This is a genomic window from uncultured Lutibacter sp., from assembly GCF_947495725.1.
Taxonomy (GTDB): Bacteria; Bacteroidota; Bacteroidia; order Flavobacteriales; family Flavobacteriaceae; genus Lutibacter.
Map to the genome: position 1 here is coordinate 57672 of NZ_CANLZZ010000003.1, position 115343 is coordinate 173014.

Annotated in this window: 98 protein-coding genes, 1 tRNA gene and 1 other RNA gene (2 of these 100 cut by a window edge); 56 read left to right on the forward strand and 44 right to left on the reverse strand. The window is 29.0% G+C overall.

From position 1 onward, the window contains the following. Nucleotides 1-99 carry the 5' portion of a Crp/Fnr family transcriptional regulator gene (locus tag Q0776_RS07220; protein WP_298366503.1) on the reverse strand. Its footprint begins 588 nt before the window's first position, so the window shows 99 of its 687 coding nt (coding positions 1-99); it begins with the start codon at nucleotides 97-99; its stop codon lies off the left edge, out of view. A 102-nt stretch (nucleotides 100-201) separates the two neighbouring features. On the opposite strand from Q0776_RS07220, the gene Q0776_RS07225 reads away from it, so the two are divergent. The 10 genes from Q0776_RS07225 to ppk2 (Q0776_RS07270) all read left to right on the forward strand — a co-directional run bounded on the left by Q0776_RS07225 (nucleotide 202) and on the right by ppk2 (Q0776_RS07270) (nucleotide 10351). Continuing rightward, the gene (locus tag Q0776_RS07225) at nucleotides 202-2571 is read left to right on the forward strand and encodes a heavy metal translocating P-type ATPase metal-binding domain-containing protein (RefSeq protein ID WP_298366504.1); all 2370 of its coding nucleotides are present in this window, start codon (nucleotides 202-204) and stop codon (nucleotides 2569-2571) included. Between the two features lie 105 nt (nucleotides 2572-2676). Then, a complete protein-coding gene (ccoS, locus tag Q0776_RS07230) occupies nucleotides 2677-2868 on the forward strand; it encodes a cbb3-type cytochrome oxidase assembly protein CcoS (RefSeq protein ID WP_298366506.1) in 192 nt (63 codons plus the stop codon). A 30-nt stretch (nucleotides 2869-2898) separates the two neighbouring features. Beyond that, nucleotides 2899-5067, forward strand: coding sequence for a cytochrome-c oxidase, cbb3-type subunit I (ccoN, locus tag Q0776_RS07235; RefSeq protein WP_298366508.1), 2169 nt, complete (start codon nucleotides 2899-2901; stop codon nucleotides 5065-5067). Between the two features lie 7 nt (nucleotides 5068-5074). Further along, the gene (locus Q0776_RS07240; protein WP_298366510.1) at nucleotides 5075-5272 is read left to right on the forward strand and encodes a CcoQ/FixQ family Cbb3-type cytochrome c oxidase assembly chaperone; all 198 of its coding nucleotides are present in this window, start codon (nucleotides 5075-5077) and stop codon (nucleotides 5270-5272) included. After that, nucleotides 5265-5912 (forward strand): cbb3-type cytochrome c oxidase N-terminal domain-containing protein, encoded by a 648-nt coding sequence (locus Q0776_RS07245; RefSeq protein ID WP_298366512.1) that lies wholly within the window; start codon nucleotides 5265-5267, stop codon nucleotides 5910-5912. Before Q0776_RS07240 ends, Q0776_RS07245 begins: the two co-directional genes overlap by 8 nt. A 195-nt stretch (nucleotides 5913-6107) precedes the next feature. Further along, the gene (ccoG, locus tag Q0776_RS07250) at nucleotides 6108-7523 is read left to right on the forward strand and encodes a cytochrome c oxidase accessory protein CcoG (RefSeq protein WP_298366514.1); all 1416 of its coding nucleotides are present in this window, start codon (nucleotides 6108-6110) and stop codon (nucleotides 7521-7523) included. Continuing rightward, nucleotides 7524-7976, forward strand: a complete 453-nt coding sequence (locus Q0776_RS07255; protein WP_298366516.1) for a FixH family protein — start codon at nucleotides 7524-7526, stop codon at nucleotides 7974-7976. It abuts the gene before it with no gap. A gap of 1 nt (nucleotide 7977) precedes the next feature. Further along, entirely contained in the window at nucleotides 7978-8700 is a 723-nt protein-coding gene (locus Q0776_RS07260) for a sulfite exporter TauE/SafE family protein (RefSeq protein ID WP_298366518.1), read from the forward strand. Between the two features lie 2 nt (nucleotides 8701-8702). Then, nucleotides 8703-9560: a polyphosphate kinase 2 gene (ppk2, locus tag Q0776_RS07265; protein WP_298366520.1), complete on the forward strand. Its 858-nt coding sequence runs from the start codon at nucleotides 8703-8705 to the stop codon at nucleotides 9558-9560. A gap of 2 nt (nucleotides 9561-9562) precedes the next feature. Next, nucleotides 9563-10351, forward strand: coding sequence for a polyphosphate kinase 2 (gene ppk2, locus Q0776_RS07270; protein ID WP_298366522.1), 789 nt, complete (start codon nucleotides 9563-9565; stop codon nucleotides 10349-10351). A 53-nt stretch (nucleotides 10352-10404) separates the two neighbouring features. On the opposite strand, the gene secA is transcribed toward ppk2 (Q0776_RS07270), so the two are convergent. The 4 genes from secA to Q0776_RS07290 form a co-directional block, all read right to left on the reverse strand. Further along, nucleotides 10405-13743, reverse strand: coding sequence for a preprotein translocase subunit SecA (gene secA, locus Q0776_RS07275; protein WP_298366525.1), 3339 nt, complete (start codon nucleotides 13741-13743; stop codon nucleotides 10405-10407). 168 nt (nucleotides 13744-13911) lie between these two features. After that, a complete protein-coding gene (locus Q0776_RS07280; RefSeq protein ID WP_298366527.1) occupies nucleotides 13912-14133 on the reverse strand; it encodes a DUF2795 domain-containing protein in 222 nt (73 codons plus the stop codon). A gap of 92 nt (nucleotides 14134-14225) precedes the next feature. After that, the gene (locus Q0776_RS07285; protein ID WP_298366528.1) at nucleotides 14226-14798 is read right to left on the reverse strand and encodes a cob(I)yrinic acid a,c-diamide adenosyltransferase; all 573 of its coding nucleotides are present in this window, start codon (nucleotides 14796-14798) and stop codon (nucleotides 14226-14228) included. Between the two features lie 38 nt (nucleotides 14799-14836). Further along, the gene (locus Q0776_RS07290) at nucleotides 14837-15613 is read right to left on the reverse strand and encodes a class I SAM-dependent methyltransferase (RefSeq protein WP_298366529.1); all 777 of its coding nucleotides are present in this window, start codon (nucleotides 15611-15613) and stop codon (nucleotides 14837-14839) included. 157 nt (nucleotides 15614-15770) lie between these two features. Between Q0776_RS07290 and Q0776_RS07295 the strand changes: the two genes are divergently transcribed. Continuing rightward, nucleotides 15771-16490: a polysaccharide biosynthesis/export family protein gene (locus tag Q0776_RS07295; RefSeq protein ID WP_298366531.1), complete on the forward strand. Its 720-nt coding sequence runs from the start codon at nucleotides 15771-15773 to the stop codon at nucleotides 16488-16490. Between the two features lie 5 nt (nucleotides 16491-16495). Further along, nucleotides 16496-18955 carry a tyrosine-protein kinase family protein gene (locus Q0776_RS07300; RefSeq protein WP_298366532.1) on the forward strand — a complete coding sequence of 820 codons (2460 nt, stop codon included), beginning with the start codon at nucleotides 16496-16498 and terminating at the stop codon, nucleotides 18953-18955. Here Q0776_RS07300 and hutI read toward each other — a convergent pair whose 3' ends face one another. After that, entirely contained in the window at nucleotides 18956-20197 is a 1242-nt protein-coding gene (gene hutI / locus Q0776_RS07305) for an imidazolonepropionase (RefSeq protein ID WP_298366533.1), read from the reverse strand. It abuts the gene before it with no gap. A 154-nt stretch (nucleotides 20198-20351) separates the two neighbouring features. Here hutI and pta point away from each other — a divergent pair, with 154 nt between their 5' ends. Then, entirely contained in the window at nucleotides 20352-22442 is a 2091-nt protein-coding gene (gene pta, locus Q0776_RS07310) for a phosphate acetyltransferase (protein ID WP_298366535.1), read from the forward strand. Between the two features lies 1 nt (nucleotide 22443). Then, nucleotides 22444-23634, forward strand: coding sequence for an acetate kinase (locus Q0776_RS07315; RefSeq protein ID WP_298366537.1), 1191 nt, complete (start codon nucleotides 22444-22446; stop codon nucleotides 23632-23634). A 33-nt stretch (nucleotides 23635-23667) separates the two neighbouring features. On the opposite strand, the gene Q0776_RS07320 is transcribed toward Q0776_RS07315, so the two are convergent. Together Q0776_RS07320 and fumC are read right to left on the reverse strand one after the other, a co-directional pair. After that, a complete protein-coding gene (locus tag Q0776_RS07320; RefSeq protein WP_298366539.1) occupies nucleotides 23668-25122 on the reverse strand; it encodes a T9SS type A sorting domain-containing protein in 1455 nt (484 codons plus the stop codon). Between the two features lie 243 nt (nucleotides 25123-25365). Beyond that, nucleotides 25366-26751, reverse strand: coding sequence for a class II fumarate hydratase (gene fumC / locus Q0776_RS07325; RefSeq protein ID WP_298366541.1), 1386 nt, complete (start codon nucleotides 26749-26751; stop codon nucleotides 25366-25368). Between the two features lie 280 nt (nucleotides 26752-27031). Here fumC and Q0776_RS07330 point away from each other — a divergent pair, with 280 nt between their 5' ends. Then, complete coding sequence (locus Q0776_RS07330; protein WP_298366544.1) at nucleotides 27032-28639, forward strand: fumarate hydratase; 1608 nt, start codon at nucleotides 27032-27034, stop codon at nucleotides 28637-28639. A gap of 170 nt (nucleotides 28640-28809) precedes the next feature. Continuing rightward, complete coding sequence (locus Q0776_RS07335) at nucleotides 28810-28974, forward strand: hypothetical protein (RefSeq protein WP_298366546.1); 165 nt, start codon at nucleotides 28810-28812, stop codon at nucleotides 28972-28974. 66 nt (nucleotides 28975-29040) lie between these two features. Here the strand turns inward: Q0776_RS07335 and Q0776_RS07340 are convergent, their stop codons facing one another. The 6 genes from Q0776_RS07340 to prfB form a co-directional block, all read right to left on the reverse strand. After that, a complete protein-coding gene (locus Q0776_RS07340; RefSeq protein WP_298366548.1) occupies nucleotides 29041-29388 on the reverse strand; it encodes a hypothetical protein in 348 nt (115 codons plus the stop codon). A 50-nt stretch (nucleotides 29389-29438) separates the two neighbouring features. Beyond that, entirely contained in the window at nucleotides 29439-31895 is a 2457-nt protein-coding gene (locus Q0776_RS07345; protein WP_298366550.1) for a TonB-dependent receptor, read from the reverse strand. A 124-nt stretch (nucleotides 31896-32019) separates the two neighbouring features. Next, nucleotides 32020-32358 carry an arsenate reductase (glutaredoxin) gene (gene arsC / locus Q0776_RS07350; protein ID WP_298366553.1) on the reverse strand — a complete coding sequence of 113 codons (339 nt, stop codon included), beginning with the start codon at nucleotides 32356-32358 and terminating at the stop codon, nucleotides 32020-32022. A gap of 27 nt (nucleotides 32359-32385) precedes the next feature. Further along, nucleotides 32386-34776, reverse strand: coding sequence for a TonB-dependent receptor (locus Q0776_RS07355; protein ID WP_298366556.1), 2391 nt, complete (start codon nucleotides 34774-34776; stop codon nucleotides 32386-32388). Nucleotides 34777-34922: 146 nt separating this feature from the next. Further along, complete coding sequence (locus Q0776_RS07360) at nucleotides 34923-35543, reverse strand: HAD family phosphatase (RefSeq protein WP_298366558.1); 621 nt, start codon at nucleotides 35541-35543, stop codon at nucleotides 34923-34925. Further along, a complete protein-coding gene (prfB, locus tag Q0776_RS07365; RefSeq protein WP_298366560.1) occupies nucleotides 35533-36639 on the reverse strand; it encodes a peptide chain release factor 2 in 1107 nt (368 codons plus the stop codon). Before prfB ends, Q0776_RS07360 begins: the two co-directional genes overlap by 11 nt. Before the next feature lie 142 nt (nucleotides 36640-36781). Between prfB and Q0776_RS07370 the strand changes: the two genes are divergently transcribed. The 4 genes from Q0776_RS07370 to Q0776_RS07385 all read left to right on the forward strand — a co-directional run bounded on the left by Q0776_RS07370 (nucleotide 36782) and on the right by Q0776_RS07385 (nucleotide 39636). Beyond that, nucleotides 36782-37804: a GntG family PLP-dependent aldolase gene (locus Q0776_RS07370; protein ID WP_298366563.1), complete on the forward strand. Its 1023-nt coding sequence runs from the start codon at nucleotides 36782-36784 to the stop codon at nucleotides 37802-37804. 65 nt (nucleotides 37805-37869) lie between these two features. Continuing rightward, entirely contained in the window at nucleotides 37870-38496 is a 627-nt protein-coding gene (gene msrA, locus Q0776_RS07375; RefSeq protein ID WP_298366565.1) for a peptide-methionine (S)-S-oxide reductase MsrA, read from the forward strand. A gap of 1 nt (nucleotide 38497) precedes the next feature. Next, nucleotides 38498-39292: a dTDP-glucose 4,6-dehydratase gene (locus tag Q0776_RS07380; RefSeq protein ID WP_298366567.1), complete on the forward strand. Its 795-nt coding sequence runs from the start codon at nucleotides 38498-38500 to the stop codon at nucleotides 39290-39292. A gap of 71 nt (nucleotides 39293-39363) precedes the next feature. Continuing rightward, nucleotides 39364-39636, forward strand: coding sequence for a hypothetical protein (locus Q0776_RS07385; RefSeq protein ID WP_298366569.1), 273 nt, complete (start codon nucleotides 39364-39366; stop codon nucleotides 39634-39636). Here Q0776_RS07385 and Q0776_RS07390 read toward each other — a convergent pair. Further along, entirely contained in the window at nucleotides 39633-39941 is a 309-nt protein-coding gene (locus Q0776_RS07390; protein WP_298366571.1) for a DUF6787 family protein, read from the reverse strand. The two genes, Q0776_RS07385 and Q0776_RS07390, sit on opposite strands and share 4 nt — an antisense overlap. A gap of 93 nt (nucleotides 39942-40034) precedes the next feature. After that, nucleotides 40035-40655: a DUF937 domain-containing protein gene (locus tag Q0776_RS07395; protein ID WP_298366572.1), complete on the reverse strand. Its 621-nt coding sequence runs from the start codon at nucleotides 40653-40655 to the stop codon at nucleotides 40035-40037. Nucleotides 40656-40817: 162 nt separating this feature from the next. On the opposite strand from Q0776_RS07395, the gene Q0776_RS07400 reads away from it, so the two are divergent. Then, entirely contained in the window at nucleotides 40818-41306 is a 489-nt protein-coding gene (locus tag Q0776_RS07400; protein ID WP_298366575.1) for a hypothetical protein, read from the forward strand. A gap of 113 nt (nucleotides 41307-41419) precedes the next feature. Further along, nucleotides 41420-42724 carry a dicarboxylate/amino acid:cation symporter gene (locus Q0776_RS07405; protein ID WP_298366577.1) on the forward strand — a complete coding sequence of 435 codons (1305 nt, stop codon included), beginning with the start codon at nucleotides 41420-41422 and terminating at the stop codon, nucleotides 42722-42724. 31 nt (nucleotides 42725-42755) lie between these two features. Here Q0776_RS07405 and Q0776_RS07410 read toward each other — a convergent pair whose 3' ends face one another. Continuing rightward, entirely contained in the window at nucleotides 42756-43163 is a 408-nt protein-coding gene (locus tag Q0776_RS07410; RefSeq protein ID WP_298366579.1) for a DCC1-like thiol-disulfide oxidoreductase family protein, read from the reverse strand. Nucleotides 43164-43257: 94 nt separating this feature from the next. Here Q0776_RS07410 and Q0776_RS07415 point away from each other — a divergent pair, with 94 nt between their 5' ends. The 5 genes from Q0776_RS07415 (at nucleotide 43258) to Q0776_RS07435 (ending at nucleotide 48172) form a co-directional block, all read left to right on the forward strand. Then, the gene (locus Q0776_RS07415) at nucleotides 43258-43950 is read left to right on the forward strand and encodes an ABC transporter ATP-binding protein (RefSeq protein ID WP_298366582.1); all 693 of its coding nucleotides are present in this window, start codon (nucleotides 43258-43260) and stop codon (nucleotides 43948-43950) included. Nucleotides 43951-43953: 3 nt separating this feature from the next. After that, nucleotides 43954-45183, forward strand: a complete 1230-nt coding sequence (locus Q0776_RS07420; RefSeq protein WP_298366584.1) for an ABC transporter permease — start codon at nucleotides 43954-43956, stop codon at nucleotides 45181-45183. Between the two features lie 2 nt (nucleotides 45184-45185). Further along, a complete protein-coding gene (locus Q0776_RS07425) occupies nucleotides 45186-46433 on the forward strand; it encodes an ABC transporter permease (RefSeq protein ID WP_298366586.1) in 1248 nt (415 codons plus the stop codon). Between the two features lie 53 nt (nucleotides 46434-46486). After that, nucleotides 46487-47605: an efflux RND transporter periplasmic adaptor subunit gene (locus Q0776_RS07430; RefSeq protein ID WP_298366588.1), complete on the forward strand. Its 1119-nt coding sequence runs from the start codon at nucleotides 46487-46489 to the stop codon at nucleotides 47603-47605. 186 nt (nucleotides 47606-47791) lie between these two features. After that, a complete protein-coding gene (locus tag Q0776_RS07435) occupies nucleotides 47792-48172 on the forward strand; it encodes a hypothetical protein (RefSeq protein WP_298366590.1) in 381 nt (126 codons plus the stop codon). 29 nt (nucleotides 48173-48201) lie between these two features. Here Q0776_RS07435 and Q0776_RS07440 read toward each other — a convergent pair whose 3' ends face one another. From Q0776_RS07440 to Q0776_RS07450, 3 genes are read right to left on the reverse strand one after another with little or no spacing between them, the layout of a single operon-like run. Next, nucleotides 48202-49089: a 3-hydroxybutyryl-CoA dehydrogenase gene (locus Q0776_RS07440; RefSeq protein WP_298366591.1), complete on the reverse strand. Its 888-nt coding sequence runs from the start codon at nucleotides 49087-49089 to the stop codon at nucleotides 48202-48204. A gap of 10 nt (nucleotides 49090-49099) precedes the next feature. Then, a complete protein-coding gene (locus tag Q0776_RS07445) occupies nucleotides 49100-49876 on the reverse strand; it encodes a PhzF family phenazine biosynthesis protein (protein WP_298366594.1) in 777 nt (258 codons plus the stop codon). Nucleotide 49877: 1 nt separating this feature from the next. Beyond that, entirely contained in the window at nucleotides 49878-50837 is a 960-nt protein-coding gene (locus tag Q0776_RS07450) for a Gfo/Idh/MocA family oxidoreductase (protein WP_298366596.1), read from the reverse strand. 85 nt (nucleotides 50838-50922) lie between these two features. On the opposite strand from Q0776_RS07450, the gene Q0776_RS07455 reads away from it, so the two are divergent. From Q0776_RS07455 to Q0776_RS07465, 3 genes are all read left to right on the forward strand, one after another. Beyond that, entirely contained in the window at nucleotides 50923-51564 is a 642-nt protein-coding gene (locus Q0776_RS07455; protein WP_298366599.1) for a protein-L-isoaspartate(D-aspartate) O-methyltransferase, read from the forward strand. 18 nt (nucleotides 51565-51582) lie between these two features. Continuing rightward, a complete protein-coding gene (locus tag Q0776_RS07460; RefSeq protein WP_298366601.1) occupies nucleotides 51583-52761 on the forward strand; it encodes an acyloxyacyl hydrolase in 1179 nt (392 codons plus the stop codon). 71 nt (nucleotides 52762-52832) lie between these two features. Next, entirely contained in the window at nucleotides 52833-53747 is a 915-nt protein-coding gene (locus Q0776_RS07465; RefSeq protein WP_298366603.1) for an SUMF1/EgtB/PvdO family nonheme iron enzyme, read from the forward strand. Between the two features lie 51 nt (nucleotides 53748-53798). On the opposite strand, the gene Q0776_RS07470 is transcribed toward Q0776_RS07465, so the two are convergent. The 9 genes from Q0776_RS07470 to Q0776_RS07510 all read right to left on the reverse strand — a co-directional run bounded on the left by Q0776_RS07470 (nucleotide 53799) and on the right by Q0776_RS07510 (nucleotide 65719). Further along, complete coding sequence (locus tag Q0776_RS07470; RefSeq protein WP_298366606.1) at nucleotides 53799-54227, reverse strand: DUF2147 domain-containing protein; 429 nt, start codon at nucleotides 54225-54227, stop codon at nucleotides 53799-53801. Between the two features lie 11 nt (nucleotides 54228-54238). Continuing rightward, nucleotides 54239-54757 (reverse strand): HAD-IIIA family hydrolase, encoded by a 519-nt coding sequence (locus tag Q0776_RS07475; RefSeq protein WP_298366608.1) that lies wholly within the window; start codon nucleotides 54755-54757, stop codon nucleotides 54239-54241. Further along, complete coding sequence (locus Q0776_RS07480; protein WP_298366611.1) at nucleotides 54741-55502, reverse strand: Rossmann-like and DUF2520 domain-containing protein; 762 nt, start codon at nucleotides 55500-55502, stop codon at nucleotides 54741-54743. The genes Q0776_RS07475 and Q0776_RS07480 overlap by 17 nt, the downstream gene beginning before the upstream one ends. 136 nt (nucleotides 55503-55638) lie before the next feature. Further along, on the reverse strand, nucleotides 55639-58368 hold the full coding sequence (gene ppdK, locus Q0776_RS07485) for a pyruvate, phosphate dikinase (protein ID WP_298366613.1): 2730 nt from the start codon (nucleotides 58366-58368) through the stop codon (nucleotides 55639-55641). A 291-nt stretch (nucleotides 58369-58659) separates the two neighbouring features. Further along, nucleotides 58660-59985, reverse strand: a complete 1326-nt coding sequence (locus Q0776_RS07490) for a TolC family protein (protein ID WP_298366615.1) — start codon at nucleotides 59983-59985, stop codon at nucleotides 58660-58662. Continuing rightward, nucleotides 59969-63172 carry an efflux RND transporter permease subunit gene (locus Q0776_RS07495; RefSeq protein WP_298366618.1) on the reverse strand — a complete coding sequence of 1068 codons (3204 nt, stop codon included), beginning with the start codon at nucleotides 63170-63172 and terminating at the stop codon, nucleotides 59969-59971. Before Q0776_RS07495 ends, Q0776_RS07490 begins: the two co-directional genes overlap by 17 nt. Next, the gene (locus Q0776_RS07500) at nucleotides 63172-64287 is read right to left on the reverse strand and encodes an HlyD family efflux transporter periplasmic adaptor subunit (protein ID WP_298366620.1); all 1116 of its coding nucleotides are present in this window, start codon (nucleotides 64285-64287) and stop codon (nucleotides 63172-63174) included. Before Q0776_RS07500 ends, Q0776_RS07495 begins: the two co-directional genes overlap by 1 nt. Beyond that, nucleotides 64284-64730, reverse strand: coding sequence for a MarR family winged helix-turn-helix transcriptional regulator (locus Q0776_RS07505; protein WP_298366623.1), 447 nt, complete (start codon nucleotides 64728-64730; stop codon nucleotides 64284-64286). The genes Q0776_RS07500 and Q0776_RS07505 overlap by 4 nt, the downstream gene beginning before the upstream one ends. Nucleotides 64731-64861: 131 nt before the next feature. Then, a complete protein-coding gene (locus tag Q0776_RS07510) occupies nucleotides 64862-65719 on the reverse strand; it encodes a Two component regulator three Y domain protein (RefSeq protein ID WP_298366625.1) in 858 nt (285 codons plus the stop codon). Nucleotides 65720-65946: 227 nt separating this feature from the next. Here Q0776_RS07510 and bshB1 point away from each other — a divergent pair, with 227 nt between their 5' ends. The 3 genes from bshB1 (at nucleotide 65947) to Q0776_RS07525 (ending at nucleotide 67603) form a co-directional block, all read left to right on the forward strand. Continuing rightward, nucleotides 65947-66663 carry a bacillithiol biosynthesis deacetylase BshB1 gene (gene bshB1, locus Q0776_RS07515; RefSeq protein ID WP_298366627.1) on the forward strand — a complete coding sequence of 239 codons (717 nt, stop codon included), beginning with the start codon at nucleotides 65947-65949 and terminating at the stop codon, nucleotides 66661-66663. A 53-nt stretch (nucleotides 66664-66716) separates the two neighbouring features. Then, nucleotides 66717-66792, forward strand: a tRNA-His gene (locus Q0776_RS07520). Nucleotides 66793-66910: 118 nt separating this feature from the next. Next, nucleotides 66911-67603 carry a hypothetical protein gene (locus tag Q0776_RS07525; RefSeq protein ID WP_298366629.1) on the forward strand — a complete coding sequence of 231 codons (693 nt, stop codon included), beginning with the start codon at nucleotides 66911-66913 and terminating at the stop codon, nucleotides 67601-67603. Here Q0776_RS07525 and uvrA read toward each other — a convergent pair whose 3' ends face one another. Next, nucleotides 67604-70387, reverse strand: coding sequence for an excinuclease ABC subunit UvrA (gene uvrA, locus Q0776_RS07530; protein ID WP_298366632.1), 2784 nt, complete (start codon nucleotides 70385-70387; stop codon nucleotides 67604-67606). It abuts the gene before it with no gap. A gap of 352 nt (nucleotides 70388-70739) precedes the next feature. Between uvrA and Q0776_RS07535 the strand changes: the two genes are divergently transcribed. From Q0776_RS07535 to Q0776_RS07545, 3 genes are all read left to right on the forward strand, one after another. After that, on the forward strand, nucleotides 70740-74714 hold the full coding sequence (locus Q0776_RS07535) for an FG-GAP-like repeat-containing protein (protein WP_298366635.1): 3975 nt from the start codon (nucleotides 70740-70742) through the stop codon (nucleotides 74712-74714). A 128-nt stretch (nucleotides 74715-74842) separates the two neighbouring features. After that, entirely contained in the window at nucleotides 74843-75427 is a 585-nt protein-coding gene (locus Q0776_RS07540; protein WP_298366638.1) for a sigma-70 family RNA polymerase sigma factor, read from the forward strand. A gap of 46 nt (nucleotides 75428-75473) precedes the next feature. After that, nucleotides 75474-75614, forward strand: coding sequence for a hypothetical protein (locus Q0776_RS07545; RefSeq protein ID WP_298366641.1), 141 nt, complete (start codon nucleotides 75474-75476; stop codon nucleotides 75612-75614). A 36-nt stretch (nucleotides 75615-75650) separates the two neighbouring features. On the opposite strand, the gene nth is transcribed toward Q0776_RS07545, so the two are convergent. Further along, on the reverse strand, nucleotides 75651-76286 hold the full coding sequence (nth, locus tag Q0776_RS07550; RefSeq protein ID WP_298366642.1) for an endonuclease III: 636 nt from the start codon (nucleotides 76284-76286) through the stop codon (nucleotides 75651-75653). Nucleotides 76287-76405: 119 nt separating this feature from the next. Here nth and bcp point away from each other — a divergent pair, with 119 nt between their 5' ends. Together bcp and Q0776_RS07560 are read left to right on the forward strand one after the other, a co-directional pair. Next, nucleotides 76406-76858: a thioredoxin-dependent thiol peroxidase gene (gene bcp, locus Q0776_RS07555; protein WP_298366644.1), complete on the forward strand. Its 453-nt coding sequence runs from the start codon at nucleotides 76406-76408 to the stop codon at nucleotides 76856-76858. A 121-nt stretch (nucleotides 76859-76979) separates the two neighbouring features. Further along, nucleotides 76980-77750: a helix-turn-helix transcriptional regulator gene (locus Q0776_RS07560; RefSeq protein ID WP_298366645.1), complete on the forward strand. Its 771-nt coding sequence runs from the start codon at nucleotides 76980-76982 to the stop codon at nucleotides 77748-77750. 244 nt (nucleotides 77751-77994) lie between these two features. On the opposite strand, the gene Q0776_RS07565 is transcribed toward Q0776_RS07560, so the two are convergent. Beyond that, the gene (locus Q0776_RS07565) at nucleotides 77995-80442 is read right to left on the reverse strand and encodes a carboxypeptidase-like regulatory domain-containing protein (protein ID WP_298366647.1); all 2448 of its coding nucleotides are present in this window, start codon (nucleotides 80440-80442) and stop codon (nucleotides 77995-77997) included. A gap of 10 nt (nucleotides 80443-80452) precedes the next feature. Continuing rightward, entirely contained in the window at nucleotides 80453-82165 is a 1713-nt protein-coding gene (locus tag Q0776_RS07570) for a M23 family metallopeptidase (RefSeq protein WP_298366648.1), read from the reverse strand. Between the two features lie 163 nt (nucleotides 82166-82328). Between Q0776_RS07570 and Q0776_RS07575 the strand changes: the two genes are divergently transcribed. The 5 genes from Q0776_RS07575 (at nucleotide 82329) to Q0776_RS07595 (ending at nucleotide 88535) form a co-directional block, all read left to right on the forward strand. Next, nucleotides 82329-82619, forward strand: a complete 291-nt coding sequence (locus Q0776_RS07575; RefSeq protein WP_298366650.1) for a hypothetical protein — start codon at nucleotides 82329-82331, stop codon at nucleotides 82617-82619. Between the two features lie 10 nt (nucleotides 82620-82629). Then, a complete protein-coding gene (locus tag Q0776_RS07580; protein WP_298366652.1) occupies nucleotides 82630-82926 on the forward strand; it encodes a cell division protein ZapA in 297 nt (98 codons plus the stop codon). 54 nt (nucleotides 82927-82980) lie between these two features. Continuing rightward, nucleotides 82981-83087: non-coding RNA, 6S RNA (gene ssrS / locus Q0776_RS07585), on the forward strand. A 46-nt stretch (nucleotides 83088-83133) separates the two neighbouring features. After that, the gene (gene rny / locus Q0776_RS07590) at nucleotides 83134-84702 is read left to right on the forward strand and encodes a ribonuclease Y (RefSeq protein WP_298366655.1); all 1569 of its coding nucleotides are present in this window, start codon (nucleotides 83134-83136) and stop codon (nucleotides 84700-84702) included. Nucleotides 84703-85067: 365 nt separating this feature from the next. Continuing rightward, entirely contained in the window at nucleotides 85068-88535 is a 3468-nt protein-coding gene (locus Q0776_RS07595) for a hypothetical protein (protein ID WP_298366657.1), read from the forward strand. 58 nt (nucleotides 88536-88593) lie between these two features. Here Q0776_RS07595 and xerD read toward each other — a convergent pair whose 3' ends face one another. Continuing rightward, nucleotides 88594-89493 (reverse strand): site-specific tyrosine recombinase XerD, encoded by a 900-nt coding sequence (gene xerD, locus Q0776_RS07600; protein ID WP_298366659.1) that lies wholly within the window; start codon nucleotides 89491-89493, stop codon nucleotides 88594-88596. 96 nt (nucleotides 89494-89589) lie between these two features. Between xerD and Q0776_RS07605 the strand changes: the two genes are divergently transcribed. From Q0776_RS07605 to Q0776_RS07640, 8 genes are all read left to right on the forward strand, one after another. Continuing rightward, nucleotides 89590-90150 carry an outer membrane beta-barrel protein gene (locus Q0776_RS07605; RefSeq protein ID WP_298366662.1) on the forward strand — a complete coding sequence of 187 codons (561 nt, stop codon included), beginning with the start codon at nucleotides 89590-89592 and terminating at the stop codon, nucleotides 90148-90150. An 84-nt stretch (nucleotides 90151-90234) separates the two neighbouring features. After that, nucleotides 90235-90648 carry a type II 3-dehydroquinate dehydratase gene (gene aroQ, locus Q0776_RS07610; protein ID WP_298366664.1) on the forward strand — a complete coding sequence of 138 codons (414 nt, stop codon included), beginning with the start codon at nucleotides 90235-90237 and terminating at the stop codon, nucleotides 90646-90648. Nucleotides 90649-91076: 428 nt separating this feature from the next. Continuing rightward, nucleotides 91077-91316 (forward strand): PqqD family protein, encoded by a 240-nt coding sequence (locus Q0776_RS07615; RefSeq protein WP_298366666.1) that lies wholly within the window; start codon nucleotides 91077-91079, stop codon nucleotides 91314-91316. A gap of 2 nt (nucleotides 91317-91318) precedes the next feature. After that, entirely contained in the window at nucleotides 91319-92362 is a 1044-nt protein-coding gene (locus Q0776_RS07620; protein WP_298366669.1) for an ATP-grasp domain-containing protein, read from the forward strand. A 10-nt stretch (nucleotides 92363-92372) separates the two neighbouring features. Beyond that, nucleotides 92373-93719, forward strand: coding sequence for a hypothetical protein (locus tag Q0776_RS07625; RefSeq protein ID WP_298366671.1), 1347 nt, complete (start codon nucleotides 92373-92375; stop codon nucleotides 93717-93719). A gap of 9 nt (nucleotides 93720-93728) precedes the next feature. Then, nucleotides 93729-95933, forward strand: a complete 2205-nt coding sequence (locus Q0776_RS07630) for an urea transporter (protein ID WP_298366673.1) — start codon at nucleotides 93729-93731, stop codon at nucleotides 95931-95933. Continuing rightward, on the forward strand, nucleotides 95918-97225 hold the full coding sequence (locus Q0776_RS07635; protein ID WP_298366675.1) for a hypothetical protein: 1308 nt from the start codon (nucleotides 95918-95920) through the stop codon (nucleotides 97223-97225). The genes Q0776_RS07630 and Q0776_RS07635 overlap by 16 nt, the downstream gene beginning before the upstream one ends. Then, complete coding sequence (locus Q0776_RS07640) at nucleotides 97213-97839, forward strand: tetratricopeptide repeat protein (protein WP_298366678.1); 627 nt, start codon at nucleotides 97213-97215, stop codon at nucleotides 97837-97839. The genes Q0776_RS07635 and Q0776_RS07640 overlap by 13 nt, the downstream gene beginning before the upstream one ends. Nucleotides 97840-97844: 5 nt before the next feature. Here the strand turns inward: Q0776_RS07640 and Q0776_RS07645 are convergent, their stop codons facing one another. The 9 genes from Q0776_RS07645 to Q0776_RS07685 form a co-directional block, all read right to left on the reverse strand. Next, complete coding sequence (locus tag Q0776_RS07645; protein ID WP_298366679.1) at nucleotides 97845-98609, reverse strand: TIGR02757 family protein; 765 nt, start codon at nucleotides 98607-98609, stop codon at nucleotides 97845-97847. Then, the gene (gene miaA, locus Q0776_RS07650; protein ID WP_298366680.1) at nucleotides 98602-99513 is read right to left on the reverse strand and encodes a tRNA (adenosine(37)-N6)-dimethylallyltransferase MiaA; all 912 of its coding nucleotides are present in this window, start codon (nucleotides 99511-99513) and stop codon (nucleotides 98602-98604) included. The genes Q0776_RS07645 and miaA overlap by 8 nt, the downstream gene beginning before the upstream one ends. Next, nucleotides 99506-100336 carry an ion transporter gene (locus tag Q0776_RS07655; RefSeq protein WP_298366682.1) on the reverse strand — a complete coding sequence of 277 codons (831 nt, stop codon included), beginning with the start codon at nucleotides 100334-100336 and terminating at the stop codon, nucleotides 99506-99508. The genes miaA and Q0776_RS07655 overlap by 8 nt, the downstream gene beginning before the upstream one ends. 48 nt (nucleotides 100337-100384) lie before the next feature. Then, a complete protein-coding gene (locus Q0776_RS07660) occupies nucleotides 100385-101464 on the reverse strand; it encodes an exonuclease domain-containing protein (RefSeq protein WP_298367484.1) in 1080 nt (359 codons plus the stop codon). 1 nt (nucleotide 101465) lies between these two features. After that, complete coding sequence (locus Q0776_RS07665; RefSeq protein ID WP_298366685.1) at nucleotides 101466-102134, reverse strand: YggS family pyridoxal phosphate-dependent enzyme; 669 nt, start codon at nucleotides 102132-102134, stop codon at nucleotides 101466-101468. A 42-nt stretch (nucleotides 102135-102176) separates the two neighbouring features. Then, nucleotides 102177-103418, reverse strand: a complete 1242-nt coding sequence (locus Q0776_RS07670) for a DUF1015 domain-containing protein (RefSeq protein ID WP_298366687.1) — start codon at nucleotides 103416-103418, stop codon at nucleotides 102177-102179. Between the two features lie 121 nt (nucleotides 103419-103539). Beyond that, on the reverse strand, nucleotides 103540-104490 hold the full coding sequence (locus tag Q0776_RS07675; RefSeq protein ID WP_298366689.1) for a D-2-hydroxyacid dehydrogenase: 951 nt from the start codon (nucleotides 104488-104490) through the stop codon (nucleotides 103540-103542). 25 nt (nucleotides 104491-104515) lie between these two features. Then, nucleotides 104516-105583, reverse strand: a complete 1068-nt coding sequence (gene serC / locus Q0776_RS07680) for a 3-phosphoserine/phosphohydroxythreonine transaminase (RefSeq protein WP_298366691.1) — start codon at nucleotides 105581-105583, stop codon at nucleotides 104516-104518. A gap of 82 nt (nucleotides 105584-105665) precedes the next feature. Continuing rightward, a complete protein-coding gene (locus Q0776_RS07685) occupies nucleotides 105666-106727 on the reverse strand; it encodes an acyl-CoA reductase (protein ID WP_298366694.1) in 1062 nt (353 codons plus the stop codon). 177 nt (nucleotides 106728-106904) lie between these two features. Between Q0776_RS07685 and Q0776_RS07690 the strand changes: the two genes are divergently transcribed. The 5 genes from Q0776_RS07690 (at nucleotide 106905) to Q0776_RS07710 (ending at nucleotide 115045) form a co-directional block, all read left to right on the forward strand. Beyond that, nucleotides 106905-108206, forward strand: a complete 1302-nt coding sequence (locus tag Q0776_RS07690) for a hypothetical protein (RefSeq protein WP_298366697.1) — start codon at nucleotides 106905-106907, stop codon at nucleotides 108204-108206. Nucleotides 108207-108402: 196 nt separating this feature from the next. After that, a complete protein-coding gene (ychF, locus tag Q0776_RS07695; protein WP_298366699.1) occupies nucleotides 108403-109497 on the forward strand; it encodes a redox-regulated ATPase YchF in 1095 nt (364 codons plus the stop codon). Nucleotides 109498-109567: 70 nt separating this feature from the next. Further along, entirely contained in the window at nucleotides 109568-110479 is a 912-nt protein-coding gene (locus Q0776_RS07700; protein WP_298366702.1) for a DMT family transporter, read from the forward strand. Between the two features lie 95 nt (nucleotides 110480-110574). Continuing rightward, nucleotides 110575-112431 carry a DNA topoisomerase IV subunit B gene (locus tag Q0776_RS07705; RefSeq protein WP_298366704.1) on the forward strand — a complete coding sequence of 619 codons (1857 nt, stop codon included), beginning with the start codon at nucleotides 110575-110577 and terminating at the stop codon, nucleotides 112429-112431. A gap of 1 nt (nucleotide 112432) precedes the next feature. Then, the gene (locus Q0776_RS07710; protein WP_298366706.1) at nucleotides 112433-115045 is read left to right on the forward strand and encodes a DNA gyrase/topoisomerase IV subunit A; all 2613 of its coding nucleotides are present in this window, start codon (nucleotides 112433-112435) and stop codon (nucleotides 115043-115045) included. 177 nt (nucleotides 115046-115222) lie between these two features. Here the strand turns inward: Q0776_RS07710 and Q0776_RS07715 are convergent, their stop codons facing one another. Next, nucleotides 115223-115343, reverse strand: the end of a protein-coding gene (locus tag Q0776_RS07715) for a S41 family peptidase (RefSeq protein ID WP_298366708.1). Its footprint extends 1376 nt past the window's final position; only the last 121 of its 1497 coding nucleotides appear in the window; its start codon lies beyond the right edge, outside the window — the gene reads right to left on this strand; the stop codon is at nucleotides 115223-115225.

A 115343-nucleotide genomic window follows, 5' to 3' on the forward strand; every position in this document is an offset into this window, starting at 1 on the left:
AAGAGATGTTTTATGCTCCGAAATACATTCTAATTCTTCATTAGTTAAAGTTTTAAGAGCATTAAATCTTTTTATAATACATTGCCTGCAGTTCGACATATTTATGCTATTGTGTTAATTGCGCTAATGTACGAAATAAAATGATTTTTATCATATTTTAAAAGGAATAAATCAATAGTTTTGTGTCGAAATTAGTTTAAGATGAGTTTAAATAATTGTTATCACTGTGGTACAGATTGTGGTAAAAATCCAATAATATTTAATGAAAAGTATTTTTGTTGTAATGGTTGCAAAACTGTTTACGAGATTTTAAATACCAATGAATTAAATTGTTATTATGATTTAGAATCGGCTCCAGGAACAATACCTAAAGATATAAAAGGGAAGTACAATTATTTAGAAAATGAAGAAATAATTGAAAAACTTTTGGAGTTTTCTGATGGTGAAACATCGGTGCTTGAATTATTTATTCCAAGTATTCATTGTAGTTCATGTATTTGGGTGTTGGAAAATTTAAGTAAGTTAAATAGTGGTGTAACAACCTCAATGGTAAATTTCCCAAAAAAAATACTTCGTATAACTTTTAAAAATGAAAGAACCAATTTAAAAGAATTGGTAGAGTTGATAACTTCAATAGGTTACGAGCCCTATATTAGTTTAGAAGATGCAGATAATAAAGATAACAAGGTAGATAAAACATTAATTTATCAAGTTTCAATAGCAGCTTTTGCTTTTGGAAATATAATGTTGCTATCTTTTCCCGAATATTTTGAGGTTGATGAGTTTTGGCTTGAAAAATATAAACATTTGTTTAGATGGTTAATGTTTACAATGGCAGTTCCTGTGGTATTTTATTCTGCAAAGGATTATTTTATTTCGGCTTATAAAGGGTTAAAGCATTGGATTTTAAATATTGATGTTCCAATAGCATTAGGAATTTCAGTTTTGTTTTTTAGAAGTTCCTATGAAATTTTATTTGATTTAGGTTCTGGTTTTTTCGATAGCCTTTCAGGGTTGGTTTTCTTTTTATTATTAGGAAAGTATTTTCAACAAAAAACATATAGTTTTTTATCCTTCGAAAGAGATTATAAATCCTATTTTCCAATTGCGGTTACCTTAATAAAAAATGATATTGAAACAAATGTACCTGTAAAAAACATAAAAAAAGGTGATCGACTTTTAATTAGAAATGAAGAATTAATTCCAGTTGATGGGATTTTAATTAACGGTAATGCAGCTATTGATTATAGTTTTGTAACTGGTGAATCCGTGCCAGTATCGAAACAATCTGGCGATAAATTATTTGCAGGAGGAAAGCAAACTTCTGGCGCAATTGAAATGGAAGTTATTAGTAGCATTTCCCAAAGTTATTTAACTCAATTATGGAGTAATGATGTATTTAATAAAAAAACAGCCGTTACAATAAAAAACATTACAGATAGCATAAGTAAATATTTTACTATTGCAATTTTATCAATTGCACTTGTGGCCGGAATATTTTGGTATAATTATAATGCATCAATGGCTTTTAATGTAGTTACCGCTGTATTAATTATTGCTTGTCCTTGTGCTTTAGCGTTATCTGCTCCATTTGCCTTTGGAAATATGTTAAGAATATTTGGTTATAAAAAATTCTACTTAAAAAATACTGAGACTATTGAAAGTATATCGAAAATTGACACCATTATATTTGATAAAACAGGAACAATAACAACTAATGATAAAACACAATTATTATATGAAGGAGAAAACCTTTCTGGAAAAGAATTAAAAAGCTTGAAAAATATTTTAAGAGCCTCAAATCATCCATTAAGTAGATCTCTTTACGAGTATTTGCAGGTATCTCCAAGTAGCACAGAGCCTTCTAGTTTTAATGAAATTTTAGGGAAAGGTATTGAAGCTACTATTAATAATATTGATTTTAAAATAGGTTCTGCAAGTTTTCTTCAGGTTGAGGTGAAAAAGTTAGAAGAAACGGCTATTTATATTAAAATCAATAATCATTTTAAAGGGGTATTTCTTTTTAAGAATTCATACAGAAAAGGAACTAAAGAGGTGTTTAATAAATTATCAAAAAAGTATAATCTGGTTATATTGTCTGGGGATAATGAAGGAGAAAGGGAGAATTTAGATAAGTTATTGCCAAAAAATACAAAGTTATATTTTAACCAAAAGCCAGAAGATAAATTAAATTTTATTAAAAATATTCAAAAATCGGGAAAACAAGTAATGATGATAGGAGATGGATTAAATGATGCTGGTGCTTTGGCGCAAAGTAATGTAGGGATAGCAATTTCGGAAGATGTAAATGTGTTTACCCCAGCTTGCGATGCAATTTTAGATGCACAACTTTTTGATAAGCTCCCAGTTTTTGTATCACTTTCTATTAAAACTATTAAAATTATAAAAGCAAGTTTTGTACTGTCTTTAGGCTATAATCTTATTGGAATGTACTTTGCTTTAAATGGTTTGCTTACGCCGGTAGTTGCAGCAATTCTTATGCCTTTAAGTTCTATAACCATAGTTGTATTTGTTACAATTCTTACTAACTTTGTTTCAAGAAGAATTTAAAAATACATTCAACGAATTTCATAATATGATAATTATCATATTATTTATGTTAAAAATTTTTATTTTTGTGTCTAAAAATCAAAAACAACTAATTAACTAAAAATAATGGAAGTAGTTTACATAACAATTGGTGTAAGTATAATTGTTGCCATATTTTTTTTCATAGTATTTATTAAAACGGTTAAATCAGGACAGTATGATGATACTTATACTCCGTCTGTTAGAATGCTTTTTGATGACGAATTAGTTGTGGTAGATAAGGTAGATAAGTCTAAAGAGGAAAATCAACAAGTTTAATAAATAATCATTTAAATTAATCAAATAAGTATGGAAAAAGAACAGTTTTATTACGATAACAAGATCGTTAAAATGTTTCTTTGGGCTACAATTCTTTGGGGAGTTGTAGGTATGTTAGTAGGGCTTTTAGTAGCGCTACTTTTTGTATTCCCAGGATTATTAGAATTTGCCGGAGCAGATAATGCAATTTCGTGGCTAAGTTTTGGTAGATTACGACCTTTACACACAAATGCAGTTATATTTGCTTTTGTTGGTAATGGTATTTTCCTAGGTGTGTATTATTCAACTCAAAGATTACTTAAAGCGCGAATGTTTAACGATGTTTTAAGTAGAATTCATTTTTGGGGATGGCAAGCAATTATTGTAGCTGCAGCCATTACATTACCATTAGGTTTAACTTCATCTAAAGAATATGCAGAATTAGAATGGCCAATTGATATAGCGGTTGTTTTAATATGGGTAATTTTTGGAATTAATCTTATTGGTACTATTTTAAAACGTAGACAAAGGCATATTTATGTTGCAATTTGGTTTTATATTGCAACTCTTATAACAATTGCTGTTCTTTATATTTTTAATAACTTAGAAATGCCAGTAAGTGCATTTAAAAGTTACTCAGTTTATTCAGGAGTACAAGATGCTTTAGTGCAATGGTGGTATGGACATAATGCTGTGGCATTCTTTTTAACAACTCCAGTACTTGGTTTAATGTATTATTTTGTTCCTAAAGTAGCAAATAGACCTGTATATTCTTATAGACTTTCTATTATTCACTTTTGGACTTTAATTTTCCTATATATATGGGCTGGACCTCACCATTTATTATATACAGCACTACCAGAATGGGCTCAAAACTTGGGAACAGTTTTTTCTGTAATGTTAATTTTCCCTTCATGGGGAGGTATGATTAATGGTTTATTAACACTTCGTGGTGCTTGGGACAAAGTTCGTGAAAATCCAGTATTAAAATTCTTTGTAGTTGCTATTACTGGTTATGGTATGGCAACATTTGAAGGGCCAATGTTATCGTTTAAAAACTTAAATGCAATAGGTCATTATACAGATTGGATTGTTGGTCACGTACATATTGGAGCATTAGCTTGGAATGGTTTTATGATTGCTGGTATTGTTTATTGGTTAGCAGAAAAATTATGGAAAACTCCATTATATTCTAGAAAATTAGCAAACACACATTTTTGGTTAGGTACATTAGGAATTCTATTTTATGCAATTCCGTTATATGTTGCCGGGTTTACACAGGCATTTATGTGGAAACAATTCAATCCAGATGGAACATTAGTTTATGGTAACTTTCTTGAAACAGTTACACAAGTAATTCCAATGTATGCAATGCGTGCAATTGGAGGAACCTTATATTTAACAGGTTTTATTTTATTAGCAATTAATGTTATTAAAACAGCTAAAGCAGGATCTGTTGTTGAAGATGAGTTGGCAGAAGCTGCTCCTTTGAAAAAAATTAGTGGTCAGCGAATTGCTGGAGAAGGTTTTCATACTTGGTTAGAAAGAAAAACAGTATTGTTTACAATTTTAACTACAATTGCTATTTTAATAGGTGGTTTGGTAGAAATTGTACCGTTAATGTTAGTAAAATCAAATATACCAACTATTGATAGTGTAAAACCGTATACTCCTTTAGAATTAGAAGGTAGAGATATTTATATTAGAGAAGGTTGTAATAACTGTCACTCTCAAATGATTAGACCTTTCCGTTCGGAAGTAGAACGTTATGGAGAGTATTCAAAAGCTGGTGAATTTGTATATGATTTTCCATTTTTATGGGGTTCTCGTAGAACAGGACCAGATGTACATAGAGTTGGAGGAAAGTATAATGACAACTGGCATTTTAATCATATGTTAGATCCTCGTTCTACTTCACCAGGATCAATTATGCCACGTTATGCATGGTTAATTAAAAATGATATGAATGCATCGAATTTAGAGAATAAAATGGAAGGTTTAGTTTCATTAGGTGTTCCTTATTCAGTTGAAGATATAAGTGGTGCAAAACAGGCATTATTAGCGCAAGCTAAAGAAATTGAAGGTAATTTAAGACAGGATCCAGAATTTGTTAAAAATTATGGTTCAAGCAATATTCAAAACAAAGAAATTGTAGCTCTAATTGCATATTTACAGAGATTAGGTACGGATATAAAAGCAGGTAAAACGGCTTTAAAATAAATAGTGTATGTTAAAATTTATCAAACATAATTTAGAAGGTATTGATGGGGTTGAAATATATCCTATAATTTCATTAGTCTTATTCTTTTTAGTTTTTTCAGCAATGATATTATTTGTTTTTAAACTTCCGAAAAAAAGAATAGATAGCTTAAGTAATTTGCCTTTAGATAACGACATTAATAACAAAGAAATTGACCATGAATAAAAATTCAGAAAACATATCGGGTTGGAAAAAGTTTATGAAATCTTTGACCAAAGCCCACGAGTTAGGGACGGAGGAAGATATAATGTTAGACCATGATTATGATGGTATAAAAGAATTAGATAATGTATTGCCACCTTGGTGGTTATATGGGTTCTATATTACAATAGTAATTAGTGGTATTTACTATTATAATGTATTTACTAATCCAGAAAAGTACAATCAGGCAGAAGAGTTTGCAATTGAAGTTGCAGAAGGTAAAGCGGCAGTTGAAGCTTATAAAGAGGCAAACCCTCAATTATTTGATGATAGTAATATTGTAGCATTAACAGATGATGCTAGTATTGCCAAAGGTAAGGAGTTATTTGCTTCAAAAACATGTACGGCATGTCATTTAGTAGATTTAGGAGGAAGTATTGGTCCAAATCTTACTGATAATAAATGGGTTTTAGGTGGAGGAGTGAAAAATATTTATAACACTATATCTAAAGGAGGAAGACCTGGAAAGGGAATGATTGCCTGGGAAAGCACAATTAGTAGAGATGAAAGAATTTTACTTGCCAGCTATATTATTTCAATGCAAGGGTCAACACCGGCTACTCCAAAAGCTGCCGAAGGAGACATTGTTTGGCCAGAAGAATAATATTATAAACATCATTTATATATAATGATGTTCACTATTTTTAGCTAGTAGTAAATTTGGGGAGTAAAGAAGTTGGTTTTTAAAAGATTAAATCAATTTCTTTTTTCCCCATTTTTTTGTTACAATGGTTTCGTTGTACTCCACGAAATAGACATAAATTTGCAACACAAATTTTTATAAGTATTCAGAATTAATATGGAAAAAGAAAGTCAAGAAAAATTTAGAGATTCTATTGCTACAATTGATCAAAGTGGTAAAAGAAATTTCATTTATCCCAAAAAACCTAAAGGAATGTTTTATAAGTATCGAACTATTGTTAGTTGGGTACTTTTAGTAATATTATTGGTTTCTCCATTTATTAAAATAAAAGGGAATCAGTTTTTATTATTTAATATTTTAGAAAGAAAGTTTCATATTTTTGGTTTTCCATTTTGGCCTCAAGATTTTCATTTATTAGTTATTTCACTGCTTGTAAGTGTAGTATTTGTAATTTTATTTACAGTTGTATTCGGTAGAATATTTTGTGGGTGGATGTGCCCACAAACTATTTTTATGGAAATGGTATTTAGAAAAGTAGAATATCTAATTGAAGGAGATAGATCAAAACAAATTAAGCTTGAAAAACAAGCTTGGAATGCAGAGAAAATTAGAAAAAGAGTTTTAAAATGGTTTGTATTTTTTATTATTTCATTTATAATATCAAATGTTTTTTTAGCCTATATTATAGGCTCAGATAAAGTATTGGGTTATATTAATGATGGGCCTTTAGAGCATTTAAATACTTTATTTTATTTATTAGCATTTACAGGTGTTTTCTATTTTGTTTTCGCTTGGTTTAGAGAACAAGTTTGTATTATTGTTTGTCCTTATGGAAGATTACAAGGAGTTTTACTCGATAATAAATCAATTAACGTTGCTTATGATTATGTTAGAGGGGAAGGTGAAAATGGTAGAAAAAAATTACGAAAAGATGAAAATAGAGATCAATTAGGACATGGGGATTGTATAGACTGTAAACAATGCGTTCAGGTTTGTCCTACAGGAATTGACATTAGAAATGGAACCCAGTTAGAGTGTATAAATTGTACAGCTTGTATTGATGCTTGTGATGAGATTATGGATAGATCTGGTTTTGATAAAGGTTTAATAAGGTATGCTTCTGAAGATAACATAGAAAAAAAGGAAAAATTCAAATTTAACGCACGTCTAATTGCATATTCTGTAATTTTAACAGTTTTAATAGGAGTTTTAATAACAATGTTGTTTTTGCGTAATGATGTCGAGGCAACTATTTTAAGATTGCCTGGTCAAACCTTTCAAAGTACTGAAACTACAATTAAAAATGTGTTTACAGTAAAATTAATTAATAAAACAACTGAGGATATTGAGGATGTTAGTATAAAACTAATTTCTCATAAAGGAAAGGTTAATTTAGTAGGCGGTAACCTTAATATTTCAAAGCAAGCCTTGAGGGAAGGTACATTATTTATTGAAATAAATAAAAAAGACTTAAATTCGTCAAAAGAAAAATTAAAAATTGGTATTTATTCCAAAGGAAAGTTGATTGAAACTACTTCAACCAATTTTTCGGGACCTTTAATAATTAAGTAAATGAAATTAAAAATAAGTTGGCCTACAGGAATTATAATTGCAATTACGGCATTTATTGTATTTATATTATCGTTTGTTTATAAAGTAACCTTTTTACCAGAATATGACCATCATTTGGTTTCGGAACAATATTATAAAGATGAGTTAAATTATCAAATTGAAATTGATAATGAAATAAAAGGATTGGATTTAAAAGAAAATGTTTCTATAAAAAAAGTAAATGAAGGATTATTAGTAAGTTTTCCAAAAGAATTTAAACCAAGTGATATCACCGGTAATATTGTTTTTAAAAGGTTATCTAATAGCAAAATTGATTTTGAACAAATTATTAATTTGAAAACTCACGAGCTATTAATTAAGGACGATGTTTTAGTTGACGGTCGTTGGGATGTTTATATTGAATGGGAAGTTAATAAAAACACTTATTTATATAAAGAGAAATTGATGTATTAACATGTTGTGGACAGCTTTAATTTTAGGATTAGCAGGTAGTTTTCACTGTATTGGAATGTGTGGTCCAATTGCGTTTGTATTACCTGTTGATAGGTCTTCAAAAACAAAAATTAGCTTTCAAATATTTTTATACCATTTCGGTCGCCTAATAAGCTATTCAATAATAGGAGTTTTATTTGGATTTATAGGGAAAGGATTATATTTGGCGGGTTTTCAGCAACGATTGTCCATTCTAATGGGAGTAATTATGATTGCAATTGTAATTGTTCCTGCATCATTATTTAATAAATTTAATATTACCAAACCACTTTATAATATTATTGGAAAAGTAAAGCAACAACTTGGTTTATACTTAAACAAAAAATCAAGTAAGTCAATTTTTTTAATTGGTTTTTTCAATGGATTTTTACCTTGTGGGTTGGTATATATGGCTTTATTAGGCTCAATATCAACAGGTAATGTAGTAAATGGGTTACTTTATATGACCATTTTTGGGTTAGGCACAATTCCATTAATGACCTCAGCTGTTATTTTAGGAAATTTTGTAAATTTATCATTAAGAAATAAAATTCAAAAAGCAATTCCTGTATTTGTAATTATTATTGGATTATTATTTATATTGCGTGGATTAGGATTAGGAATACCTTACATCTCTCCGTCAGATGCTAAATTACAAATTTCAAATAATCCTGCCGATTGTGTAACTATTGAAAAGGTAGAATAATTATGAGTCAAACTCCAAGTTTAACTAAAGAAGATTTTGAAAAAGCATCTTCTAGTAAAGAATTGCGTGAGATTATCAAAAATAAAAATATTGATATTACCAAAGTCGAAAAAAAAATATTTTATGAAGAAGAACTTAAAAAACTTCAAATTGAGCTAGTTAAATTACAACAGTGGATTTCAAAAAACAAAAAAAGAGTTGGAATTATTTTTGAAGGAAGAGATGCGGCTGGTAAAGGAGGTAATATTAGACGTTTCTCTGAACATTTAAATCCAAGATCTACTAGATTAGTTGCGTTAACTAAACCAACAGAAATTGAACGCGGCCAATGGTATTTTAGACGTTATATTAAAGAACTACCAAATGCAGGAGAAATAGTTTTTTTTGATAGAAGTTGGTATAATAGAGCCGTTGTAGAACCTGTAATGGGATTTTGTAACGAATCTCAATATCAAAATTTTATGGTTCAAGTACCCGAATTTGAACATATGCTTTATGAAGATAACCTTGTTTTAATTAAATTTTGGTTTTCAATTTCAAAAGATGAACAATTATCCAGGTTTAATGCCAGATTAGAAACTCCTCTAAAACGATGGAAATTTAGCCCAGTAGATAAAAAAGGTCAAGAACTATGGGACAAATACACACATTATAAAGAGCAAATGTTTAGTAAAACTCATACAAGTTATAGTCCTTGGATTATTGTAAGAGCAAATGATAAAAAAGTAGCTCGCTTAGAATGTATTCGTTATGTTTTATCTCAGTTTGAATATGAAGGAAAAGATAAGGCACTAACAACATTACTTCCAGATCCAAATATTATTATGCGATATTATCGCTCATCTAAACAAATAGATTAGTTATGATAGAATTTACCTTAAACGAAGAAAATGTAGAAATTTTAAATACAAATAAAGGCTTAACTTCTTTACTTTCTCGTGAGCCATATAACTTAGAAAAAGCCGTAAGATATGTAAAATACGAAAAACGATTAAAAAAATTACAAGTTGAATTAATTAGAATGCAGTCATGGGCAATTAAAGAAAATGAACGCATTATCATTATTTTTGAAGGAAGAGATGCCGCTGGTAAAGGTGGAGCTATAAGACGTGCAACAGAACGTATGAATCCTCGACATTTAAGAAAAGTGGCATTACCAAGACCTTCTGAAGATGAAAAAACTCAATGGTATTTTCAACGATATGTTAGTCAGTTTCCAAAAGCTGGTGAGATAATTTTTTTCGATAGAAGTTGGTATAATAGGGCAGTGGTTGAACCCGTAAATGGATTTTGTACTCAAGAGGAATATGAAATATTTATGAGTCAGGTAAATGATTTTGAAAGAATGATTGTTGAATCTGGAATTAGATTAGTGAAAATTTACATGTCTATTTCTAAAAAAGAACAAGCAAAACGTTTTGAAGACATTAAAAATAATCCTTTAAAACAATGGAAAATGACTGCGGTAGATAGAAGAGCTCAAGAATTATGGGATGTTTATACTCATTATAAGGGTAAAATGTTTGAGAAAACTAAAGAAGGAAGCGTACCTTGGAAAATAATTAGAGCAAACAAAAAAACAATTGCTAGGGTAAATGCAATTACTCATATATTAAAAAGTATACCATACGATAAAAATTTAGAAATATAATTTAGCATAAAAAAAGCCTCCATTTGGAGGCTTTTTTTATGTTAACAAAAAGTTTATTCTTCTACAATAACCCAATCACCTTTGTTAATTAAAGGAATTGCTTGTTTAAATTTCATTGATTTATTTTCACCAGTCATAACATTTTTAACTGTTACTTTTTCGTTTCTACCAATTTTACGCTCGGTACGTACAATTGTTTCCACAACTTGAGGTTGCTGTGTTTGATTTGTTTGCGTTCCTTCAGTTGGACTTTTATAATCTTCTTTACTTAACTGTACTTTTTCACGTTTTTGTTCTCTAGCTTGCGAAACTTGATTGGTATCTTGTGATGGCAATTCACCTTTAAATAAGAATGAAAGTACATCTTTATTTACTTTATCAAGCATTCCATTAAACAATTCAAAAGATTCGAATTTGTAAATTAACAAAGGATCTTTTTGCTCGTAAGTTGCATTTTGTACAGATTGTTTCAATTCATCCATCTGACGTAAATGATCTTTCCAAGTATCATCAATAATAGCTAATGTAATATTTTTTTCAAAATCTGTAACCAAACCTTTACCTTCACTTTCGTAGGCTTCTTTTAAGTTAGTTACAACCTTAAGTTCTTTGGTTCCATCTGTAAATGGTACCACAATTCGCTCATATTTATCACCTTGATTTTCGTAAACATCTTTTATTACTGGATAAGCTGCGCGGGCACTTCTTTCTAATTTTTCCTTATAATGTTTATAAACAACATCAAAAAGTTGATCTGTTAATTCTTGCTCATTTAAAGTTTTAAAATCTTCTTCTGAAAATGGAGATGATGTTGATGAAAAACGAATTAATTCAAACTCGAAATTTTGATAATCATTTGTTGGTTTATTTTCTCGTATCAACAAACTACACGTATCATATACCATATTTACAATATCAACTTGTAAACGTTCTCCATAAAGTGCGTGACGTCTTCTTTTATATACTACCTCACGTTGAGAATTCATTACATCATCATATTCTAACAATCTTTTACGAACACCAAAGTTGTTTTCTTCTACTTTACGCTGAGCTCTTTCAATAGATTTTGTAATCATTGAATGTTGGATAACTTCACCATCTTTTAGGCCCATTCTATCCATCATTTTAGCAATACGCTCTGATCCAAATAAACGCATTAAATTATCTTCTAATGAGACATAGAACTGTGAAGACCCTGGATCACCTTGTCGACCCGCACGTCCACGTAACTGACGGTCAACTCGACGAGAATCGTGACGTTCAGTACCAATAATAGCTAAACCGCCTGCTGCTTTTACTTCATCTGATAATTTAATATCGGTACCACGACCTGCCATATTTGTTGCAATTGTAACAATACCTGGTTGTCCGGCTTGTGCAACAATATCGGCTTCTTTTTTATGTAATTTAGCATTCAATACATTATGATTGATTTTTCTAATAGAAAGCATTCTTCCTAATAATTCAGAAATTTCAACTGATGTTGTACCAACTAATACCGGCTGTCCATTTTTAACTAATTTTTCAATTTCATTAATTACAGCATTGTATTTTTCACGCTTGGTTTTAAAAACCATATCCTCTCTATCATCTCGAATTAGAGGAACATTGGTTGGAATTTCAACAACATCTAATTTGTAAATGTCCCAAAATTCTCCAGCCTCTGTTATTGCTGTACCTGTCATACCCGAAAGTTTACGGTACATTCTAAAATAGTTTTGTAATGTTACCGTGGCATATGTTTGAGTTGCAGCCTCAATTTTAACATTTTCTTTAGCCTCAATTGCTTGGTGTAAACCGTCAGAGTAACGACGCCCATCCATTATACGTCCAGTTTGCTCATCAACAATTTTAATTTTGTCATCCATTATAACATATTCTACATCTTTTTCGAAAAGAGTATATGCTTTTAACAGCTGATTCATTGTATGTATACGCTCACTTTTAATACTGAAATCTCTATATAAATCTTCTTTTTTAGCGAGTCTTTCTTCAGGAGTTAAATTGCTGTTATCAATTTGACCAATTTTTGTACTTAAATCAGGTAATACAAAAAAGTTTTCATCACCATCGTCACCAGATAAGAATGCAATCCCTTTGTCTGTTAATTCAATAGAGTTATTTTTTTCATCAATTACAAAATATAACTCCTCGTCAATTTTAGGCATTTCGCGATTGTTGTCCTGCATGTAAAAGTTTTCTGTTTTTTGAAGGAGTTGTTTTATTCCTTCTTGACTTAAAAACTTTATCAAAGCCTTACTTTTAGGTAATCCTCTAAATACTCTTAATAATAAGAAACCACCTTCTTTGGTATCGCCTTCGCTAATTAATTTTTTAACTTCAGCTAAAACACCTGTTAAGTAATTTCTTTGAATTGAAACAATTTTGTCTACGCTTGGTTTTAATTCATTAAATTCATGACGATCGGCGTTGGCAGTTGCTCCAGAGATAATTAAAGGTGTACGAGCATCATCAACTAATACTGAATCCACCTCATCAACAATGGCATAATTATGTGGTCGTTGTACTAATTCACTTGGAGAGTGTGCCATGTTATCACGTAAGTAGTCAAAACCAAATTCGTTATTAGTACCATATGTAATATCTGAGTTATAAGCTTTTCTACGAGCATCTGAATTTGGTTGGTGATGATCTATACAATCAACACTTAAGCCGTGAAATTCAAAAATAGGAGCCATCCAAGCAGCATCACGTTTTGCTAAGTAATCGTTTACTGTAACAACATGAACACCTTTTCCAGACAATGCGTTTAAATAAACAGGAAGTGTAGATACCAATGTTTTTCCTTCACCAGTCATCATTTCGGCAATTTTACCTTGATGTAAAACTGAACCACCAATTAACTGAACATCATAGTGAATCATATCCCAAGTAACTAATTTCCCTTGAGCGTCCCAAGTATTTGACCAAAAGGCTTTATCGTCATCTAATGTAATATTTTCTCTTGTTGCTGAAAGTTCTCTGTCAAATGGAGTAGCAGTAACAGTAATACTTTCGTTTTCGGTAAAACGTTTTGCCGTTTCTTTAACTACTGCAAAAGCCTCGGGCATTATTTCTTCTAAAACTACTTCTAATGCTTTATATGAAGCATCTTCTAATTCGTCAATTTCTGTATAAATTTCTTCTTTTCTATCTACATTTGCATCGTGAGCTTCTTCCTTTAATTGATTAATTTTCAGGGTGAAATCACTGGTGCCTTCGGCTATTTTTTCTTTAAAATAAATAGTTTTAGCCCTAAGTTCGTCATTTGTTAAAGTTGCTATTTCTTTTTCAAAATTTGCAACCTTTTTTACAATAGGTTGCAATAATTTTAAATCGCTCTTTTTTTTGTCTCCAACAAATACTTTTAGAACTGAATTTAATATGCTCATATCTAATGTGTTATTTTATGTTTTCACCTTTTGTGGTGTTGTTTTTTTTCAATTTTAATTTGTAAGCGAATTTAAAATATTTAAATTTTAAAAAGCTTAAAAAAATGTTTAAATTATAGTTTAAAAGCAAAAAAAAAGCCTCGACAGAGACTTTTTTGAATTTTAATATTAATATTCATCTTCATTCCAGAGATAATCATCTTCGGAAGGATAATCTGGCCATATTTCAAGGATAGACTCAAAATCTTCATCAGCATCTTCAATTTCCTGAAGATTTTCAACAACCTCTAAAGGTGCTCCTGTTCTAATTGCATAATCAATCAACTCATCTTTTGTTGCCGGCCAAGGTGCATCTGATAAATATGATGCTAATTCTAATGTCCAATACATATTGTTTCTCGTATTAAATTTGGTGCAAAAATAATTTTTTTACTCAAAAATCCAAGCTAATTCTTACTTTTTTTTACAATTCAAAGAACTTATTATTTTTTCTCTGGAATCCAAGGGATTTCTTGAGCGTTATTATCAATAGTCAATTTTCGTGCCAGTACAAATAAATAGTCAGAAAGTCTATTTAAATAAACCAATATTTGTGTATCAATTGTTGATTCATCGGCTAATTGAGTGCTAATACGTTCAGCTCTTCTGCAAATGCAGCGTGAAATGTGACAATATGACACTGTTGTATGTCCTCCTGGCAAAACAAAATTCGTCATTAGAGGTAAACTTTCGTTCATTATATCAATTTCATTTTCTAAAAGTGTTATTGAAGATTCATTAATTTTATTAATATTTAATCGTTCTTTTCCACTTTTTAAAAATTCTTTTTCAGGTGAAGTGGCAAGCATTGCACCTAAAGTGAATAATTCATGTTGTATTTTAAGTAAAATTTTAAAAGAATTTTCATCAATTTCTTGATCTCTAATTAATCCAATATATGAATTTAGTTCATCAACCGTTCCGTATGCTTCAATTCTTAAATTATATTTAGGAACTCGAGTTCCTCCAAATAAGGATGTTTTTCCCTTATCACCAGTTTTTGTGTATATTTTCATAATGCAAATTTAATTATTATAAAGAAAGTAAACCAACTTTAAACTCTAATTGTAAAATGCTCTTTAGCTTGTTCTTTTCTAAAAAAAACAATTCCCCAAAAGTGTGTATTAATTGTCACTGTTACTTTTGGGTGTGTTTTAATTTCATTCCAAGCTTCTTGCATTTCCAAGGACCAATTAATATCATCAAAAATAAAAACCGAGTTGTTATGAATATTTTTTAAACATGTTTTAAAGTATTTTAACGTAGCTACTTTTTGGTGATTGCCATCAAAATATACTAAATCGAATTTAGTTTGTTTAACTACAGTTTTTAAGGTGTTTTCAAATTCACCTACTACCAAATTTATATTTGAAAAATTAAATGTTTCAAACATTTTTTGTGCTTCAGTAGCAGTATTTTTACAACCTTCTAAAGATATTATTTTGATGTTAGGGTTTGCAATGCTCATTGCGACAGAACTTAATCCTAATGAAGTTCCAATTTCTAAAATTGTATTTATTTCAAGATATTTTATTAATCTATTTAATAACATAGCTTTCTTTTTATTAATTCCTGCAATTTTTGCAATCTTAGAAACTTTTCTATTATTAGATTTAAATACCTTTGATCCTTTTCCAAAATCTTTTACATTAATAACGTTATCATTGTTTTTATAGTAATTTAATAAAGATTGGAAGGATTTTTTATGATTTAAATTTGATTTTAAATTAAAGCATTTAGTTACCAAGCCATAAACAAATGGAGAGTGAACCCCATGTTTATTTGTAGACTTTAAAAGAAATAAAAGGTAGGATTTTATTTTAAACCACATATGTTATATACTATATTGCGAAATTAGTAGAAAAATTATTTTAAACCACTATTAAAAATTATATTTGTCTAACCTAGCTATATTGTACTTTATGAAGAAATTTTTACTGGCCATAACTTTAATTATTTGTTTTTCGTCTTGTATATCTACAAAACAAATGACCTATTTTCAAGGCGAACCAATAAGCAAAACAGAACTTTATAAATTAAATAATGAACCTTACAGACTTCAGATAAATGATGTTTTATATATTGATATAAAGGCAAATAATTCGGAAATTGTTTCAATGTTTAAAAGTGGGCAAACTAATTCGGGTTCTAATAACTCTATGAACGGGCAAAATTTATACTTTACAGGATATTCGGTAGATAGACATGGAAATATAAGAATTCCATATTTAGGAGATTTAAATGTTTTAGGCTATACAGAAAAAGAAATTAGAATAAAAATTGAAGACGAACTAGGTAAGTTTTTCAAAAACCCTGAGCTTATTTTTGTTACGGTTAAATTAGCAGGTATAAATTTTGTTGTTACCGGTGAAGTAGGATCTCCAGGATCCATAAATTTAGCTCAAAATCAAGTTTCAATAATTGATGCCATTTCTAGCGCAGGTGAAATTTCACCTTTTGGGAATAGGCAAGAAATAACAATAATTAGAAAAACAATTGATGGTGTAAAAAGATATAAATTAGATTATACGAAGATAGAAATATTTGAATCGGAAAATTTTTATTTACAACCTAATGATATTGTTTATGTTGCTCCATTAAAACAAAAATCTTGGGGAACAGGTACCACAGGATTACAAACTTTTTCAACGGCAGTTACAATATTATCGTTTCTTGTAAGTTCGGTTTTACTTGTTAAAAATTTATAATAAAAATGGATAATAAGTTTAATTTAAGAGAAAATACAAGCGAGCATATATCTGATATAAAAGATTATCTTATTAGAATTGTTGCAAATTGGAAATGGTTTGTTTTAGCCATTATAATTGCTTTGTCAATTGCATATTATGTAAATATTTCTGCAGAAAAAATTTATGGATTAACAACCACAATTGAAGTAAAGGAAAAACAAAACCCACTATTTTCAACAGGTACAAATATAGCTTTTAATTGGGGTGGGGTAAGTGATAAAGTTGAATCTATTAGAAAAGCATTAACATCTAGGTCGCATAACGAAAAGGTTATTAGAAAATTAGATTTTTTTATTGATTATTTTCAGGAAGGAAGATTTAGAAAAGAGGACGTTTATGGAAAAACTCCATTTAAATTAGTTTTACAACCCAACCAATATCAACTTTTAAATTCGTTTATAAAGATTCAATTAATTGATGATGAGAATTTTAATTTATCTGTTGAATTTGATTCTGAATTAAATTATAAACTGATTAATTATAAAGACGAAACTTTAAAAGATTTTAATCCTGAATTAACAAGTTTTTCTCAAAATTTTTCATTTAATGAATATATAAATACGCCATTTTTAAAAGGTCAAATAGAAAAATTAAAGGGATTAAATTCAAATATAAATAATGTTTACTTTTTAAAATTAAATTCAATTAATAATGTAACAGGTAGGTATAAAAATGTTAGGGCGAAAGGTTTATCTGGTACTTCCTTAATTGAACTTTCTTTAACTGGGACAAATAAAAATAGAATTGTAGATTACCTAAATGAAACCGTAAAGGTATTGGCCCAACTTGAATTAGAACAAAAAACTAATTATGCGCGTAGCACTAAACAATTTATTGATGATCAGTTTAAAAACACTTCTGATACCTTAAAATTAATTGAAAAGAATATAGAAAAATTTAAACAACAACATTCCATATATAATTTATCTGCTCAAGGAGGTGAAATTTTTACGCAAACAACAGGGTTAGATAAAATGCAAACCCAGTTGATGGATAGAGTTGCCTATTTTAATAATTTAGAGAGTTATATTAAATCAAATACCAATTACACCACTATTCCTGCTCCTGCAATAATAAATATTGAAGATGCTTCTATATCTGCAATGGTTGGAGAATTAACCAAATTGTCAATTGAAAATGAACAACTATCTAAAGAAGTTACTGCAAATCACCCTTCAATAAAATTAAAAAAGCAGGAAATTGAAACTGCTAGAACAGTGCTTCTTGAAAATTTAACATCATTAAAAGAAGCAACTTTAGTTAATTTAGAAAATAGTAGAAAAAGACTTAGCACATATAATTATCAATTAAATAAACTTCCTAATAAAGAGCAAAAATTGTTAAACTATCAAAGAAAATATAGTTTAACAGAGTCTAATTATGTTTTTCTTATGCAAAAGAGATATGAAGCAGATATTGCAATTGCCGCAAGTGTTTCGGATATATCAATTTTAGATTCAGCCAAAGATACAGGACAAAGTTTTATTTTACCTCGAATTTCTTTTAACTATATGATAGCTATATTATTAGGTGTTATTGTTCCTTTATTTATAATAATTGCAAAAGAGATTTTTGACAATAAAATTTATACTGCTGAAGATATTGAGCGCTTAACGCCTATTCCAGTATTAGGAGTTATTGGAAAAAGTTTAGCAATTAATAATTTGGCTGTGTTTTTAAAACCAAAGTCTACTGTTGCAGAATCTTTTAGAGCAGTACGTTCAAATATTCAGTTCTTATTTGACAGAAGTTTAAAAGATAAATCTAAAACTATTGTTGTAACTTCTTCTGTAAGTGGGGAAGGAAAAACATTTATTTCTATTAATGTAGCTACGGTATTTGCTTTGGGAGGTAAAAAAACTATTTTGGTTGGTTTGGATTTAAGAAAACCAAAAATATTTGGTGATTTTGAGATTTTAAATGATACAGGTGTTGTTAATTACTTAATTGGAGAAGCTGCAATATCGGATATAATTCAGAATACAAAAGTTCCAAATTTAGATGTTATAACTTCTGGACCAGTTCCACCAAATCCTTCAGAATTATTAATTAATCAAGCAACTGAAGATTTAATTAATACTTTAAAAAAGGAATACGATTACATTATTTTAGATACACCTCCAATTGGTTTAGTTAGTGATGCCTTAGAATTATTGAGGTTTGCAAACTCCACAATTTATGTATTAAGACAAGGCTATTCTCAAAAAGGAATGTTAAAAATGATTAACGAGAAATACAAAAAAGAGGAAGTTAAAAAAATAAGTATTGTGTTAAACGATTTTAAAATTAAATCGAAATATGGATATGGCTACGGTTATGGTTACGGATATGGGTATGGCTATGGTGGTTATGGAAAATATTCTAATGGTTATGTAAGTGCTGAAAAAACTTCATTTTTTAAAAAATTATTTAAACGCAAGTAGTTAAAAAATCATCTCTTTTCCTTCGAGATAAACCTTTTCAATTTGATGATTTCCAAATGAATAAGGAATAAAAGCATAGCTAGGAATATTTTTTGTAATTATTAAGTTGGCTTTTTTTCCTTTACAAATAGAACCATGTGTATTTTCAATTCCCATGGCATATGCACCGTTTATAGTTGCCGCATTAATGGCTTCCTCTGGATTCATTTTCATTTTTATACACGCAGTTGATATAACAAAATTCATATTACCTGAAGGAGTTGAACCAGGATTGTAATCTGTTGCTAAGGCCAATGGTAAACCCGCATCAATCATTTTGCGTGCGGGAGTATATGGAATACTTAAAAAATATGAACACGAGGGTAATGCAACGGGCATTGTTTTGCTGTTTTTAAGACTTTCAATATCTTCATCACGCATTTCTTCCAAATGATCAACCGAAAGAGCGTTAAATTCTACTCCAGCCTGAACACCTCCAAAAGCATTAAACTGATTTACATGAATTTTAGGTTCCAATCCATACTGTTTTCCGGCCTTTAAAATACGTTTTGTATCTTCTATACTAAAATATCCTAATTCACAAAATACATCTATATAATTGGCTAGTTTTTCATGTGCTACCGACGGAAGTATATCCTTAATAACAATATCTAAATATTCCTTTTTATTATTTTTAAATTCTAAAGGTATTGCATGTGCTGCTAAAAAAGTAGACTTTATTGTAATGGGGTAGTTGGCATTTAGTTTTTTAATTACTCTTAGCATTTTTAACTCGGCATCCTTAGTTAAACCATAACCCGATTTTATTTCTACCGCACCTGTACCCAATTTTATTATTTCTTCAACTCTTTTTGCCGATTGTTCATAAAGCTCTTGTTCTGTTGTATGTTGAAGCTGTTTAGCCGAATTTAAAATACCACCACCATTATTTGCAATTTCCTCGTACGAAAGTCCATTAATCCTATCAACAAATTCTTGCTCTCTATTATTAGCATATACAATATGTGTATGGCTATCACACCAAGTAGGTAGCACTGTTTTATTTTTTAAATTAATGGTTTTATCAAACTTATTAGGTTGTAAATCTTCCATTCTCCCAAAATCTAAAATAAATGAATCTTTTATAACCAAATACGCATTTTTAATAGTTGGAAGTGTTTTCATCTCTGCTCCAGAAACCATTTTTTTTGGAAAATCTTCAACTTGAATTAGTTCTCTAATATTAACAAATAAAGTCGTCATATAAATTAAATATTGTTAATCAAAGATAAATATATTTTACAAAGTGAACTATTTTGTTAAATTTATTGTAAATTGGTTAACCAATTTGAAAAAACAAGACTAATTAGTATTGAATTGTGAATGTTTGAATTATATTTGCACAAAAAAATAAAGAATGAGTAAAGCCATTTATATTGCCACAAGTGAAGCCAACAGTGGTAAATCTCTTGTTGCGTTAGGTTTAATGAGTGTTTTGTTAGGGAAAACTGCAAAAGTAGGGTATTTTAGGCCCATTATTGATGATGTTAAAAAAGGTGAAAAAGACAATCATATAAATACCATTATATCCCACTTTGAATTAGATATTAATCCAGAAGATGCGTATGCTTTTACGCGTAAGGAATTTATTAGTAAGCGTAATAAAGGAAAGGAAGGGGAAATATTCGACACAATTATTGAAAAATATAAAAATTTAGAAGATCAAAACGATTTTGTATTGGTTGAAGGAAGTGATTTTTCAGGAGAAGGATCGGCTATTGAGTTAGATGCAAATATTGAAATTGCAAAAAATTTAGGAATTCCAGCAGTAATTGTTTCTCCGGGTGTAGGCAAAACTTTGGACGAGTTTGTAGAAGGTTTACATTTAGCATATGATTCTTTTAAAGAAAAAGAAGTAGAAGTATTGGCGGTTATTGCAAATAAAGTTCAAGATGTTAATATTGAAATTGCAAAAAACGGCTTAAAAGATAATTTACCAAGTAATATTTATGTTGGTGTAATACCTTTAATTGCATCCTTAAAAAATCCTACAGTAAAAGAAATTGCAGATGCCATTGATGCCACTATACTGTTTGGAGAGGAAAATATTAACAACCAGACGGCAAGTTTTAGTGTAGGAGCAATGCAATTGAGAAACTATTTAACTCACTTAAAAGATAATAATTTAATAATTACACCAGGAGATAGAGCTGATATTATATTAGGAGCCTTACAAGCAAATATTTCAACTAATTACCCAACTGTATCTGGAATTGTGTTAACGGGAGGATTAAAACCAGAAGAATCCATAATAAAACTAATTGATGGATTAGCGCAAATTATGCCAATTTTATCAGTTAAAGAGGGTACTTTTGGTACTGCAAATAAAATTGGAGCAGTAAGATCTCATATGTATGCTGGAAATACTCAAAAAATATTAACATCGTTGAATATTTTTGAAAAACATATAGATGTTGATAAACTAACCGAAAGACTAGTTACCTTTAAAAATGAAGGAATTACTCCTAGAATGTTCCAATATAACTTAGTTAAACGTGCCAAAAAATCTCGTAAGCATATTGTTTTACCAGAAGGAACAGATGATAGAATATTAACCGCTGCAGCTCGTTTAATTGAAACAGATATTGTTGATATTACAGTTTTGGGCGATTACGATCAGATTTCAGATTCAATAATACGATTAGGTTTAACCGTAGATATTGATAAAATGAATATCATTAATCCTGTTCAATCTGAGTTTTATAAAGATTTTACTGAAACTTTGTTCGAATTAAGAAAAAACAAAGGTTTAACAATTGATATGGCTGAGGATTTAATGGGAGATGTTTCCTATTTTGGAACAATGATGGTTCATAAAGGATTAGCAGACGGAATGGTTTCTGGTGCTGCCCATACTACTGGCCATACTATATTACCGGCTTTACAATTTGTAAAAACAAAACCAGGAGTATCTGTTGTGTCTTCAGTATTTTTTATGTGTTTGGAGGATAGAGTATCAGTATTTGGAGATTGTGCTATAAACCCAAATCCAAATGCAGAACAATTAGCGGAAATAGCAATCTCTTCAGCCGAAAGTAGTTTAAATTTTGGTATTGATCCTAAAATAGCAATGTTATCTTATTCTTCTGGAGCTTCAGGAAAAGGAGCCGATGTTGATATTGTAAGAGCGGCAACTGAAATTGTTAAACAAAAACGACCAGATTTAAAAGTTGAAGGGCCAATACAATATGATGCAGCAGTAGACCCTAAGGTTGGTAAAAGTAAAATGCCAAATTCTGAAGTTGCAGGACAAGCAAATGTTTTAATTTTCCCCGATTTAAATACAGGAAACAATACTTACAAAGCAGTACAGCGTGAAACCGGAGCATTGGCAATTGGACCAATGTTACAAGGTTTAAATAAACCTGTTAACGATTTAAGTAGAGGATGTACAATAGACGATATTTTTAACACAGTAATATTAACAGCAATACAAGCACAAGAATAAAATGAAAATTTTAATAATAAATTCGGGTAGTTCTTCAATTAAATATCAATTGTTTAATATGCCTTCTGAAGAGGTTATTTGCTCTGGAATTGTAGAGCGTATTGGTTTGGAAAATCCAAAAATAAAATACAAATCTAATTCAGATGAGATTGAAAGAGTATGTAGAATAGCAAATCATAAAGTTGGTTTAGAAAAAGTAGTTAAATTTTTGTTAGATGCTGAAGTTGGTGTTATTAAATCTACGTCCGAAATTTCAGCAGTTGGCCATAGAGTTGTTCATGGTGGTAGTACTTTTTCTAAAACTGTTGTAATAAACGAAGAAGTAAAAACAAAAATTAAAGATTTGTTTTCATTAGCTCCACTGCATAACCCGGCAAATTATGAAGGTATTGTAGTTGCCGAAGAAATTTTTCCAGAAGCAAAACAAATTGCTGTTTTTGACACAGCTTTTCATCAAACTATGCCAATTGAGGCTTATAAGTATGCAATACCAAATAAATTTTTAGATGAATTTAGTATTCGTAGATATGGTTTTCATGGAACAAGTCATAAATATGTAGCCGAAAAGGCCATAGAGTATTTAGAAGGAAAAAACTGTTCTAAAATTATTACTATTCATTTAGGTGGTGGCTGTAGTATTACCGCAGTAAAAGATGGTAAAAGTATCGATACTTCTTTAGGTTTTGGACCTGTTGCAGGATTAATTATGGGAGGAAGAAGTGGAGATATTGATTCTTCAATTATTTTTCATTTAGTAAATAATTTAGGTTATGAATTAAATGAAGTAAATAATATACTTCAAAAAGAAAGTGGTATGGTTGGATTAACAGATGGTTTATCCGATTATAGAGATATTGAAGCGGAAGCAGAAGCTGGTGATGAAAAATGTCAATTGGCTTTAGAAATGGCAGCCTATAGAATTAGACAATATTTAGGTAGTTATATTGCTGTATTAAATGGAGTAGATGCAATTGTATTTACTGCAGGAGTTGGAGAGAATTCTGTTCCTATGCGTAAAATGGTTTGTGAAAACTTAGATTTCTTTGGAATAGATATTGATCTTGAAAAAAACAATATGAAAGCTAGAAAAATTGAAGAAATTCATACTTCAAAATCAAAAGTTAAACTTTTGGTTATCCCAACTAATGAAGAGTTAGAAATTGCTAAACAATCTTTTGAACTGTTAAATTAATAATTATAAATAATAGTAGTATAATTTTTTAAATTATACTACTATTATTCTTAAATGCACCATATTAGAGTTATTTATAATTCTAATAAAATATAATCCTTGTTTTAGATTAGAGAGGTTTATTTGGTTTTTTGAATTAAGAAGAACTTTAGAAAAAATTAAGCTTCCTTTTGTATCATAACAATATACTTTTGAATTACCATTTAATTTTGTTAAATCATAATATAAATTGTTATTATAATAAAATAACTGAATTTTAGTTTTTAGTATTTCATTATTATTACTTAATGTAGTACGTTCAGTGGATTCAATATCAGTACATGGTTCTATGTAGGTCCAATTACCACTATTGGATTCAGGAGTTTTATTAACGGTACTATCATGAATACATTCATATATGTTACCATTAGAATATACTAAATCTCCAGTTTCATAAAAATTCATTGGATAGTAATTTTGTACTCCGCAGTATCCATAATTTATAGTAGGGCAAGCACTTCCATCACTTTTAACACCTTCATTACAATCTCCAGAATATTGCCAAGTACTGTTGTCACCTGGTTTTTCCCCAGGATTTGCATAATTTCTATTTTCCCAAGTTTTACAATCATAATACACTTGTGTTCCATTTGTTGGATAAGTTATATTTGAATTATAGTCAGGAACCCGACAATTAAGGCTTAAATCAATATTACAATATGGAATTTCTTCACAAAACCCTAATGAAATCCATACAGCATCTTCTCCAGGTGTTTTACCTCCAATATCCCATAGGTTTTGCCAGATTAAGCAATCATAATATACTTTACTGTTAGCAATATATCCCATTAATGGATCATATTCTTGAGCTCCGCAAAAAGTAGGAGGAGGGCATTCAGCTCCTTCTTCGCAATAAGAAACATATTCCCATGGGCCATACATAGTTCCTGGTTTGTCATTTTTTACATTTCGGCTTGCAATCCAAATGGCACATTCTGAATATACAATTGTTCCTGTTGAATAAGGAATTGTACTATCATATTCATATGCATTACAATAAAAATTAGGTTTAGAACACTCACCTCCAGAACTACTATCACTACAATAATCAATAAAACGCCAAGCCCCATAAAGTTCTCCTGGAGTTTCACCTTGAGTCCAATATTTACTTTCCCATATTTTACAATCATATAGTACTCTTGTTCCATCAATATTGTAGGCTTTAGAAGCACTGTATTCTAATAAACCGCAATTTAATTCTTGTGCTTTAACCTGAGTTTCTATTTTTTTTGAAGAATTAAAGTTATTTAGACCTAAAATAGAAATTATACTTGTATCAATTTCTATAATAGTCTTGCTAAAAGAAGTTTTTAATAATGAATTATAATTTGTAGCTAAATCTTCTTTAAAAACGGTTTGCAAATCAATATAAGAGTGGGAATTTATTTTTCCAAACACCATTAACATTATAGAAAATAAGATTAGAAATTGGGGCTTTCGATTGTACATAATTTAACTATGTAGGGTTAATCATTATAAAAGTAGGGAAAAAATGGACAAGAAAAAATATTTTGAACAAAAAAAGACTAAATAGTATTATTAATTTAATAATTAAACCAATTATATCTTAAAAAAATCGAAAAACAATCAATTTCAACTTTTAAAATAGTTTATATTCTAAATTATTAGGTTTATTAAAAAAGTCGGTAAAACCTAATTTACCGACTTTAATATTTGTTAAAATAATTGTTTTTAAATCATATTTTCTGGTTTTACCCAAGCATCATATTCTTCAGGGGTAACATACCCCAATTTTACAGCTTCTTCTTTTAAAGTAGTTCCATTTTTATGCGCATTATTTGCAATTTCAGCGGCTTTATAATAACCTATTTTAGAATTTAATGCAGTTACCAACATTAATGAATTATTAACTAATTCGGCTATTCTAGAATGGTTTGGTTTTATTCCTTTAACACAATGTTTTTCAAAACTAGCACAAGCATCTCCAATTAATTGAGCGGATTGTAAAAAGTTAGAGGTTATAACTGGCTTAAAAACATTTAATTCAAAATGTCCTTGTGCACCAGCTATTGTAATTGTTACATCATTTCCCATTACTTGTGCGCAAACCATTGTTAAAGCTTCACATTGTGTGGGATTTACTTTACCTGGCATAATTGAACTTCCGGGTTCATTTGCAGGAATAATTAATTCTCCAATTCCAGATCGTGGGCCAGAAGCCATCATTCTAATATCGTTTGCTATTTTATTTAAACTAACTGCTAATTGTTTTAAAGCACCGTGAGTTTCAATTATTGCATCGTGAGAGGCTAATGCTTCAAATTTATTTTTGGCGGTGATAAAAGGTAATCCCGTATATTCAGCTATTTTTTTTGCAACTAAAACATCATATCCTTTGGGAGAATTTAAACCAGTTCCAACAGCGGTTCCTCCCAAAGCTAATTCCGCTAAATGTGGTAAAGTGTTTTTTAGAGCTTTTAATCCATGATTTAATTGAGAAACATAACCCGAAAATTCTTGACCTAAGGTTAACGGAGTTGCATCCATTAAATGGGTTCTTCCAATTTTAATAATAGTTGCAAATTCTTCAGATTTTGATTTAAGTGTATCGCGTAATTGTTCAATTCCAGGAATGGTTGTGTTAATTATCATTTTATAACAAGCTATATGCATTGCTGTAGGAAAAGTATCGTTACTCGATTGCGATTTGTTAACATCGTCGTTTGGATAAATAAATTTGTCATTTTCACCAACAACTTTTCCCATTAATTCTTGAGCACGATTGGCAATTACCTCGTTAATATTCATATTGGTTTGAGTACCAGAACCTGTTTGCCATATTACTAATGGAAATTGATTATCTAATTTTCCTGCTAAAATTTCGTCACAAACTTTTGAAATTAAACTTGTTTTTTCTTTAGATAAAACACCTAACTCACAGTTTGTACGTGAAGCTGCTTTTTTTAAATAAGCAAATCCATAAATAATTTCTAAAGGCATAGAAGAAGAAGGTCCAATTTTAAAATTATTTCTTGAACGTTCCGTTTGAGCTCCCCAATATTTGTCTAAGGGAACTCTTATAGATCCCATAGTATCTTTTTCAATTCTATATTTCATAAAAAATAATTACTTTATAAATTAGCTTACTTCTAAATTAAATATAAGCATTAATTTTTTAAATTATTGATAAGCATAAAATGGCAGTAGTTAAAAAGGAAAAAGTTATGTACAAGTTTTTGTTGAAATTAAACTTATTTTTGTTTACTTCTGATAAATGTCATTTTCTTGCTGTTTTTCTAACTATAAAAGATAAATAAACCTTTTTTTTACTAACTTTTTTCTTCTTCAATTGTATATTTGCAAGAGTAAAAAATGAATTTCAATAAAAATATATAAGATGTCTGAATTTAAATACCAAAAACCGTTTCCTATTACAAAGGACACGACAAAGTATCGTTTGTTAACTAAAGACCACGTTTCTGTAGTTGAGTTTGATGGACGTAAAATTTTAAAAGTATCACCAGAAGGAATTGAGTTACTTTCCCAAGCTGCATATCACGATGTATCTTTTTACCTACGTGCTACTCACTTAGAAAAATTAGAGACTATTCTTAAAGATCCAGAAGCAACTGATAACGATCGTTTTGTAGCTTATACAATGTTGTTAAATCAAATGGTTACAGCAGCTGGCGAATTACCAACTTGTCAAGATACCGGAACTGCTATTTGTGTGGCTAAAAAAGGTGAAGATGTTTACACAGGAGTAAATGATGCTGAATATATTTCAAAAGGTGTTTACAATACATACCAAGAAGATAATTTACGTTTTTCTCAAATTGTTCCACAAACAATGTTAAAAGAGAAAAATTCTGGAAATAATCTTCCAGCTCAAATTGATATTTATTCTGAAACTGGAGATAAATATGAATTTTTATTTATAACTAAAGGTGGTGGTTCAGCAAATAAAACATATTTGTACCAAATGACTAAGTCTTTATTAACTGAAGAAAACTTAACAAACTTTATTAAGAAGCATATTATGGATTTAGGAACATCTGCATGTCCTCCTTACCATTTAGCATTTGTAGTTGGTGGAACTTCTGCTGAAGCAAACTTAGCAACAGTAAAAAAAGCATCTGCAGGTTATTTAGATCATTTACCAACTGAAGGAAACGATGGCGGACAAGCTTTTCGTGATCTTGAGTGGGAAGAAAAAATTACAAAAATTTGTCAAGAAAGTGGAGTAGGAGCTCAATTTGGAGGTAAATATTTTGTACACGATGTACGTGTAATTCGTTTACCTCGTCATGCTGCATCTTGTCCAGTTGGATTGGGTGTTAGTTGCAGTGCAGACCGTAATGTTAAAGGTAAAATTACTTCGGAAGGAATTTTCTTAGAACAATTAGAAAAAAATCCAGCACAATTTTTACCAAAAGAAGCACCGCACCTAAAAGATGCTATTGAGTTAGACTTAGATCAACCAATGGAAAAAATTCGTGAAGAGCTTTCAAAACATCCTGTAAAAACACGTTTCAGTTTAAGAGGTACCTTAATTGTTGCTCGTGATATGGCACACGCAAGAATTAGTGAAATGCTTGCTAATGGCGAAGAAATGCCTCAATACTTTAAAGATCATCCGGTATATTATGCAGGACCAGCAAAAACTCCTAAAGGAATGCCTTCAGGAAGTTTTGGGCCAACAACAGCAGGTAGAATGGATCCTTATGTAGATCCTTTCCAAAAAGCTGGAGGAAGTATGGTAATGGTGGCAAAAGGTAACCGCTCACAACAAGTTACAGACGCTTGTAAAGCTAATGGAGGTTTTTATCTTGGTTCTATTGGTGGACCTGCTGCAATTTTAGCTAAAAACAGTATTAAATCTGTTGAAGTAATTGACTTTCCTGAATTAGGAATGGAAGCGGTACGTAAAATTAGAATTGAAGATTTTCCGGCATTCTTATTAGTAGATGATAAAGGAAATGATTTCTTTGCTGAATTTAAATAATTAGCAAATTTAAATTATTAAAAAATTAGACATTAAAGTGGTAAAATTCTTTAGTGTCTTTTTTTTGTTTAAAAATATGAGAATTATCATTAAAAAATTAGAAAAGAGTGTTATTAATTCAAAATAAATTTTAATTTTGCGATATATTATAAAAAATAAATAAAGGTACTATGGATTTATCTCAATTTTCAGGTTTTTTAGTTTTCTTAACAATATTTACAATGGGATTTTGGTTAATGATTTTCTTATTAACTTTTGTTATTCCTTATTGGTTAGTTGGTTATTTTAGAGAAGCTTGGAAATATAGAAAAGGTGAACCAGTAAAAAAAGATTAATTTCTTTTATATAAAACAAAAAAAGCGACTATTCAGTCGCTTTTTTTTGTTTACAATTTGTGATTACTATTTTTTCTTTTGGCTCTTTTGAAATGCTGAAATTGCTTGGATTACAGCTTTACCTTTTTCTTTACCTAATAATTTGTTAAAGCTTTTGTTTCTGTTTTGATTCAATTCTTTCATCTTCGCCTTTTTATCTTCGCCGGTTAAAGCTTTAATAGCTTTTTTTTCTGTGGCAAGTTTTGTCATAATGTCTTTAACACCTGCCGTTTCATCTGCAGATAAAGAAACTTCATTTGAAACATAAGTTACTACTTTATCAATGTAAGATGCTTTTTTTGCTTTTTGAGCAAAACTACTCTGCACCGTTAAAAATAAAATAGTAACGCATAAAATTGTTTTGATTGTTTTCATATAAAATTATTAAAATTAATTATATTAAATGTACTCTTTTTTTTTATACTTTAAAACATTTCATCATCTCCATTACCATTATATCCACTTTGTCGTTCTCTTTGCTTTTTCTGATTAAATCTATAAGTAAAATTTAATAAAAATTGTCTTTCTCTGTATTGAAACTCGCCATAAGTATAGGTGGTTGGAGATAAAGTTTCTGATTTTCTTTTGCGCGAATTTAATAAGTCGCTAACATTAAATGAGATTGTTGCTTTTTCTTTAAAGAGATCTTTACTAAAAGCTAAATTAATACTAACAAAACCTTCTCTAGTTGATTGTGCTCCTTCAAATGGAGCCATATACATTCCTCTAGTTTGCCAATCAATTTTACCAGGCAACGTTATCCTTGAAGTTAAATTTGTAAACCAAGAAATATTTTCAGCATCGTAGCTAATATTATCGAAATCACCTTTAATAACAGATTTAAAAAAATTAAAACTATTTGATAGTCGCCACCATTTATACGGATTGTAATTTGCTGTAAATTCAAAACCATACCTATCTTGGTTACTTAAGTTTATTGGTGTTCTAATAACAACTTTTATATGATCTGGGTTTGGGTTTTGTTCGTTATAAATAACAGTATTACCATCACTATCTCTCCATTCATCAATTTGTACCATTTCAAAACTGTTTAGTGAATGTTGGTAATATAATGATGAGTTTAAAGTAAATTTATCCCATTTTTTTAAATAACCTAAATCAAATGAATTGGTATATGTAGGATCTAGATTAACATTTCCTTTTCTTATATAAGTTTCACTGGTACGAGATTCAAATGGATTTAAAAAATAGTGTCTTGGTCTTCTTAATCTTCGGCTGTAACCTAAGGTTAAACTTTCAGTGTCGGTAAATTCTAAACCTAAGTTTATGGTAGGAAATAATTCGGTCCAATTTTTATTGTAAACCTCGTTGTTTTGTTCCAAATTAATTTTACGATCTGTATTTTCAACTCTTAATCCCAACAAATAAGAAAATTTGTTAATTTTTTTACCATATTGAGAATATAGAGCGGTTACATTTTGTTCAAAATCTAAATTATTAGAAAAATTAGCATTATTTACAAACTGGTTGTTTTCAAATTTTTCTACTAAATAATCAGAATCTAACTTATCTAAATTAACTCTAAAACCAAATTCAAATTGTGAGTTTTCTCCAATTGGTAAGGTATAATCTCCTTTAAATTCAATTTCAGAATCCTTTTCATTGGTCGAATTTCTTTCTGGATTGTTATTTGTATCTGAGATATTTGTGAAATTTTGCTCCTCGCTTGTACCGTATTGAAAATCGAATGTTAATTTATGACCAGACTTTTCAAAATCTTTGGTATAATTAAAACTGTACTCAATTGTTTCATCTTTTTCGGTTTCTTCTTCAAGTCTAGTGCTTGAAGAAGTTAAATTGTATAAATTATTAAAGTTGCTAATTAGGTTTGTAGACAAATCATCTCCGTCCGATTTTCTATATAAAATAGCTCCAGTTAACGAACTTTTATCAGTTAAAAAATATTCCATCCCAAAACGAGTATTAAAACCATTTTGTTCTCTATCGTAATCAATAACTTCGTTTCTATAATTAGTAATGGTTGCATCATTATCATAATAGGTTACGTTTGATAATGAATTTCCTGGTGATTTTCTTATACTATATCCTGTATTTGTAAAAAAGTTAGCTTTTTTCGTACGGTAATTAATATTGGTAGAAAGGCCAATGTTTTTTGGAATTCCTAAAGTTGAGGAAATAGATGCATTAAAGCCCTGAGCTTTTCCTTTACGTAAAATTATATTTAAAATACCAGCGGTTCCTTCGGCATCATAGCGAGCAGAAGGACTTGTAATTACTTCAACTTTTTCAATAGCATCAGCAGGCAATTGTCTTAAAGCATCAGTACCACCTAATCCAACAAGTCCAGATGGTTTTCCATTTACCAAAATTCGAACATTCTCATTTCCACGTAAACTAACATTTCCTTCTACATCAACTGAAACGGAAGGAACATTATCTAAAACATCTGAGGCCGTTCCTCCTTTAACAGTCATATCTTTACCAACGTTGTATATTTTTTTATCTAGCCTAATTTCTACGGTACTTTTTTCTGCAATAATTTCTACTTCATTTAAACTTTCAACATTAATTTGTAATAAAATAGTTCCCAAGTTTGTGTTTTCTTTTAGAATCTTATTTTTTATAGTTTTTGTTTTGAATGAAATAAACTCAACGGAAATATCATATGGACCTTTTGAAACTTCTATGCTAAATTTCCCATTTTCATTAGTAATTCCTCCGGTAATTGACTTGCCATTTAAGGGTTTTAAAACTATTGTAGCATATTCTAAAGGTTCCTTAGTATCAAAATCAATAACGGTTCCTGAAATTTCAACCTTAGTCAGTTTTTCATTTCCTTTGTATTGAGAAAATCCATTAATAGATGCAATTATTAACAACAACGAAGCAACATATTTCATAAGTACATTTATTTTATTTGTAAAAATAGTTAGAATTCACTTTTAAATATGTTAATGAATGTTAACATATATATTTAAAAAAAAATCATAAAAAAAACCATCATAAATTGATGGTTTAAATTTGTTATAAAATTGTTTTTATAATCTCTGGAGGTCGGCCAATAACGGCTTTTCCATTGTTTATTACTATGGGGCGTTCAATCAATTTTGGATTTTCAACCATTGCATTTATTATTTGTTCGTCAGATAATTCTTTTCCTTTATAATTTTCTTTCCAAACAGTTTCGTTTTTTCTAACCAATTGAATAGGAGAGATGTTTAAAAGCTTAACAATTTCTTTTAATTCTTCTGCAGAGATAGGATTATCTAAATATTTAATAATTTCAAAATCAAATTTCGATTCTTCTAAAATATTTAAACCCTGTCTACTTTTACTACAACGTGGATTGTGATATATTTTCATAAATAAGTTTTAAACAAAAATAATAAATTAGTAATTAGGTTTGTTTTGTTTTCGTTCAAAATCTATTAATCTACTTTTCTTACTTTGATTGAATCTGTAAGTAAAAGACAATAAGATATTTCTATATTTATTTTTAATTAAACTTTTGGATGCATACTGTTCATAAAAACGGTTTCTATTTGTTTGATTTGAATTAAAAATATCATTTAAAGTTAAACTAATTGAGGCATTATTATTAAATAACTCTTTATTAATAGCTGCACTTGCATATGTATAATTTTTTCTAATTGAATATGGACCTTCGGAATCTAGAAAATGTTTAGCATTTATTTGAAAATCGAATAGTTTAGGCAAATTAAGTTGCGTTAATAAGCTAAAGCTTCCATTTATATTAGCTTGGTTATAATCGAATTCAATTCTATTGTTAGCCTTGTTTAAAATTTCAAAATTTCCAACTTGGTCAAAATTATAAACATCTATGTTGCTAGTAAAACTAAGCTGATTATTAACTTTATATATGGTGCTTATATTGATACCATAAATTTTTACATTTCCAAGATTTATGGGCGTAGTTAAAATTTTGTTTACTCCATTTACTTGTTCACCTGTTTCATAGGTGATATTTTGCATATAATTATCGAAAATTTGATACCTTATTGATGGACTAAAGGTTATTTTATTACCATAGTAAGTATAGTTGAAATTAAAATTATCAACATTAATTGGTGTTAGATTTGGATTTCCTTGGTATGAGGAGGTTTCACTGTATTTTTCTTCAAAGGGTTGTAAATCATTAGCTCCTGGCCTTAGAATTGCACTGTTATAACTTAAACTTAAACTTTTTACATCGCTTAAACTGTATTGTAAATAAGTGGATGGTACTAAATTGTTAAAAGTGTTTTTTTGAAAACTGTTTAAACTTTTGTAATTAACATTTATTTTTGAAAATTCTCCTCTCATTGATAAACCTAAATAAAACTTGTCATTTTCATATTCGTATTCAGCAAACGCGGCATTAATTTTTTCGGAATATTCAATATTATTTTCACTTGTTAAATTATCTCGTTTATAGTCAATTTCTCCAAATTCACCATAATAACCAACTACATAGTTACTTTTATTGCCGATTGAATTTAAAAACTTTACATCAATAATTCGATTTGTTAATTTATTTTTTTCAATAAAATTATCGAAGTTAAAATTTGAGTTTGAATTATTAAATGAATTATCAAAATCATCCAAATCGTTTGTAAAAACAAAAGAAGAAGTTAGTTGTTTACCACTGTCATTAAAATTATGCTCGAAATCAAATGAAAATTCAATTAATTCATTATTAAACTCACTATCTAAATTTCTTTGGTTAGAAGAGTTTAGGTTTTTATTTTCATCAAATATTTCGGTAAAAGTATATGAATCTCTATTATTATGTAGGTTTTGAAAATTAATTGATGCTGTTAAAGAGGTTTTTTTAGAAATATAAAAATCACTTCCAATAGAGCCATAGAAAGCATCATTTTTACTATCAAAATCAGTTTCTTCATTTAAAAATGAAGTTGTAGCGCCATTACTAAAATATTCAGTTTGGGAATTAGATATTGTTATAGGATTACTATGATTATAAGATAAATTTGTAAAAAAGTTTATGTTTTTTGTTTTATTGTTTAAAGAGACCAAACCACCATAATAATCTTTATAACCTGCAGTAGAGGTTATAGATGCGTTTAAACCAATATCTTTTCCTTTTTTTAGAATTATATTAATAATACTTAATGCATCAGCTTTATATCTTGCGCCGGGGTTTGTAATTACTTCTATATTTTCAATAGATCCGGCTGGTAAAGACTTTAAGGCATTTGTTTTTGACAATGATGAAGTTTTTCCATTAATCATTACTTGAACATGCCCTTGACCTTGAACTGTTATATTTCCACTAGGATCAACTGAAACAGAAGGAATATTATTTAGTATGTCTGTGGCAACTCCTCCTGATGAAGCAATGTCATTTTTAACATTAAAAACAATTTTATTTGGCTTAATTTGAACTGTTTTTTTAGAGCCAACAATTTCTATTTCATTCAAATAGTTGGTATCAATATCTAATTCTACTGTTCCAATATTTAAATCTCTATTAATTTCTGAAATATTTATTTCTTTAGGCTTATAACATATATAATTAACCGTTGCAATATATTTACCTTCGGTGATATCAACACTAAAATACCCTCTTGAATTTGTTATTCCGCCATATGTTATGGTGCTAGAATCTATGTGCTTAAATACAATTGCAGCATCCTCTATAGGTTTTTTTGTTTCAGAATCAACAATTTTACCATTGATAGTAAAACTATTAATTTCTTTTTTTTGACTAAAATTAAAAAGTGGGGTTAATATTAGTATAAATAAAATAATATTTCTCATTTACTAACATTTAAATTATCATAACAATTTTATTAATCGAATAATTTATGTTAATGTAAAAATACTAAAATATGTTAATTAATTGCATTTTATTGTTAAAAAATAACTATTTATGTTTTAAATCGTGTATTTTGTTGTTGGTTATTCTAAATGTAAATATTTAATTTATTTAGTTCAGTCATTAAATTTACACTTCTCGAATAGCAAATTCCTGTTAATTTTAATTTTTTTGCAGCAATTATATTTTCTAAATTATCATCAATAAAGACAGCTTTTTCGGGATTTATCTTAAATCTTGTAAAGAGCGTTTTATAAATTTCAGGATTAGGCTTAATTACTTTTTCTTTTCCAGATACTACAACACCATCAAATTTTTTAAAAAAAGGAAACAATTCCAATGCTTTTTCCCATTTTTCGGCACTCCAATTTGTTAAAGCGTAAACCTTATAATTTTTAGAAGAAATAAATTTATTAAAAATAGCCACATTTTCATTTATTGGACCTTTAAACATATCGGGCCATTTATCATAAAAAAGTTTAATAAAATCCTTATATTCTGGAAACTGTTCAATTTTAATAGCATTTGCTTCAGCAATTGTTCTGCCAGCATCTTGTTGTAAATTCCATTCAGAAGAGCAAACAGTATTTAAAAACCAATTAACTTTTGTTTCATCATTATTAAAAGCTTTGAGATAAACATATTTTGGATTCCAATCAACCAAAACTCCGCCTAAATCAAAAATTATTGTATCAATTTTACAACTCATTAGTCGATTCTTTTTGTCCTTGCTGCATTAAGTAGGCTTTTATAAAACCATCAATTTCTCCATTCATAACCGCATCAACATTACCGGTTTCAAATGCAGTTCTTACATCTTTTACCAATTTATAAGGATGCATAACATAATTTCTAATTTGAGAGCCAAAATCAATTTTCATTTTTCCAGCTTCAATATCGCTTCTAGCTTCTTGTTGCTTTCTTAATTCAATTTCATATAATTGAGACTTTAACATTTGCATTGCTCTATCTCTATTTTCGTGCTGCGATCTTGTTTCGGAGCAGGATATTTGTATACCTGTTGGTTTATGTGTTAATTGAACTTTTGTTTCAACTTTATTTACATTTTGACCACCTGCACCACTAGATCGAGCAGTTGTAATATCTATTTCGGCAGGATTAATAACTATTTCAATAGAATCATCAACTAACGGATATACATATACGGATGCAAAACTAGTATGTCTTTTTGCATTACTATCAAATGGTGAAATTCTAACTAAACGATGAACTCCATTTTCCCCTTTTAAATAACCAAATGCAAATTCTCCATCAATTTCTAACGTAACTGTTTTAATACCAGCAACATCTCCATCTTGGTAATTAAGTTCTCTAATTTTAAATTTTTGCTTTTCTGCCCACATTAAATACATACGCATTAGCATCATTGCCCAATCACAACTTTCTGTACCTCCGGCACCTGCAGTAATTTGAATTACAGCACTTAAATTATCACCTTCTTCTGAAAGCATATTTTTAAACTCTAATTCTTCAATTAAATTAATTGCTTTTGAGTATGAATTGTCTAATTCTTCTTCAGTTGCTTCACCTTCGGAATAAAAATCGAGCAAAACTGTAGTATCTTCAAAAAGAGTATTTAATAGATTATAATCATCAACCCATTTTTTCTTGGACCGTAACTCTTTCATCACTAATTCAGCTTCTTTTGGATTATTCCAAAAATCTGGATTTGCAGTTTTTTCTTCTTCATTTGCAACTTCAATTATTTTTCTATCAATATCTAGATAGTTTTTGAGCTTGCTTATGCGTTCTTGTAATTTGTTTAATTGGTCGTTTGATATCATTTTTATGATTAAGAGTTACAAAAATAAACTTTCATTTTTAATCCTTAAAATAAGTAACTACATTTATAATAATAAACAATATACTTGTTTAATAGTTGTTGTAGTTAGCAAAAAGATTAAAAATTAAAATTAAAAATATAAAATGCACATAAATTTAATAAGTGATACAGTTACCAAGCCAACAAAAGGTATGTTAAAAGCTATGATGAATGCCGAAGTAGGAGATGATGTTTTTAAAGGTGATCCAACTGTTAATAAACTTCAAGAAAAAATTGCCAAAATGTTTAATATGGAAGATGCTTTATTTTTTCCATCGGGAACTATGGCAAATCAAACTGCAATAAAAATACTTACCCAGCCAGGAGATAAAATGTTTTGTGATAAGTGGGCACATGTTTATAATTATGAAGGTGGTGGAGCAGCTTTTAATTCTGGAGTTACATCACATTTAATTGATGGAAACAGAGGTGTTTTTACAGCTAATCAATTAAATGAGGCCGTTTCAAGTGGAAGATCGGATATTCATGTTCCCTATTCAAGGCTTGTTGCTATTGAAAATACTACAAATAAAGGTGGCGGTGCTTGTTGGGATTATGAAGAGCTTGTAAAAATTAGAAAAATATGTAATAATAAAGATCTTTCATTTCATTTAGATGGAGCTCGTTTATTTAACGCTTTAATTGCTAAAAATGAAAGCCCTGAACAATATGGCGAAATATTTGACACTATTTCTATATGTTTATCCAAAGGTTTAGGAGCTCCAATAGGGTCTGTTTTACTAGGTACAAAAGAACATATTGAAAAAGCTTTAAGAGTTCGTAAATTATTTGGAGGAGCAATGAGGCAATCGGGTTATTTAGCTGCAGCAGGAATTTATGCTCTTGACAATCATATAGAAAGGTTGGCTGTCGATCATACCAGAGCACAAATAATAGGAAAAGCACTTCAAAAATGTGATTTAATAAAAAACGTTGAACCTATAGAAACCAATATTGTAATTTTTAATGTTGTTGACTCAATAAATGAAGAAGATTTTATTAGCAGGTTAAATGATGCGGGAATTGGATTAATATCCATGGGGCAAGGTAAATTAAGAATGGTTACCCATTTAGATTTTACCGAAGAAATGTTAGAAAGTGTTGTTCTTACATTAGAGAATATTTAAAGCTCGTTTTTTTTTCTGTAATTATCATTATATTTTTTCGACTATGCATTAAACAATTTATTAGAATGAAAAAAATAATACTGCTTGTATTTGTATTTATTACTTCAATTGGTAATTCACAATCTAACATTTCAAAAAAAAATAGAATGATTCAAAAAAAAATGGAAACGGCAACATTTGCAAATGGTTGTTTTTGGTGTACCGAAGCAATATTTCAATTGTTAAATGGAGTTGAAAGTGTTTCGTCTGGCTATACAGGTGGAACAGTAATAAACCCAACATATAAAGAAATTTGTACGGGACAAACGGGACATGCAGAAGGAATTAGAATAAAATACAATTCTAGTATAATTAGTTTTAAAGAATTACTTGAAGTTTTTTTTAGCACACATGACCCAACTACGTTAAATAGACAAGGTTATGACACAGGAACTCAATATAGATCTGCAATATTTTATCACGATTTAAATCAAAAAAAACAAGCAGAAGAATTTATAAAATCTTTAACAAAAGCGCAGGTTTTTGATAAACCAATTGTTACAGAAGTAACAAAGTTAGATGTATTTTATAAAGCCGAAGAATATCATCAAAATTATTATAACAATAACAAATCTCAAGGTTATTGTAGAGCAGTAATTAATCCTAAATTGGAAAAGTTTATAAAAGAAAATAAATCGAAATTAAAACATTAATTTGAAAGAAATTATAAGTGTTTTAGGTTGTGGTTGGTTAGGAAAACCTTTAGCTAAAGAATTAATTAAATTTGGTTATTTGGTAAAAGGATCAACAAGATCAACCGAAAGACAAAAAGAATTAATAGATATTGGTATAGAACCCCATATTATTAGTTTAGAAAATTTAGATTCTAATTTAACAGGTTTTTTAAACGCGGAAATTTTAATAATTGCCTTACCATCAAAAAATATTGAAGGATTTAAACAGCTTATTTCTGAAATTGAAAAGTCACCAATTAGAAAAATAATTTTTATTAGTTCAACTTCAGTTTATAAAGCCGAGAATAAAATTGTTACGGAAAATTCACCATTACAATCTTCTCCTTTAGTTGAAATTGAACAGCTTTTTATTTCAAATAAAAATTTTAAGACAACCGTAGTGCGTTTTGCAGGTTTATTTGGTTATAATAGAAATCCTGGAAATTTTTTTAACAATGGTAAAATAATTCCTAATCCAAAAGGATTTGTAAATTTTATACATCAAGATGATTGCGTTCAAATTTTAATTAGAATTATTAAAAATGATTTTTGGAATGAAGTGTTTAATGCTTGTAATGATTCACATCCAAATCGTAAAAAGTTTTACTGTAAAGTAAAGAATGATTTAGGTAAAGAAATTCCTATTTTTGATGAATTAAACAATTTTAATTTTAAAATAGTTTCTAATGAAAAACTTAAATTAAAATTAAATTATAAATTTAAGTATAACGACTTAATGTCACTAGAATACAGTAAATTAAACATATATAATTAAATAGTTTTTCTAGGTAAATTAATTAAAATTATTTTGGCATTTAATTTGCTATATATTGTAAAATATCATTTATGAAAAAAAAATACAAATTGCTACTTGCCGGGTTATTATTTGATGGAATAGGAATGTTATCGTTTATTGTTCCTTATTTTGGAGAATTTTCAGATATAATTTGGGCGCCAGCTTCAGCCTTTTTAATTTATAAAATGTACAAAGGAACTGAAGGGAAAATAGGAGGGTTGGTCACCTTTGTTGAAGAAGCTGGTTTTTTTGGTACAGACTTTTTACCAACCTTTACATTAACGTGGATTTACAAATATCTTATTAAAAAAGATGAAGATTAGTTTTCTTTATAAATATTTTTGAAACCAATTCTATAAAGCATTTTTTTTGTGAAATTCCAGAAGAATTTATGTTGGCCAAATAAAAAACCAACAATAGGTAAAGTAATTTGATAAATAGGAAAAATTAATAGAATTCTTAAGGGCCAAAAAATCCATGGATTAGTAGTTTCGCTATTTAAACCAACAAATTCAGTAACTGGTTTCGCAATCCAAGTTGCAAACGAACCATTAATTGAAAATACAATAAATATTAGAATTAATTGAAAGTTCGAAGTAATACCCCAACGTTGCTTAAGCTTATTCATTTTTTTAGTTTAGTGCAGCAAAAATACATTTATTTTTAAAAAGAAAAAGGCCAGTTAAAAACTGACCCTTAATTTTATAATAAAAGCATTAATTTATTTTCCAAATAAACCACCTAGTAAACCACCAAGTCCACCTTTTTTCTTACCTCCAGCAGCCATTCCAATTAAATCGTCAATAACGCTTCCATCACCATCAGCATCTAAAATTTGAGTTATTAAACTTTGTTCTTTTTGAGCACCTCCGCCTAGTAAACCTCCTAATAAATCTCCAACACCATTAGCATCACTTACATTATTTTGACGAGATTGTTTTCCTAAATATCCCATTATTACAGGAGCAGCCATTTTTAACAAATTCATTGCAGAACCCATATCAATTCCACTTTTTGCACTAACTGCCTTTGCAACATTTTGTTCTTTACCTCCAAAAACATGTCCTAATATTCCAGCGCCATCTTGCAATGTACTTTCGTTTCCTAATAAATCACCTAAATTATCTAAAATACTTCCATCATGTTTTCCAGACAAAGCACCTAATAAACCTTCAGCTCCTTGTGGAGTTGATGCATTGTTTTTCATTGCACCTAAAATTAAAGGAAGCGCGGCGCTTAAAGCCGAAGATGTTTGAGCCTCGTTTTGTCCTAATTTTTGACTTGCACCATTAACTAATGTTTTACCTAAATCACTATTCAATAAATCTAATAAACCTGCCATTCTTTTTTATATTATTTGTTAATTTTTTTTCTAAAATACTTAAATTTCTATAAATATGACACCTATAAAAAAATTAAGTCACAATTGTAACAAAATAATTAGTTTTACGTTTTTAATAAAACAGAATTTTATTTTAATTAAAAAAAATCAAAACGTTAAATTATGAAGAAATTAGTAATTATTTTAATTGTATTTTTAGGTACCATTCAACTAGTAAGTTCGCAAGAAATTAGTGACAATGCATTAGGGATTAGATTTGGTGATAACGATGGTTTTGGTGGAGAAATATCTTATCAAAAAAAAATGGGAGATATTAATAGGTTCGAAATTGACTTGGGATATAGGAATCATAAAAACTACGATGCTTTTAAGCTATCTGGAATTTATCAATGGGTTTGGAGTATTGAAGATCGTTTAAATTGGTATGCAGGTTTTGGTGGGGGTATTGGATCTTGGAGCTACAGTAATTCTAATAATAATGATGGAGATGAAGGCTTGTTTTTAAATGCAGATGGAAATGTTGGAATTGAGTATGATTTTAGAGGGCCAATATTAATTTCTATAGATTTTAGACCTGAAATTGGTATCTTGGGTGATTATGGAAAAGATACAGATTTAGATTTAGCACTGTCAATTAGATATCAATTTTAAGGATTTAAATAATTTTTTGAATAAAAAGCGCAGTTTTGCGCTTTTTTTATGTCTTTTAAATACAAAAGTTTTAACCTATTTTATATCTTTCCAAATAAATTAAAAACGAGTGAATGAAAAATTTGGCGTTGCATTGGCAAATATTAATTGGAATGGTTTTAGGTGTGTTATTTGGTTTGGGAATGACTTATTTAGAAGGGGGAAAAGAAATTGTTGAAGATTGGGTAAAACCTTTTGGGAAAATATTTATTAATTCTTTAAAGCTTATAGCGGTTCCATTAATTTTAGCTTCATTAATTAAAGGAGTTTCAGATTTAAAAGATATTTCAAAACTCTCAAAAATGGGAGGTAGAACAATAGCTATTTATTTAGTAACTACAGTGGTCGCAGTATCCATAGGTTTGTTACTAGTAAACTTAATTCAGCCAGGTAACTCTATTTCAGAAAAAACAAGACAAGAATTGGTTGAAAATTATAGTGGTGACGCACAAAAATATAAGGATCAGGCTGTTAAGCAAAAAAGTAGCGGGCCTTTACAGGCATTGGTAGATATAGTTCCCGATAATATATTTGGAGCTGCCACACAAAATAAAAACATGTTACAAATTATATTTTTTGCTATTTTCTTTGGAGTAGGCTTAATTTTAATTCCGCAGGAAAAAGCAAAGCCAGTAAAATCATTTTTTGACGGTTTTAATGAGGTTATATTAAAACTTATTGATTTAATAATGCTTGCGGCACCTTATGGTGTTTTCGCATTGCTGGCGGCTTTAGTGGTTGAATCTCCTAGTGTAGATTTATTTAAAGCTCTTATTTGGTATGCTTTTACAGTTGTTTTGGGCTTGTTAATAATGATTGCATTTTATAATTTAATTGTTTGGATAATAACTAAAAAAAATCCTGCAAGTTTTTTGAAGGGAATATCACCTGCACAATTATTAGCATTTTCAACTAGTAGTAGTGCAGCAACTTTACCAGTAACAATGGAAAGAGTGACCGAACATTTAGGTGTAGATGAAGAGGTTAGTAGCTTTGTATTACCAATTGGAGCAACCATTAATATGGACGGAACTAGTTTATATCAAGCCGTGGCTGCAGTTTTTATTGCACAAGCATTTGGAATGGATTTAAGTTTAGGAGCTCAATTAGGTATTATTGTAACGGCTACTTTAGCTAGTATAGGTTCTGCAGCTGTCCCAGGCGCAGGTATGGTAATGTTGGTTATTGTTTTAGGCCAAGCAGGTATTCCTGAAGCTGGTTTAGCGCTAATTTTTGCTATTGATAGACCATTAGATATGTGCAGAACTACGGTAAATATTACTGGTGACGCGTCGGTATCAATGATTGTAGCAAAATCTTTAGGAAAACTAGGTAAACCAAAAGTTAAAGATTGGGACGATAATTATCCAAAAAAATAAATTGTACTATTAATAATCAACTTAAAAAAAATCACAAAAATCTATTTTTTAATTCAGGAGTAGGAATAATACAATTTTCACTTTTTCCATACCATTTGTAGCGATTATTTGCTATATAGTTATACACAATATTTCTTATTGATTTTGGAATTATAATAAAATAGTACAATATATTAATTGGCTGTTTTAAATGCTTTGCAATTTTTAAAACAGCTGTAGATTTCTCGTAAATATTTCCATTTTCAATAAGTAAAATACTATTTATTTTATTTTTTTTTGAAGGGAACTGTAACAATATATCTTTTGCGACGTCTGATTGAAGAGAAGCAAATAAAAAACGTTCTTTTGTGTCATTTTTAATTATAAATTGAACAGATGAATTACACAAATTACAAATTCCATCAAAAATAACAATATTATCATTTTTTAGTTGCTTCATAAAAACAAAAATAGAGAATAAAAATAATTCTTTAACAAAATATTAATAGCAATAATCACGGCCTTTGCCTATTTTCGTTTAAAACAACTACCAAATGATTAAGATTGAGAAACTGCATAAATCCTACCCAATAGGAAAAGACTCATTACATGTTTTAAAAGGTTTAGATCTTCATATTAAAGAAGGCGAATTTGTTTCAATAATGGGTTCGTCAGGTTCTGGAAAATCTACTTTATTAAATATTGTTGGTTTATTAGATAATCACGATTCTGGAAAGTATTATTTGAATGGACAATTAATTGAAAATCTTGATGAAAAAAAAGCTGCAATTTTAAGAAATAAATTTTTAGGTTTTGTATTTCAATCATTTAATTTAATTGCTTATAAAACGGCAGTTGAAAATGTTGCGTTACCTCTTTATTATCAAGGAATGGGAAGAAAAGAGAGACAAATAGTTGCTATGCAGTATTTAGAGAAAGTTGGTTTAACTGATTGGGCAAATCATTTACCAAGTGAATTGTCGGGTGGTCAAAAACAACGTGTTGCAATTGCTAGAGCATTGGTAACTAAACCAAAAGTTGTTTTAGCAGATGAACCAACGGGAGCATTAGATTCTACAACTTCTGAATCGGTAATGGAATTACTAAAAGAAATAAATAGAGAAGGAATGACGGTTTTTGTTATTACCCATGAAGAAGATATTGCCGAACAAACAAATAGAATTGTTCGTTTAAAGGATGGAATTATTATAAGTGACGAAAAAACAGCTCAAAAAATAAACATTTAAGTTATGTTCGATTTAGATCGGTGGCAAGAAATTTTTCAAACATTAAGCAAAAACAAGCTTAGAACTGCTTTGTCTGGATTTACTATTTCCTTTGCAATATTGTTATTTACTTTATTATTTGGTGTTGGTAATGGATTGAAACATACTTTTGAGAAACAGTTTGCAGGTGATGCACAAAATTCTGTATATGTATATTCTGGAAGAACTACAAAACCTTTTAAAGGACTTCAAAGCGGTAGAAGAATACAGTTTAGAAATGATGATATGAAGTTTATAAATGGAAAATATGAAGATAAAATTCAATTTTTCAGCCCAAATATTCAACGTAATATGCAGGTTATTTATAAAGGAGAACAAAATAGATACACCGTAAGAGGTGTTTATCCGGATTATCAACCACTTGAATCAGCGGTAATTGAAGAGGGAAGATTTTTAACTTATTTAGATTTAGAAAGAAGATCAAAGGTGGTTGCCATTGGTAAACTGGTTGAGAAAGATTTATTTGGAAATAGAAATGGATTAGGTAAGAATTTGAATATTGAAGGGATTTCTTATAAAATTGTAGGTGTATTTAGTGATCCAGGTGGTGATAATGAAGAGCGTTTTATATATACTCCTTTTACTACAATACAAGGAATGTATAAACCTAATGATGAATTAGATTATATCGGATTTACTTTTAATCCAAATTTAACCGTGGACCAAGCTCTATCTTTTACTAATAATTTAACTAAGCAATTAAAAGAAAAACATAGTGTAGATCCACGAGATCAAGGAGCAATTAGAGTTAGAAATTACGCAGAAGGTACAAAGAATGTTGAACAATTTATGAGTGTTTTAAATATTATAATATTATTTATTGGTATAGGAACTTTGGTTGCAGGAATTATAGGTATTAGTAATATTATGGTATATATAGTTAAAGAACGTACTAAAGAACTTGGAATAAGAAAAGCATTAGGAGCCACACCAAAATCAATAGTAGGTATGATAATGTTAGAATCTATTTTTGTAACTGCAATAGCAGGTTATTCAGGATTACTTCTTGGAGTTTTTACCTTAAAATGGATTGGTGATAGTTTAGAGAAATATTTCATTTTAAATCCTAGTGTAGAAACATACGTAGTTGTTGGCGCAACTATAGTATTAGTTATAGCGGGAACAATTGCTGGATATATTCCAGCAAAAAGAGCAGCAGGAATTAAACCAATTGTTGCATTAAACGACGAATAATTATGAGTAATTTTTTATTTGATAAAGATACTTGGCAAGAAATATACAGTAGTATTCGTAAGAATAAAACACGTACAGGAATTACTATTATTGGAGTAATGTGGGGAATATTTTTATTAGTTGTTCTTTTAGGAGCTGCAAAAGGGGTAGAAAATAACTTTAATAAGTTATTTGGAAACTTTGCAACCAATAGTGTATTTGTTTGGGCACAGCAAACAAGTAAACCTTTTAAAGGATTTCAGGAAGGTAAAAGGTTAATCCTAAAAATGTCCGATTTAGACAATATAAAAAGTGAAATTAAAGGACTAGAATTTGTTGTTCCACGCCATCAAAGACAATCTATGGCTATAAATAATTTTAAATCTGGAACCTTTGGTGTTTTTGGTGATTATCCTGAACTGGATAATGTACAAAAGAAAGATTTAGTTTATGGCAGATTTATTAATGATAATGATATAAAAGAAAAGAAAAAAGTTTGTGTTATTGAAGAAGAAATATATAAACAATTATTTGATAAAGATGTATATCCAATAGGAACTTATATAAAAATAAATGACATAAATTATAATGTTGTAGGAATGTATAAAGATGGTCAGGTAGGAAGTGGTGGACCTCAAGGTAACATTCATATACCATTTACAACTTTTCAACAAGTTTATAATACAGGAAACACCATTGGTTGGATGATGATAACGGGAAAACCAGAATTTGATATTAAACAAATGGAAGCTGACGTAAAATTACTTCTAAAAAATCTACATAAAGTACATCCAAAAGATGAAAGAGCGTTTGGTAGTTTTAATTTAGGAGAAAGAATTGCTCAGGTCACAGGTTTTTTAACAGGAATGCAGTTTTTAACTTGGTTTGTTGGGATTGCAACTTTAATAGCTGGAGTATTTGCTATTGGAAACATATTGTTAATTACAGTAAAAGAACGTACAAAGGAAATAGGTATAAGACGAGCTTTAGGAGCAAAACCTTGGGAAATTAAAAGACAAATTATACTAGAATCCGTTTTTTTAACAAGTATTGCAGGAGCTCTTGGAATTATTTTTGGCGGACTAGTTTTAATGCTAATTGATGCTACAATAGGTAAAGGACCAGATGCAGCATTAACAAACCCAACAGTTGATATACCTGTGGTTTTAATAGCAGCCGTTACCTTAGTTATATTGGGTACTCTAATAGGAATGATACCGGCGCAAACAGCGGTAAGTATAAGGCCAATAGAGGCTTTAAGAGAAGAATAATATGAAATTTAAAATTTCACATTTAAATAAAAAGAACATTAAATAATAAACTGATGAAGAAAACATTAATTTTTGGATCAATAGCAATAGCATTAATTGCGGTTTTGGTATGGTTTGGTATGAAAAACAAAAAAAATTCTATTGAATTTGAAACCGAAACACCATTTAAAACGAATATTGTTAAAAAAACAGTAGCTACTGGAAAAGTTGTTCCGCTAGAAGAAGCGGAAATAAAACCAAAAGTTTCAGGAATTATTGAAAAAATATTTGTTGAAGAAGGAGCTATGGTAGAGGTAGGAGATTTATTAGCTACAATACGAGTAGTACCAAATGTGCAAAGTTTAAATAGCGCTCAAGGTAGCGTTAAAAATGCCCAATTACGTTTTGATAATGCTAAAACAAATTATGAAAGAATTAAAGGTTTATATGAAAAGGGAGTAAAATCAAGATCCGAATTTGAGGCTGCAGAATTAAGTTTTGATAGTGCAAATCAAGATTTAAGAAACTCTCAAAACAATTTACAAATTATAAGAAAAGGTTCTACATCAGGAATGGGGAAAACAGCAAACACATCTGTAGTTGCCGAAATTTCTGGAACAATTTTAGAAATACCAGTTCGTAAAGGAAATCAGGTAATTGAAAGTAATACATTTAATGCAGGTACAACTATTGCAGTAATTGCTGATATGACTAAAATGATATTTGAGGGGAAAGTTGATGAAGCTGAAGTTGGGAAAATAAAAAATGGTACAGTTCTAGAAGTTTCTTTGGGAGCTATTGAAAAGAAAAAATACCCAGCAAAACTAAATTTTATTGCTCCAAAGGGAACAGAAGAAAATGGGGCAGTTCAATTTAAAATTAAAGGAGATGTTACTTTAGATGATGAATTTTTTGTAAGAGCAGGATATAGTGCAAATGCAGATATTGTTTTAGAGAAAAAAGATAGCGTTTTATCTATTAAAGAAGCCTTGTTGCAATTCGATAAAAAAACAGATAGCGCTTATGTAGAAGTTCGTACAGGCGACCAAACATTTGAAAAGAAAATGGTAGATCTTGGAATTTCTGATGGTATAAATGTTGAAATTCTTTCTGGAGTATCTATAAACGATGAAATAAAAATATGGAATAAAACATCAAAAAAGAAAGATGATGAAGAGGAAGATGATAACTAGAATATAAATATTGTATTATAAAAAAAGCGTTTTAATTTCAATTAAAACGCTTTTTTTATATCTTTATAGAACAACCACCAAAATGAAAATAAAATTTTACAATTTATTTAGTAGTATGATTTTTATCAGATAAAGTCTAAATAAATTTTTCGAAATTTAATATATAATTTAAAAGCCAAATAGAATATGGAGAGTCAGTTATTATTCTTAAGTGATCTAAACTTCAATCTTGAAGTATGGAAAAGAGAGTTGAAATTTCAAGAAAGTGAAATGGATTATTTCGAAGAAAAATTAGAACATGTTGCAATGCGAAATTTAGGTAAAGAGGTTATGGTGCAACTAGAAGGTTTTCAAAACAAAATAATTCGTGAACGTGAGGTTATGCATCATTTAAGGCACAGAATTAGAATGAAGAAAAGAGAGATAGCACAGGCGAAATATGAAAATAATACTGAAGTTAAGTTTCACGATAAACAGGTGTTATTAAAGGATGAAATGAAAATTTTTGTTAAAATGCATTACGATTTAAAAGAGGATATGATGGATTTCTTTTTAAAAAATTTATAATAAAAAAAGCCGCGATTAGCGGCTTTTTTTTATTGGAATCTTTGAGAAACAGTTTCTGCTTTTCGAGTTTCAGAATAATCGTAAAATCCCTCACCCGATTTAATACCTAGTTTTCCTGCTTGCACCATATTAACTAGTAATGGGCAAGGAGCATATTTTGGATTTTTAAAACCATCATAAAGTACATTTAATATTGATAAACATATATCCAAACCAATAAAATCTGCTAATTGTAATGGCCCCATTGGATGTGCCATTCCAAGTTTCATAACAGTATCAATTTCAGATACACCAGCAACCCCGTTATATAAAGTTTCAATAGCTTCATTAAGCATTGGCATTAGTATTCTATTAGCCACAAAACCGGGATAATCGTTAACTTCAACAGGTACTTTATTTATTTTTTTTGAAAGATTCATTATAGTTTTTGTTACTTCGCTAGAAGTATTAAAACCATTTATAATTTCAACCAATTTCATCATTGGTACAGGATTCATAAAGTGCATTCCTATAACTTTATCTGGTCTATTGGTAGCAGAAGCTATTTTAGTAATAGAAATAGAAGATGTATTTGTAGCCAAAATTGTGTCTATTGGAGCATCTTGGTCTAATTGTTTAAAAATTTTTAATTTAATAGCTTCATTTTCAGTTGCAGCTTCAATTACTAAATCGCAAATGTTGATACCTTCTTTTATGGAAGTGTATGTTTTTATATTATCTAATGTTTGTGTCTTAATTTTAGGAGTTATTTTTTCTTTTGAAATAAGCCTATCTAAATTTTTTGAAATAGTTTTAATACCATTTTGCAACGCCTCTTTAGAAACATCAATTAGATTTACTTTATAATTATTTTGAGCAAAAACATGAGCAATTCCGTTTCCCATGGTTCCAGCACCTATTACAGCAATGTTTTTCATAAAAAAATTTTTAAATAGTTAATTCCCCTTTTAAATATGTAATCGCTTCTCCGCTAATTTCAACTCTGTTATCTAAAAATTCGCATTTTAAAAATCCTGTTCTTTTTGAAAGTTGAATAGCTTCTAATTTTGTTTTATTTAGTTTTTTAGACCAAAATGGAATTAATAAGGTATGAGCAGAACCTGTAACTGGATCCTCATTAATTCCAATTTTTGGAGCAAAAAAGCGAGAAACAAAATCTATATTTTTCCCTTTCGAAGTTACAATAATTCCCGAAGAATCCAACTGGGCTAATTTTGAAAAATTTGGTTTTAAATTTTTAACTAATGCCTCATCTTTTAATTCAACCAATAATTTCCATTTACCTAAATATGTATTTTCAATTGGAACTTGGAGTGCTTCTTTTAAAATTTGAGGAGTATTAATTTTAGCAATACTTTCTGAAGGGAAATTAAGTGTATACCAATTATTATTTTTTTTGACCGTTAAAATTCCACTTTTAGAATTAAACTCAATAATTTCTTCTTGAAAATTTAATTCCGTAAAAATAATATGAGCCGCAGCTAAAGTAGCGTGACCACATAAATCAATTTCACAAGAAGGGGTAAACCATTTAATATCAAATTGTTGCTGGTTTTTAACAAAAAAAACAGTTTCAGATAAGTTGTTTTCTTCTGCAATAGATTGCATTAATTCATTCGAAATCCATTCATTTAAGGGGCAAACCGCAGCGGGATTTCCTTTAAATATTTTGTTTGTAAAAGCATCAACTTGAAAAAGTTTCATATTAAAAATCGTTTATAATCATATGAGCAACTTTTAATGCTTCTGTTCCTTGCTCTAATGTAACAACTGGAGTAGTGTTATTAACTATAGCATCAGCAAAAGTTTCTAGCTCGTCTAAAATTGCATTATTTGCTTCAACCGTTGGGTTTTCAAAATAAATCTGTTTTTTTACACCTTCTGCATTTTGAAGAATCATATCGAAATCTCCTGCAACTTCGGGAGCATCTTTCATTTTTACAACCTCAGTTGATTTTTCGAAAAAATCTACAGCTATATAAGCATCTTTCTGAAAAAATCTCGATTTACGCATGTTTTTAAGTGAAATTCTACTTGCTGTTAAATTTGCAACACATCCACTTTCAAATTCAATTCGTGCATTGGCAATATCGGGAGTTTCACTAATAACAGAAACACCGCTTGCATGTACGCTTTTCACTTTTGATTTTACAACACTTAAAATAATATCAATGTCATGAATCATTAAATCTAGTACAACAGGAACATCTGTTCCGCGTGGATTAAACTCTGCCAGCCTATGTGTTTCAATAAACATTGGGTTTTGGATAGAGTCTTTAACAGCTGTAAAAGCAGGGTTAAAACGCTCTACATGGCCCACTTGCCCTTTTACATTGTGTTTTTTAGTTAGTTCTAAAATAGCCTCAGCTTCTTCAATTGTTTTAGTTATTGGTTTTTCAATAAAAATATGTTTTCCTTTTTCAATTGCTTCTTTAGCACAGTCGTAATGCGATAATGTAGGTGTAACAATATCTACAACATCAACAGCGTCAATTAACTCTTGAATTGAGTTGAATGATTTGTAACCAAATTCCTCTTCAACTTTTTGTGCATTTTCTTTAATTGGATCGTAAAAACCAACTAATTCGTATTTTTCAGATTGATTTAATAATTTCAAATGTATTTTACCAAGGTGACCAGCACCTAATACTCCTGCTTTAAGCATAGTTATTTGTTTAAAATTGTATCAACAAAAATAGCAATCTTTTGAAGATAATCCCTATTTTTAGCAACTCAAATTTTATTTATTAGTGAAGGATACACATAAACACAAGGGGCTTAGAAATCAATTAGTAAAAGTAATGATTGATAAAGGAATTAAAGATAAAAATGTTTTAAAAGCAATCTCTAATATTCCTCGTCATTTGTTTATGGATTCGGGATTTGTAGATTTTGCATATCAAGACAAAGCATTTCCAATTGCAGCAGACCAAACAATCTCGCAACCTTACACGGTAGCCTTTCAAACAGAATTATTACAAATAGAAAAAGGAGCTAAGGTTTTAGAAATAGGAACAGGATCGGGATATCAAACTGCTGTTTTGTTAGAAATGGGAGCAAAAGTATATACTATAGAAAGACAAAAGGAATTGTTTAAAAAAACAAAATTGTTTTTACCTAAATTAAATTACAACCCAAAAAAGATAATTTTTGGTGATGGTTATAAAGGGTTACCCGAAGAAGCTCCTTTTGATGGAATTATTGTTACAGCAGGAGCTCCTTTTGTTCCAAAACCTTTATTAAGTCAATTAAAAATAGGAGGTAGGTTGGTTATTCCGGTTGGCGACGAAGTACAAACAATGACGCTATTTGTTAGAACCGGAGAAAAAGATTTTGAAAAATTAGAATTGGGTGATTTTAGGTTTGTGCCTATGTTGAAAGAAAAAAATTAAGTTTTTCACTATTTAAAAATGAAGAGAATCTGTATTTTACTGTTTTTATGTGGAACTAGTTGGATGCAGAATAGCGTTTTAAAAGCTCAAAATATTACAATTAGGCCTGAAATTTTAATTGGTAAAACACTTCCTTCTAATAAAATATTTCCTAAAACAAATCCACAGTTCAATATTGGTTTAAATTTTGAAAAGAGACAACTTTCTGAAGATAGGGAATGGGAAAAAATTTTAAACTATCCAAATACCGGTATTTCATTATACTACTCAAATTTTGGAAACAACGAAGTTTTAGGAAATGCTGTAAGTCTTTTACCGTTTATCTTATTTAATCTAAATTCAAAGGAAACATTATCAGTTAAATTTGGTTTAGGAGCTTCTTATTTTAACAAACAATACCATAGCATAAATAATTCAACAAATTCTGCAATAAGTTCAAAATTAACTTGGGCTTTACAGGCTTTTATTTATTATAATATTTCGGTTTCTAATTTTAGAGAATTTAGAATTGGAGCAGGATATTTTCATCATTCAAATGGTCACACTAAACTACCAAATTTAGGGCTTAATTCTGTTTTATTCAGTGTTTCAACGCCAATTAACATTGTAAAACATAAAGAAATATCGGAACAAAGTTTTGATATTTTAAAAATTAAAAATATTGGTGATACATTTTATACCATAAGATATGGTGAAGGTATTAATGAATTTATAGATTATAAAAGTAAGAGAAAATCGGTTAGAGCACTAGAAATTTACGGGGGCGTTTATTATAAAAATATTTTTAAAATTAGTTTGGGGTTAACCTATAATTTTTATGAGCATTATTACGATTATATCAAAGAAAATAAAATTAATCCTTATATAAAAAATCCAATTACTAATGCTTCAAACATTTATGTATCAATTGGTGTAGAAGCTTTATTAGGGAATATTGGAGTTGATTGGGAAGGTGGATTAAATTTATATAAACCTTTTTATAAACATCATTATTTGTTAATTGAACCTAAACACGATTTTAAATATGAGCTTAAAAAGCTTTTTTTAGGTAGATTAGGATTAAAAATTTACGCAAAAAACACTTCAAAAAAACCAATAAACAACGTTTATATAGGTGCACATATTAATTCAAATTTAAGTCAAGCTGATTTTACTGAACTTAGTATTGGAATTACTCATCGAATACAAAAAAAATGATATTCATATTCATTAGATTATTATATTCTATTTTTTGATATTTGTACTTTAATAAGACTAAAAATACTTTTATGAAATTAATAAAATTAACCTTATTTGTTCTTGTGGCTTTTGTTTCGTGTAAAGAAGCAAAAAAAAAGGAAGCATTGAAAACAGCAAAAGAAGAAGTAAAAAATGAAACATTAAATGAACCTTCAAAAGATTTAAACACTGATAATATGGTGTATTTTGAAGGAGGAATAATATCAATTGGTTCTGAAAATGGTCCGGTAAACGAAAAACCCGTATTTGAAATGGAAATTAAACCATTTTATTTGGATAAAAACCTTGTTACGGTTGCAGAATTTAGAGATTTTATAGAAAAAGCGAATTATATAACAGAAGCGGATAAATTTGGAGATTCTGGAGTTTATTCTTTCGATAAAGGAAGTTGGAGTTTATTACCTGGTGCCAATTGGGAATTTCCATTAGGAAAAGATAAACCAAAAGCAGAAGATAATCATCCAGTTACTCATGTTAGTTGGAACGATGCAAAGGCTTATGCAAGTTGGATTGGAAAGCGATTACCAACAGAATTTGAATGGGAATATGCAGCTAAAAATGGTAAAAACAGTAAAAGTAAATATGCTTGGGGAAATAATATTGTTATTGATGGAAAGTATATGGCAAATGTTTGGAATGGAAAAAACATTCAAGAAAACGAACCACTCGATGGTTATTTATTAACTTCTCCAATTGGGACTTTTTCTCCTTCAGAGGCTGGATTGTTTGATATGGGTGGAAATGTTTGGCAATGGTGTGAAAATTATCATAAACCATATCCTTTTAACGATACAACAGCACCTCAAGATCCAAATGTTAGATCTACTAGAGGTGGATCATTTATGTTTGACGAAGCTTTAGAAAATAGTTATACTACAACATTTAGAGCTCAAAATTCTATGGATACGTCTTTATTTAATATGGGTTTTAGGTGTGCTAAGTAATATTTAAAAAAACATATATTAAAAACTAAAAAGCCTGCATTTGCAGGCTTTTTAGTTTTTAATCCAATACTGAGTTCTACCAATTAAAGCAAAACCAAGATAACCTCTTACTTTTAATTTATTATCACTTTCAAGAGTAATATAACATTTATATTCTTTACCAGTTTTAGGATCAAGTATTTTTGCTCCATTCCATTCGTTTCCATCTTTTGTTAATCCATTAATGATAACCATACCTTTAATAGGTTTATTTTTGTTTAAACCTTTACAGTTTTCACAAAGTTTATCTTTTTTTCCTTTTTCGAGTAAAGCTTTAACTTTTGCATAAGCTTTTCCATCTTGTTCGTAAATTTCTACAATGGATTTGGTGTTTCCAGTTTCATCATCAATTGTTTTCCATTCTCCAAAAATTGATTGTGAATTGCACGTTAATGTAAATAACAATAAAAAAGCAATTCTAAATAATAACTGTTTAAACATAATAAATTAATTTAAGCATTATACTGTCCTTCCCACTTACCTTGAACTTTTAAAACTTGTTCAATAACATCTCTTACACAACCTAAGCCTCCTTTTTTTTGTGAAATATAATCAGAAATTCCTTGAATTTCAGCCACAGCGTCTTTTGGACAAGTTGCCAATCCAACCAATTTCATTACAGGAAAATCAGGAATATCATCACCCATATATAATATTTCTTCAGGTTTAATATTGTTTTTAGCTATATAGTCTTCATATAATTCCATTTTAGCATGGGCACCCAAATAAATATCTTTTATACCTAATGCTTCCAATCTTTTTCGAACTCCTTCATTGTTTCCACCAGAAATAATACAAACATTATAGCCAGCCATAACAGCAGTTTTCATGGCGTAACCATCTTTTGTGTTCATTAAACGTGTTAATTCACCCGATGATGAAATATGAACCATTCCGTTTGTTAAAACTCCATCTACATCAAACATAAATGTTGTAATTTGAGGCATTATTTCTTTATAACTTTTTTCCATAAGTTTCTATTATCGATTTTGTAAGTATTGAATATATTTTTTGTTGATTTTCATTCAACAATTCTAAATGTTTGTTAATTGTTTTTGAATCTTTTCTAATTGCCGGTCCAGTTTGTGCATCGAAAGGTTGTAAATCAATTATTTTGTTTGAAGTTTCTTTTATTAATGGTTTTAAAATTTCAAATGGAATGTTATTTTCATCACAAATTTCATTTCCTAAATAATATAAATGATTTACAAAGTTGTTAACAAATACAGCTGCTACGTGTAACTTTTTTCGTTGTTCCGAATTAATATTATAAGAATTACTTCCAAGTAAAGTTGAAATTTTTTTAAGCAATTTAAAATCTAATTTATTCTCTGTTTCTAAGCAAAAAGGAACTTCTTTAAAATTAATTTCTTTTTCTTTTGAAAAAGATTGGAGCGGATAAAAAACACCTTTTCTTGAATTAGATTGAAGTTCTGTGATATTTGCTGCTCCAGATGTATGAACAACTAGTTTGTTTTTCAATACTAGTTTTGACGTTAATTCTGAAATTGCATTGTCTGAAACTGAAACAATATAGATATCTGCGTCTTTTAATTCGTCTATGTTGTTAGTAATTAAAGTTTTACCTTTTAAATATTTGATTTTACTTAAACTCCTATTATATACCTGAACTAAATTAATTGAGGATGTTTTTAACATAGTATTTGTTAAATGAAATGCTAAGTTTCCTCCACCAAGTATAACAACTTTTATCATGTTGCGAATATAGTAGATTTAGTTGGTAAAATTAAAGTTGAACACTAACTTTTCGATGATAATTGATCTTGACATTAATCAAAAAAACCCCATCTAATTAAAGATGGAGTTTTTATTATTAACTAAAAAAATTAAATTATGCATTTTCTTTTATTGCCGCTTGTGCAGAAGCAATACGAGCAATTGGCACTCTATAAGGAGAGCAACTAACATAATTCATTCCGGTTCTATAGCAAAATTCTACAGAACTTGGTTCACCACCATGTTCACCACAAATACCTACTTTTAAATTAGGTTTAGAACTCCTACCTTTTAGTGTTCCCATTTGAACTAATTGTCCAACACCTTCTTGATCTAATACTTCAAATGGATCATTTTTTAAAATACCTTTTTCTATATAAATAGGTAAAAATTTACCAGCATCATCACGAGAATAACCAAACGCCATTTGAGTTAAATCATTAGTTCCAAATGAGAAGAAATCGGCTTTTTTAGCAATTAAATCGGCTGTTAAAGCAGCGCGAGGAATTTCTATCATTGTTCCAACTAAATATTCAATGGAGTCATTTCTTTCTTCAAAAACTTTATTTGCGGTTGTTCTAATAATCGCTTCTTGACTTTCAAATTCAGCAATAGTACCAATTAACGGAACCATTATTTCAGGTTTAGCTTCAATTCCTTTTTCTTTCAAATTTAAGGCAGCTTCAATAATAGCTCTAGCTTGCATTTCGGTAATTTCAGGATATGTAATTCCTAATCTACATCCTCTATGACCTAACATTGGGTTAAATTCTTCTAGCTCGGCTACCTTACTTTTTACCTCTGCTAAAGAAATATGCATGTCTTCGGCTAAACTTCTTTGAGTTTCTAATTGGTGAGGAACAAATTCATGTAAAGGTGGGTCTAATAATCGAACTGTAACTGGTAATCCAGCCATTGCTTCAAAAATTCCTTCAAAATCACTACGTTGCATTGGTAATAATTCATTTAGAGCTTCTTTTCTACCTTTTACAGTATCGGCTAAAATCATTTCGCGCATAGCTTTAATTCTGTCTACTTCAAAGAACATATGCTCGGTTCGTGTTAAACCAATACCTTGAGCTCCAAATTTTACAGCTACTTTGGCATCTTTAGGAGAATCTGCATTTGTTCTAACTTGCATAGTAGCATATTTATTAGAAAGCTCCATTATTTCAGCAAATTCGCCACTTAATTCCGGTTCACTAGTTGCTACTTTTCCTTCAATTATATTTCCGGTAGAACCATTTAAAGAAATCCAATCACCTTCATGATATTCATGTCCGTCTACAGTTAAGGTTCTATCCTTATAATTAATTTTTAGAGCTCCAGCACCAGAAACACAACATTTACCCATACCACGTGCAACAACAGCTGCGTGAGATGTCATACCTCCACGTGCAGTTAAAATACCTTTTGCGATGTTCATTCCTTCCAAATCTTCTGGAGAGGTTTCAATACGAACTAATATACTGTGCTTGTATTTTGCTGCTTCATCTGCAAAAAATACAATTTTACCAGTTGCAGCTCCAGGAGATGCAGGTAGTCCTTGTGCAATTACGTGTGCTTTTTTTAATGCTTTTGGATCAAATATAGGGTGTAATAATTCGTCTAATTTATTTGGTTCTATACTTAATAAAGCTTCTTTTTCAGAAATTAAACCTTCTTTCATTGAGTCCATTGCAATTTTAACCATTGCAGCACCAGTACGTTTACCATTTCGGGTTTGAAGTATCCAAAGTTTACCATCTTGCATTGTAAACTCCATGTCTTGCATATCACGATAGTGTAGTTCAAGCTTTTTTTGATACTCATTTAATTCATTGTAAATAGCAGGCATTAATTCTTCTAGTGAAGGGTAATTTGCAACTCTGTCTTCTTCATCAACTTTTGCTAATTGAGCCCAGCGCAAAGAACCTTCTTTTGTAATTTGTTGCGGAGTTCTTGTTCCGGCAACTACATCTTCACCTTGAGCATCAATTAAATATTCTCCATTAAAAACATTTTCTCCAGTTCCAGCGTCACGAGTAAAGCAAACACCGGTTCCAGAATTTTCGCCCATATTACCGTAAACCATTGCTTGAACGTTTACAGCTGTTCCCCAATCTGATGGGTAACCGTGCATATTTCTGTAATAAACGGCTCTATCTCCATTCCAACTATTAAATACTGCTACAACTGCTCCCCATAATTGATCCCAAGGGTCAGTTGGAAAATCGTGTCCTGTACGTTTTTTTACGGCATCTTTAAAATCATATACTAAATCCTTTAAATCTTGAATAGTAAATTGGGTGTCTAATTCAATATCTCTTTTATCTTTTAGGTGTTCCATAATTTCTTCAAAAGGATCAATATCTTCTTTAGATTCAGGTTTCATTCCTAAAACAACATCACCATACATTTGAATAAAGCGTCTATAAGAATCCCAAGCAAAACGTTCATTCCCCGATTTTTTAGCTAATCCTATAACTGCCTCATCATTTAATCCTAAGTTTAATACTGTATCCATCATACCAGGCATTGAAACTCTCGCTCCAGAACGAACCGAAACTAATAATGGGTTTTCTTTGTCACCAAATTTGGCACCCATTATATGTTCTATATTTTCTATAGAAGCTTCAACTTCAGCTTTTATCATATCAACAACAGCTTCTTGCCCTAGTAAATTGTATTCTGTGCAAACTTCTGTAGTAATGGTAAATCCAGGAGGAACTGGAATTCCAATTTTACTCATTTCGGCTAAATTTGCTCCTTTACCTCCTAATAGGTTTTTCATAGTACTATTACCATCGGCTTCCTTATTTCCGAACTTGTATACTCTAGTTTTAATTTCTTGTACCGTCTCCATCTATTTAATTATTATTGGTTATTCTTTATACTTATTCAAACAAATTTAGTTTCATTTATTTATGTTTAATATGACTTTTATCATTCTAAGGCGGTATTTTTGTCTATAAGTAATCATTGTTACAAACTTTTTATAGACTATTTAAAAATTAGTAAAAACAATTAGAATTCTTTTAAAATATTGAAATACAAACGAAAGTGAATTGAAATAAAATTTAGTTTATTATAATTAAGACAAAAAAAAACCGAATGATTTTTATCATTCGGTTTTTTTAAGTTATTAATATAACTATTAGAATTCCTGATTTAATAAATCTCCGGTAAGTTGTAGCAATAATAACTCTGCATTTTTAGCATCGTATTTTGCACTATTAAAACTAGATCTTGAGTTTAATAAATTAACTTGAGCTTGTCTAAATTCAATTGAAGTTATTTGTCCAAGTTTAAACTGCTCTTCTGTTCTTTGAAAATTTCTTAAACTTGTTTCAACATTTTTTTCTTCTGAAGTTAAAATAAATAAAGAGTTGTTATATATTTCTAAAGCATTTGAAACTGTTCTTTCCAGTTCATTTGTAATTTGTTCTTTTTGAACTTTTAAATTATCTGCGCTTATTTTCGCATTTTGTATACGAGTTTTGGCAGAACCTCCGTCAAAAATATTCCAGTTTAAACTTAATCCCGCACTTAAACCACTTGAAATTTGTTGTGTAAAGGCAAATGCAGCATCATTTTCGGTATCGTTATAACTATATGAACTGTTTAGACTTAGGCTAGGTAATAAACTGGATTTATTTATATTTATGTCAAAATCGCTTAGTTCTATATTTTTATTTACTTTTTGCATTTCAACATTGTACTTTTTTGCTTTAGACATTAAGGTTTCAAGGTCAAAGGCCAATTCAAATTTTAAATTAGTGTTAACTTCAAAATCTGTATTTACATCTCTACCTAAAACTAGATTTAGATTTCGTTTTGAATTTGCTAATAAACGTGCCGTATTTATATAAGTAATGCTGTCTCTATTAACATCTACTTCTGCATTTAGTACTTCTAGCTTGGTGTTTTGACCGTACTCATATCCATATTGAGCTCTTTTTAATCTATTTTTAGAGATTAATAATGATTGAGAAAGATTTTCATTGTTTTCGGATAATTCAGAGACTTCGTAATACAAAGTAAACAATTGTAAAAGTGAGTTTTCAATTATTGTTTGTGCTTCTAGTTCTGATAAATTATAACTTTCTTTTAATTTTTGATAGGTATATTTTCTTCCAAAACCATCAAAGAGAGTATAGTTTACACCTATTGAAGCATTATAAATTGTAGATTCTGCTCCGTCAATTTTTATAAGAGTATTATCTTGTAATGTGTTCTCGGTATCTTTATTGCTATAAGTTATACCTGCATTTGCAGACAATTTAGGTAAATAACCACTATTATATATGCTAGCATTATTTTTAGCAATTTTAACATTATTATTGGCCATTTTTATTCCATAATTATGTTCTAATGCTAAACTTACAGCTTGTTTTTTTGTTAATAATTTTGAATCTTGAGCGTAGTTCGAAACTATACCTAAGAAAAATACTAATATTATTAATTTAATGTTCTGCATCATATTCTGATTTTTGTTCAATAATTGCTCTTTCAACTTCTTCTTTAGTAACTTTTTTACCGGTACGTAACCATTTTAAATTAACCTTTATTGTATTTCCTAAAGAAAGTAATAGAGGTAACATAACAAGTGTTAACACAGTAGCAATTCCAATCCCATAAGAAATTGCAACTGCCATTGGTTTTAGAAACTGAGCTTGTCTACTTTTTTCAAGTAGAAGAGGAGCTAAACCTGCAATAGTTGTTAATGATGTTAAAAAAATAGCTCTAAACCTGGATAAACCTGCCTTATAAAGTGCTTGATCGTATTTTAAGCCTTCTTTTAAATAAGAGTTGAATTTACCAATCAACACCAATCCATCGTTTACTAAAATCCCAATCAAGGCAATAATTCCTAAAGCTGAAAGTATATTTATTGGAAAGCCATGTATATAATGTCCCCAAGCAACACCAATTAAGCTAAATGGTATCATTATCATTAATAATAAAGGTTGATCGTAACTTCTAAATGTAAACGCTATTGTAATATAAATTAGCAGTAAAATTATTGGAAATACAACTTTTGCCGAACCTACTGTTTTTGCTGCTTCTCTATTTTGACCTTCATAAATAGCTGATACAGTTGGATATTTAGATAAAATATTGGGTAATACATTAATTTTAATATCATCTAACGCTTCCGTTGCACTTGCCGTTGGATCTGTTAATTCTGACGAAACTTGAATTTCTCGTTTACCTTCTAAATGGTTTATTGCAACTTCACCTCTTTGTATAGTATAAGTGGCAATTTCAGAAAAAGGAACTTTACCACCGCTAGGTGTATTAATCCACATATCATCTAAATTTTTAATAGATGAACGATCTTCTTTTTTATATCGAACCCAAACCTTAATTTCATCTTGTCCACGTTGAAAACGTTGTGCTTGATATCCGAAGAAACCAGAACGAACTTGAGTCATAACGGTACGTAAATTTAGTCCTAATAAATACGCGTTATCTTTTAAACTTATTTGAACTTCTTTAATTCCAAGAGGATCATTATCTGTTATATCCTTTAATTCAGGATTTCTATTCATTTCTGCTTTTAATTCTTCTTTAGCAGCCTTTAATTCGTTAATGTTGTTACCCAAAAGAGAAATTGCAATTGGACTTCCACCTAATCTACCTCCAGAACCAAAGCTTAGACTTTCTACACCATAAAATTTACCTGCTTTTTCTCTTATTGAAGTTGTTATATCTGGAGATGAAAAATCCCGAGATTCTCCTGGAAGTAAGTTAATAGTTAAAGTTGCATTTGATGTTCCGGGTCCAATTCGTTTAATTATATTTTGAACAACTGGAAGGTTTCCTGTTTGCTTTTTAGTATATTCCTCACTAACTAGCCAAACACTTTGTTCAATTTTTGAAATAATAGAATCTGTTATTTTTTCATTTGTTCCTTGAGGCATTTTTAAAGTAATAGCAATCCTATCACTCGCTATTTTTGGAAAAAAATCTGTTTTTATAATTCCTCCTTTTATACTTGCTATTGTTAAAATTAATAAGATTAATGGAATTACAAATCCAGCAAGTTTATTTCGTAAAAAGAATTTTAAAAATGGAGCATATATATTATCTCTAATAAAAAATAAAAACAGTTCCGATTTTTTATTTACAGCAGAAAAAAACTGATTAATTTTTGATTTTTTTCGTACAATTAAATTGCCAAATTCATCCTTACGTTTAACCAACGCACTAGAATGTGCAATATGTGCAGGTAAAATTATTAATGCTTCAATTAGTGAAATTGTAAGCGTAAGTATAACAACTGAGGCAACTTCACCAAAAAATTTACCAATTCTACCATCTAAAAAGTAAAATGTAGAAAATGCTAATAAAGTTGTAAGTATTGCAGAAACAATAGGAGGAACCACCTCTAAAGTTCCATCAATGGCTGCTCTAATTGGCTTTTTACCTTTTTCATAATGGTTATAAATATTTTCTCCAATTACAATACCATCATCAACTAAAATACCAATAACAATAATCATCCCAAATAATGAAAGAACATTAATGGTAATATTTAACATTGGTGCAAAAATAAACATACCGAAGAAAGATATTGGTAGTCCTACAGCAACCCAAAATGCTAATTTAGGATTAAGAAATAAAGATAAAAATAACAACACTAGTAAAATACCAATTGTACCATTTTCAGCTAATAATTGAGTTCTTTGCATTAAAACAATAGAATTATCACTTGCTATATCAATCCTTACATTATCATGTTCTTGATTAAATTTATCGATATACTCATTAATAAGGTTTGCCGATTTAATTAAATCTTCACTATTAGTATTTGTAATGGAAATGTTTAGAGCCATTTCTCCATTAAAATAAATTCTATCAGGCTCTTCAGACCAAGTGTCTTTTACTGTTGCAATATCACTTAAACGAATAATATTTCCAGAAGCATCAGTTTTAACAACTATGTTTAATAGTTCTATTCCTTGATATTTTTTGTTTCTAGCTCTAATTAAATAATCTTCTTCTGAAGTTTTAATATTTCCACCAGAAATTAATAAATTGGCATCAGAAACAGCTGTTGCTACTTGTTGAAAAGTTATATCATATGCGCGTAACTCACTTTCGTTTAATGAAATATCAATTTCTTCGTCTGGAAAACCTGTTAAAGACACCTGAGAAATTCCATCAATTCCTCTTATATCATTTTCAATATTTCTACCATACTGTTTTATTGTTGCTAACGGTAAATCATCACCGCTTACGGTAAATGTAATTGTTTGATTTACACTTTCAATTTTTGCAATAATTGGAGGTTCCATTCCCGAAGGAAATGAAGGAACCCTATCTACGGCATTTTTAACATCTGCCAAAACAACATCAATATTTTTGCCTTTTTCAACCTCAATATTAATTGTTGCAGAATTTTCTTGTGAAACTGATGTTACCCTATCAACACCAACAATACCTTTTAAATTGTCTTCAATTTTTAAAACAATTCCTTCTTCCATTTCTTCTGGAGATGCTCCAGGATAGGTTACGTTTACCTTAATCTCATCCGAATCGGATAAAGGAAAAAATGAAGATTTCATTGAAAGTACTCCAATTACCCCAAAAACTAAAAAAGAAACAATGAAGATATTTACTGCAACGGGATACTTTATAAAATAAGTAATTATTTTTTTCATTATTCTTTTTCGTTAATAGTTTTTACTAACATACCATCATATGCTCCTGGTAAACTTTTGGATAAAATAGAAGTTCCATTTTCCAAACCTTTTATAATTACAGATTCATTTCCAAAGTAAATAGGATCAATTTTAACCAATTTTAAAACGGTATCATTTACAATAAAAACTTTACTGTCATCTACCAATAATTTTCTGGAAATTTCAATAGCATTTTCAATTTCTTTAGTATCTAATTCAGCATTTAGGTACATTCCATCTCGTAAATCTTTTCCTTTTAATTGTAAATAAGCTTTAATGGATTGTGTTGATTGATCAACTTTAGCATTTACTCGAACAATAGTTGCATTCCATTTTTTTGTATTATTTAAATTACTAACCTTAACTTTATTTCCTTTTTTTAATAAATGAGCATAAGCTTCATTAACATTTACTTCTAGTTCGAACACTGAGGTATCAATAAATTCACCTAATTTTTGCCCAGCTCTTACCAAGGTTCCTTGGGATACCAAGGCCTCCGTTAAAATGCCTGAAAAAGGTGCTTTTAAAGTATATTTATAGAGTTTTGCTTCTAAATTTTTAACATTATAGTAATTAGTTAAAATTCCTCTACCTGAAATAAAGAATTTTTCTTTTTCAGAATTAGTTTTAGGTAAAATAGGCGTTGATTTATTAATATCGAAATTACTTAAATAGTCCTGCCATTTACTATATTCATTAGGATAATCTAATTGAATATCGGGCATAATTGCAGTTAAACTATTGAAAAAAGCACTTTTTACAGATTGCAGATTGGCATAAAACTCATCACTATTTAAAGCTAAAATTGTTTGACCTTTATAAAATTCAGTACCCGCTTTAAAGTCTTTACCAATAGGTTTTAAAACACCTTGAACTTCTGCAAACAAATCAATTTTATTTTTTGCAACTAAATTTCCACTTGTTGTAATTGTTACTGGTAAACTTTTATTTTCAACTTTTTTAGTATATACCGTTTTTACAATTTTGTTAAAAGTAGGTTTCTTTTTTTTGCTCAAATTTGCAATTTTGTTACCTGCAAAAATAGCTCCAATTAGCGCAATAATGCTTACTATTATTATTACTGTTTTTCTCATAATTTGAATAGATGTTCTTTGTTTATGTTTAGTTGTATTTTTTCAATTGTTGCAATACAAGTTTTTAAATCTTCGTTAGATATGCCTTTTTGTAAATAACCTATAGTTTGTTTTACAATTGGAAATGTAGTTTTAAAAATATTTTTTCCATAGGTGGTTAAATAAACGTTTTTAATTCTTTTATCTATGCTACTCGATTTTCTAGAAATGAGTTTTTTCTTTTCCATATTAGAGATAAGACGAGATAGTGAAGTTTTATCACATTCAGTAATAAAGGCTAAATTTTGTTGCTGTTGACCATCTTTTTCCGATAAAATTTTTAATACCACAAATTGCTCGCGTGATAAATTTATATTTTTATCCTTAAAAATTTTGGTAATAACAGTTCCAAGCATTTTACCGGTTTTGCCTATATGTGGAATTAACTCATTGTCCAAAAACATCTCTATGGTTTTTGGCAAAATTAAAGTAAATAATAATTAGTTGCATATACAACTATGTTAAATAGTGTTAACTTTTTAACAAAAAAAATCACTCAATAGAGTGATTTTTTTTTCCAAACTAATTCTAACGATTATTTTAATGAAATTCTAGCCTGAGATACAGGATTCGAATAAATAGGGGTTGGGGTTTTCATTAAATTGTTATATTCAACATTTCTAAGAGAAGATAAATCTTTAATTATAAAATTAATATCTCCAATAAGTTTATTTTCATTAAGTAATAAGGTTTCAAGTTTTAAAAGATTACTTAATTCTGAAGGTAACGTCCCTTCAAATAAATTGTTAGACAGTGCCAACTCTTTTAAATTTTCTAATTTACCTATTTCAATTGGAAGTTCTCCATACATTTCATTATCGAAAAAACTTATTACTTCAATATTTTTAAAATTCCCAATTCTTTTAGAAATAGCTCCAGTAAATTTGTTACTACTCAATTGTAGAATTTCTAATTTTTCTAAATTATAAATAGAACTTGGTAATTCACCCGTTAATAAATTATTAAATAAAACTAATTCTTTTAAGTTATTAATTTCACCAATATTTGCAGGTAATTCACCTTCAAGTTTATTCATAAATAATTCAATTGTTTCTAAGGATTTGTTTTTACATATTTCAGTAGGAATAGTTCCGTGTAACTGATTAAACCCAAGGTTTAAATTTGTTAATGAATTTAAATTTCCAATAGTAGAAGGTAAAGTACCTTCTAAATTATTCATACTTAAATTTAATTCAACAACAACATTATTTTTAACTGTTACACCGTGCCAAGTGCTTATATCTTTGGTAAGGTCCCAGGAGTTGTTCCAATTTTCTCCATTAGTTGAATTATATAAATCAATTAATGCGTTTTTTTCAATATCCGAAATTTGTGAAAAAGCAACCGTAGAAAATGTTAAAAATAACAATAGGATTGGGGTAAATATTTTCATAATCTTGGGGTTTTAATTATTTGTACTTCTCAAATATAGGACCAATGTAGCTATTTTTATTTAAACAAACAATAAAAACTTACCGTTTATTTGTAAAAAACTACCATTTATTGAAAAAAAACACCTTTTAAGGGTTTTTCATTACTTTTTTATTTATTCCACAATCTTATTCTTTTCTCTTCATAGTGAAACCAAATTATTTATATTTGTTCAAAAGAAAAAAAATTATGAAGTTAGACATATTGGCTATTGGGGCTCATCCCGACGACGTTGAATTAGGGTGTGGGGCTACTATTGCAAAAGAAATAAATTTAGGAAAGAATGTTGGAATATTAGATTTAACTCAAGGAGAATTAGGAACAAGGGGATCGGCTGAAATTAGAAATAAAGAATCGTCCTTGGCAGCTAAAATTTTAGGAGTTAAAATTAGAGAGAATATAAAGATAGAGGATGGTTTTTTTGAAAACAATAAAGAAAATCAGATTAAAATAATTGAAATAATTAGAAAGTATCAGCCAGAAATAGTTTTATGTAATGCAATTGATGATAGACATATTGATCACCCCAAAGGTAGTAAATTAGTTTCAGATGCTTGTTTTTTATCTGGTTTAAGAAAAATTGAAACAACTTTAAACGGAGAGGAGCAAAAAGCTTGGAGACCAAAGTTTGTATACCATTATATACAATGGAAAAATATTGAACCAGATTTTGTAGTTGATGTAACCGGATTTATAGATAAAAAAGTAGAAGCAGTACTTGCTTATAAATCTCAATTTTACGATCCAAATAGTAATGAACCAAATTCGCCAATTACAAGTAAGAATTTTTTGGATAGTATAACTTATAGAGCAAAAGATTTAGGACGATTAATAGGAAAAGATTATGCAGAAGGTTTTAATACAGAACGTTACGTGGCAATTGATTCTTTAAGTAAATTAATTTAAAAAAATGTTTGTAGAAAAACATAAAAGTTATACATTTGCATCCGCGATTAAATGGTGGTTGTAGCTCAGCTGGTTAGAGCGCCGGATTGTGGTTCCGGAGGTCGCCGGTTCGAACCCGGTCTTCCACCCAAAATTAAAGGTCTGTTTTACAGACCTTTTTTTGTGTAAAAAAGTTTTTTTAAGATAAGTTTTGCTTAAAAAAACAATTAATTTAATAGTTTTACCAATCATAAAACAAATTAACAAAATGAAACATCTTATTTACATACTTTCTTTTGTATTAGCAACAACGGCAATAGCTCAAAATTCTGATAATTTATCTTTAGAAAAGGAAAAATTAAAACTAGCTTTAAGTTATAGTGATGAAGAAGTAGCATCTTCAGCTATGTATAATATTATTGCTATTGAAGGCCCACAAAGTACCTATAAAGATAGTTTAGCTTATTTATATTTTAATAATGCTAAGTATGTTTCTTGTTTTTTAGTAACTGATGATATTTTAAAAAGAAAACCAAATGATGTAGCTTTATTAGAAATGAATGCTGTTTCATTAGAATCTATGGGCGCTATAAGTAAGGCTGCTGAAGTGTATGCTAATTTACTTACAAAAACAAATAATAATTACCACGCATATAAGTTAGCTGGTTTACAAGTTTCGTTAAAAAAACTTGAGGAAGCTTATGTTACAATTAAAAAAGCAAAAGAACTTAAGGATACGGGTAAAGTTAAAATTACTTTTCAGGTAAATAAAAATTACAATCAAAATGTTGATTTAAATGCAGCGATAGCTTATTTAGAAGGAATAATAGCTTTACAATTAAACAAAACAGGTGAAGCCAAGTTAAGTTTAATGAGAGCTATAAATTTATTCCCAGATTTTGCACTTGCAAAAAGTAAATTAACAATTATTGAAAGTTCTGAAAACCAAAAAGAAAATTAGTTAACTTAATTTTTCAGCTAAATAAGAGGCTGTGTAGGAATCTTTACATTTTGCTAAATCTTCAGGAGTTCCTTGAAATAGGAGTGAACCTCCTTTTTTACCACCTTCTTTCCCTAAATCAATTATGTAATCTGCGCATTTTATTAAATCAATGTTATGTTCAATTACAACAATAGAATGACCATTGTTTATAAGTGCGTTAAACGATTTTAATAATTTTTTAATATCGTGAAAATGTAAACCAGTTGTAGGTTCATCAAAAATAAACAAAGATTTTTCTTGACGTGTACCTTTTACTAAAAACGATGCAAGTTTTATACGTTGTGCTTCTCCACCAGAAAGTGTTGATGATGATTGACCAAGAGTTACGTAGCCAAGTCCAACATCTTGTAAAGGCTGTAATTTTCGAACTATTTTAGTTTCTCCATTTTTATTAAAAAATTCAATAGCATCATTAATTGTACTATTTAAAATATCATTAATTGATTTTTGTTGAAATTTAACTTCTAAAACTTCTTTTTTAAATCGTTTCCCTTTACAAGTCTCACATTCTAAATGAACATCAGCCATAAATTGCATTTCAATAGTAACTTCACCTTCACCTTTGCAAACTTCACATCGGCCACCTTCTACATTGAAAGAGAAATGTTTAGGTTGATAATTTCTAATTTTCGCTAATTTTTCAGAAGCAAATAAAGCTCTTATGTCGTCGTATGCTTTTATATATGTTACGGGATTAGATCTGCTTGAACGACCAATTGGGTTTTGATCAATAAATTCGATATGCTCAATTGAATTAAAGTTTCCTCTTATTTCAGTAAACTGTCCAACTTTTTCTCCATATCCACCAATTTTCTTTTGAATAGCAGGAAACAAAATTTTACTAACCAGTGTACTTTTTCCACTTCCTGATACACCCGTGACAACTGTTAAGCCATTTAGGGGGAATTTAACATCAATATTTTTTAAATTGTTTTCGCGAGCTCCAATTATTTCAATAAAATTTTTAGATTTCCTTCTATTTATAGGTATTTCAATTTGTTTACTACCATTTAAGTAGTTTGCGGTTAAAGAGTTGGAATTTAGAATATCATTAAATGAACCTTCCGCAACAATTTCACCTCCTAAAGTTCCTGCTTCAGGGCCTATATCAATAATCATATCGGCTGCTTTCATAATATCTTCATCATGTTCTACAACAATAACAGTATTTCCTAAGTTTCGAAGATCTTTAAGCACATTAATTAATCGTTCGGTATCTTTGGGGTGTAAACCAATGCTTGGCTCATCCAAAATATACATGGAGCCAACTAAGCTACTACCTAAAGATGTGGCTAAATTAATGCGTTGGCTTTCTCCACCAGATAGCGTATTTGATGTTCTGTTTAATGTTAAATAACTTAAACCAACATTATTTAAAAACTGTAGTCGATTGTTTATTTCCACTAATAAACGTTTTGCTATTTTCTCGTCATATTTATCGAGTTTTAATTTCTTAAAAAAAACAATTAATTCTTTTAACGGTAAATCCACCAAATCACTAATGTTTTTGTTGTTAATTTTAACAAAATTGGTTTCCTCACGTAATCTTTTGCCATCACAAACACTACATTTGGTTTTTCCTCTGTAGCGAGAGAGCATTACTCTATATTGAATTTTATAGCTTTGTTCCTCAAGAAAGGAGAAAAACTGATTAATTCCTTCAAAAGAAGAATTTCCATTCCAAATAAGGTTTTTTTGTTCTAAGGTTAATTCAAACCACGGTTTATGGATTGGAATATCAAATTTATAGGCGTGATTTACTAATTGATTTTTAAAATTACTAAAAGAATCAGATTTCCAAGGTAAAATAGCATTTTCATAAATTGATAATGCGGTGTTTGGAATTACTAAATCCTCATCTATTCCAATAACACTTCCATAACCTTCACATTTTGGACAGGCTCCATATGGGTTATTAAAACTAAACAAATGCGTGTTTGGCTCTAAAAAAGTTTTTCCGTCTAGTTCAAATTTATTATTAAATGAAACTATTGTTTTAGAGTTTAAGTTTTCTAAAATACATTCTCCTTTCCCTTCAAAAAAAGCAGTTTGTGTAGCATCTCCAAGTCTATTATAAAAATCTTCATCATCCTTAGTCACAATTCTATCTATAACCAATAAAAAATCGTGTTCAATTTCGGTTGTAACTTCTTCAATTCTTAAAATTTCATTCTTATATTTAATTCTAGAATATCCTTGTTGTGCAAGAATTTTTAAAGTTTGCAAAACACTTCTTTCTTCTGGAATATGCACTGGAGCTAACAATAATAATTTAGTATTGAGTTCTAATTTTTTTATATAATTTAAAACATCGCTAACTGTGTGTTTTTTTACTTCATTACCCGAAATAGGTGAATATGTTTTGCCTATTCTAGCAAATAATAGTTTTAAATAGTCGTAAATTTCTGTAGAAGTCCCAACGGTAGAACGTGGATTTGTAGAGTTTACTTTTTGCTCAATAGCAATTGCTGGAGCAATTCCCTTTATATAGTCTACTTTTGGTTTATTTAAACGACCTAAAAATTGTCTTGCATATGAAGACAGACTCTCAACATATCTTCTTTGACCTTCAGCAAAAAGCGTGTCAAAAGCCAAACTTGATTTTCCTGAACCTGATAAACCTGTTATTACAACTAATTTATTACGTGGTATAGCAACATCAATATTTTTTAAATTATGAAGTTTTGCTCCTTTAATAAGTATGTTTTCCTTTGGATTTAAGGATGCAATATTTTTTGTCATTTTTTGCTAAAAAAGTGAATAAAGGCAAATGTAATGACAATATTTGGAAAATTATTGATAGAAATAGTCATAAATTAAAAATTTTTAATAAATAGTTTTGAATTATTTTTTAAAGTTTTATTTATTACTAAAATCGCCTTATATTTAGTGTTGAATAGATTGTTTTTAATCTGAAAACTAGAAAACTATGCCGTAAGTACAATTATTTAATAATTGTCCATTAAACGTTAAAAAAAAACTAACTAAAAAACATTTTTAGCATTCTAGGATTAGAAATATTTTAAAGTTTTATAAATAAATGATCATAAGGCAAATAATAAAAAAAATAACCAGTACAGTTTTAGTCATTTTTTTGAGTTGTAATTTACTTGTATTTGCTCAAAATTTTCAACGTGTTGAGGAGCAATCCAATTTAGGTAGCTTAAAACAAAATAATGGAGTTGCTGTTGCGGATTACGATCTAGATAATGACCTTGACATATTTGTTGTTGCTAAGGGAAAAGATCAAAACGGAAATGAATTTAGTCATAGCAAGCTTTTTAGAAATAATAACGATGGATCCTTTCAGGATGTTACCATAGAATCAGGCTTAATTAATTTATTACCAGAGAATAACAGTGAAGAGTTTGCAGGTTTAGATGGGTTTAAATATGGAGTGTCTTGGGGAGATTATGACAATGACGGATATCCCGATATCTTTTTTACTTTTTTAAATTCTGTGAAATTATTTCATAATGAAGGTAATGGAACCTTTATTGAAAAAACAAATGAGGCAGGAATTGATAGTGAAAATGGTTGTAGAAATGCTGGTGCTACTTGGTTCGATTTTAATAATGATGGTTTTTTAGATTTATATATATCTGAATGGGGTGCTTGTAGCTACAATAGTTTTTATTTAAACAATGGAAATGGAACATTTGAAAATGTATCAGAGCAATATGGAAACACAAATCCTAGAAGAAAATCTTATATGAGTCTTCCGTTTGATTTTAATAAAGATGGATGGATGGATTTATACATTACCAATGATAAAACATTTCAAAACGAACTATATATAAATCATAACGGTACTAGTATTACAAGTGAAGCCCAAAGCTATGGATTAGATAATTCCAGAGATGATATGGGATTAGCAATGGGAGATTATGATAACGATGGAAACTTTGATATTTATATTACCAATATAAATGCTAATGTTTTTCTAAAAAATAAAGGGGACAATACTTTTGAAGATATAGCAGTTGAAAAAAACCTAGTAGATACCGGTTGGGCGTGGGATGCTGTATTTGCAGATTTTGATCTTGACGGATACGAAGATTTATTTGTTGTTAACGGATTTAAGATTACAAATGATCCAGCTGAACATAATTTTTATTTCAAAAATGTAAAAACTGATGGGCAACATAATTTTATAGATAGTACAGAAGAAATGAACCTTAAAGGTCTAACAACTAGTGTTGGTGCAACTCCATTTGATTATGACAATGATGGTGATTTGGATTTGTTTGTAACAAACAGTGATAGAGATTCTTATTTTTATAAAAATCAGATTATAAATGAAACAGATTCTAATGAATTGAAGTGGTTTAAAGTATCATTAATAGGTACAACTTCAAATAGAAATGCCATTGGTACTACAATATCAATTACAACCAATTTAGGTTCATATCATCGTTATTATTCAGGAGTAGGTTTTTTATCTCAAAGCATACAACCTGTGCATTTTGGCTTAGAGGCAGCAAATCAAATTGAAAATATTAAAATTAAATGGCCTTCTGGTATAGAGGAAACTTATGAAAACCTTCCGTTAAATAAAACCATACTTGCAACTGAAGGATTAGGGTTTGAAATTCTTGATATTCAGCCAAGTTTAAAAATTGAAGGGTGTACCGATCCCAATTCTTGTAATTATAATCCTGAAGCGTCATTGGATGATGGCTCTTGCAGTTATTTAGAATCTAAACAAATTTCAGGAAATACCAATTCTGGATTTTTAAAAAATGAAGTATATACCTATCCATTGTCTGATGGAGCTACAGGTATTTGGGAAGTTCACGGGGGAGAAATTATATCAGGTTTTGGAACAAGTTCAATTACTATAAAATGGGGATTAGAATCCATTGGAACTGTATCTGTTGTTGAATCTAAAGAGTGTTCTAGTTTACCTGTAGAACTTTCAGTTAATTTAGGGGTATCTCAAACTTTGGAAAATAAATCTGTTGCTAGATTATGGAATGAAGCATTATTGGAGTCCATACGCAACGATTTTGCACGACCTACAGTTCACGCAAGAAATCTTTTTCATACAAGTATAGCAATGTACGATGCCTGGGCTATTTATGATAATAAGGCGGTACCATATCTCACGGGTAATAAATTTGATAATTATGAAAGTAGTTTGGAAGAATTTACTCCGCAAGAATCGATTGAAGCATCTAGAAATAAGGCTATAAGTTTTGCTTCGTATCGTGTTCTTTCTCATCGCTTTAAAAATTCACCAGATTTTACAAAGTCACAAAAAATTTATAATTTGTTAATGGAACAATTGGGTTATGATATAAATAATGATAGTGCCAATTATATGGATGGTGATGCGGCAGCATTGGGAAATTATATAGCTCAATGCATAATAAATTTTGGGTATACCGATGGGTCAAGAGAGTTTTTTGATTATAGTAATGAATTTTATTCTCCGGTAAACGAACCTTTGTCACCAATTATTTCAGGAAATAGTAATTTAACAGATCCTAATAGATGGCAACCGTTAAATTTAGATGTTTATATTGATCAAAGTGGTAATTTGATAGAAGGTAGTACACCAGATTTTTTAAGTCCTGAATGGGGAAATGTTACACCATTTGCAATGCAAAATGAAGATGTCAATTTTTATAATAGAAATGGAAATAATTACGCTGTTTACAAGGATCCTGGTAAACCTCCTTTATTGAATGACAATGAATCAACTGTCTCAAGTGATGCTTATAAGTGGGGATTTTCTCTTGTTTCAGTTTGGGGAGCTCATCACGACCCAAATGATGGTGTAATCTGGGATATTTCACCTAATAGTATAGGTAACATTTCATTTAATCAATTACCAAATGATTATACAAACTACTCTAATTTTTATAATACATTTATAGGAGGTGATATAAGTGAAGGCCATTCTATAAACCCAATTACTAAAGCAAAATATAATGAACAGTTGGTACCAAGGGGTGATTACACTAGAGTGTTAGCTGAATTTTGGGCTGATGGACCTGATTCAGAAACTCCACCAGGCCATTGGTTTACTATTTTAAATTATGTTAATGATAATCCTCAATTAATAAAGAAATTAAATGGAGAGGGTGAGGTGCTTAATAATTTGGAATGGGACGTTAAATCCTATTTTATTTTGGGAGGTACAATGCATGATGCGGCAATTGCTGCTTGGAGTATTAAGGGATGGTATGATTATATTAGGCCTATTTCAGCTATTAGACATTTAGCAGACAAAGGACAAAGTACAAATCCTAATTTAGATAATTATAATTCTGAAGGATTACCATTAATTAATGGTTATATAGAATTAGTTGAACCAGGAGATGAACTAGAAGGACAACTTGAGGAAAATATTGGTAAAATTAAATTATATACTTGGAGAGGTCCAAATTACATCGAAGATGCAAGTGTTAATAGCGCAGGAGTTGGATGGATATTGGCTGAAAATTGGTGGCCTTATCAAAGGCCTACATTTGTTACTCCTCCTTTTGCTGGTTATGTTTCGGGACATTCAACTTATTCAAGAGCAGCAGCCGAAGTTATGACCTTAATTACTGGGGATGAATTTTTCCCTGGAGGTATTGGAGAATTTGTTGCAAGAAAAAACGAATTCTTAGTTTTTGAAAAGGGGCCAAGTGTAGATGTTTATTTACAATGGGCAACATATAAAGATGCGTCAGATCAATGCAGTTTGTCTAGAATTTGGGGAGGTATTCACCCTCCAGCAGATGACATACCTGGAAGATTAATTGGTTACGAAATAGGTCATGAGGCATATAATTTTGCCGTTCCATATTTCAATCAGAAAGTTATTGAACCAATACAGAATGAACAAAGAGAAGTTTATCCAAATCCAATAATTTCAGATGAAATAGCAGTTTATAATTGTATTGAGTCGGATAAGTTTAGTTTATTTGATTTAAAAGGTGTTCAAATACCAATTTTAAAAGAAGTATTTAATGAAGGAAGCTTGAAATATACATTAAAAATTTCATCGTCAATTTCAACGGGTGTATATATATTAAAAATTAATGAAATGTCTAAAATTTTACTAATATCAAATTAATTATTTGTATTTTAAATAAAAATATCCCATATTTGAATATTCATCAAAAAAAAGAATGCCTATATATTAAAATTACTTTTTTATAAAAATTATAAAATACAATTTAACCCCTATAATGTATTTAAATTATGGAAAGTAAAGTTATTGCCGATAGTGTTCTAGTAAGCAACTATATTAATGGAAGTGAAAGATCACTTGAAATTTTAATTATTCGTCATAAGCAGCGAATATTTAGTTTTATATTATCTAAAGTTTTAGACAGAGAAGTTGCCGAAGATATTTTTCAAGACACATTTATTAAAGTTATAAACACCTTAAAAAGAGGAGCGTACAACGAAGAAGGGAAGTTTTTACCTTGGGTTATGAGAATAGCACATAATTTGGTAATTGATTATTTCAGAAGAAACAAACGTATACCAACATTTAAAAACACAGATGAATTCGATATTTTTAGCATCATTAGTGATGAAGTATTAAATATTGAAAAACAATTAATAAAAGATCAAATATTAGAAGATATAAGAGGATTAATTGTAGAATTACCAGAAGATCAGAAAGAAGTTTTACTTATGCGCATGTATAAAGATATGAGCTTTAAAGAAATTGCAGAAAACACGGGTGTAAGCATTAATACAGCGTTAGGTCGTATGCGATATGCCCTTATAAATTTGAGAAAATTAATAGAAAAACATAAAATAATTTTAGTAAATTAAAATAAAATTAAAAGTTCTTCGTTAATACTGTATAAACCACGTATATATGATGAAACTTTACACTAAAAAGTCTCCAAATATGGAGCATCCTAGAAAAGAAATAATTCAATATTTGATTAATTACTCCAAGCAATTGAGAGTTGTAAAAACCAACAAAAACGATTATATTGAATTACATTTGAATTAATGTTCTTAAAACCCATTTTTAACCAAAATGGGTTTTTTATTTTATTAAAGATTTTCTTCCTATTGCTTTAAAAATAATATCTTTTTCAATATCCCAATTTCTGGCAGGAGAATACTCTCTTCCATAAAAAATAATTTGCAAATGTAATTTGTTCCATAATTCTTTTGGAAATAATCGTTTAGCGTCTTTTTCTGTTTGCACAACATTTTTTCCATTTGTTAATCCCCATCTATACATTAAACGGTGAATATGAGTATCTACTGGAAATGCAGGAATTCCAAAGGCTTGACTCATAACAACACTCGCTGTTTTATGACCAACAGCTGGCAAAGCTTCTAAATCTTCAAAATTTCGAGGAACCTTTCCATGATGCTTTTCAATAAGTATTTTTGAAAGCCCAAAAATTCCTTTTGATTTCATTGGGGATAATCCCACAGGTTTTATAATTTCTCTTATTTCTTCAACACTTAATTTTACCATATCATATGGGTTATCTGCTTTTGCAAACAAAATAGGAGTAATTTTATTTACGCCTACATCAGTACTTTGGGCAGACATTAAAACGGCAATTAATAACGTATACGGATCTTTATGATCTAAAGGTATTGGAACTTCTGGATATAATTTTTCAAGTGTTTCAATAATAAATTGTACTTTTTCTTTCTTAGTCATTTAGGTTTTGTAAAAATTTAATGTTGAAAGATAAAAATAGTTTAATTAAAAGAAAAAGGAATTAGTTTATATCTTTTAAAGTGGTTAAATTTGATCTTCAATTTAAAATTAAAATGATTATGACAACATTAAAAGTAGGAGATAAAGCACCAAATTTCGAAGCATTTGATCAGGAAGGAAATATTATTAAGTTGTCTAATTATATAGGTAAAAAACTTGTTTTATTTTTTTACCCAAAGGCAAGTACTCCTGGTTGTACAATGCAAGCTTGTAACTTACGAGATAATTATCAGATGTTTATTGCCAAAGGTTATGATGTTTTAGGTGTAAGTGCAGATTCCCAGAAAAGGCAACAAAATTTTATTAATAAAAATAACTTACCATTTCCATTGTTGGCAGATGAAAATAAAGATGTTATTAATGCTTTTGGGGTTTGGGGACCTAAAAAATTTATGGGCCGTGAATACGACGGAATTCATAGAACAACTTTTATTATTGATGAAAAAGGTGTTATTGAAGATATTATCATTAAAGTAAAAACAAAACAACATACAAGCCAAATTATTGAATAATTTTTTGGTTTAATAAAAAAAAACTATTTTTAAATAATTCTTAATCAGATACATAAATAACTTCTGCTATTTTATGCATTGATTAAACTTTTTAATTTCATTAAAAAATTATTTAAAAAAAATGGCTTTAACTAAAATAAAAAAGATTTACTCTAAAATTTTTGATTCTTATGGTTGTAATTTAGTAGAAAAGCATATTTCAAAAATAATTGAATTAGATGAGTTTTTGCCTTATAGCTCAACCTTTTTTTGTGTAACAAATACACAAACCTTATCATTCGAATATATTAGTAAAAACCTAAAGTCATGTGTTGGGCTTTCTCCATCATTATTTAGGGAAGAAGGTATGAGGTACTTTTGGAGTAGAATTCATCCAGATGATATTGATTTATGGTTGACAGGCTTAAATGAACTAATGAATTATACGGTTAACGAAATTTCATTGGAGGATAGAAGCAGAATGAATTATACTTGGAATTTTAGATTTAAAAACTCCAATGAAGAATATGTAAATATTATTCAAAATACAACTCCCCTTGAATTTGATACTCAAAAAAAACCTATTATTGGTTTAGCGCATTATTCAGTATTAAATTCTAATATTAAAATGGATATTTGTGCCTCAGCCAAATTATTGAATCTAAATGATGAGTATGAAACAATGTATTTTAATAATTTCTCTCAAAAATTACTTACTGATGGAATTTCGAATAGAGAACGTGATATTGTTAGATTGTTAGTTTTAAACAATTCTAGTAAAGAAATTGCAAAAAAACTTTGTATTTCCTCTAATACAGTAGACACTCATAGAAGAAATATTTTAAAAAAAATGAAAATTTCTACAACAGGAGAACTTATTGGTATGCTAAAAATGAATAAAATAGTACTATAAATTTAGAAGATTATGATAAATACTCAATTTGAGTATTTTAATAATGTTTAATTATTTCTAAATTTACAAAGAGGAAAACTGCTAAAAGATATTGTGTTTGTTTAAATTAAACTTTGGGCAAAGTATTATTGACTATTTATTAGAGGTGAAGAATTTTATTTAATAAGGGTATTGATTTTGAATTCTAACCGATTGATTGAATAAATTAGAATTAATGAATACAGTACATTAGTGGTTTCCTTTTTTAAAACTTTATATCCATTTTTAAATTTAATAATCTCGGAGTCATATAATTTGGTATTCCATAATACCTTTTGGAATAAGAATCTCTAACCCAGGTGTTTGTAATTGAATTTTGCACATCAAACATATTAAAAATTTCAAAACCAACACTTAATTCCTTAATATCATTCAACCATTTACTATTCGATTTGTTATTATAATCTTTAAAAATATAAGAAATTCCAATATCAGCTCGTTTATAAGCATTTAATCTACCCTGATATTCGTAAGGGTTTGAATAGGAGGGAGCTCCTCCCGGTAAACCCGAGTTAAAAACCAAATTTAAATACATTTTAATTTTAGGAATATTGGGAACATAATCTTGAAAAAGCATTGCGAATTTAAATCGTTGATCTGTTGGTCTAGATATAAAACCTTGGTTATTATAGTTTTCTTCAGTTTTTAGAAAACCAATGCTTACCCAACTTTCTGTTCCGGGAACAAATTCACCATTTAACCTTAAATCCACACCAGTAGCGTAAGCCGTAGCATTGTTATCTGCTATGTACCTAATCTTAACATTATCAAGTGTATAGGTGTTAACATTTGATAGGTTTTTATAATATATTTCGGAAACTAATTTAAAAGGTCTGTTCCATAAATTAAAACTAAAATCATTTCCAACTACAAATTGAATTGATTTTTGAGTTTCAACAGTTGTATTAATTTTTCCGTCAAAATCTCTAAGTTCTTTATAAAAAGGCGGTTGATTATACATTCCACCAGATATTCTAAACAACATATCTTTGTTCCAATCTGGTTTAATTGCAAATTGCCCACGTAAACTATAAATTATTTTATTGCTAGTTTCTAAGTTTTCTCCATTAACATTCCAATTATGAGAGCGAATACCTAAATTATACCATATTTTATGATTGTTCCATTGAGAAATATTACTGTATTGCGTAAACCAAACAAGTCTATCAATTTTTAATTTGTTATTGGCACTAACACTTTGAAAGGGAGCTAATTCACCCGAAAATGGCTCGTATGGTTGATTATTTTGAAACTGATTTGGTGGTCTAACACTAAACCCTACAGAATCAATTATTTCCCATTCTTTTATTCGATCTTTAATATCTTCAATTTGATATTTAACACCAAAATCTATTCTATGATTCTTTTTTTTGTAAGTTCCTTTAACTTCCGAATTAGCTATTAAAGCATCAATATCATTACGAGCATGATTTAATTGAGAACCAATTCCTTCTGAAAATTCAACATCTCCAAAATTTTCTGAAGCAAAATCGTTATTAACTTCTCCAACATTGTAACTAGCTAAAATATCATAATATTCCTCTTCAATGGTATGATATGTAGAAGTTGAAAAACTTAAATCTAAATTTTTATTAACAGAGTATGAGCCTTTTAAAGCTCCAAAAAGTGTTTTAAATTTGTCTTTTTCTTTTCCGTTATAATATACAATTAACTCTAAAGGATCATCCAAGGTTCCAAATTTAGTCCTTCTAGTTTTTGGGATGTAATTATAATTATTAAGTGTAAAATTACCTAAAAACTCAAACTTCAATTTGGGGTTTAGGGTATATGTTAAAAAGGATTGAACATCTGTGAAATTAGGGTTTGCATTAGTTTCAATATCCTTACTATTTATAAATAAACTGTTATCTCTATATCTAATTCCAAGCAAAGAACTAAATTTTTTATTTGGAGAAATACCTTCAAGAGTAAAACTCCCACCTAGAAGACTTGCATTAACACTTGCTGCAAATTCGCTTGGTTTTTTATAAGTAATATCTAGAACCGATGATAATTTATCTCCAAATTTCGCCTGAAAACCACCAGCGGAGAAACTAACATTTTGTACCATTGCTCCATTTACAAAACTTAAACCCTCTTGCTGTCCCGATCTTACTAAAAAAGGTCGATAAACTTCAATACCATTAACATAAACTAAATTTTCATCAAAATTACCACCTCTAACATTATATTGAGTACTTAATTCGTTAGTGTTATTAACACCAGGAAGTGTCATTAAAATATTCTCTACACCTTGGTTTGCACCGGGTATTTTAGAAATATTTTCTGGGTTTACTTTAATTAATCCTTGTGCATCTTTTTTATGATCTTCAATAACTACCTCATTAATTTCTTCTATACTTATTATTAAGGTAGGAGAATATCGAAATGTTTTATTTGCCGGAATATTAATTACTTTTTGAATTGTTCTAAATCCTAAATGTTTAAAATTTACGATTACCTTATTATTAGCATTAATTTTTAACTCATATTCTCCTTTTGCATTTGATGTAGTACCCCGATTTTTAGTGAAAATTGAAACTCCTTCAATAGGAATTTTACTTTCATTTTTTATGATTCCCTTTATCTTAGCGGTTTGTGCTGAAATAATAATTGACGAAAATAGTAGTATTAAAGAAGTGAATTTTTTCAAAGTTTAGAGCTTATTTTTTACGATAAAAAGTTGCATTAAGTACTCTAGTGTTTCCAACATTATCCGTTACAGTAACCTTTAAATTATGTTTAGCATTGGTAAAGGATTTATCATTTAAGTCATAAGTTAATTTATCAGTTTTAGCATCGTATTCCATTAAAATCCACTCTCCATCAATTTCACCTTTATATGATTTTATTCCCGATCCAGAATCACTAATATGAACCTTAATAGAGTTATACTTGGTAAGCCACTGTTCGTTTCTAATATTTAATAATTTTATTATAGGTTTCTCATTATCAGATGCTAATGTGTAATTACCTAGTTTTTTGGTTGAAGTGTAAAAAGTTGTATTCTTTTTTATGGTTTTTTGATAACTTGTTGTGCCATATTTATTAACAGAAGCAATATATAGATGTTTTTTTTCTTCAGGAGAGTATTTAGATACATCAAAAGTAAGTGTATAATTTTTGTCTAAAGGAATAGTTGGTGTATGTACTTTTACTATATTATTTTCAACCTTAAAATCTAAGAATTCATTATTATAAAAAGTATTTTTAGGAAAGGCAATACTTACTCCATTTAAACTAAATTTGTTGAATTCTTTAAAATTAATTTTATAAGGTGTTTCTTTTAAATTGTTGGCAACAATTAAAGAGTCTTTTTTACCTACTATTGGAATTTTTATACTTTGTGTATTACCTTTAAAGTCTTTTGCAATAACTTCGACATTGTAATTCAATCCATCTTTAACAGTTAAATAACCTTTGGTATCCGATTTTTTGTATAAACTTAACTTATTTGAAGGTTCAATAAAACATTTTTGAATTCGCTGGTTTAAATTGGCTAAACGTTCGTAATCAATTAACAAATTAATGTATTTACTTTCCGAAAAAGAAAAGGAAGTGGCATTAAACTCGTGGACTTTTGTTCCATTTACTAACATTGTTAAACTGTATAGTCCATTTTTATTATATGCTCCATCTAATTGATCATACGCATTAATACCAAAGCCAATTTTTCCGTATGCATTAATTATAGGTGTAGTTAAATTTCCATCTTTTAGTTTTATCAAAGAAATTTGGGAAGGTTTTGATATTCTATTTATATGAGATTCATCTGAAAGAGAATAACCTATCAAGGTGTTGATTCTAGGCTTTATAGCGTCGTTTATTTGTATTCCAAATAACATTGGGTTAATAGGCTTCTCTGTTTTCGAATTTCGTATTTCAAAATGCAAATGGGGACCACCAGAACTACCTGAATTTCCAGACAAAGCTATAACTTCTCCTTTTGAAATAGGTAAAGCAGATGCCTGAGGAAATAATTGTATTTCAAAACTTTTTTTTGAGTATTGATGTTTTTTTACAAAAGCCTCAATTTTATTATTAAACTTTTTTAAGTGCGCATAAACTGAAGTATAACCATTTGGATGTGTAATATAAAGAGCCTTTCCATAACCCCAAGCCGAAACTTTAATTCTAGAAACATAACCTTCTGCAGCCGTTGTTACATTTAAACCTTCCTTTCCTAAAGTTTTAATATCAAGACCAGAATGAAAATGATTAGTGCGTAATTCTCCAAATGTACCAGACAAAATTAAAGGAATGTCTAATGGACTTTCAAAATAATCTATAGGAAAAGTTGTATTAGAACTTAGAGCTCCTTGAGATATAGAATTTTGATAAATTAAGAGTATTAAAATAAAAAGTATATTTTTCACAATAATTGTTTTTGCTAAAATAAAATAATATTTTTTAGTAAAGATTAAAAATCAGGCATTTCACATTGTTTAGTTAAGTTTTTTTTAAAATGACATCAAAACAGTTGTAATATTGATATAGTAATGGTAACTTTGTATAAATAGTATATATTTTAGTTTTTTTATGAGTGAAATTTTAGGAGTTGTTGATTTAATTGAAAATAAACTCAATTCGCTTTTAGAAAATTATATTTTTTTGAAAGAAGAAAATGAGATTTTATACAATAAAATAGCAGTTTTAGAAAATGAAATAACTAAAGATAAGCAGTTAATTAATGAAATTGAAAATAAATATCAAGCATTAAAAATTGCAAAAACTATAGAAGGCAGTAAGGAAGATAGTAGAAATACAAAACTCAAAATAAATGCTTTAATTCGTGAAATTGATAATTGTATAATTCAATTAAGTGAATAAGATCTTTTAAATGGCGGAATCATTAAAAATAAAAGTTACAATTGCAGGAAGAGTTTACCCTCTAAGAGTAAAAAATGAAAATGAAGAAGAGGGAATGCGAAAAGCTGCAAATAAAATTAATGATTTAGTTACTAAATTTGAGCAAAACTATGCGGTTAGTGATAAACAAGATGTTTTAGCTATGTGTGCATTGCAATTTGCTTCATTAATTGAAATTAACGCAATTAATAAAGAAGAAGATTTAAATAAAGCAATAGAAAAAATGAATAAATTAAATGTTTTAATTGATGAGCATTTAAACAAATAAGTTCTTTAAAAATATTAATTAATAATACTGCCTACATTAGTAATTGTTTGTTAAACTCAACACTATATCTTTATAAAGGATGAGTCGTATTTGTAAAAGCAGGCCGTTTTAAACGGATCCTTGACCATTTCGTTAGTCCTAAACTTGTTTATAAGGAGTTTACAAAAACCATACTATTGTAGGTTTTTTTATATCTAAATTTGAAATATGGTAGAATCTATAATGCTAATTGTAATTGGCATAGTAATAGGATTAGCAATAGGATATGTTGTTGCTAAATCTTTAGAAAAAAAGAAGGCAACTAAAATATTAAGAAACACTAAAAAAGAAGCGAGTTCAATTATAAGAGAAGCTCAAATTGAGGCCGATGCAATTAAAAAAGATAAAATTTTACAAGCTAAAGAGAAGTTTATTGAATTAAAATCTGAACACGAAAAAGTCATAATTGCACGAGATAAAAAAATAGCCGATTCAGAAAAACGTGCAAGAGATAGAGAATCACAAATTTCTCAAGAATTAGACAAAAACAAAAAATTAAACCAAGAAGCAAACTCTAAAATTAATGAGTTCAATAAAAAAATTGAATACCTAGAACGCAGAACAGAAGAAGTTGATAAACTGCACAGAAAACAAGTAGAAAACCTTGAGGTAATTTCTGGTTTATCAGCTGAGGATGCTAAAAAAGAATTAGTTGAATCATTGAAAGATGAGGCTAAATCAGATGCAATGGCTCATATACAAGACACCATTGAAGAAGCAAAATTAACAGCACAACAGGAAGCACGTAAAGTTATATTAAATACAATTCAACGAGTAGGTGTTGAACAAACTGTTGAAAATTGTGTTTCTGTTTTTAATATTGAATCTGATGATGTTAAAGGACGTATTATTGGTAGAGAAGGTAGAAATATTAGAGCAATTGAGGCTGCAACTGGCGTGGAAATTATTGTAGATGACACTCCTGAGGCTATCATATTATCTTGTTTTGATCCGGTTCGTAGAGAAATTGCGCGCTTATCATTACATAAATTAGTAACTGACGGAAGAATTCACCCAGCCAGAATTGAAGAAATTGTTAAAAAAACAGAAAAACAATTACAACAAGAAATTATTGAAGTTGGTAAACGTACAGTAATAGATTTGGGTATTCATGGGTTGCATCCTGAGTTAATAAAAACCATTGGTAGAATGAAATATCGTTCTTCTTATGGACAAAATTTATTACAACACTCTCGTGAAGTTGCTAACCTTTGTGGATTAATGGCGGCAGAATTAGGACTTAATGCTAAATTAGCGAAACGTGCTGGTTTATTACATGATATTGGTAAAGTACCTGAAACTGAAAGTGAATTACCGCATGCTTTACTTGGAATGCAATGGGCAGAAAAATATAACGAAAACCCAGAAATATGTAACGCCATTGGAGCGCATCATGATGAAATTGAAATGAAAACGTTAATTGCACCAATTGTGCAAGTATGTGATGCTATTTCAGGTGCAAGACCAGGAGCTCGTAGACAAGTTTTAGATTCATATATACAGCGTTTAAAAGATTTAGAAGATATTGCATTCGGATTTAGTGGAGTGCAAAAGGCTTATGCTATACAGGCAGGTAGAGAATTACGTGTTATTGTTGAAAGTGAAAAGGTAAATGATGCAAAAGCGTCTGAACTTTCTTTTAATATATCACAAAAAATTCAAAATGATATGACCTATCCTGGACAAGTAAGAATAACAGTTATTAGAGAAACTAGAGCTGTAAATATTGCTAAATAGCATGTTTTGTTAAAATAAATTAAATAAAAAAAATCTCGCTTTTGCGGGATTTTTTTTTGCACCCAACCATGTTATTCAATGTTTATAATCGTACATATTAGTATAAAGTGTTTATTCTTAAAAGTTTAATACGATTTTAATATAAATTTCAACTTTAAATTATTGTTAATACAACATTTATTTAAATACGTTGCGAAATGTTTATATTTTTAATTTAATTTATATTTTTCTTTTAAAATTATTGAATTATAACATTTTTTTTAGATATTTTTGTGAAAATGAAAATTGGTTAACCAATTTTTATAATTGTTTATTACCTTAAATTTTATTGGTATAAAACAAAATTTAATTTTAAATATAATACTATGGGCACAAACCAGGAGGAAATTATTCAAACAAGAAAAGATATTGTACAGTACATAAACTTACAATTAGAATCTTTAGGTCAACCAATTTTTACAGATGATGAGAACTCAGATGAAAAATTTTGCAATCTAAAATTTCAAAAATTAACAAATTCGTTAATTAAAAATTTTAAAGAAAAGTCGAGATTATTGTCAAATCATTTATCTCCTGTAGATACAAGGATACAGAATTTTTTAAATGATTACCTTAAAAATGTTCCTTTTGATAAGCCCTATGTATTACCAAATAACACTTTAATTTTAAATCAGAAAGGACATGCACGTGAGGCAAGTTTACCACCAAATGGTAAAACGTTTGTAAGCGAGAATATTACTTCACACAGAATAAAACAAGGGATTTTAAATAATCCAATTCATGATAAAAGAACAACTAAAGGAACATTTCATATTGTAGAAGGAGACTTACCGGTACCTTTAGATAAAAAAGAAGTGCCAAAAATAGCTTTTGCACATTTTTTAAATGCTGCTTTTACTCCTTCAGATGAATTAAAAACATTACCATTTACTTCAAACCAAGAGAACAAAGCAAAAGTAATAGTTTCATTTCTAATGAGACCAATGGTTTGTCCTGAGGTAAAAGGAGTAATTTCTAAAAAAAGTATGGAGGTTCGCTTTTTTGCTCCTGGTAGTTTGGTAAGCAATTTAGATTTTGTTGAATCCATTTTCGGGAACGCCGGCGATCCTAATTTAGCACATAATGATGCAGCTCTGGATACCGAACATTGGACCGGACATACAGGATGTATAATTTTGGCACCTCAACTTAAAACCTTAACTAAAAAACAAGTTGGATTGCCTCATTATAATGATGCTACAGATCGTCAAAAAAATGATGGTATGTGCTGGAAAGATGATAATGAATTATATAATGACGGTAGCGCTTTTAAAGTAACTTGTAGAGACGATAGAGGTGTTGTTGTAACTATTATTGCTGATAATTATTTTGGATATTCAAAAAAGGAAATTAAAACCCAAATTAGTTATTCGGCAAATTTATTTGGATTGGTTGAAGAAGAGCATTCTGGCGGTGCAATAGCTTATCCAAGAGGTGTAATGGGGGATATTGTTGATGGTAGTGCATTTTCAGCTAAATTTGGGAATAGATTTAGTTTTGAAAATGTTAAAAATTTATTAGGTGATAGAATTGAAGTAAAAGATTCAAATTATGCAATAGATAAAAAGTACCCGAATTTAGTTTATATTCCTGAAAACGCCTATATAAATACCAATACCAATAATATAACTTGGACATATAAAAATGTAGAACAAGAACTAACATTATCTCCTCTTAAAACATATATACATCCAACAGGAAATAAGTTTAGATTAGAAAAACACAAGGCAATTTCTTTGTGGAGAATTGTAAATACTTCTCCAGAAGGTATTTTTTGCCATAAACCTTGTACTGTATCAGGTGGAGGGAAATCGGAAATTTCAAAATCTATGCTAAATGCTATTACATATAATACATTTAATATTTTAGATATTGATGAAGATTTTAAAAAGGCTGATGAAATTATTGAATATGATTACTCAAAAAGATGGAAAAATTTCGATTCATCGTTACCACCATCAAAACCATTTTTAAGCAAAGAACGTACTCTTGGTTCGGCAGTAATGTTATTAACTCCATCAAGTGATAATAGTGATGAGTTTAATGAGTTTGTTAAAAATATTCCTGTTCATATTAGATCGCTGGTTTTATTTGTAAAACGATTATACAGACAAGATCACGGAGATTTAAATTGGAAAGATTGTATGTCTGTTCAAATTATAAATGGACAAAAAGGAACAGGGCTTTGGTATTTTAACAATCCTGTGGTTGGTAGTTATGTTAGAATTGGATTTAATCCAGAAGGAAGATGGATGTTAAATAAATTACGTTCAGATTTTTCTGCGAGTACAAAAATTCAGTTAGAAGATGATATTTCAGCTTCAATAACTTTACCTAGAAATAAGTTTAAAAATTTAAACAACCAATACACAAATAAAAGTTTAAAGGTTGTAGCAAATTGTGAGTCGCATTTATTCCAAAGACCCGATGAAGCAATTGTTAGAGGTTATGATGAAGGAGCAGAGCGTGATTTAGTATCGGGCAACGTATTTTTAACTAATTACGAGCTATTAACTAAAAAAGACGCTATTGAAATATTTGAAGACACTATTAACTATGATAAATATACACAGCCTGTAAAAGATTTAATTTTAAGTGTTGTTAATAGTCCAAATGATGAAGAATATTTTTCTTTACCATCGCACACTAGAATTGTTGATGGAGAACCAACAAAAAATCCTCGTTATTTAGAAAAAAACATTTTTATTAATGAAACTGAAGATAGTTATTTAGGCGAAGTAGGTGTAAGGTTGTTTAGGAAAATAAAATCTGAAGACCCAGTTATTAATGTTGTAAATGCTGTTTTGCCAGGGAGAAGAAATAATCCAGTAGATAAAGAAGCTGGTATTAGACCATTGGCAGTTTACAACCCAATTCATTATCAAGAAACTCCAGAGTTATTTATGGACTTTATTTGTAGTTTAACGGGGAAATCTCCTTCAACTACTGGTGCCGGATCTGAGGGAGCATTAACAAAAGGACCTTTTAATATGTTAACTCCAACTACAGATTTAAACAATGCATTATTATCGCATATTTTAACAGAATCTAATGCGTTTAGTACTGCCGCAGGTTATGTTGGAGCTGAAAATAAAGTAGACCATGACATTAGTTTATTAATACCCGAAATTTGGGCTCGTTTGGAAGCAGAGGATAGAGATCCAAAAGCGTTAATTGAAAATGGTTCTTTAGAAAAAATTGAAGATTTTGAATATAATGGTAATAAAGTTTTAGCAAGCCGCTTAGGATATAGAATTACTAGTACGTTTTCTTTAAGATGTTTAAATCGTTTATTTGACGAGCCAAATGCTGTTTTTAGTGAAAAAATGTTGAAACCAGAATTACAAGGTCTAGAAGATTATGTAGACGGTATTGCAAATATTGTTGAGGCACAACAAAAAGTAGCGTTAAGATATTTTGCTGATGGAAGTGTTGAAGCAGCTATTCCTCCATTAAAAATAATTCTTCATGTTATGGCTTATGGACAGTATGAAGGTAAAGAAATTAGCGATCCAACTTTAAGAGCTTATTTTGATAGAGATTATGTTTTAAAAAGCGATTGGTATAAAGAGCGTTTAAAATTAAAGCAACAAAAAGATGTAAATTTTTATATAAAACAAATTAATTATTTAGAAACGTTTATTTCGAACCCGAAAAACGATTTAATTGTTGAAGAATTAAATTTAGTTGAAAAATTAGAAAATGTTAAAAACATGTATAGTAAAGCCAATTCTAACGAGTATTTAAAATCGTTAGAAGGAACTATTGGAACTGATCCATTGTTTAGAAAATAATTCTATTTAAATTATTATTAAAAACTGTAGTTAATGTTGAAAAATGTTACTACAGTTTTTATTTACTCCTTGGGTGAAATGTATTAACAACTTCTTTTAAGAAACTCTTATCCAAATGCATATATATTTCGGTTGTTGTAATACTTTCATGACCTAACATTTGTTGAATTGCTCTTAAATCTGCACCTCGTTCTAGTAAATGAGTAGCAAATGAGTGTCTAAACGTATGCGGACTAATTTTCTTTTTTAATCCAGTTTTTATAGCAAGGTTTTTAACAATGGTAAAAATCATTACACGTGTTAGTTTTTTCCCTCTTCTGTTTAAAAAAACAGTATCCTCAAAGCCTTTTTTTACATCAATATGTGAACGAATATCAAGAACATAAAAATTGATATATTTTTGAGTTTGCTCATTAATAGGTACAAATCTTTGCTTATTACCTTTTCCAATAACCCTAATAAACCCTTCTTCAAAAAATAAATCAGAAAGTTTTAAATCTACTAATTCAGAAACCCTTAAACCACAACTATATAATGTTTCTAAAATGGTTCTATTACGTTCGCCTTGTGGCTCACTTAAGTCAATTGAATTAATTAATAAGTCAATATCTTTAATCGAAAGAGTATCTGGAAGTTTCATCCCAATTTTTGGTGTTTCAATTAAATCAGTAGGGTTAGATTCTCTATAGTTTTCAAAAATTAAATAGTCGAAGAAATTGCGAATTCCAGATATTAATCTTGCTTGTGAACGGGCATTGATTGTTTTTGAAGCAGTATAAATAAATTCTTGTATAATTACATCATTAATAACAATAGGCGTGGTGTTAATTTTATTGGTTTCGAGATATTGAATTAATTTTTTAACATCTCTAGAATAACTTTCAATAGAGTTTTTTGCCAAACCTTTTTCAATTTTTAGGTAGGTAACATAATCTGTTAAAGCGTTATTCCATTTCATATTTGTAAATATAAGAAATAATAAATCTGACTTAATTAAATATTAAAAACAACTTTAAATAAATTTAATATCTTAGTGTCTCTAAATTTTAATGAAATGAAAAAATATATATCCTTATTAATTTTTACTGTTTTATTTTTAAATAAAAATTTAATATTTGCTCAAAGTATTAATCTTTTTGGAGTAAAAGGAGGAGTTAATTTAATGGAAATTAGGGATAAACTAAACGACGATTCTGTTGCAAAAGAAAACAAAACAGGATTTTATTTAGGAGCTTTTATGGAATTTAGAAAAAGTGTTAATTTTTCAATTCAAGCAGAAATAAATTATTCGGGAACAAATAATAAAACAAATGACCAAATAGGATTACTTCATATTCCTGTTTTATTTAAATATAAAGTTGCTAATAAAGTTGAAATTTATGGAGGCCCAGAATCTCAATTTTTATTGTCAGTTAGTAGAACAGATATAAAAAATAAGCAGTATAAAAAGTTTATTTTAGCCGCAGATTTGGGCGTTGGTTTTTTAATTACTGAAGAATTAACATTAGATGCTCGTTATAATTTAGCAGTTTCTAATTATATGGATTTTGGTCCACATCGAAACAAAAAATTAAATTTTATTCAAATTGGTTTGGCTTATAAATTTGATAATTAGTTGTTGTTAAAAGCTAATTTCCAAGATTAATTTTTAAATTTGAATTCGAAATAATTTCACCAAAAATATTAGTCTAAAATATCTATGAAAATTTTAATCTTAAATGGTCCAAATCTTAACTTATTAGGAAAAAGAGAACCTGAAATATATGGAAGTTTAACTTTCGAAGAATATTTTAAGACCTTACAAAAAAAATATGCAAACATAGAATTGTATTATTATCAAAGTAATATAGAAGGAGAAATTATAGACAAATTACACGAAGTAGGTTTTAATTTTGATGGCGTTATTCTAAATGCAGGTGCGTATACACATACTTCTGTTGCAATAGGAGATGCTATAAAAGGAATTGAAACCCCAGTTATTGAAGTACACATTTCGAATGTTCATTCTCGTGAAGATTTTAGACATATTTCTTATATAACGCCAGTTGTTAAAGGAGTTATAGCTGGTTTTGGTTTGCAAAGTTATGATTTAGCCTTAGAGAGTTTTATTTAATTTAATTACCTTTTGTAGTTTTTCGAAAACTCTTTTAAAGACATAGGCGTTATTTTTTTAGAATTGCAATATTCAACATATATCTTATAGTGTTTTACCACAGGTTCTAGTGTTTTATTTTTAGTTTTTTTATCTTTTTGAAAATCTGAAATCATTTTTACGATATAAGTGTTTGTATATTAAGACACTAAACTCTTTTTAAAGTCACTATTTTAACTAAATTGGAAAGTGTTAATTTCTACATAAAAGTTATTTTAGTTTTTTATTTAATTAACTGAAGTGAACAATATTTTATAACTTTAAACAATTAACCAACTAAGAAATATTATAAAAGGTTGTGTAACTTATGTAGTATTTAAAAACATAATAATAGTCGAAATTTGATGTAAAGCTTAAACTTTATAAAAATTGTATAAATTAATAAAATTATGAGTAAATTAAACTCCTTAGCCATAAGTGAAAACGGTTTTATATTTAAGCCTTCAACAGGAGAATCTTTTGTAACCAATGAAATTGGTTTATTTATAATACAGTTACTAAAATCTGGAAAAAAAGCTGATGAAATTATTCAAGAAATAATTAAAGATTTTGAGGTTGATAATTTAACAGCAGGAAAAGATTTGTATGAATTTTTAGATTTCTTAAAAAAAGAAAACATGACCGATTAGTTATGGAAAAAAAGAAACTAAATATTGCCGTAACAGGCCTAAATAATATTGATAGTCCTGGCCCAGGTGTTCCGGTTATAAGAGCACTAAAAAAATCGGGAATGGATGTTAAAATTATTGGGTTGGCTTATGAAAATCTAGAACCTGGAATTTATATGCCTGGCTTGGTAGATAAGTCTTATTTAATGCCATTTCCTTCTACCGGAAGTGAAGCCTTTTTAGAGCGATTAGCTTATATACATAAAAAAGAAAACTTGGATATTGTTATACCAAATTTCGATTCTGAATTATTTTTATTTATTAAATTTAATGAGAGATTAAAGCAAATGGGTATTTCTACATTTCTACCTACGTTAGAACAATTTGAAGAACGACATAAAGATAATTTACCTGAATATGCCCGTAAATATAACATAACCGTTCCAGAAAGTAAACCTTTGGTAAATATTAAAGAATTAGAAAATTTACCAAAACCTTTAAGTTACCCTTATTTTATAAAAGGTAAATTTTACGAAGCTTTTAAAGTTTCTAACCTAGCACAATCACAATATTATTTTAATAAATTATCTGCAAAATGGGGGTTACCTGTTGTTGTGCAACAAGCTATTCAAGGTACAGAAGTAAATGTAATAGCTTTAGGCGATGGTGAAGGAAATACGGTTTCGGCTGTGCCTATGCGCAAGCAATATATAACAGATAAAGGAAAAGCTTGGGGCGGAATTACCATAAGCGATGAACGTTTACTCAAAATTACTCACGATATAATAAAAAAAACAAAATGGCGTGGAGCATTAGAACTTGAAATGATTAAAACCGATGATGGTGAATATTATTTAATAGAAATTAATCCGCGAATACCTGCTTGGGTATATTTGGCCGTAGGCGCTGGGCAAAATTTACCAGAACTGTTGTGCAAATTAGCTCTAGGTGAAAAAGTTGACCCGATAAAAGAGTACAAAACAGGAAAAATGTTTATTCGGTATTCTTGGGATTTAATTGGAGATATTTCCGATTTTGAAAAAATTATAGTATTTGGTGAATTATAAAATTAACAAGATGAGCAAAAAAATATACGAACGCCCAATTCTTCGAAAAGTAGTAGAAGGTATACCTAATAAATTTGGGAGTTTAAAGCGGTTAAGACCAATAAGTAAAATTGATGATGTAGAAATAGATTCAATAATGGATACCTATGGTTCTCCAGTTTTTATAATTTCAGAAAATACCATTAGAAATACTTATAGAAGTGCTTATAGAGCTTTCGCTACACGTTATCCAAAAGTTCAATTTGCGTGGTCTTATAAAACTAATTATTTAGATGCAGTTTGTAGAATATTTCATCAAGAAGGGGCTTGGGCAGAAGTTGTGTCAGGGTTTGAATATGAAAAAGCTATTGATAATAATATTTCTGGAAATAAAATTATTTTTAATGGTCCAGATAAAAGCAAGGAAGATTTAAAAATAGCAATCAATAATAATTCACTAATTCATATTGATCATTTTGATGAATTAAATACAATTTTAGAATTACGAAAAGAGCTAGATAAACAACCGCAAGTTGCAATTAGGGTAAATATGGATACTGGAATAATTCCACAATGGGATCGTTTTGGATTTAATTATGAGAATGGCGAAGCTTGGAACGCAATTAATAGAATTTTAAGTAGTGGTTTAATGGATTTAATTGGTTTACATGTTCACGTTGGAACTTATATAAGTACATCTAAAGCATATACAATTGCAATTCAAAAATTAGCCGAATTAGCAAATAAAACTTACAATCGATTTAATACATTAATTAGCTATATTGATGTTGGTGGTGGTTTTGCTTCCCAAAACACTTTACAAGGTGCCTATATGCCTGCAACCGATACCTGTCCAAGTTTTGATGATTATGCACATGCCATTACTTCAGCAATGAATGAAGCTTCCTTTCCAAATAATGAATTTCCAACACTTATTTTGGAAACAGGTCGTGCTATGATTGATGAAGCGGGTTGGTTAGCAGGTACTGTTTTGGCAAACAAAAGGTTAGCTGACGGAAGAAGAGCTATGGTAATTGACGCTGGAATTAATTTAATGTTTACTGCCTTTTGGTACGATTATGAAATTTACCCATTGCACGAAACTAGTTTTCAGTCCGAGCCAACTACAATTTACGGTCCGTTGTGCATGAATATTGATGTAATTAGAAAAAATATAAACTTTCCATTGTTAAATAAAGATGATCGTTTTGTAATTAAACGAGTTGGAGCATATACAATGACTCAATGGATGCAGTTTATTACATATCGTCCAAACATTGTAATGATTGATGCCAATAAAGAAGTTCATGTAATTCGTAAAAAAGAAGATAAAGAGGTGTTTAGGCAGCAAGAAGAAATTCCAAAACATTTACTGTAGAAATTAAATATGAACTTAAGATTACCTAATAAAGATATTTCAATTTGGAAAGCAATATTAAAAAGCTATTCTCAGGTCTTTTTTTCTGAAAGCAAATTATTTGCAGCGATACTTTTATTGGTGAGTTTTATTGATTGGTGGACTGGGGTTTGTGGATTATTAGCTATTATAATTGCCATTGGAATAGCTAAAATTCTTGAATACGATGAAACAACTATTCAAAAAGGATTGTTTAGTTTTAACTCACTTCTTGTTGGTTTAGGAATTGGAACTTACTTTTCTCCAAGCATCGAAGTTTTATTTTTACTATTAATAGGTAGTGCAATTGCATTTTTTGTAACTGTAATTTTAATGGGTGTTTTCGCTAAATATGGATTACCTTTTTTAAGCTTACCGTTTTTAGTTGCAATTTGGATTCTCATGTTATCTTTTCCAACTTTTACAAATGTAGCTTTAAACTCAGATGCATTATTTCCTTCAAATATGTTTCATAAAATAGGAGGAAATTCTTTAGTAAGCTTCATTAATTTGTTGGATTCTGTTTTTATAGACACTTCATTTGGAACCTACTTTTTATCGTTAGGAGCCATTTTTTTTCAATTTAATATTCTTGCCGGAATTTTTATAGCAATTGGTTTACTTATTCATTCTAGAGTTCATTTTTTATTCTCTTTAATTGGTTTTTTTGTTGCTTATTGGTTCTATTCATTTTTAGGATTGTATACAGGATCATTAAATTACACCTATTATGGATTTAACTTTGTACTTTCAGCAATTGCAATTGGTGGTTATTTTTTAATTCCTTCAAAACAGTCTTTATTGTGGAGTATTTTTTTAATTCCAGCGTTGGTTGTTGTAACTATAGGAAGCGATAGACTATTTGCAGTTTTTGAGTTGTCAGTTTTTTCATTACCCTTTAACTTAGTTCTTATAAGTGTTTTATATGCTTTAAAAATTAGGTTCGACCAAACAAAACAACCAGTTTTAACCTACTTTCAACAAAGAAATCCAGAAACAAATGCTTACTTGTTCGATAGTCAATCGAATAAAGAATATGCCTCGTTTATCAATTCAGTTCGTTTGCCTTTTTTGGGGGAATGGACTATTAACCAAGGACATAACGGGAATTATACACATCAAGGATTTTATAAATTTGCATGGGATTTTGTAATTAAAGATGAGCATACGAATTTAGAATTTTTAAATGACGGTTATACTGTAGAAGATTATTATTGTTTTGGAAAGCCAGTAATTTCTCCTGCTGAAGGAGTTGTTGTTGCGGTTGTTAATACTGTAGAAGATAATGACATAGGTATTGCAAATACAAGACAAAACTGGGGGAATACTGTAGTAATAAAACACGATACATTTTTATTTTCAAAAATAAGTCATTTACAAAAAGGTTCAATAAAAGTAGTTGTTGGAGAAAGTGTTTATGAAGGACAGGAGCTTGGTAAGTGTGGAAATTCTGGGCGTTCACCTTATCCGCATCTTCATTTTCAATTACAAGCATCATCAAAAATTGGTAGTCCTGCTATGTTTTACCCTTTGGAAGACTATATTGTTGAAAATCAAACAGAAAAACAAGAATACATTCAAAAAGGAATTCCTTTAGAAAATAGTACAGTTTCGAATATTAATAGTTCAGCTTTACTTTTAGAGGCTTTTAAATGGAATCCTGGAGATTCGTTTATTATTGAGTTACAACATGAAAATTCCGAATTAAAATTATATGAAATAGAAAATCAGATAAATATTTATAATCAATCATTTTTAGTTTGTAAAAAAACAGGAGCAAAATTATATTACAGAAATAATAATAAAACGTTCGATATTATAAATTATATAGGTTCATTAAAAAGTCCTTTGGCAATTTTTAATAAATCCTTATATAAAGTTGTATTTACTGAAAAGTCTGAATTAACAATATTTTCACGCTTTCCAATACATCATTTATATGGTTTTCCAACAAGAGTAATTCAAGATTTTTTAGTTCCTTTTGGTATTTTTCTTAAAGGAAATTATCAATTACATTATAATAAAAGTGAGGTTTTATTTAATCAACAAGAAATAAAACTTAACTCTCAAATTTTAGGGAATAATAATAAACAATTATTTTCTGCGGACATTACTATTGGTAAAAACAAAGAAATAAGTTGTATATGTAAGCAACCAAACAAAGATAAAATTTATTTAAAATGGGCAAAAAAATAGCAATTGTGATGGTTTTGTTGCTGATGATTAACAGTTTGCATTCTCAACAAAATAAAAATTCATATAAAACAATTGATAGTTTAACTTATGACTTGTTTTTAAAGCAAGAATGGAAAAATTTATTAAAAGTTGGAAATGATTTTAAAAAAAACGAAACAGATTTTTATTATTTAAAAATAAGAATGGGAATTGCCAATTTTAAATTAGGCAAATATTTATTAGCGGTAAAATTGCTGGAAGAAGCATACAATTTAAATAACTTTAATGTTGTTGTTCAAGATTATTTATACTGGGCTTATAGGTATTCCGGTTTATATTTAGAATCTGATATGTTTTATAAAAAAATGGACGCTACGCTTCAAAAACAAATAGGCTTGGATTTAAAATTTATCTCTGCTGTTGATGTTGGTGTAGTTGCAACTTCCAATCCCGATTACGATAATCTATTGTTAGGAAACACTGCAAGTGAAACAATAAATACACGTAATTTTATAGATAATCATCAAATTATAACAGTAGGTTTAAATCACAGGTTTTCTAATAACTCTAATTTTTATCATAGACTTACAGTTATGCCACGTAAATTAGTTTATCAAGAAAATAATTCGGGAGCAACTACTAATATATTTTACGAAGGAACCGAAATTAGATATTACGCCGATGCTACTTTTTCTTTAGGAAAACGCTGGTATTTAGATGCTTATGCAGTTCTTTTATTTGGAGAATATGATGATTTATCTAGTCTGTCCACTGAAAATTCGATTAATTCAAATAATAAAATAAACTATTCAGATGTTGTTTTTGGTGGAGCAATATCAAAATCTAGTATTTATTTTAGAAATAGTTTTAATATATCGTATTCTAATTTAAATGGAGCAAACCAATTACAAACCGGTTATTCAATTTCAATGTATCCACTTGGTAATAACTTAGTTGTGCCATTTGGATCATTTCAGTACTTAAGCGAAAGTCTCGATTCAAATTCCGAAAACAGATTTATATATTCAGGTGGAGTAGCTGTTAATAAAAATAAAATGTCTTTAACGGGTTTTGCAACGATTGGAGAAATTAAAAATTATATTTCTAGTAATGGATTGGTGGTATACAATCAATTGGCAGAAACAGAAAGTGAATTTGGAGCTATATTACAAGTTTATTTAAACAAATTTCAACTAAAATTAGGATATTCATTAATGAATATGAAAGATTATAGTATATCTGATATAGAAATACAAAATTCATTTAAATACAAACAACAAAACTTAATATTAGGAGTAACATGGACGCAGTAAAAAGAAATATTTTTTTAGGTTATTTAGTATTATTAATTAGCAATGCTAGCTATGGTCAACACAATTTTTCGTTAATTCAAGATGCTTTTAATGAAAGTTACAAATTAGAGGCTAGTGGTGATTTTAAAGATGCTGCTAATAAAATTAAGGAGGTTTACAAAGAAGATTTTTACGAATCTAATTTGCGACTTGGCTGGTTGAATTATATGGCCGGAAATTTTAATGAGTCTATTGCTTTTTATCAAAAATCGATAGCTCTAATGCCTTTTGCTGAAGAACCAAAATTTGGCTATGTTTTTCCACTTTCGGCCTTGGGACGTTGGGATGAAGTAATTACTGTTTACAGTCAAATTTTAGAAAACTCGAGCAATAATACCAAAGCTTTGTATTATTTAGGAACTATTTATTACAATAGAAAACAATACGATAAAGCCTTAACTTATTTTAAAAGAATGACAGATTTATATCCTTTCGATTTTGATGCCTTGTATATGTATGCTTGGAGTAATTTACAATTAGGCAAAAAGAAAGAAGCTAAATTACTGTTTCAAAAAGCATTATTAAACAAGCCGGGTAATGCTGAAGCAAAAAGCGGATTGTTGTTAACCGAATAAACTATTTAAAATTTTTCAAAAACACCAAGTCCAAATAAAGCGAAATCGTATTTTACAGGATCCTTTTTATCCATTTTTTTTAAAGAAGCGTCCAATTGGGCTAGTGCTTTAGCATCATTTTGTTTGCGAGTTAATAAACCTAATTTACGCGCAACATTTCCAGAATGAACATCTAAAGGACAAGAAAGTAGAGCAGGAGAGAGGCTTTCCCAAATTCCAAAATCAACACCATTATTGTCATTTCTAACCATCCAACGTAAAAACATATTTATTCTTTTTGCTGCAGAACCTTTTACTGGGTCTGAAATGTGTTTTAAAGTTCTAATTGGGTGGTTAATTTCGAAAAAAACCTTTTTTAAATTATGTATTGCCGGTTGCAGAGATTGGTTAGTGGCATTTAATTTAAATAAATATTCCAAACCCTGATGGTTTGTGTAAATATGATTTAATGCTTTTATAAAATAAATAAAATCGGTGCTATTAAATGTTCTATGTACAAATCCTTTAATTTGCTCTAAATCTTGTTTTTTATGATTCATAATAAAATCGAAGGGAGAATTACCCATAAGCTCCATCATATTATGAGCATTTTTAATAATCATTTTTCGATTTCCCCAAGCAATTGTAGCTGTTAAGAAACCAGCAATTTCAATATCTTCTTTTTGTGAAAATAAATGAGGTATTTGAATTGGATCACTTTCAATAAACTTAGGATTGTTGTATTCCAATACTTTTTCATCTAAAAATTCTTTCAGTTCAGATTTATTCAAAAGAAATTAAATTTTCAATTTTATTAATAATTTTGGTAATATCTTCTTCAAAATGAAACCAATGAATGTTTGAATCTTTTTTATTCCAGGTTACTTGTCTTTTTGCAAACCTTCTGGTGTTTTTCTTTATTTCAGAAATTGCAAAATCTAATTCGCACTTTCCATCAAAATATTCAAATAATTCTTTGTATCCAACTGTTTGAAGCGCATTTAAATCTCTATGTTTATATAATTTTTTAGCTTCTTCTAATAATCCTTCTTTTATCATAAGATCAACACGTTTATTAATTCGGCTGTACATAAGTTCTCTATCAGCATATAATCCTATTTTAATAGGAATAAAATTACGTATTTCTTTTGGTTTATTTTTAAATTGGGAATAAGTTTTACCGGTTCCAATACAAATTTCTAAAGCTCTAATTAATCTATGTGGATTTTCAATTTCAATAGTGTTATATGACTCAAGATCTAATTCTTTTAATTTTTTTTGAAGAAATTCAATTCCCTCAGAGTTCAACTCTTTATTAAGTTTAGTTCTAATTTTCGGTTTTACATCAGGAAAATAATCTAAACCATCTATTACAGCATTTGTATATAAACCGCTACCACCAACCATTATAGCCATATTGTTTTTTATAAAAATAGCGTTTAGCTTCTCTATAGCGTCTTTTTCGAATTGGCCTACACTATAATTCTCAAAAATTGATCTATTTTGAATAAAATGATGTTGTGCAGCATCTAATTCTTCTTTGGTTGGTACAGCTGTACCAATTTTCATTTCTTTGTAAAATTGGCGTGAATCGCAAGAGATTATATCGGCTTTAAAATGTTGCGCCAATTTTATACTTAGAGCAGTTTTTCCAATTGCTGTTGCCCCAACTATTGTAATTAAATAGTTAGTCATTTCGTAATTTTTCTCCACATTTATTGCAATAAACGGCATTGTCGGTATGCACATCTGCACCACAATGCTTACAATGTTGTGTGTTTTTTTCTATTGGCTGTTCGGCACGCGTAATTTCTGAAGTTACAATTCCTGTTGGAACAGCTATAATTCCATAACCTAAAATCATAATTAAACTAGCTATAAACTGACCAAATGGAGTGTGTGGCGCAATATCTCCATATCCAACTGTTGTAAGTGTAACAATTGCCCAATACATGCTTCGAGGAATGCTTGTAAATCCATTTTGAGGACCTTCAACAATGTACATAATTGTTCCTAAAATAATTGTAAGTACAATTACACTAAATAAAAATACAGAAATTTTAATTCTACTAGCTTTTAGTGCAGAAACTAAAGTTACAGAAGCTCCTAAATAACGTGCTAATTTTAGTATTCTAAAAACCCTTAACAATCTTAGTGCTCTTAAAGCAATTAAAGCATGTGATCCTATAAAAAAGAATGAAAGATATTTAGGTATTGTAGCTAATAAATCAATTACTCCGTAAAAACTAAAAATATAAGTTGAAGGTTTTTTTATAGTAACAATTCTTAAAATATATTCAATAGTAAAAAGAATTGTTATAATCCACTCTGAAATGTTTAGAAAGTTGTGATATTTTGTGTCTATACTTTCAACACTTTCTAGCATTACCAAAATTATACTTATAATAATTGTAATAATTAATATAACATCAAAAAGTTTTCCATTTTTAGTATCGGCTTCATAAATAATTTCATGAAGTCTACTTTTCCAATTTTTTTTATTTAGATAATCGCTCAATTTTGGTGTTTGGTGAATTTAACTACTAAATTAAATTATTTATTTTAATTAAAACCTAATTAGTTTTTCAACCTTGTTTTTTTGAAGGTACTTTTTTATAATATTTCTGTTTTGAACGGAGTTTTCCATTGGAGAAATAAGATTTTTTAAAATTTTTAAATTATTTACCTGATAACTTAATTCTGTATAACAATATCCTTTAAAAACATTATTTTCAATTAGCAATATTGCTTTTTCACCAATATTTCTTCCTTTATCTACAACAATTAAGTTTTCATTATTAAAATTAACTTCTGATAAATTATTTTTAATATTAAAATTATATTTTGGTTTATTAATATTAATTTCTTTTGTAAATTTTAATTGTGCAATCAATTCATTTCCAGTCTCTTCAAAAGTTACTGAAACTACTGAGCTTTGTAAGTATTTTGCTTTTTTAGAAGTTCTTAAAAATAATTGATTAACCGTTTTTCTAATATTTATACCCTTTCCAATATATAGAATTTCTCTATTTGAATTATGCACATAAAAAATTCCAGGTTTTGAGGATAAGCTATCTAAAATATTTAAAAGTTTTGGAGCAAGTTTTTTAGTGTTATCGGTTTTTATTGCTTTTTTAATTATTTCTTTTTCAAAATCTTTACTAATTAATAACTTAAAAAGTTGTACTGTTGCTATAGCATCACCATCTGCTCTATGCCTGCTAGAAACGGGTATACCAAGTGCACGACATAATTTTCCAAGCTTGTATGAAGGTTGATCTGGAATTAATTTTTGACTTAACTCTACAGTACAAAGAGTATTTCGTTCATAAACGTATCCTAATCGCCTGAATTCTGTTGTAAGTATTCTATTGTCAAAGTTTGCATTGTGAGCTACAAGTACGCAATCTCTAGTTATTTCAATTATTCGTTTTGCTATTTCGTAAAACTTTGGAGCATTTTTTAACATGCCATTATTTATTCCTGTTAATTGAACAACAAATGGCTGGATATCCTTTTCAGGATTTACTAAACTTATAAATTGATCTACAATTTGATTTCCATCAAATTTATAAATGGCAATTTCAGTTATTCCTTCTTCATTAAATTTACCTCCGGTTGTTTCTATATCAAGTATTGCGTACAAACTATTTATAATTTCTTGATCCAAATATAGCACTTCCAACTCTAACCATTGTACTGCCTTCTTCAATGGCAATTTTATAATCTCCGCTCATACCCATTGATATGGTAGAAGGATTAAAATTAGTAGTACTATACTTTTCTAATTTATTAAAGTGTTTTTTTAGAGTTTTAAACTCATTTCTAATAATATTTTCATCATCTACAAAACTAGCCATTCCCATTACACCAATAATGTTAATATTTAAAAGATTTTTAAATTCTTCGCTGTTCAGTATTTCTTCGGTATTATTAATTGATAATCCAAATTTGGTTTCTTCTTTGGCAATTTTTAATTGTAACAAACAATTTATTATTCTGTTATGTTTAAGTGCTTGTTTATTAATTTCTTTTAAAGTTTTAAAACTATCAACTCCATGAATTAAATGAACAAAACTAGCCATATATTTAACTTTATTGCTTTGTAAATGTCCAATCATATGCCATTCAATATCTTTTGGTAGTTCCTCATATTTTTGAGTCATTTCCTGTATTTTATTTTCTCCAAATGCTTTTTGACCTGCATTATAGGCTTCTAAAATATCAGAAATTGGCTTAGTTTTTGAAACTGCAATTAAAGAAACGTTTTTTGGTATGTTATTTCTTATTTCTATTAGGTTTTCTTTTATACTCATAAATTATTTAAAAATAAAAAAACAAAGGTAGTTGAAAATATCTTAATCATTTAATTCAAAGATAGTCAAACCACTTCTTAATTTAGGTTCTATATAAGTACTTTTTGGTGGCATTTTTAAATTTTCATTTACAACAGCCTTTAATTGATTAATAGACGTTGGGAATAAACCAAAACCTACTTTGTATTTACCAGATAATACTTCTTTTTTTAATTGAGTTTTACTATGTACAGCGGGCAAACATTTAATTCTAGAATCGGTTTTTAAATCTTCAATACCCAATATTGGTTTTAAAATTGTTTTATGAATAATATGAGTATCTAAATCTGACAATGCATTATTTATAGGGTAATCTGTTTTTTTAAGATAAAGAGAATAATAATCACCGTCTAAAAACATAGAAAAATGATGTTTCTTGGAGGGTTGGTATTTATTAGGGGTTCTATTTTCAATAATGTATAATTCTTCCAATTTTTTTAGAAATTCTTCTTCTGAATATCCGTTTAAATCTGTAATCAATCTATCAAAAGAGGATATTTTAAGGTTGCTATCTGAAATTAAGTAACTCATAAAATAATTATAGTGTTCAGTTCCTGTATGATTTGGATTACTTTTTTTTCTTTTTTCAGCTAAATAATTTGAAGAAGCAGTTCTATGATGACCATCGGCTATATATAATGCATTAATTCTCGAAAATTCTTTTTCTATATTTTTTATATCAAACTCATCATCAATAACCCAAAATTTGTGTAATCTTTTTGTGTGCGTATTAAATTCATATTCGGCTCTTTTTTCAGAATATCTCCTGTAAATTCTATTCAAATAATTATTCTCTGGATAGGTGAGTAGTACTGGTTCTGCATTAAAACCTGCCGTATCTAAATAATCACCAAAAAGTTCTTCTCTCCATTTTAAAGTATCTTCATGCTTTTTAATTATATTATTTTGATAGTCTTTAACATGTGTACAACCAATAATTCCCCAAAATACATCTCCTTTAAATGATTTTTCATGTAAATAAAACGATGGCTTTTTATCTTTTTTGTAGATTTTGTCATTTTTAAAATCGAGATATTTATCCCTAACTTGTTTAAATAAATTTACACCAGTATCTTCAATATTTTGAGAATAACTTGGCTTAATAATATGTAAAAAAGAAAAAGGATTATATGATAAAACCGATTTTAATTCTTTTTTGGAGTAACTATCATACGATCTTGAAGTTGCCAAAGCAGCCTTATCTCTTGTTGGTCTTATTGCTTTAAAGGGTTTTACAATTGCCATTACAAATTAATTTATTTTATATATTTAATAATAAAACTACTCAAATATACTTATAAACTAAATTTAAAGCAAAAAAAAGGGTGTTATTTTAACACCCTTTCAATTTTGTAATTAATTTAAATTAGCTTAGAATCTCAATAATTTGAGAAGCAAGTTCGGTACCAATTCTATCTTGAGCTTCACCTGTTGCAGCTCCAATATGTGGAGTTAGTGATAAATCAGGATTCATCAATAATTGAATTTCTGGTGTTGGTTCATTTTCAAAAACATCTAAAGCTGCTTTTGCTATTTGTCCATTGGCTAAAGCAGCAACTAATGCAACTTCATCAATTACTCCACCACGTGCAGCATTAACTAAACAAGCACTGTTCTTCATCATTTCAAATTCTTTTTTTGAAATTACATATTCGTCCTGTGCAGGCACGTGTAAACTAATAAAATCTGCTTGTTTTAAAACTTCTTCTTTTGAAATAGTGTTTATTTCGAAGAACAATGATTGTCCATCAAAAAATTCTAGTTCTAAATTTACATTATCAATAAAAGGATCAAATGCAATTACATTCATTCCAAGTCCTAAACCTATTTTAGCTGTAGCTTGACCAATTCTTCCAAATCCAATTACTCCTAAAGTTTTTCCTTTTAATTCAACACCTTTAGCATATGCCTTTTTTAAATCTTTAAATTTCGAATCTCCTTCTAAAGGCATATTTCTATTAGATTCGTGTAAAAAACGAACCATTCCAAATAAATGAGCAAAAACCAATTCGGCAACAGAGTGAGAAGATGCAGCAGGTGTGTTTATTACACTAATTCCTTTTCCTCTTGCATATTCTACATCAATATTATCCATTCCTACACCACCACGTCCTATAATTTTAATTGAAGGACAGCCATCAATAATATCTGTTCTTACTTTTGTTGCACTTCTAACAAGTAAAACTGAAATTTCATTTGCATTAATGTGATTTACTAATTGATCCTGAGGAACAGTTGTTAAATCTACTTCAAAACCAGCTGCTTCAAGTGCCTTTACACCACTTGCGGCCAATCCATCATTCGCTAATACTTTCATGTTATATTTTTTAATTTATTTTAGTTTAAATCTCTTTTTCAAGTTGTTGCATTGCATTAACTAAAACTTGAATACTTTCTTTAGGCATTGCATTGTAAATACTTGCTCTATAACCACCTACAGATCTATGACCCTTTATTCCACTTACACCTGCAGCATTCCAAATTTTATCAAAGGCTTCTTTATGGTCGTCATTTGCCAAAGTAAAAGTAACGTTCATTGTAGAACGATCTTCTTTTTTTGCAAACCCATTAAATAATGGATTTTTATCTATTTCTTTGTATAAGATAGCCGCTTTTTCTTCGTTTAATTTTTCAATTGCAGCAACTCCACCTAAATCTTTAAGCCATTGTAATGTTAACATAGAAACATAAACTGGAAAAACAGGAGGAGTATTAAACATACTTTCTGCTTTTATATGCGTTTGGTAATCTAACATTGCAGGAATATTTCGTCCTGTTTTACCTAAAATTTCATCTTTTACAATAACTAAAGTTGTTCCTGCTGGTCCCATATTTTTTTGAGCACCGGCATAAACTAAATCAAATTTAGAGAAATCTAATTGTCGAGAAAAAATATCAGAACTCATATCGCAAACTAATAAACTATTGGTTTTTGGAAATTCTTTAAATTGAGTTCCATATATAGTATTGTTAGAAGTTATATGAATATAATCAACATCCGTAGGAACAGTATATTTTTTTGGAATATGGTTGTAAACTGATTCTTTTGATGAAGCAAAAATATCAACATCACCAAATCCTTTAGCTTCTTTAATTGCCTTGGCACTCCAAGCGCCAGTATCCATATAACCTGCTTTTCCGTTAACTTTCATTAAGTTATATGCTGTCATTAGAAATTCTAAACTAGCACCACCTTGTAAAAAAAGTACTGAATATCCTTCAGGTAAATTAAGTAATTCTTTTACTAAACCTCTTGCAGTTTCCATCACTTCAATAAATTCTTTACTTCGGTGAGATATTTCAATTAACGATAAGTTAATACCATTAAAATTTTCAATAGCTTCAGCAGCTTTTTTTAAAACTTCTTGTGGTAAAATACAAGGACCTGCACTAAAATTATGTTTTTTCATTTTATATTATAATATGAGTTTAGTTCGCACAAATTTCGGTAAAAAAAGATTATTTATGGCAATAATATTTACAAAAAAAGTATTATAATTTTAGTAAAAATTCAAATGTATCTACATTATCGGGATAATCCCATAATTTGGGCTGTTGAGTTTTACCTAGTTTTACGAAATCTACAACGTTTTCGTTACACGCAATACATTGAATTTGTTCTCTTTCGGATTTTAGCTTTAACATTAAACTATCAAATGAGTTGTAATATTCATAAAAGAGCGTTGCAATAGGTGAAGCATAATTTTTATCTTCTTTTAACATTATAAATCCATTCTCCAGCACTTTAAATAAACTCATTATATATACTGCTTTGTTATAGTCGTAATTGTTTTCGTATTTTTTGTAATTAATTATATCATTGTATTTATATAAAGCATTAAATAGCAAATCAAAATTATAATTTTCAGGAACAAATATTTTTGAAACACTTCTGCATCCTAATCCAAAATATTGAAAAATATCTTCACCCAGGCTTTCCAGCTCTTCTTTAGATTCTTTACCTGTTAAAATAGCAACAGAATTTCTGTTTTTTCTTATTATAGAAGGGTATTTTCCAAAATAATGCTCAAAATAACGAGCTGTATTATTACTTCCTGTGGCAATAACAGCATCAAAGTCTTCTAATTTACTTTCAGTAAATATTATTCTATTTTTAAATGCAATATTTTGGTGTTCTAAAAACTTTGCAATTAATGGTAAAAAATGCTTATCGTTTGAGCTTTGTTTAACAATAGCTTTATTACCACTTATTAGCACACATAAAAAATCGTGAAAACCCACTAAAGGAATGTTTCCTGCCATTATTATAGCAATTATTTTAAAATTATTAGTTTCCAAAATTGAGTATTTAGAAATCCATTTATTTAAATTATCACTAGTTAGGGCTTCGCTCCAACTTTCAAAAGCTTTTAAAACATTGTTCTTTGTAAACCAGCCATTAAATTCAGCTGCTCTATCAATTTGCATTTTAAATGCATCAAAAAAAAGAGAATTAAACTCAGAATTATCTTTTTTAATAATTCCTTTAGTTGTAAACTGATTAAAAAATTGACCAAGTTTTACAAATGATTCAATGCGTTGCTCTAAATTCATTTTATTATTTCTTTTATTAATGCAAAAATAACTTAAAAAATAGGATAGCAATAAGAATAGGTAATGAATGTAAAATTTGAGGTTTTTGGAAAGGTTTAAGTTTAAATATAAATTACATGATGCAAATTTTGAGTAATTTCTTATATTCGCAATGAACTAACTAAAACTAAGTAAAATATGAAAAAGATTTTCACTTTTATTGCATTATTTTTTTGTTTAACGTCAATTTACTCGCAAAGTAAAATTACTCTTACTGCAAATTATCCCGATGCGACTTTTTATAAAGTTGTTGGAAATGAAATTATTAGGCCTGCTTTAGGGGCAGGAGTTATTGTTCTAAAGCTCGAAAAAAAGGAATTAAATAAAATCATATTAGTTAAAGAAGGCTTTCAAAGTGTTATAAAGCAGTTTCCTAGAACAAATAAATGGCCTAAAGAAGTTCAGGTTAATATTGAAAATAGGGTTGTTGATGTAAGTGTTGAACCTTATGATGCTGGAATTTATGTTGATGGGCAATTAGCAGGTAATAAAACACATAAATTAATTATTAAAAAAGATGCTAGTTTAACAGTAGAAGTTAAAAAGAAAGGTTATAAAACTGAATCAAAAATATTTTCCAATAAAATTGGAAAAGAGACACCTTTAACTTCAAGTATTGTTTTAAAAGATAAAATTGTGCAAATTAAGGCTTCACCTGTTAATTCTGAAATATTTGTAAATAAAATATCGCAAGGAATTGGATCAGCAGAAGTTGTAATTCCGCAAGACGAATGTGTATTTGTTCAAGTAAAAAAAGACGGTTATATTGGTGACGAAAAGGTATTTTGTAATAAAGAAATGGATGTAGATCCTCCATTAAATTATCAATTCAAATTAACTGATAGGTTGGTAAAAATTGAAAGTTCACCTGATGATTCAGAGATTTTTGTGGATGGAAAGGTGGTAGGAGTTGGATCTTATGATTTAAAGGTTTCTAGCGATAATTGTGTTGAAGTAATTTCTGCTAAGGAAGGTTATTTAAGTGTTAAAAAGAATTATTGTAACTCAAAAGATTATCAAGAGCCACCATTGAGAGATCATATAGAATTAAAAATTGACGAAGCTCATCGCCAATCTATTTCAACAGATTTAGCAAATGTAAATTTTACAATAGTTGTAAATCCTGAAATTCAAGAGATTGATGCCTGGAAGTTATTAGGTTCAATTGTTACTACAGAATTTGATGTTTTAGAAGTGATAGATAAAGAAACTGGTTATATGAGAACTGCATGGCAAGTTCAAGGTTTTGATGGAAGCACAATACGAACTAGGATAATAGTTAAATTGGGAGATTCTAATCCTTTAAAATACGTGATGAAAATAAGTAGTGAAAGAGCTGAAGGTTCGGTAAGTGTTAAAGATGATCAAGAATTTGAAGAGTGGAGCAGAATTTTGAAGAAATATAAAAATGTAATTGAAGAGGCTCAATCTAGGTTGTAATAATTCAATTAATTAATATTAAAAAATCATGTTATTTACAATTAAATAGGGAATATTTAACGAGGGAAAACCAATATTTTTGAAAGTTTAAAAAAAATAATTTTAAAAAGAGATTTCTTTTAATATTTATATTTTAAAAATCCATTTAAATTTAAGAAAACTAAATACTATATTTGCAGCGCTAAAAAATAAAAATATGAAGGCTGGAATTGTAGGATTACCAAATGTAGGAAAATCAACATTATTTAATTGTTTATCAAACGCAAAAGCACAAAGTGCAAATTTTCCATTTTGTACAATAGAACCAAACGTAGGTGTTGTAAATGTTCCGGATAGTAGAATTGCAAAGCTAGAAGAACTTGTAAAACCAGAGAGAGTTCAAATGGCAACAGTTGATATTGTTGATATTGCAGGTTTAGTGCGTGGAGCAAGTAAAGGAGAAGGGTTAGGAAATCAATTTTTAGCAAATATACGAGAAACGGATGCAATTATACATGTAGTTCGTTGTTTTGACAACGATAATATAGTTCACGTAGACGCAACTGTAGATCCTGTTAGAGATAAAGAAACAATTGACATAGAGTTACAACTAAAAGACTTTGAAACCTTAGAAAAGAAATTAGAGCGTGTTAAAAAAACGGCTCGTACAGGGAATAAAGACGCGCAAAAAGAATTAGACGTATTATTAAAAGTAAAAGAAGGTTTAGAGGCGGCAATTTCAGTAAGAGCTATCGAATTTACCGAAAAAGAGCGTGAAGAATATATTAAACCAATGCAATTTATTACTGATAAACCGGTGTTGTATGTATGTAATGTTGATGAAAATTCAGCAGTAGATGGAAATAGCTATGTTGATGCTTTAAAAAATGCTGTAAAGGATGAAAATGCAGAAGTTATAGTTTTAGCAGTTGGAGTAGAAGCTGATATTACAGAGTTGGAATCTTTTGAAGAACGTCAAATGTTTTTAGAAGATTTAGGGTTAACAGAACCTGGCTCATCTGTATTGATTAGAGCAGCTTATAAACTATTAAACCAACAAACATATTTTACTGCTGGAGTTAAAGAAGTTCGCGCTTGGACTATTAATATTGGTGATACGGCTCCACAAGCGGCAGGAGTAATTCATACAGATTTTGAAAAAGGGTTTATTCGTGCTGAAGTAATTGCTTACAATGATTTTGTTTCATATGGAAGTGAAGCCAAAGTTAAAGAAGCTGGTAAAATGAGAGTAGAAGGAAAAGAATATATTGTAAAAGACGGTGATGTTATGCATTTTAGATTTAACGTTTAACTACTACTGAACATCGTATTTTTTTTAATTATTTAAGTAATCAATAAAATCATCTGCTTAAGTTTGACAGATGAATTTTTCAAAATCTATTAATTCTGGGGTTTTAATTGGTATTGTTGGGATTGTATTATTTTCGGCAAAAGCAATTATGGTAAAATTAGCTTATCAATATAATGTAAGTGCTGTACATTTACTATTATTTAGAATGCTGTTTTCTTTCCCGTTTTATTTAGCTATTGCGTTTTATGTAAAACCTCAAAATCCAGAAAATATTAAAAGAACAGATTATTTATGGATAATTTTGTTTGGGTTTATTGGCTATTATTTAGCAAGCTATTTCGATTTTGTTGGTTTAATTTATATAAAAGCTGGTTTGGAACGTGTAATTTTATTTGTGTATCCAACATTGGTACTTGTTATTTCCAAATTATTTTTAAAAACAAAAATTTCAGGGAAACAAATATTCGCTATTTTAGTAACATATTTAGGAGTTGTTATTACTTTTTGGGGCGAAATTCAATTTAATAATAATGGCGTAATTTTAGGTGGCTTTTTTATATTTTTAAGTGCGTTAACCTATGCTTCATATTTGGTTGGTAGTGGTTGGTTAATTCCAAAGTTTGGAGTAATGCCTTTTACTTCTTATGCCATGATAGTTTCAACAATTTGTGTAATTATTCATTATGTAATTGTGGATAGGGGAAATATATATAACTACTCATTTGAAGTTTATTTTTTAGGGTTTTTAATGGCTATTTTTTCAACCTTAATACCATCATTTTTAGTGTCGTTAGCTATTAAAAAATTAGGAGCTTCAAATTTTTCAATATTAGGAAGTCTAGGGCCAATTTCAACAATACTATTAGCTTATTTTATTTTGAATGAAAGATTGTCTTATTTACAGCTTTTAGGAAGTGCTATTGTTATTATTGGAGTAAGCGTAGTATCAATTAAAAAAAGAAAGTTGTTTTTTAAAAAATAATCATTCAAATCAGTTGAAAGATTTTATCAGACTTTTTTGCCTTTTTTATATCAAAATGGTACATTAGCAATTCTTCAAGAATTTTTAAAATATTAATGGCAGAACAAACTAAATACACGGAGGATAATATACGCTCTTTAGATTGGAAAGAGCATATTAGAATGCGTCCAGGAATGTACATTGGGAAATTAGGTGATGGATCATCACCAGATGATGGAATTTACATTTTAATTAAAGAGGTTTTAGACAATTCTATTGACGAATACGTTATGGGAGCTGGTAAAACTATTGAAGTCTCTGTAAAAGGCGAAACTGTAACTGTTAGAGATTATGGGCGTGGTATTCCACTAGGTAAAGTAGTTGATGTTGTTTCTAAAATGAATACGGGAGGAAAGTACGACTCACGTGCTTTTAAAAAATCTGTAGGTTTAAATGGTGTTGGTACAAAGGCAGTTAATGCTTTATCGTCTTATTTTAGAGTTCAATCCGTAAGAGAAGGGGAAACCGCATTTGCCGAGTTTTCGGCAGGAAATATTACTCTTGAAGAAAAAGCACAACCTTCTTCTTTACGAAAAGGAACCAAAGTAGTTTTTGTTCCAGATTCAAGCATATTTACAAAATTCAAATATAGAAGTGAATATATTGTAAAAATGATTAAAAATTATGTGTACCTAAACCCAGGTTTAACCATAATTTTTAATGGTGAAAAATATTTTTCGGAAAATGGTTTAAAAGATTTATTAGAAGAAAACATTGCTGATGAGTTTATGCTTTTTCCAATAATTCATTTAAAAGGAGAAGATATTGAAGTTGCTTTAACTTATAGTAAAGCACAATATAGCGAAGAATATCACTCGTTTGTTAACGGACAACATACAACTCAAGGAGGTACACATCAAAATGCATTTAGAGAGGCAATTGTAAAAACAATTAGAGAATACTTTGGTAAAAATTATGAAGCTTCAGATATTAGAAAATCAATAGTTTCGGCAATTAGCGTTAAAGTAATGGAGCCTGTTTTTGAAAGTCAAACAAAAACAAAACTGGGTTCTACAGAAATGGGAGGAGAATTACCAACCGTTAGAACATTTATATCCGACTTTGTTAAAACTAAGCTAGATAATTATTTACATAAAAATCCAGACACTGCAGAAAAAATTCAGAAGAAAATATTACAAGCTGAAAAGGAACGTAAAGATTTATCTGGAATTAGGAAATTAGCACGAGAACGTGCAAAAAAAGCCAATCTGCACAATAAAAAATTACGTGATTGTCGTGTTCATTTAAATGATTTAAAAAAAGATAATCGCTTAGAAAGTTCACTATTCATAACAGAGGGAGATTCAGCAAGTGGGTCAATAACAAAATCGAGAGATGTTAATACTCAAGCTGTTTTTAGTTTACGTGGTAAACCGCTGAATTCTTTTAACATGAGTAAAAAAATTGTGTATGAAAATGAAGAGTTTAACTTGTTACAAGCTGCTTTAAATATTGAAGATGGTTTAGAAAACTTACGTTACAACAATATTATTATTGCAACCGATGCGGATGTAGATGGTATGCACATAAGGTTATTGTTAATTACATTCTTTTTACAATTTTTCCCTGAATTAATTAAAGAAGGACATTTGTTTATTTTAGATACACCGTTATTTAGAGTGCGTGATAAAAAGCAAACGTTTTATTGTTATTCTGATGAAGAAAAACAAAATGCAATTAATTCATTAAGAGGGAAACCGGAAATAACCCGATTTAAAGGTTTAGGTGAAATTTCACCCGACGAATTTGTACACTTTATAGGTGGTGATATTCGCCTAGATCCAGTTATGTTAGATAAAGAAATGCCTATTGAAAAAATGTTAGAATTTTACATGGGGAAAAATACTCCTGATAGACAAAAATTTATTATAGAAAATTTAAAAGTTGAACTTGATATAGTAGAAGAAGTTTAAAATGCAAGAAGAAAACAACGAAGAACTAGGCGAAGGATTAAACGAAGAATTTGGGAGTCAAGAAACCATTACCAAGGTAACGGGAATGTATAAAGATTGGTTTTTGGATTATGCATCGTATGTAATTTTAGAACGAGCAGTTCCAGGAATAAGAGATGGTTTTAAACCAGTTCAACGCAGAATTTTACATTCAATGAAAGATTTGGATGATGGTCGTTACAATAAAGTTGCCAATATAGTAGGTCATACAATGCAATACCACCCACATGGAGATGCTTCAATTGCAGATGCTATGGTGCAAATTGGGCAAAAGGAATTGCTAATTGATATGCAAGGTAACTGGGGAAATATTTTAACTGGTGACCGTGCAGCTGCATCTCGTTATATTGAGGCACGTTTATCAAAATTTGCATTAGATGTTGTATTTAATCCAAAAACAACAGAATGGCAAGCTTCATATGATGGAAGAAAAAAAGAACCAGTAGATTTACCAGTAAAGTTCCCAATGTTATTAGCACAAGGAGCAGAAGGAATTGCTGTTGGACTTTCAACTAAAATATTACCACATAATTTTAACGAATTAATAGATGCTTCTATTAAACATTTAAAAGGTAGAAGTTTTAAATTAGTTCCGGACTTTTTAACTGGCGGAATTGCAGATGTATCTAATTACAACGATGGTTTAAGAGGAGGAAAAATTAGAGTACGAGCTAGAATTACTCAACAAGATAAAAAAACACTTGTTATAAATGAAATACCTTTTGGAACAACAACATCATCTTTAATTGAATCTATAATTAAAGCTAATGAAAAAGGAAAAATAAAAATCCGAAAAATTGAGGATAATACAGCAGCAAACGTTGAAATATTGGTGCATTTACCTAATGGAATTTCGCCAGATAAAACAATTGACGCTTTATATGCATTTACAACCTGCGAAAATTCAATTTCTCCTTTAGGTTGTGTAATTGAAAATAATAAACCGGTTTTTATAGGTGTTTCGGAAATTTTAAAAATATCAACAGATCATACAGTAGAATTATTAAAACAGGAACTTGAAATTCAATTAAATGAATTAGAAGAACAATGGCATTTTGCTTCTTTAGAACGTATTTTTATTGAAAATAGAATTTATAGAGATATTGAAGAAGAAGAGACTTGGGAAGGTGTAATAAAAGCGATAGATGAAGGCCTTAAACCATATATTAAACATCTAAAACGGGCAGTAACTGAAGAAGATATTGTTAGGTTAACCGAAATTAGAATTAAAAAGATTTCAAAATTTGATATAGATAAGGCTAAACAATTTATTGAAAGCTTAGAAGATAAAATTGCTGTTGTAAAAAATTATCTGGCTAATTTAATTGATTACGCTGTTGATTATTTTAAAGATTTAAAAACAAAATACGGTTCGGGAAAAGAACGAAAAACCGAATTGCGATTATTTGATGACATTGTTGCAACAAAAGTTGTAATGCGAAACACAAAATTGTATGTAAATAGAGAAGAAGGCTTTGTGGGAACCTCGCTTAAACGTGATGAATATGTTGCGGATTGTGCGGATATTGATGATGTTATTATTTTTAGAAAAGACGGTGTAATGATGGTTACAAAAGTGGATGCTAAAACTTTTGTTGGCAAAAACATTATTCATATTGCAATTTTTAAAAAGAGCGACAAACGTACGGTTTACAATATGATTTACCGGGATGGTAGAAGTGGGCCAAGTTATGTTAAACGTTTTAATGTTACCAGTATAACTAGAGATAAAGAATACGATTTAACTAATGGCTCTAAAGCTTCTGTAGTATTGTATTTTACAGCAAATCCAAATGGAGAAGCAGAAGTGGTAACTATTAATTTACGATCTGTTGGTAGTATTAAAAAATTAAAATGGGATTTAGATTTCTCGGAGCTATTAATAAAAGGTCGAGGCGTAAGAGGAAATACAGTTACTAAATACCCTATTAAAAAAATAGATTTAAAATCGGAAGGTGTTTCTACTTTAAAACCAAGAAAAATATGGTTTGATGAAACCGTTCAACGTTTAAATGTAGATGATAGAGGTGATTTATTAGGTGAATTTAGAGGGGAAGACAGATTGTTAATAATTAATCAAAAAGGTATTGTTAAAACTATTAAACCAGAATTAACTACTCATTTTGATAATGATATGATTGTTCTAGAAAAATGGATTCCAGATAAACCAATTTCAGCGCTTTATTTTGATGGTGAAAAAGAACGTTACTATATTAAACGTTTTATGATTGACAATCCAAATAAAGAAGAGACTTTTATTTCTGATCATCCAAAATCGCAATTAGAAATAGTTTCTACAGATTATAGACCTATGATTGAGGTTGTATTTTCAAAACGTTCTTTAGATAATATGGAAGTAAACCTTGAAGAATTTATTGCAGTAAAAGGTATTAAAGCATTAGGAAATCAATTAACTACAGATAAAATAAAAACGGTTAATATTTTAGAATCTTTACCATTTGAAGCGCCAATTACCAATGAAATTGAAGTGAAAGATGAAGAAATTGTTAATGATTCAGATGATTCAAAAGAATCAGATAATAAAGATGATGAAGGGCAAATAACCTTATTTTAATAGATAAGCAAATTAAAACCAAAAAAGGCTGACATAAAAATGTAATTTTCGTCAACCTGAATTTATTTCAGGTTCTCATAGAGATTAAATATCATTATGATGAGATTCTAAAATAATTTAGAACGACGATTTTTTTACTTTTATATCAGCCTTTTTTTTACTTTTTAATCTTTTACATTATTCTATTTCAGGTAAAACATACATTTCTTTTGAGAATTTTTTATTCTTTAGGGAGCTAAATACTTTTTCATTTCTTAATTCTCTTTTGTTAGCTAAAGACTGTTTTGTTGCCAGTCCA

What these genes read in the sequence shown, in the direction of transcription:
- Q0776_RS07640 (WP_298366678.1), top strand. Translation starts at nt 97,213, where the DNA reads ATGGACGCAGTAAAAAGAAATATTTTTTTAGGTTATTTAGTATTATTA.
- Q0776_RS07320 (WP_298366539.1), bottom strand. Translation starts at nt 25,122, where the DNA reads ATGTACAATCGAAAGCCCCAATTTCTAATCTTATTTTCTATAATGTTA.
- Q0776_RS07665 (WP_298366685.1), bottom strand. Translation starts at nt 102,134, where the DNA reads ATGAGTATAAAAGAAAACCTAATAGAAATAAGAAATAACATACCAAAA.
- Q0776_RS07480 (WP_298366611.1), bottom strand. Translation starts at nt 55,502, where the DNA reads ATGATAAAAGTTGTTATACTTGGTGGAGGAAACTTAGCATTTCATTTA.
- uvrA (WP_298366632.1), bottom strand. Translation starts at nt 70,387, where the DNA reads ATGACAAAAAATATTGCATCCTTAAATCCAAAGGAAAACATACTTATT.
- Q0776_RS07635 (WP_298366675.1), top strand. Translation starts at nt 95,918, where the DNA reads ATGGGCAAAAAAATAGCAATTGTGATGGTTTTGTTGCTGATGATTAAC.
- Q0776_RS07465 (WP_298366603.1), top strand. Translation starts at nt 52,833, where the DNA reads ATGAAATTAATAAAATTAACCTTATTTGTTCTTGTGGCTTTTGTTTCG.
- Q0776_RS07545 (WP_298366641.1), top strand. Translation starts at nt 75,474, where the DNA reads ATGATGAAACTTTACACTAAAAAGTCTCCAAATATGGAGCATCCTAGA.
- Q0776_RS07685 (WP_298366694.1), bottom strand. Translation starts at nt 106,727, where the DNA reads ATGAATTTAGAGCAACGCATTGAATCATTTGTAAAACTTGGTCAATTT.
- pta (WP_298366535.1), top strand. Translation starts at nt 20,352, where the DNA reads ATGAGTAAAGCCATTTATATTGCCACAAGTGAAGCCAACAGTGGTAAA.
- Q0776_RS07385 (WP_298366569.1), top strand. Translation starts at nt 39,364, where the DNA reads ATGAAAAAAAAATACAAATTGCTACTTGCCGGGTTATTATTTGATGGA.
- Q0776_RS07400 (WP_298366575.1), top strand. Translation starts at nt 40,818, where the DNA reads ATGAAGAAATTAGTAATTATTTTAATTGTATTTTTAGGTACCATTCAA.
- Q0776_RS07340 (WP_298366548.1), bottom strand. Translation starts at nt 29,388, where the DNA reads ATGAAAACAATCAAAACAATTTTATGCGTTACTATTTTATTTTTAACG.
- Q0776_RS07355 (WP_298366556.1), bottom strand. Translation starts at nt 34,776, where the DNA reads ATGAGAAATATTATTTTATTTATACTAATATTAACCCCACTTTTTAAT.
- Q0776_RS07315 (WP_298366537.1), top strand. Translation starts at nt 22,444, where the DNA reads ATGAAAATTTTAATAATAAATTCGGGTAGTTCTTCAATTAAATATCAA.
- Q0776_RS07440 (WP_298366591.1), bottom strand. Translation starts at nt 49,089, where the DNA reads ATGAAAAACATTGCTGTAATAGGTGCTGGAACCATGGGAAACGGAATT.
- Q0776_RS07390 (WP_298366571.1), bottom strand. Translation starts at nt 39,941, where the DNA reads ATGAATAAGCTTAAGCAACGTTGGGGTATTACTTCGAACTTTCAATTA.
- Q0776_RS07445 (WP_298366594.1), bottom strand. Translation starts at nt 49,876, where the DNA reads ATGAAACTTTTTCAAGTTGATGCTTTTACAAACAAAATATTTAAAGGA.
- Q0776_RS07675 (WP_298366689.1), bottom strand. Translation starts at nt 104,490, where the DNA reads ATGAAAGTATTAGCGAATGATGGATTGGCCGCAAGTGGTGTAAAGGCA.
- Q0776_RS07260 (WP_298366518.1), top strand. Translation starts at nt 7,978, where the DNA reads ATGTTGTGGACAGCTTTAATTTTAGGATTAGCAGGTAGTTTTCACTGT.
- Q0776_RS07490 (WP_298366615.1), bottom strand. Translation starts at nt 59,985, where the DNA reads ATGATGCAGAACATTAAATTAATAATATTAGTATTTTTCTTAGGTATA.
- Q0776_RS07500 (WP_298366620.1), bottom strand. Translation starts at nt 64,287, where the DNA reads ATGAGAAAAACAGTAATAATAATAGTAAGCATTATTGCGCTAATTGGA.
- rny (WP_298366655.1), top strand. Translation starts at nt 83,134, where the DNA reads ATGGTAGAATCTATAATGCTAATTGTAATTGGCATAGTAATAGGATTA.
- arsC (WP_298366553.1), bottom strand. Translation starts at nt 32,358, where the DNA reads ATGAAAATATATCACAATCCACGTTGTAGTAAAAGTAGACAGGGTTTA.
- Q0776_RS07450 (WP_298366596.1), bottom strand. Translation starts at nt 50,837, where the DNA reads ATGCTTAAAGCAGGAGTATTAGGTGCTGGTCACCTTGGTAAAATACAT.
- Q0776_RS07410 (WP_298366579.1), bottom strand. Translation starts at nt 43,163, where the DNA reads ATGAAGCAACTAAAAAATGATAATATTGTTATTTTTGATGGAATTTGT.
- Q0776_RS07345 (WP_298366550.1), bottom strand. Translation starts at nt 31,895, where the DNA reads ATGAAATATGTTGCTTCGTTGTTGTTAATAATTGCATCTATTAATGGA.
- Q0776_RS07605 (WP_298366662.1), top strand. Translation starts at nt 89,590, where the DNA reads ATGAAAAAATATATATCCTTATTAATTTTTACTGTTTTATTTTTAAAT.
- Q0776_RS07630 (WP_298366673.1), top strand. Translation starts at nt 93,729, where the DNA reads ATGAACTTAAGATTACCTAATAAAGATATTTCAATTTGGAAAGCAATA.
- Q0776_RS07495 (WP_298366618.1), bottom strand. Translation starts at nt 63,172, where the DNA reads ATGAAAAAAATAATTACTTATTTTATAAAGTATCCCGTTGCAGTAAAT.
- Q0776_RS07710 (WP_298366706.1), top strand. Translation starts at nt 112,433, where the DNA reads ATGCAAGAAGAAAACAACGAAGAACTAGGCGAAGGATTAAACGAAGAA.
- prfB (WP_298366560.1), bottom strand. Translation starts at nt 36,639, where the DNA reads ATGATATCAAACGACCAATTAAACAAATTACAAGAACGCATAAGCAAG.
- hutI (WP_298366533.1), bottom strand. Translation starts at nt 20,197, where the DNA reads ATGACGACTTTATTTGTTAATATTAGAGAACTAATTCAAGTTGAAGAT.
- Q0776_RS07470 (WP_298366606.1), bottom strand. Translation starts at nt 54,227, where the DNA reads ATGTTTAAACAGTTATTATTTAGAATTGCTTTTTTATTGTTATTTACA.
- Q0776_RS07690 (WP_298366697.1), top strand. Translation starts at nt 106,905, where the DNA reads ATGAAAAAGATTTTCACTTTTATTGCATTATTTTTTTGTTTAACGTCA.
- serC (WP_298366691.1), bottom strand. Translation starts at nt 105,583, where the DNA reads ATGAAAAAACATAATTTTAGTGCAGGTCCTTGTATTTTACCACAAGAA.
- Q0776_RS07475 (WP_298366608.1), bottom strand. Translation starts at nt 54,757, where the DNA reads ATGGAAAAAAGTTATAAAGAAATAATGCCTCAAATTACAACATTTATG.
- Q0776_RS07560 (WP_298366645.1), top strand. Translation starts at nt 76,980, where the DNA reads ATGGCTTTAACTAAAATAAAAAAGATTTACTCTAAAATTTTTGATTCT.
- Q0776_RS07580 (WP_298366652.1), top strand. Translation starts at nt 82,630, where the DNA reads ATGGCGGAATCATTAAAAATAAAAGTTACAATTGCAGGAAGAGTTTAC.
- Q0776_RS07700 (WP_298366702.1), top strand. Translation starts at nt 109,568, where the DNA reads ATGAATTTTTCAAAATCTATTAATTCTGGGGTTTTAATTGGTATTGTT.
- Q0776_RS07670 (WP_298366687.1), bottom strand. Translation starts at nt 103,418, where the DNA reads ATGGCAATTGTAAAACCCTTTAAAGCAATAAGACCAACAAGAGATAAG.
- aroQ (WP_298366664.1), top strand. Translation starts at nt 90,235, where the DNA reads ATGAAAATTTTAATCTTAAATGGTCCAAATCTTAACTTATTAGGAAAA.
- bcp (WP_298366644.1), top strand. Translation starts at nt 76,406, where the DNA reads ATGACAACATTAAAAGTAGGAGATAAAGCACCAAATTTCGAAGCATTT.
- fumC (WP_298366541.1), bottom strand. Translation starts at nt 26,751, where the DNA reads ATGAAATATAGAATTGAAAAAGATACTATGGGATCTATAAGAGTTCCC.
- Q0776_RS07575 (WP_298366650.1), top strand. Translation starts at nt 82,329, where the DNA reads ATGAGTGAAATTTTAGGAGTTGTTGATTTAATTGAAAATAAACTCAAT.
- msrA (WP_298366565.1), top strand. Translation starts at nt 37,870, where the DNA reads ATGAAAAAAATAATACTGCTTGTATTTGTATTTATTACTTCAATTGGT.
- nth (WP_298366642.1), bottom strand. Translation starts at nt 76,286, where the DNA reads ATGACTAAGAAAGAAAAAGTACAATTTATTATTGAAACACTTGAAAAA.
- Q0776_RS07335 (WP_298366546.1), top strand. Translation starts at nt 28,810, where the DNA reads ATGGATTTATCTCAATTTTCAGGTTTTTTAGTTTTCTTAACAATATTT.
- Q0776_RS07405 (WP_298366577.1), top strand. Translation starts at nt 41,420, where the DNA reads ATGAAAAATTTGGCGTTGCATTGGCAAATATTAATTGGAATGGTTTTA.
- Q0776_RS07505 (WP_298366623.1), bottom strand. Translation starts at nt 64,730, where the DNA reads ATGTTTTTGGACAATGAGTTAATTCCACATATAGGCAAAACCGGTAAA.
- Q0776_RS07415 (WP_298366582.1), top strand. Translation starts at nt 43,258, where the DNA reads ATGATTAAGATTGAGAAACTGCATAAATCCTACCCAATAGGAAAAGAC.
- Q0776_RS07245 (WP_298366512.1), top strand. Translation starts at nt 5,265, where the DNA reads ATGAATAAAAATTCAGAAAACATATCGGGTTGGAAAAAGTTTATGAAA.
- Q0776_RS07625 (WP_298366671.1), top strand. Translation starts at nt 92,373, where the DNA reads ATGAGCAAAAAAATATACGAACGCCCAATTCTTCGAAAAGTAGTAGAA.
- Q0776_RS07225 (WP_298366504.1), top strand. Translation starts at nt 202, where the DNA reads ATGAGTTTAAATAATTGTTATCACTGTGGTACAGATTGTGGTAAAAAT.
- xerD (WP_298366659.1), bottom strand. Translation starts at nt 89,493, where the DNA reads ATGAAATGGAATAACGCTTTAACAGATTATGTTACCTACCTAAAAATT.
- Q0776_RS07615 (WP_298366666.1), top strand. Translation starts at nt 91,077, where the DNA reads ATGAGTAAATTAAACTCCTTAGCCATAAGTGAAAACGGTTTTATATTT.
- Q0776_RS07285 (WP_298366528.1), bottom strand. Translation starts at nt 14,798, where the DNA reads ATGAAAATATACACAAAAACTGGTGATAAGGGAAAAACATCCTTATTT.
- Q0776_RS07295 (WP_298366531.1), top strand. Translation starts at nt 15,771, where the DNA reads ATGACCTATTTTCAAGGCGAACCAATAAGCAAAACAGAACTTTATAAA.
- Q0776_RS07510 (WP_298366625.1), bottom strand. Translation starts at nt 65,719, where the DNA reads ATGAAAATATTTACCCCAATCCTATTGTTATTTTTAACATTTTCTACG.
- Q0776_RS07540 (WP_298366638.1), top strand. Translation starts at nt 74,843, where the DNA reads ATGGAAAGTAAAGTTATTGCCGATAGTGTTCTAGTAAGCAACTATATT.
- Q0776_RS07435 (WP_298366590.1), top strand. Translation starts at nt 47,792, where the DNA reads ATGGAGAGTCAGTTATTATTCTTAAGTGATCTAAACTTCAATCTTGAA.
- Q0776_RS07280 (WP_298366527.1), bottom strand. Translation starts at nt 14,133, where the DNA reads ATGTATTGGACATTAGAATTAGCATCATATTTATCAGATGCACCTTGG.
- secA (WP_298366525.1), bottom strand. Translation starts at nt 13,743, where the DNA reads ATGAGCATATTAAATTCAGTTCTAAAAGTATTTGTTGGAGACAAAAAA.
- Q0776_RS07290 (WP_298366529.1), bottom strand. Translation starts at nt 15,613, where the DNA reads ATGTGGTTTAAAATAAAATCCTACCTTTTATTTCTTTTAAAGTCTACA.
- Q0776_RS07525 (WP_298366629.1), top strand. Translation starts at nt 66,911, where the DNA reads ATGAAACATCTTATTTACATACTTTCTTTTGTATTAGCAACAACGGCA.
- Q0776_RS07240 (WP_298366510.1), top strand. Translation starts at nt 5,075, where the DNA reads ATGTTAAAATTTATCAAACATAATTTAGAAGGTATTGATGGGGTTGAA.
- ccoG (WP_298366514.1), top strand. Translation starts at nt 6,108, where the DNA reads ATGGAAAAAGAAAGTCAAGAAAAATTTAGAGATTCTATTGCTACAATT.
- bshB1 (WP_298366627.1), top strand. Translation starts at nt 65,947, where the DNA reads ATGAAGTTAGACATATTGGCTATTGGGGCTCATCCCGACGACGTTGAA.
- Q0776_RS07595 (WP_298366657.1), top strand. Translation starts at nt 85,068, where the DNA reads ATGGGCACAAACCAGGAGGAAATTATTCAAACAAGAAAAGATATTGTA.
- Q0776_RS07370 (WP_298366563.1), top strand. Translation starts at nt 36,782, where the DNA reads ATGCACATAAATTTAATAAGTGATACAGTTACCAAGCCAACAAAAGGT.
- Q0776_RS07395 (WP_298366572.1), bottom strand. Translation starts at nt 40,655, where the DNA reads ATGGCAGGTTTATTAGATTTATTGAATAGTGATTTAGGTAAAACATTA.
- ppk2 (WP_298366522.1), top strand. Translation starts at nt 9,563, where the DNA reads ATGATAGAATTTACCTTAAACGAAGAAAATGTAGAAATTTTAAATACA.
- Q0776_RS07620 (WP_298366669.1), top strand. Translation starts at nt 91,319, where the DNA reads ATGGAAAAAAAGAAACTAAATATTGCCGTAACAGGCCTAAATAATATT.
- Q0776_RS07460 (WP_298366601.1), top strand. Translation starts at nt 51,583, where the DNA reads ATGAAGAGAATCTGTATTTTACTGTTTTTATGTGGAACTAGTTGGATG.
- Q0776_RS07330 (WP_298366544.1), top strand. Translation starts at nt 27,032, where the DNA reads ATGTCTGAATTTAAATACCAAAAACCGTTTCCTATTACAAAGGACACG.
- Q0776_RS07705 (WP_298366704.1), top strand. Translation starts at nt 110,575, where the DNA reads ATGGCAGAACAAACTAAATACACGGAGGATAATATACGCTCTTTAGAT.
- ppk2 (WP_298366520.1), top strand. Translation starts at nt 8,703, where the DNA reads ATGAGTCAAACTCCAAGTTTAACTAAAGAAGATTTTGAAAAAGCATCT.
- ccoN (WP_298366508.1), top strand. Translation starts at nt 2,899, where the DNA reads ATGGAAAAAGAACAGTTTTATTACGATAACAAGATCGTTAAAATGTTT.
- Q0776_RS07300 (WP_298366532.1), top strand. Translation starts at nt 16,496, where the DNA reads ATGGATAATAAGTTTAATTTAAGAGAAAATACAAGCGAGCATATATCT.
- Q0776_RS07425 (WP_298366586.1), top strand. Translation starts at nt 45,186, where the DNA reads ATGAGTAATTTTTTATTTGATAAAGATACTTGGCAAGAAATATACAGT.
- Q0776_RS07430 (WP_298366588.1), top strand. Translation starts at nt 46,487, where the DNA reads ATGAAGAAAACATTAATTTTTGGATCAATAGCAATAGCATTAATTGCG.
- miaA (WP_298366680.1), bottom strand. Translation starts at nt 99,513, where the DNA reads ATGACTAACTATTTAATTACAATAGTTGGGGCAACAGCAATTGGAAAA.
- Q0776_RS07360 (WP_298366558.1), bottom strand. Translation starts at nt 35,543, where the DNA reads ATGAGTTGTAAAATTGATACAATAATTTTTGATTTAGGCGGAGTTTTG.
- ccoS (WP_298366506.1), top strand. Translation starts at nt 2,677, where the DNA reads ATGGAAGTAGTTTACATAACAATTGGTGTAAGTATAATTGTTGCCATA.
- Q0776_RS07420 (WP_298366584.1), top strand. Translation starts at nt 43,954, where the DNA reads ATGTTCGATTTAGATCGGTGGCAAGAAATTTTTCAAACATTAAGCAAA.
- ychF (WP_298366699.1), top strand. Translation starts at nt 108,403, where the DNA reads ATGAAGGCTGGAATTGTAGGATTACCAAATGTAGGAAAATCAACATTA.
- Q0776_RS07255 (WP_298366516.1), top strand. Translation starts at nt 7,524, where the DNA reads ATGAAATTAAAAATAAGTTGGCCTACAGGAATTATAATTGCAATTACG.
- ppdK (WP_298366613.1), bottom strand. Translation starts at nt 58,368, where the DNA reads ATGGAGACGGTACAAGAAATTAAAACTAGAGTATACAAGTTCGGAAAT.